The 113159-nt window shown below is 30.7% G+C and carries 126 protein-coding genes, 4 tRNA genes, 2 other RNA genes, 1 pseudogene and 1 CRISPR repeat array (2 of these 134 only partly in view); of the genes and pseudogenes, 100 read left to right on the top strand and 33 right to left on the bottom strand.

Translation table 11 applies throughout. The features are described from left to right. A protein-coding gene (locus tag DZ68_RS0101770) for an AAA family ATPase (RefSeq protein ID WP_024790581.1) crosses the window boundary here: on the top strand, positions 1-209 show its final stretch. It extends 1945 nt beyond the left edge of the window; 209 of the gene's 2154 nt are visible here — the last part of the coding sequence; its start codon lies off the left edge, out of view; the stop codon is at positions 207-209. A 76-nt stretch (positions 210-285) separates the two neighbouring features. Further along, the gene (gene aat / locus DZ68_RS0101765) at positions 286-966 is read left to right on the top strand and encodes a leucyl/phenylalanyl-tRNA--protein transferase (RefSeq protein WP_024790580.1); all 681 of its coding nucleotides are present in this window, start codon (positions 286-288) and stop codon (positions 964-966) included. On the opposite strand, the gene DZ68_RS0101760 is transcribed toward aat, so the two are convergent. Beyond that, positions 955-1581 (bottom strand): LexA family transcriptional regulator, encoded by a 627-nt coding sequence (locus DZ68_RS0101760; RefSeq protein WP_024790579.1) that lies wholly within the window; start codon positions 1579-1581, stop codon positions 955-957. The two genes, aat and DZ68_RS0101760, sit on opposite strands and share 12 nt — an antisense overlap. 83 nt (positions 1582-1664) lie before the next feature. Here DZ68_RS0101760 and DZ68_RS0101755 point away from each other — a divergent pair, with 83 nt between their 5' ends. Further along, positions 1665-2903, top strand: a complete 1239-nt coding sequence (locus DZ68_RS0101755) for a DNA polymerase (protein ID WP_024790578.1) — start codon at positions 1665-1667, stop codon at positions 2901-2903. Positions 2904-2908: 5 nt separating this feature from the next. On the opposite strand, the gene flgG is transcribed toward DZ68_RS0101755, so the two are convergent. Beyond that, the gene (gene flgG / locus DZ68_RS0101750; RefSeq protein WP_024786971.1) at positions 2909-3697 is read right to left on the bottom strand and encodes a flagellar basal-body rod protein FlgG; all 789 of its coding nucleotides are present in this window, start codon (positions 3695-3697) and stop codon (positions 2909-2911) included. 90 nt (positions 3698-3787) lie between these two features. Next, positions 3788-4573 carry a flagellar basal-body rod protein FlgF gene (gene flgF / locus DZ68_RS0101745; protein WP_024790577.1) on the bottom strand — a complete coding sequence of 262 codons (786 nt, stop codon included), beginning with the start codon at positions 4571-4573 and terminating at the stop codon, positions 3788-3790. A gap of 88 nt (positions 4574-4661) precedes the next feature. Here flgF and rpoD point away from each other — a divergent pair, with 88 nt between their 5' ends. The 12 genes from rpoD to DZ68_RS0101685 all read left to right on the top strand — a co-directional run bounded on the left by rpoD (position 4662) and on the right by DZ68_RS0101685 (position 13507). Next, positions 4662-6476, top strand: a complete 1815-nt coding sequence (gene rpoD / locus DZ68_RS0101740) for an RNA polymerase sigma factor RpoD (protein ID WP_024790576.1) — start codon at positions 4662-4664, stop codon at positions 6474-6476. 89 nt (positions 6477-6565) lie between these two features. Then, on the top strand, positions 6566-7363 hold the full coding sequence (locus DZ68_RS0101735; protein WP_035907309.1) for an NAD+ synthase: 798 nt from the start codon (positions 6566-6568) through the stop codon (positions 7361-7363). A gap of 32 nt (positions 7364-7395) precedes the next feature. Further along, positions 7396-7557: a hypothetical protein gene (locus DZ68_RS10700; RefSeq protein WP_156920206.1), complete on the top strand. Its 162-nt coding sequence runs from the start codon at positions 7396-7398 to the stop codon at positions 7555-7557. After that, positions 7547-8020: a GNAT family N-acetyltransferase gene (locus DZ68_RS0101725; RefSeq protein ID WP_024786967.1), complete on the top strand. Its 474-nt coding sequence runs from the start codon at positions 7547-7549 to the stop codon at positions 8018-8020. Before DZ68_RS10700 ends, DZ68_RS0101725 begins: the two co-directional genes overlap by 11 nt. Beyond that, a complete protein-coding gene (locus DZ68_RS0101720; RefSeq protein ID WP_084021906.1) occupies positions 7999-8910 on the top strand; it encodes a tetraacyldisaccharide 4'-kinase in 912 nt (303 codons plus the stop codon). Before DZ68_RS0101725 ends, DZ68_RS0101720 begins: the two co-directional genes overlap by 22 nt. Then, positions 8910-9461 carry a hypothetical protein gene (locus DZ68_RS0101715; RefSeq protein ID WP_024790574.1) on the top strand — a complete coding sequence of 184 codons (552 nt, stop codon included), beginning with the start codon at positions 8910-8912 and terminating at the stop codon, positions 9459-9461. The genes DZ68_RS0101720 and DZ68_RS0101715 overlap by 1 nt, the downstream gene beginning before the upstream one ends. Then, on the top strand, positions 9458-10423 hold the full coding sequence (locus DZ68_RS0101710; protein WP_024786965.1) for a hypothetical protein: 966 nt from the start codon (positions 9458-9460) through the stop codon (positions 10421-10423). The genes DZ68_RS0101715 and DZ68_RS0101710 overlap by 4 nt, the downstream gene beginning before the upstream one ends. Then, the gene (locus DZ68_RS0101705) at positions 10416-11243 is read left to right on the top strand and encodes a tyrosine-type recombinase/integrase (protein WP_024786964.1); all 828 of its coding nucleotides are present in this window, start codon (positions 10416-10418) and stop codon (positions 11241-11243) included. Before DZ68_RS0101710 ends, DZ68_RS0101705 begins: the two co-directional genes overlap by 8 nt. Positions 11244-11255: 12 nt before the next feature. Next, positions 11256-11558 carry a hypothetical protein gene (locus DZ68_RS0101700; protein ID WP_024790573.1) on the top strand — a complete coding sequence of 101 codons (303 nt, stop codon included), beginning with the start codon at positions 11256-11258 and terminating at the stop codon, positions 11556-11558. Between the two features lie 18 nt (positions 11559-11576). Then, positions 11577-12215 carry a type III pantothenate kinase gene (locus DZ68_RS0101695; protein ID WP_236617332.1) on the top strand — a complete coding sequence of 213 codons (639 nt, stop codon included), beginning with the start codon at positions 11577-11579 and terminating at the stop codon, positions 12213-12215. 16 nt (positions 12216-12231) lie between these two features. After that, the gene (hisG, locus tag DZ68_RS0101690; protein WP_024790572.1) at positions 12232-12843 is read left to right on the top strand and encodes an ATP phosphoribosyltransferase; all 612 of its coding nucleotides are present in this window, start codon (positions 12232-12234) and stop codon (positions 12841-12843) included. Continuing rightward, entirely contained in the window at positions 12833-13507 is a 675-nt protein-coding gene (locus DZ68_RS0101685) for a class I SAM-dependent methyltransferase (protein WP_024786960.1), read from the top strand. Before hisG ends, DZ68_RS0101685 begins: the two co-directional genes overlap by 11 nt. 212 nt (positions 13508-13719) lie before the next feature. On the opposite strand, the gene nth is transcribed toward DZ68_RS0101685, so the two are convergent. Beyond that, a complete protein-coding gene (gene nth, locus DZ68_RS0101680; RefSeq protein ID WP_024786959.1) occupies positions 13720-14364 on the bottom strand; it encodes an endonuclease III in 645 nt (214 codons plus the stop codon). 52 nt (positions 14365-14416) lie between these two features. On the opposite strand from nth, the gene DZ68_RS0101675 reads away from it, so the two are divergent. The 3 genes from DZ68_RS0101675 to fbaA all read left to right on the top strand — a co-directional run bounded on the left by DZ68_RS0101675 (position 14417) and on the right by fbaA (position 17139). Next, on the top strand, positions 14417-15133 hold the full coding sequence (locus DZ68_RS0101675; protein ID WP_024789190.1) for a YebC/PmpR family DNA-binding transcriptional regulator: 717 nt from the start codon (positions 14417-14419) through the stop codon (positions 15131-15133). Between the two features lie 62 nt (positions 15134-15195). After that, positions 15196-16065 (top strand): peptidylprolyl isomerase, encoded by an 870-nt coding sequence (locus DZ68_RS0101670; RefSeq protein WP_024786957.1) that lies wholly within the window; start codon positions 15196-15198, stop codon positions 16063-16065. Between the two features lie 12 nt (positions 16066-16077). Next, entirely contained in the window at positions 16078-17139 is a 1062-nt protein-coding gene (gene fbaA, locus DZ68_RS0101665; protein WP_024786956.1) for a class II fructose-bisphosphate aldolase, read from the top strand. Here fbaA and DZ68_RS0101660 read toward each other — a convergent pair. Then, a complete protein-coding gene (locus DZ68_RS0101660; protein WP_024790571.1) occupies positions 17132-18655 on the bottom strand; it encodes a DUF2867 domain-containing protein in 1524 nt (507 codons plus the stop codon). The genes fbaA and DZ68_RS0101660 overlap by 8 nt on opposite strands. 39 nt (positions 18656-18694) lie before the next feature. Here DZ68_RS0101660 and DZ68_RS0101655 point away from each other — a divergent pair, with 39 nt between their 5' ends. The 13 genes from DZ68_RS0101655 to DZ68_RS0101595 all read left to right on the top strand — a co-directional run bounded on the left by DZ68_RS0101655 (position 18695) and on the right by DZ68_RS0101595 (position 26510). After that, positions 18695-19540 (top strand): 1-aminocyclopropane-1-carboxylate deaminase, encoded by an 846-nt coding sequence (locus tag DZ68_RS0101655; RefSeq protein ID WP_024790570.1) that lies wholly within the window; start codon positions 18695-18697, stop codon positions 19538-19540. 74 nt (positions 19541-19614) lie between these two features. After that, positions 19615-21465 (top strand): proton-conducting transporter membrane subunit, encoded by a 1851-nt coding sequence (locus tag DZ68_RS0101650; protein WP_024790569.1) that lies wholly within the window; start codon positions 19615-19617, stop codon positions 21463-21465. Beyond that, positions 21462-22289: a complex I subunit 1 family protein gene (locus DZ68_RS0101645; RefSeq protein ID WP_024790568.1), complete on the top strand. Its 828-nt coding sequence runs from the start codon at positions 21462-21464 to the stop codon at positions 22287-22289. The genes DZ68_RS0101650 and DZ68_RS0101645 overlap by 4 nt, the downstream gene beginning before the upstream one ends. Positions 22290-22291: 2 nt before the next feature. Continuing rightward, entirely contained in the window at positions 22292-22783 is a 492-nt protein-coding gene (locus DZ68_RS0101640; RefSeq protein ID WP_024790567.1) for an NADH-quinone oxidoreductase subunit B family protein, read from the top strand. Then, entirely contained in the window at positions 22773-23147 is a 375-nt protein-coding gene (locus DZ68_RS0101635) for an NADH-quinone oxidoreductase subunit C (RefSeq protein ID WP_035003032.1), read from the top strand. Before DZ68_RS0101640 ends, DZ68_RS0101635 begins: the two co-directional genes overlap by 11 nt. Beyond that, entirely contained in the window at positions 23135-24217 is a 1083-nt protein-coding gene (locus tag DZ68_RS0101630; RefSeq protein WP_024790566.1) for a nickel-dependent hydrogenase large subunit, read from the top strand. Before DZ68_RS0101635 ends, DZ68_RS0101630 begins: the two co-directional genes overlap by 13 nt. A gap of 10 nt (positions 24218-24227) precedes the next feature. Then, positions 24228-24731: a 4Fe-4S dicluster domain-containing protein gene (locus DZ68_RS0101625; protein ID WP_024790565.1), complete on the top strand. Its 504-nt coding sequence runs from the start codon at positions 24228-24230 to the stop codon at positions 24729-24731. Between the two features lie 107 nt (positions 24732-24838). Beyond that, entirely contained in the window at positions 24839-25771 is a 933-nt protein-coding gene (locus DZ68_RS0101620) for an NAD(P)-dependent oxidoreductase (RefSeq protein WP_024790564.1), read from the top strand. Then, on the top strand, positions 25768-26103 hold the full coding sequence (locus tag DZ68_RS0101615) for a hypothetical protein (RefSeq protein ID WP_024786947.1): 336 nt from the start codon (positions 25768-25770) through the stop codon (positions 26101-26103). Before DZ68_RS0101620 ends, DZ68_RS0101615 begins: the two co-directional genes overlap by 4 nt. Before the next feature lie 83 nt (positions 26104-26186). Next, a tRNA-Lys gene (locus DZ68_RS0101610) sits at positions 26187-26262 on the top strand. A gap of 2 nt (positions 26263-26264) precedes the next feature. After that, positions 26265-26340 (top strand) — tRNA-Glu (locus tag DZ68_RS0101605). Between the two features lie 2 nt (positions 26341-26342). Further along, positions 26343-26418: transfer RNA gene (locus tag DZ68_RS0101600), tRNA-Val, on the top strand. Between the two features lie 15 nt (positions 26419-26433). Continuing rightward, positions 26434-26510, top strand: a tRNA-Asp gene (locus tag DZ68_RS0101595). 177 nt (positions 26511-26687) lie between these two features. Here DZ68_RS0101595 and DZ68_RS0101590 read toward each other — a convergent pair. The 9 genes from DZ68_RS0101590 to DZ68_RS0101550 form a co-directional block, all read right to left on the bottom strand. Beyond that, positions 26688-27530, bottom strand: coding sequence for a zinc-dependent peptidase (locus DZ68_RS0101590; protein WP_024790563.1), 843 nt, complete (start codon positions 27528-27530; stop codon positions 26688-26690). Beyond that, positions 27527-27913, bottom strand: coding sequence for a fluoride efflux transporter CrcB (crcB, locus tag DZ68_RS0101585; protein WP_024786945.1), 387 nt, complete (start codon positions 27911-27913; stop codon positions 27527-27529). Before crcB ends, DZ68_RS0101590 begins: the two co-directional genes overlap by 4 nt. A gap of 62 nt (positions 27914-27975) precedes the next feature. Next, positions 27976-28671, bottom strand: a complete 696-nt coding sequence (locus tag DZ68_RS0101580) for a lysophospholipid acyltransferase family protein (protein WP_024790562.1) — start codon at positions 28669-28671, stop codon at positions 27976-27978. Continuing rightward, complete coding sequence (locus tag DZ68_RS0101575) at positions 28655-29614, bottom strand: hypothetical protein (RefSeq protein WP_024790561.1); 960 nt, start codon at positions 29612-29614, stop codon at positions 28655-28657. The genes DZ68_RS0101580 and DZ68_RS0101575 overlap by 17 nt, the downstream gene beginning before the upstream one ends. Further along, complete coding sequence (locus tag DZ68_RS10405; RefSeq protein ID WP_024786942.1) at positions 29611-30717, bottom strand: peptidoglycan DD-metalloendopeptidase family protein; 1107 nt, start codon at positions 30715-30717, stop codon at positions 29611-29613. Before DZ68_RS10405 ends, DZ68_RS0101575 begins: the two co-directional genes overlap by 4 nt. After that, complete coding sequence (gene purQ / locus DZ68_RS0101565; protein WP_024790560.1) at positions 30714-31379, bottom strand: phosphoribosylformylglycinamidine synthase subunit PurQ; 666 nt, start codon at positions 31377-31379, stop codon at positions 30714-30716. Before purQ ends, DZ68_RS10405 begins: the two co-directional genes overlap by 4 nt. Beyond that, the gene (gene purS, locus DZ68_RS0101560) at positions 31379-31618 is read right to left on the bottom strand and encodes a phosphoribosylformylglycinamidine synthase subunit PurS (protein ID WP_024790559.1); all 240 of its coding nucleotides are present in this window, start codon (positions 31616-31618) and stop codon (positions 31379-31381) included. The genes purQ and purS overlap by 1 nt, the downstream gene beginning before the upstream one ends. After that, a complete protein-coding gene (purC, locus tag DZ68_RS0101555; RefSeq protein ID WP_024790558.1) occupies positions 31615-32322 on the bottom strand; it encodes a phosphoribosylaminoimidazolesuccinocarboxamide synthase in 708 nt (235 codons plus the stop codon). The genes purS and purC overlap by 4 nt, the downstream gene beginning before the upstream one ends. Positions 32323-32331: 9 nt before the next feature. After that, positions 32332-33576, bottom strand: a complete 1245-nt coding sequence (locus tag DZ68_RS0101550; protein WP_024786939.1) for a S41 family peptidase — start codon at positions 33574-33576, stop codon at positions 32332-32334. Positions 33577-33803: 227 nt separating this feature from the next. On the opposite strand from DZ68_RS0101550, the gene DZ68_RS11185 reads away from it, so the two are divergent. The 5 genes from DZ68_RS11185 (at position 33804) to DZ68_RS0101520 (ending at position 40007) form a co-directional block, all read left to right on the top strand. After that, on the top strand, positions 33804-36416 hold the full coding sequence (locus DZ68_RS11185; RefSeq protein WP_024786938.1) for an ATP-dependent Clp protease ATP-binding subunit: 2613 nt from the start codon (positions 33804-33806) through the stop codon (positions 36414-36416). Between the two features lie 243 nt (positions 36417-36659). Beyond that, the gene (locus DZ68_RS0101535; RefSeq protein WP_156921410.1) at positions 36660-36902 is read left to right on the top strand and encodes a hypothetical protein; all 243 of its coding nucleotides are present in this window, start codon (positions 36660-36662) and stop codon (positions 36900-36902) included. Positions 36903-36911: 9 nt separating this feature from the next. Then, a complete protein-coding gene (gene gltX / locus DZ68_RS0101530; protein ID WP_024786936.1) occupies positions 36912-38213 on the top strand; it encodes a glutamate--tRNA ligase in 1302 nt (433 codons plus the stop codon). 1 nt (position 38214) lies between these two features. Next, positions 38215-38490, top strand: a complete 276-nt coding sequence (locus tag DZ68_RS0101525; RefSeq protein WP_024786935.1) for a YggT family protein — start codon at positions 38215-38217, stop codon at positions 38488-38490. Further along, entirely contained in the window at positions 38487-40007 is a 1521-nt protein-coding gene (locus DZ68_RS0101520; RefSeq protein ID WP_024790556.1) for a transglycosylase SLT domain-containing protein, read from the top strand. Before DZ68_RS0101525 ends, DZ68_RS0101520 begins: the two co-directional genes overlap by 4 nt. Here the strand turns inward: DZ68_RS0101520 and DZ68_RS0101515 are convergent. After that, positions 39957-40403 carry a hypothetical protein gene (locus tag DZ68_RS0101515; RefSeq protein WP_024790555.1) on the bottom strand — a complete coding sequence of 149 codons (447 nt, stop codon included), beginning with the start codon at positions 40401-40403 and terminating at the stop codon, positions 39957-39959. The genes DZ68_RS0101520 and DZ68_RS0101515 overlap by 51 nt on opposite strands. Before the next feature lie 95 nt (positions 40404-40498). Here DZ68_RS0101515 and DZ68_RS11180 point away from each other — a divergent pair, with 95 nt between their 5' ends. The 6 genes from DZ68_RS11180 (at position 40499) to DZ68_RS0101490 (ending at position 44868) form a co-directional block, all read left to right on the top strand. Next, the gene (locus DZ68_RS11180) at positions 40499-40624 is read left to right on the top strand and encodes a hypothetical protein (protein ID WP_255327375.1); all 126 of its coding nucleotides are present in this window, start codon (positions 40499-40501) and stop codon (positions 40622-40624) included. Positions 40625-40776: 152 nt separating this feature from the next. Then, entirely contained in the window at positions 40777-41034 is a 258-nt protein-coding gene (locus DZ68_RS10940; RefSeq protein WP_236619695.1) for a DUF3293 domain-containing protein, read from the top strand. Beyond that, positions 41034-41246 carry a hypothetical protein gene (locus DZ68_RS0101505; protein ID WP_024790554.1) on the top strand — a complete coding sequence of 71 codons (213 nt, stop codon included), beginning with the start codon at positions 41034-41036 and terminating at the stop codon, positions 41244-41246. Before DZ68_RS10940 ends, DZ68_RS0101505 begins: the two co-directional genes overlap by 1 nt. Next, complete coding sequence (locus DZ68_RS0101500) at positions 41197-41790, top strand: ComF family protein (RefSeq protein WP_236619694.1); 594 nt, start codon at positions 41197-41199, stop codon at positions 41788-41790. Before DZ68_RS0101505 ends, DZ68_RS0101500 begins: the two co-directional genes overlap by 50 nt. 112 nt (positions 41791-41902) lie before the next feature. Continuing rightward, positions 41903-44344, top strand: coding sequence for a DNA gyrase subunit A (gene gyrA / locus DZ68_RS0101495; RefSeq protein WP_024790552.1), 2442 nt, complete (start codon positions 41903-41905; stop codon positions 44342-44344). A 44-nt stretch (positions 44345-44388) separates the two neighbouring features. Further along, positions 44389-44868, top strand: a complete 480-nt coding sequence (locus DZ68_RS0101490; protein ID WP_051428154.1) for an LPP20 family lipoprotein — start codon at positions 44389-44391, stop codon at positions 44866-44868. Here DZ68_RS0101490 and DZ68_RS10695 read toward each other — a convergent pair. Then, on the bottom strand, positions 44865-45005 hold the full coding sequence (locus DZ68_RS10695) for a hypothetical protein (RefSeq protein ID WP_156921409.1): 141 nt from the start codon (positions 45003-45005) through the stop codon (positions 44865-44867). The genes DZ68_RS0101490 and DZ68_RS10695 overlap by 4 nt on opposite strands. Positions 45006-45178: 173 nt before the next feature. On the opposite strand from DZ68_RS10695, the gene DZ68_RS0101480 reads away from it, so the two are divergent. The 13 genes and pseudogenes from DZ68_RS0101480 to DZ68_RS0101420 all read left to right on the top strand — a co-directional run bounded on the left by DZ68_RS0101480 (position 45179) and on the right by DZ68_RS0101420 (position 56972). Then, positions 45179-45907 (top strand): hypothetical protein, encoded by a 729-nt coding sequence (locus DZ68_RS0101480; protein WP_024790550.1) that lies wholly within the window; start codon positions 45179-45181, stop codon positions 45905-45907. Further along, a complete protein-coding gene (locus DZ68_RS0101475) occupies positions 45904-46104 on the top strand; it encodes a hypothetical protein (RefSeq protein ID WP_024790549.1) in 201 nt (66 codons plus the stop codon). Before DZ68_RS0101480 ends, DZ68_RS0101475 begins: the two co-directional genes overlap by 4 nt. Continuing rightward, complete coding sequence (locus tag DZ68_RS0101470; protein ID WP_024790548.1) at positions 46083-47837, top strand: hypothetical protein; 1755 nt, start codon at positions 46083-46085, stop codon at positions 47835-47837. Before DZ68_RS0101475 ends, DZ68_RS0101470 begins: the two co-directional genes overlap by 22 nt. Further along, complete coding sequence (gene cas7b, locus DZ68_RS0101465; protein ID WP_024790547.1) at positions 47830-48810, top strand: type I-B CRISPR-associated protein Cas7/Csh2; 981 nt, start codon at positions 47830-47832, stop codon at positions 48808-48810. Before DZ68_RS0101470 ends, cas7b begins: the two co-directional genes overlap by 8 nt. After that, the gene (gene cas5b, locus DZ68_RS0101460) at positions 48800-49558 is read left to right on the top strand and encodes a type I-B CRISPR-associated protein Cas5b (protein ID WP_024790546.1); all 759 of its coding nucleotides are present in this window, start codon (positions 48800-48802) and stop codon (positions 49556-49558) included. The genes cas7b and cas5b overlap by 11 nt, the downstream gene beginning before the upstream one ends. After that, positions 49527-50756 carry a CRISPR-associated endonuclease Cas3'' gene (locus DZ68_RS0101455; RefSeq protein ID WP_024790545.1) on the top strand — a complete coding sequence of 410 codons (1230 nt, stop codon included), beginning with the start codon at positions 49527-49529 and terminating at the stop codon, positions 50754-50756. Before cas5b ends, DZ68_RS0101455 begins: the two co-directional genes overlap by 32 nt. 98 nt (positions 50757-50854) lie before the next feature. Then, positions 50855-51766, top strand: a complete 912-nt coding sequence (locus tag DZ68_RS0101450) for a hypothetical protein (RefSeq protein ID WP_156921408.1) — start codon at positions 50855-50857, stop codon at positions 51764-51766. Next, positions 51763-52002, top strand: coding sequence for a hypothetical protein (locus DZ68_RS0101445; protein WP_024786920.1), 240 nt, complete (start codon positions 51763-51765; stop codon positions 52000-52002). Before DZ68_RS0101450 ends, DZ68_RS0101445 begins: the two co-directional genes overlap by 4 nt. Then, positions 51996-52484 (top strand): CRISPR-associated protein Cas4, encoded by a 489-nt coding sequence (gene cas4 / locus DZ68_RS0101440; RefSeq protein WP_024786919.1) that lies wholly within the window; start codon positions 51996-51998, stop codon positions 52482-52484. Before DZ68_RS0101445 ends, cas4 begins: the two co-directional genes overlap by 7 nt. An 8-nt stretch (positions 52485-52492) precedes the next feature. Beyond that, on the top strand, positions 52493-53488 hold the full coding sequence (gene cas1b, locus DZ68_RS0101435; RefSeq protein WP_024786918.1) for a type I-B CRISPR-associated endonuclease Cas1b: 996 nt from the start codon (positions 52493-52495) through the stop codon (positions 53486-53488). Then, positions 53485-53783, top strand: a pseudogene (cas2, locus tag DZ68_RS09850) (CRISPR-associated endonuclease Cas2). Before cas1b ends, cas2 begins: the two are co-directional and overlap by 4 nt. A gap of 149 nt (positions 53784-53932) precedes the next feature. After that, positions 53933-55962: a CRISPR direct-repeat array (repeat unit 30 nt; unit sequence ATTAAACCGATACAATTGGAGTATTGAAAT). Positions 55963-56017: 55 nt separating this feature from the next. Further along, positions 56018-56770 (top strand): hypothetical protein, encoded by a 753-nt coding sequence (locus tag DZ68_RS0101425; protein WP_024786916.1) that lies wholly within the window; start codon positions 56018-56020, stop codon positions 56768-56770. Beyond that, complete coding sequence (locus DZ68_RS0101420; RefSeq protein ID WP_024790542.1) at positions 56709-56972, top strand: hypothetical protein; 264 nt, start codon at positions 56709-56711, stop codon at positions 56970-56972. The genes DZ68_RS0101425 and DZ68_RS0101420 overlap by 62 nt, the downstream gene beginning before the upstream one ends. On the opposite strand, the gene DZ68_RS10690 is transcribed toward DZ68_RS0101420, so the two are convergent. Beyond that, complete coding sequence (locus DZ68_RS10690; protein WP_156919558.1) at positions 56969-57106, bottom strand: hypothetical protein; 138 nt, start codon at positions 57104-57106, stop codon at positions 56969-56971. The two genes, DZ68_RS0101420 and DZ68_RS10690, sit on opposite strands and share 4 nt — an antisense overlap. A 299-nt stretch (positions 57107-57405) precedes the next feature. Then, positions 57406-57717, bottom strand: coding sequence for a N(2)-fixation sustaining protein CowN (gene cowN, locus DZ68_RS0101410; RefSeq protein WP_024786914.1), 312 nt, complete (start codon positions 57715-57717; stop codon positions 57406-57408). A 99-nt stretch (positions 57718-57816) separates the two neighbouring features. Between cowN and DZ68_RS0101405 the strand changes: the two genes are divergently transcribed. The 6 genes from DZ68_RS0101405 (at position 57817) to DZ68_RS0101385 (ending at position 63116) form a co-directional block, all read left to right on the top strand. Beyond that, complete coding sequence (locus DZ68_RS0101405) at positions 57817-58854, top strand: AraC family transcriptional regulator (protein ID WP_024786913.1); 1038 nt, start codon at positions 57817-57819, stop codon at positions 58852-58854. Between the two features lie 154 nt (positions 58855-59008). Beyond that, on the top strand, positions 59009-60124 hold the full coding sequence (locus DZ68_RS09845) for a sigma-54 dependent transcriptional regulator (protein ID WP_035908004.1): 1116 nt from the start codon (positions 59009-59011) through the stop codon (positions 60122-60124). Positions 60125-60133: 9 nt separating this feature from the next. After that, positions 60134-61159, top strand: coding sequence for an aspartate-semialdehyde dehydrogenase (locus tag DZ68_RS09840; RefSeq protein ID WP_035908003.1), 1026 nt, complete (start codon positions 60134-60136; stop codon positions 61157-61159). Beyond that, on the top strand, positions 61159-61683 hold the full coding sequence (locus DZ68_RS0101395; protein WP_024790541.1) for a YqhA family protein: 525 nt from the start codon (positions 61159-61161) through the stop codon (positions 61681-61683). Before DZ68_RS09840 ends, DZ68_RS0101395 begins: the two co-directional genes overlap by 1 nt. Before the next feature lie 45 nt (positions 61684-61728). Further along, positions 61729-62631: a radical SAM protein gene (locus DZ68_RS0101390; protein ID WP_024786909.1), complete on the top strand. Its 903-nt coding sequence runs from the start codon at positions 61729-61731 to the stop codon at positions 62629-62631. Continuing rightward, a complete protein-coding gene (locus DZ68_RS0101385; protein WP_024786908.1) occupies positions 62628-63116 on the top strand; it encodes a hypothetical protein in 489 nt (162 codons plus the stop codon). Before DZ68_RS0101390 ends, DZ68_RS0101385 begins: the two co-directional genes overlap by 4 nt. A 211-nt stretch (positions 63117-63327) precedes the next feature. Here DZ68_RS0101385 and DZ68_RS0101380 read toward each other — a convergent pair whose 3' ends face one another. Further along, positions 63328-64122 carry a hypothetical protein gene (locus DZ68_RS0101380; RefSeq protein ID WP_024786907.1) on the bottom strand — a complete coding sequence of 265 codons (795 nt, stop codon included), beginning with the start codon at positions 64120-64122 and terminating at the stop codon, positions 63328-63330. A gap of 41 nt (positions 64123-64163) precedes the next feature. Between DZ68_RS0101380 and asnB the strand changes: the two genes are divergently transcribed. Continuing rightward, positions 64164-65903: an asparagine synthase (glutamine-hydrolyzing) gene (gene asnB / locus DZ68_RS0101375; protein WP_024790540.1), complete on the top strand. Its 1740-nt coding sequence runs from the start codon at positions 64164-64166 to the stop codon at positions 65901-65903. On the opposite strand, the gene DZ68_RS0101370 is transcribed toward asnB, so the two are convergent. Then, positions 65898-66674, bottom strand: coding sequence for a pyridoxine 5'-phosphate synthase (locus DZ68_RS0101370; RefSeq protein WP_024786905.1), 777 nt, complete (start codon positions 66672-66674; stop codon positions 65898-65900). The two genes, asnB and DZ68_RS0101370, sit on opposite strands and share 6 nt — an antisense overlap. 41 nt (positions 66675-66715) lie before the next feature. Between DZ68_RS0101370 and rpiB the strand changes: the two genes are divergently transcribed. Together rpiB and DZ68_RS0101360 are read left to right on the top strand one after the other, a co-directional pair. Then, complete coding sequence (rpiB, locus tag DZ68_RS0101365; protein ID WP_024790539.1) at positions 66716-67144, top strand: ribose 5-phosphate isomerase B; 429 nt, start codon at positions 66716-66718, stop codon at positions 67142-67144. Next, entirely contained in the window at positions 67134-67466 is a 333-nt protein-coding gene (locus tag DZ68_RS0101360) for a hypothetical protein (RefSeq protein ID WP_024789134.1), read from the top strand. The genes rpiB and DZ68_RS0101360 overlap by 11 nt, the downstream gene beginning before the upstream one ends. Here the strand turns inward: DZ68_RS0101360 and mog are convergent. Next, positions 67461-67976: a molybdopterin adenylyltransferase gene (gene mog / locus DZ68_RS0101355; RefSeq protein WP_024790538.1), complete on the bottom strand. Its 516-nt coding sequence runs from the start codon at positions 67974-67976 to the stop codon at positions 67461-67463. The two genes, DZ68_RS0101360 and mog, sit on opposite strands and share 6 nt — an antisense overlap. Positions 67977-68236: 260 nt before the next feature. Then, positions 68237-69553 (bottom strand): malic enzyme-like NAD(P)-binding protein, encoded by a 1317-nt coding sequence (locus DZ68_RS0101350; protein ID WP_024790537.1) that lies wholly within the window; start codon positions 69551-69553, stop codon positions 68237-68239. A gap of 95 nt (positions 69554-69648) precedes the next feature. On the opposite strand from DZ68_RS0101350, the gene DZ68_RS0101345 reads away from it, so the two are divergent. From DZ68_RS0101345 to mrdA, 11 genes are all read left to right on the top strand, one after another. Further along, positions 69649-70398, top strand: a complete 750-nt coding sequence (locus tag DZ68_RS0101345) for a TatD family hydrolase (RefSeq protein ID WP_024790536.1) — start codon at positions 69649-69651, stop codon at positions 70396-70398. Then, positions 70395-71729, top strand: a complete 1335-nt coding sequence (locus DZ68_RS10400; protein ID WP_024790535.1) for a lytic transglycosylase domain-containing protein — start codon at positions 70395-70397, stop codon at positions 71727-71729. The genes DZ68_RS0101345 and DZ68_RS10400 overlap by 4 nt, the downstream gene beginning before the upstream one ends. Continuing rightward, the gene (locus tag DZ68_RS11285) at positions 71726-72412 is read left to right on the top strand and encodes a septal ring lytic transglycosylase RlpA family protein (protein ID WP_024790534.1); all 687 of its coding nucleotides are present in this window, start codon (positions 71726-71728) and stop codon (positions 72410-72412) included. Before DZ68_RS10400 ends, DZ68_RS11285 begins: the two co-directional genes overlap by 4 nt. Next, positions 72413-72982, top strand: a complete 570-nt coding sequence (gene hisB / locus DZ68_RS0101330; protein ID WP_024786897.1) for an imidazoleglycerol-phosphate dehydratase HisB — start codon at positions 72413-72415, stop codon at positions 72980-72982. It abuts the gene before it with no gap. Between the two features lie 76 nt (positions 72983-73058). Further along, the gene (locus DZ68_RS0101325; protein ID WP_024790533.1) at positions 73059-73556 is read left to right on the top strand and encodes an HAD family hydrolase; all 498 of its coding nucleotides are present in this window, start codon (positions 73059-73061) and stop codon (positions 73554-73556) included. A 44-nt stretch (positions 73557-73600) separates the two neighbouring features. After that, entirely contained in the window at positions 73601-74041 is a 441-nt protein-coding gene (locus DZ68_RS0101320; protein ID WP_156920205.1) for a hypothetical protein, read from the top strand. Continuing rightward, positions 74038-74487: an LptA/OstA family protein gene (locus DZ68_RS0101315; RefSeq protein ID WP_024786894.1), complete on the top strand. Its 450-nt coding sequence runs from the start codon at positions 74038-74040 to the stop codon at positions 74485-74487. Before DZ68_RS0101320 ends, DZ68_RS0101315 begins: the two co-directional genes overlap by 4 nt. Next, entirely contained in the window at positions 74484-75074 is a 591-nt protein-coding gene (gene yihA / locus DZ68_RS0101310) for a ribosome biogenesis GTP-binding protein YihA/YsxC (protein ID WP_024790531.1), read from the top strand. The genes DZ68_RS0101315 and yihA overlap by 4 nt, the downstream gene beginning before the upstream one ends. After that, the gene (locus DZ68_RS0101305) at positions 75071-75550 is read left to right on the top strand and encodes an N-acetyltransferase (protein ID WP_035906994.1); all 480 of its coding nucleotides are present in this window, start codon (positions 75071-75073) and stop codon (positions 75548-75550) included. Before yihA ends, DZ68_RS0101305 begins: the two co-directional genes overlap by 4 nt. A 59-nt stretch (positions 75551-75609) precedes the next feature. After that, positions 75610-75930, top strand: coding sequence for a hypothetical protein (locus DZ68_RS0101300; protein WP_156920204.1), 321 nt, complete (start codon positions 75610-75612; stop codon positions 75928-75930). Then, entirely contained in the window at positions 75909-77687 is a 1779-nt protein-coding gene (mrdA, locus tag DZ68_RS0101295) for a penicillin-binding protein 2 (protein ID WP_024790530.1), read from the top strand. Before DZ68_RS0101300 ends, mrdA begins: the two co-directional genes overlap by 22 nt. Before the next feature lie 59 nt (positions 77688-77746). Here mrdA and DZ68_RS0101290 read toward each other — a convergent pair whose 3' ends face one another. Together DZ68_RS0101290 and dnaG are read right to left on the bottom strand one after the other, a co-directional pair. Further along, complete coding sequence (locus DZ68_RS0101290; RefSeq protein ID WP_024790529.1) at positions 77747-78709, bottom strand: argininosuccinate synthase domain-containing protein; 963 nt, start codon at positions 78707-78709, stop codon at positions 77747-77749. After that, on the bottom strand, positions 78687-80306 hold the full coding sequence (gene dnaG, locus DZ68_RS0101285; RefSeq protein WP_024790528.1) for a DNA primase: 1620 nt from the start codon (positions 80304-80306) through the stop codon (positions 78687-78689). Before dnaG ends, DZ68_RS0101290 begins: the two co-directional genes overlap by 23 nt. Before the next feature lie 84 nt (positions 80307-80390). On the opposite strand from dnaG, the gene DZ68_RS0101280 reads away from it, so the two are divergent. Then, a complete protein-coding gene (locus DZ68_RS0101280; protein ID WP_024786887.1) occupies positions 80391-81332 on the top strand; it encodes a lipopolysaccharide assembly protein LapB in 942 nt (313 codons plus the stop codon). Here DZ68_RS0101280 and rnpB read toward each other — a convergent pair. The 3 genes from rnpB to trpA all read right to left on the bottom strand — a co-directional run bounded on the left by rnpB (position 81326) and on the right by trpA (position 82990). Then, positions 81326-81649: RNase P RNA component class A (rnpB, locus tag DZ68_RS10535), an RNA gene on the bottom strand. The genes DZ68_RS0101280 and rnpB overlap by 7 nt on opposite strands. A 30-nt stretch (positions 81650-81679) precedes the next feature. Next, positions 81680-82054, bottom strand: a transfer-messenger RNA (tmRNA) gene (gene ssrA, locus DZ68_RS10590). Positions 82055-82264: 210 nt separating this feature from the next. Then, complete coding sequence (gene trpA, locus DZ68_RS0101270) at positions 82265-82990, bottom strand: tryptophan synthase subunit alpha (protein WP_024790527.1); 726 nt, start codon at positions 82988-82990, stop codon at positions 82265-82267. Positions 82991-83039: 49 nt separating this feature from the next. On the opposite strand from trpA, the gene panB reads away from it, so the two are divergent. The 6 genes from panB (at position 83040) to dnaK (ending at position 89096) form a co-directional block, all read left to right on the top strand. Beyond that, positions 83040-83816, top strand: a complete 777-nt coding sequence (gene panB, locus DZ68_RS0101265) for a 3-methyl-2-oxobutanoate hydroxymethyltransferase (protein WP_024789117.1) — start codon at positions 83040-83042, stop codon at positions 83814-83816. After that, entirely contained in the window at positions 83816-84808 is a 993-nt protein-coding gene (gene ruvB / locus DZ68_RS0101260) for a Holliday junction branch migration DNA helicase RuvB (protein ID WP_024789116.1), read from the top strand. The genes panB and ruvB overlap by 1 nt, the downstream gene beginning before the upstream one ends. 8 nt (positions 84809-84816) lie before the next feature. After that, positions 84817-85818 carry an AI-2E family transporter gene (locus tag DZ68_RS0101255; protein ID WP_024789115.1) on the top strand — a complete coding sequence of 334 codons (1002 nt, stop codon included), beginning with the start codon at positions 84817-84819 and terminating at the stop codon, positions 85816-85818. Between the two features lie 99 nt (positions 85819-85917). After that, on the top strand, positions 85918-86670 hold the full coding sequence (locus tag DZ68_RS0101250; protein WP_024789114.1) for a hypothetical protein: 753 nt from the start codon (positions 85918-85920) through the stop codon (positions 86668-86670). Next, positions 86657-87202 (top strand): nucleotide exchange factor GrpE, encoded by a 546-nt coding sequence (locus DZ68_RS0101245; protein ID WP_035003027.1) that lies wholly within the window; start codon positions 86657-86659, stop codon positions 87200-87202. The genes DZ68_RS0101250 and DZ68_RS0101245 overlap by 14 nt, the downstream gene beginning before the upstream one ends. A gap of 10 nt (positions 87203-87212) precedes the next feature. Next, entirely contained in the window at positions 87213-89096 is a 1884-nt protein-coding gene (dnaK, locus tag DZ68_RS0101240) for a molecular chaperone DnaK (protein WP_024789112.1), read from the top strand. Between the two features lie 250 nt (positions 89097-89346). Here the strand turns inward: dnaK and DZ68_RS0101235 are convergent, their stop codons facing one another. Genes DZ68_RS0101235 through DZ68_RS0101215 form a run of 5 tightly spaced genes read right to left on the bottom strand, consistent with a single transcriptional unit; the run spans position 89347 to position 93081 of the window. After that, positions 89347-89757 (bottom strand): DUF2914 domain-containing protein, encoded by a 411-nt coding sequence (locus DZ68_RS0101235; RefSeq protein ID WP_024789111.1) that lies wholly within the window; start codon positions 89755-89757, stop codon positions 89347-89349. A 1-nt stretch (position 89758) separates the two neighbouring features. Next, positions 89759-90181, bottom strand: coding sequence for a D-aminoacyl-tRNA deacylase (dtd, locus tag DZ68_RS0101230; RefSeq protein ID WP_024789110.1), 423 nt, complete (start codon positions 90179-90181; stop codon positions 89759-89761). Then, a complete protein-coding gene (gene hemH / locus DZ68_RS0101225; RefSeq protein ID WP_024789109.1) occupies positions 90156-91049 on the bottom strand; it encodes a ferrochelatase in 894 nt (297 codons plus the stop codon). Before hemH ends, dtd begins: the two co-directional genes overlap by 26 nt. Then, complete coding sequence (locus DZ68_RS0101220) at positions 91046-92062, bottom strand: bifunctional 3,4-dihydroxy-2-butanone 4-phosphate synthase/GTP cyclohydrolase II (protein ID WP_024790526.1); 1017 nt, start codon at positions 92060-92062, stop codon at positions 91046-91048. Before DZ68_RS0101220 ends, hemH begins: the two co-directional genes overlap by 4 nt. Before the next feature lie 11 nt (positions 92063-92073). Further along, the gene (locus DZ68_RS0101215) at positions 92074-93081 is read right to left on the bottom strand and encodes a CinA family protein (protein WP_024790525.1); all 1008 of its coding nucleotides are present in this window, start codon (positions 93079-93081) and stop codon (positions 92074-92076) included. Between the two features lie 50 nt (positions 93082-93131). Here DZ68_RS0101215 and ppk2 point away from each other — a divergent pair, with 50 nt between their 5' ends. From ppk2 to DZ68_RS0101155, 12 genes are all read left to right on the top strand, one after another. Then, positions 93132-93929 (top strand): polyphosphate kinase 2, encoded by a 798-nt coding sequence (gene ppk2, locus DZ68_RS0101210; protein ID WP_024789106.1) that lies wholly within the window; start codon positions 93132-93134, stop codon positions 93927-93929. Positions 93930-94045: 116 nt separating this feature from the next. Beyond that, positions 94046-96790, top strand: coding sequence for an isoleucine--tRNA ligase (gene ileS, locus DZ68_RS0101205; RefSeq protein WP_024789105.1), 2745 nt, complete (start codon positions 94046-94048; stop codon positions 96788-96790). After that, positions 96783-96890 (top strand): hypothetical protein, encoded by a 108-nt coding sequence (locus DZ68_RS0101200; RefSeq protein WP_024786874.1) that lies wholly within the window; start codon positions 96783-96785, stop codon positions 96888-96890. The genes ileS and DZ68_RS0101200 overlap by 8 nt, the downstream gene beginning before the upstream one ends. Next, a complete protein-coding gene (gene gatA / locus DZ68_RS0101195; RefSeq protein WP_024789104.1) occupies positions 96887-98242 on the top strand; it encodes an Asp-tRNA(Asn)/Glu-tRNA(Gln) amidotransferase subunit GatA in 1356 nt (451 codons plus the stop codon). The genes DZ68_RS0101200 and gatA overlap by 4 nt, the downstream gene beginning before the upstream one ends. Beyond that, positions 98239-99687, top strand: a complete 1449-nt coding sequence (guaB, locus tag DZ68_RS0101190) for an IMP dehydrogenase (RefSeq protein WP_024789103.1) — start codon at positions 98239-98241, stop codon at positions 99685-99687. Before gatA ends, guaB begins: the two co-directional genes overlap by 4 nt. A 70-nt stretch (positions 99688-99757) precedes the next feature. Next, a complete protein-coding gene (locus DZ68_RS0101185) occupies positions 99758-100006 on the top strand; it encodes a PqqD family protein (protein ID WP_024786871.1) in 249 nt (82 codons plus the stop codon). Next, complete coding sequence (locus tag DZ68_RS0101180; protein ID WP_024790524.1) at positions 99990-100991, top strand: carboxylate--amine ligase; 1002 nt, start codon at positions 99990-99992, stop codon at positions 100989-100991. The genes DZ68_RS0101185 and DZ68_RS0101180 overlap by 17 nt, the downstream gene beginning before the upstream one ends. 10 nt (positions 100992-101001) lie before the next feature. Further along, on the top strand, positions 101002-102336 hold the full coding sequence (locus tag DZ68_RS0101175) for an alanine racemase (RefSeq protein WP_024786869.1): 1335 nt from the start codon (positions 101002-101004) through the stop codon (positions 102334-102336). A gap of 7 nt (positions 102337-102343) precedes the next feature. Beyond that, complete coding sequence (locus tag DZ68_RS0101170) at positions 102344-104359, top strand: urea transporter (RefSeq protein WP_024790523.1); 2016 nt, start codon at positions 102344-102346, stop codon at positions 104357-104359. Further along, on the top strand, positions 104328-104915 hold the full coding sequence (locus tag DZ68_RS0101165; protein WP_024786868.1) for a lipopolysaccharide assembly protein LapB: 588 nt from the start codon (positions 104328-104330) through the stop codon (positions 104913-104915). Before DZ68_RS0101170 ends, DZ68_RS0101165 begins: the two co-directional genes overlap by 32 nt. Continuing rightward, positions 104912-105487, top strand: a complete 576-nt coding sequence (locus DZ68_RS0101160; protein WP_084021903.1) for a helix-turn-helix domain-containing protein — start codon at positions 104912-104914, stop codon at positions 105485-105487. Before DZ68_RS0101165 ends, DZ68_RS0101160 begins: the two co-directional genes overlap by 4 nt. 10 nt (positions 105488-105497) lie before the next feature. Then, positions 105498-106322, top strand: coding sequence for a hypothetical protein (locus DZ68_RS0101155; RefSeq protein WP_024790521.1), 825 nt, complete (start codon positions 105498-105500; stop codon positions 106320-106322). Here DZ68_RS0101155 and DZ68_RS0101150 read toward each other — a convergent pair. Continuing rightward, complete coding sequence (locus tag DZ68_RS0101150) at positions 106319-107215, bottom strand: methylenetetrahydrofolate reductase (protein WP_024790520.1); 897 nt, start codon at positions 107213-107215, stop codon at positions 106319-106321. The genes DZ68_RS0101155 and DZ68_RS0101150 overlap by 4 nt on opposite strands. A gap of 59 nt (positions 107216-107274) precedes the next feature. On the opposite strand from DZ68_RS0101150, the gene DZ68_RS0101145 reads away from it, so the two are divergent. From DZ68_RS0101145 to DZ68_RS0101120, 6 genes are all read left to right on the top strand, one after another. Then, positions 107275-107610 carry a winged helix-turn-helix domain-containing protein gene (locus DZ68_RS0101145; protein ID WP_024786864.1) on the top strand — a complete coding sequence of 112 codons (336 nt, stop codon included), beginning with the start codon at positions 107275-107277 and terminating at the stop codon, positions 107608-107610. 25 nt (positions 107611-107635) lie between these two features. Next, complete coding sequence (locus tag DZ68_RS0101140; RefSeq protein ID WP_024790519.1) at positions 107636-108199, top strand: aminodeoxychorismate/anthranilate synthase component II; 564 nt, start codon at positions 107636-107638, stop codon at positions 108197-108199. After that, a complete protein-coding gene (locus tag DZ68_RS0101135; protein WP_024790518.1) occupies positions 108196-109341 on the top strand; it encodes a glycosyltransferase family 39 protein in 1146 nt (381 codons plus the stop codon). The genes DZ68_RS0101140 and DZ68_RS0101135 overlap by 4 nt, the downstream gene beginning before the upstream one ends. Positions 109342-109425: 84 nt before the next feature. Beyond that, positions 109426-110760, top strand: coding sequence for an ATP citrate lyase citrate-binding domain-containing protein (locus tag DZ68_RS0101130; protein WP_024789095.1), 1335 nt, complete (start codon positions 109426-109428; stop codon positions 110758-110760). Beyond that, complete coding sequence (locus tag DZ68_RS0101125; protein WP_024790517.1) at positions 110760-112610, top strand: citrate/2-methylcitrate synthase; 1851 nt, start codon at positions 110760-110762, stop codon at positions 112608-112610. Before DZ68_RS0101130 ends, DZ68_RS0101125 begins: the two co-directional genes overlap by 1 nt. After that, positions 112585-113159, top strand: partial view of a prepilin-type N-terminal cleavage/methylation domain-containing protein gene (locus DZ68_RS0101120; RefSeq protein WP_162147224.1) — the 5' portion only. Its footprint extends 151 nt past the window's final position; 575 of the gene's 726 nt are visible here — the first part of the coding sequence; its start codon is at positions 112585-112587; the stop codon falls past the right edge of the window. The genes DZ68_RS0101125 and DZ68_RS0101120 overlap by 26 nt, the downstream gene beginning before the upstream one ends.

Below are 113159 nucleotides of genomic sequence, written 5' to 3'. Positions count from 1 at the left end.
TAAAATTAACTCTTACAAAAAGGGCTAAAGCCGCACTTGCTAAAAAAGGATATTCCCCTAAAATGGGGGCAAGGCCTCTTGCAAGGGTGATTGAGGAAAATATAGTAGAGCCTTTGAGCGAAGAGATTTTATTTGGGGAGCTTAAAAACGGAGGAGTGGCAAGATTTGATTATATAAAAGATAAATTCAGTTTAAAAGTTAAAAAATAGTGAGTTGTGAATTGTGAGTTTTGAATTATGAATTATAAATTATGAATTTAAAAAGTAAAATAAAGGTTAAAAATATATGATTAAAGTTAGGGAATGTCCTCCTTTATATCTTCTTGATGATTTCACTTTTCCTTCCCCTTATGAAAAATTTGATGAAGGATTTGTAGGGGCAAGTTATGATTTACACCCCAAAAGACTGCTTGAAGGTTATTCAAGAGGTTTTTTCCCATGGTATCAGGATGAGGACGGGCTTTTTCACTGGTATGTATTAAATAAAAGGCTTATTTTAAAAGTCGATGAGGTAAAAATTACTAAAAAATTAGCTCAAAAACTCAGGAGCTCAAAATGGGAATTTAAAATAAATTCAAAATTTGAGGATGTAATCAGAAATTGTGCAAATGTAAAAAGAAAGCAAAGCGGAACCTGGATAAATGATCCATTTATAGAAGCTTATACCAAATTACATGAACTCGGATTTGCCCTTTCGGTTGAAAGTTATTATGAGGGGGAATTAGTTGGGGGTTTTTACGGGGTTGCAATAAATAAATATTTCAGCGGTGAGAGTATGTTTCATATAAAACCCGATGCAAGTAAGTTAGCTTTAATTTATTTTTGTAATGTTTTAAAAGATAACGGAATTGAATTTATTGACTGCCAGGTCCCAAGTGCCCATCTTCAACGAATGGGGGCAAAAATATATGAAAAAAAAGAATTTATTCCAATGATTCAAAAAACAAGCGGGATTTTAAATCTCTAATTTTCCCGCCACTTTCCCTATAATATTAATCTCCTCAGGACTTACAGTTTCTTTTGGATAGATTTTATTGTCTGAGATGATTTCAATTTCCCCTGTGCTTTTTAAATTTATTCTTTTTACAAAAACTCCGACATTTGTGGAAATTACGAAAATTCCCCCGTTTATGATGTTTTTGTCATTTCTGTCTATAAATATAATATTGCCGTCTTTTAAAGTAGGCTCCATTGAATCACCGATTACGTTTATTGCATCTAAATTTTTATTTAGTATTTTTTTGTCAATATATAAAATTTCATAATTTTCATCAAAGTTTATTGCCCCGCCGCCCGCACTTGCATTTATATCTTTAAAATACCTAATCTCAGAGAATTTTTCTGTCTCGGTTGCTATTGCATCAATGCTCTGGTCAAACAAAAGCCAGTTTATTGAAATTTTCCTTTTAGCACAAAAAAGAGCTATTTCTTTAAAAGGGATTTTATTTCTTTTTTTAAGTATGGATAAATTCTCAGGTGTAATGCCAAGAACGTTTGCCACATCTTTATTTAAAACTTTTCTATCTCCCACTTCATTTGAAATTATATCTTTAATTTTTTCTATTATTTTTTCAAAATCCATTTCAGTCCTTAACAATTTGTTAATTTATTGAAGTATATTTTATCAAAATGTTAATATTTTGTAAATAAATTAAAGGATTAAGGATGAAAATACACCTTGATTTAGACGCTTTTTTTGTATCGGCCCACATAAGTGTTGATTCAACTTTATTGAATAAACCCTGCGTTGTAGTAAAAAGAAATGACAAAGAAATTTTCAGTGAAAAAGCAAATGTTTATAATTTAAACAAAGGTGCTTTTACTTCGGAAATTATAATAAGCAAAAAAAAGCCTGATAAAAGCTATTTTTTAGAAAATGGCAAAATTAGGGGGATTGTGGTTACTGCAAGTTATGAAGCAAGAGAGCTTGGAATAAAAACAGGTATGACCTTAAAAGAAGCTCTTATCATTTATCCTAATTTAGAGGTTATTTTACCTGATTATAAACTTTATCATTTGCTTTCATACAAATTAAAACTTTTTTTAAAAAGAAAAATTCCGGCAGTGGAACAATATAGCATTGATGAATTTTTCGGGGATTTGGCAGGCTGGATCGAAGATGAAAAAATTGAAGGATTTTTAAAAAATCTTCAAAAAGAAATTTATGAAAAATTTAAACTTCCGATTTCCATAGGTGCGGCAAAAAGCAAATGGATTGCAAAACTCGCCACAAATTACGCAAAACCATACGGTATAAAAACAGTAAGAAATATTGATAAATTTATTAAAAATGTTCCAATAGAGAAATTTCCGGGAATCGGCAAAAGAATAGAAAAAAGACTGAAAGAAAAAGGAATTACAACTTTAGGAGATGTAAAAAACAATAAAAAATATTTTTATTCGTGGGGAAAAAACGGCGTAGTTTTATATAACAGAGTTTGTGGCAGGGATAATGAAGAGGTAAAAGAGAGGGAAAATAGAAAAAGTATAGGTATCTCAAGAAGGTTTGATCCGATTTATGATAGGAGCGAAGCTGTAAGAAGAGTTGAAATTTTATGCAGATATTTGTCTTTTTTAATTACTAAAAACAGACTTAATCCCACTTTTTATTACTTAAAAATAAAATATAAATATTCAAAGCCCCAAAAAGCCCATATAAATATTGAAAGGATTTTTAATGAACTTTTGTTAAAGGAAATTATGACCACTCTTTTTTATACGGCCGATAATAAAGAGGATTATATTGTTTCTATTGCCTTAAGTGTCGGAAAATTTAAAAAAACAAGCAATTTGTTTGATTATGAAAAAGATAAAAAAATGGAAAAATTAAACAGGGCGGTTTATAAATTAAGAAGTAAATTCGGGCTCTCAGCCGTTGTGACGGCGGGGGAAAAAATTATTTAAAAAAATTAACGTTTGAGATTATTTACAGTCTGGAGCATTTCATCACTTGTAACTATCGCTTTACTAGCGGCGTCATAAGCTCTCTGTCCTGTAATTAAATCTGTCATTTCATCGACCAGCTGGACATTGCTCATTTCCAAAAATCCCTGTCTAATCTCACCCGTGCCGTCCTCCCCGGGAGTTGTAACAATAGGGTCTCCCGAAGCAGAGGTGTTTATATATAAATTGCTTCCAAGTGAATGAAGACCTGCAGGATTTATAAATTTTGCAAGCTGAATTTGCCCGATTTGCTGCATTTGCGTCTGTCCTGCTTCCAATATACTGACTGTTCCGTCTGTTCCCACAGAAACCTGAACGGTGTCGGCCGGCAGTGTAATACCGGGAATTAATTTATATCCGTCGCTTGTTACGATATTCCCGTCTTTGTCGAGTTTAAAAGCTCCGTCTCTTGTATATGCTATTCTTCCGTCAGGCAGTTGAATTTGGAAAAAACCGTCTCCCTGGATTGCCAAATCCAGGTTATTTCCTGTTTCTTTAAAATTTCCCTGTGTAAAAATCTTACTGATGGCTGTAGGTCTGACCCCAAGCCCTACGCTTATTCCGGTTGGTGACTGGGTGTCTGTTGAAGTTGCTGTGCCTGCATATTCCATTGTCTGATAAAACAGATCTGCAAATTCGGCCCGTTGTTTTTTATATCCTATTGTATTAACATTTGAAATATTGTTTGAAACAACATCTATTTGTGTTTGTTGTGCCAACATTCCCGTAGCTGCCGAATAAAGACTTCTTAGCATATTAATTCCTTAATTTTTTTATTAAAAAGCAAAAATCATTCCAATTTCACTACTCACAACTCACTACTCACTATTCACAACTCACTAATTTTATCCTCTTACATTTGCAAGTTTTTCAATAGCATCACGGTTTAAATCATCCATAAATGTTGTCATAATTTTTTGATAGCTTTCAACCATTCTATTTGTATCAATTAAATCTGTCATTTCTTTAACCGGATTTACATTTGACTTTTCCAAAAATCCCTGTAAAACACTGTTTTTTGAATCTATTGTTGCAGTATCCGGAATAAAATCGAATAAATTGTTTCCTATTTTTTTGAGTGTGTTTAAATTATTTATTTTTACTATTTTTAATGTGGCGATTAACTGTTTGTTTTGGTAAATATTGCCGTTTTGGCATATTTTAATCGGATATGATGTATTAAGCTGTATAGGTTTATTTTTATTGTTTAATACTTTAAATCCGTCTTTTGTAACCAAATATCCGTTTGAATCAAGTGAAAAATTTCCGGCACGGGTCAGTTTTTCCCCATCAGGCGTATTTACTGAAAAAAATGCATTTTTTTCTTTGAGAGCCAAATCAAGAGGATTCCCCGTCTTTTGAAGATTGCCTATATCGAATTTGGTATATTCTTCTACAACAACAGGAACTTTATTAAGCGCCCTGTTTAAAAATTTTGCCGCTTCTTTTGTATTGTTTTCAAGTGGAAGATTGTCTCTTTTTTCATTAAATATTCTTTCATAATCGCCGATTATAATATCGTCTTGTTTAAAACCCGAAGTGTTTATATTTGCCAGGTTGTTTGATATTACATTAAGACGATTAAATTGTGTAACCATACCGCCGGTTGCGCCGTAATAACCGTTAATCATTGATTAACCTTTTTTTTGTATAATGAAAGCAAATAGCGTTCCGTTCATTTATTATATAATTACAGATTATTATTCAAGGAGAAAATTAATGGCATTACCTAAAGAGCTTGAAAAGTTATTTAAAGAAAACAAAAAAGGCGTTATTACTTATGAAAAGATAGTCAGTATTTTACCAAAAACTCCTACAAAATCTCAAACTAAAGAAATTCTGACAAAAACGAAAGAAAACAATATCAAATTAATGACTGCGGCAGAAGTCGCCAAACTTAAAAATCTTGAAGATGTTGTAAAAAATGAAGAAGAGAGAGAAAGAAAAAAAGAAGAGCTGGCGGAGGATATCTTAAAAGATAAAGAGCTTCTCGAATGGAGCCGTTCCGATTCCCCCGTTAGGATGTATCTGAGAGAAATGGGTCATATTCCGCTTTTGGATAAAGATGAAGAAGTGGAAATTTTCAGAAGAATCCAGCTCGGGGAAGAGATAATTCTTGATGCGATATGCTCAATCCCTTTTTTGATTGATTTGGTGTTAAAATATAAAGAGCCTTTACTTAACAGGGAAAGAAGGGTAAAAGAACTTTTTAAAAATTTTGTTGACGAAGAAGAGGTTGAAGACGAAGATACAAAAGAGGGAAAAAGAAATAAAAAAATATCCATCAGGGAAAAAAGAATAAACGAACTTTTTAAAAATCTGGAAAAAGCAAAAAAAGAGTGGGAAAAAGTTTTAGACGAATACGACCAGGTAATAAACGCCACCAATATGGATGAGCTTGAAAGGCTTCAGAAAATTTTGACGCTTACGTTTAAAAAGAAAAAAGTAAAACTCGCATTAAACGAACTTGGATATACTTCCAAACTTATCAATGAAATAGTAAAAACTGTTGAAACTGCCTTAAAAGGCGATAAAGATTTTGAAAAAGAACTTAAGAAAAAAGAATACAGACTGCCTCTTTTTAACGAGCAGCTGAGAAAACTCCACAGGGAAATATTAAGTAAAATCACTTCTCTTAGCAAAGAGGATATTGCGGCTATGGTTCCGGAACACACAATGGTTAATATTTATATGGATATAAAAAAATTAGTTGAAGCGAAAAAGGCAAGCGACAATACATTCGGAATGGAACCTGAAAAACTTGAAGTAATACTTGAACAGTTAAAAAGAGGTAAAAAAATTGCCATAGAAGCAAAAGAAAAGATGGCCAGGGCTAATTTAAGATTAGTTGTCAGTATTGCCAAAAAATACACCAACAGAGGGCTTCCTTTTCTTGATTTGATTCAGGAAGGAAATATAGGGCTTATGAAAGCCATTGATAAATTTGAATTTGAAAAAGGATATAAATTTTCGACATATGCAACCTGGTGGATAAGGCAGGCAATTTCACGTGCCATTGCCGATCAGGCTAGAACTGTGAGAATTCCTATCCATATGATAGAAAACATCAATCAGATTAATAAAATAATCAGAAAACATGTTCAGGAAAACGGAAAAGAGCCTACCCTTGAAATTATTTCTAAAGATATGAAAATGCCGATAGAAAAGGTAAAACAGATTCTAAAAATTTCAAAAGAACCGATTTCCCTTGAAGCTCCGGTCGGAGAAGAGGAAGACGGAAAGTTCGGAGATTTTATAGAAGACAAAACCTTTATTAACCCTTATGAAGAAGTGGTTCACGAAGATTTGAGAAAACATATTGATGAAATTCTTTCTCAGCTTAATGACAGGGAAAGAGAAGTTATAAAAATGAGATTCGGTCTTATGCCCGATAAAAGTGAAAGAACGCTTGAAGAAATTGGAAAAGCGCTTAATGTAACCCGTGAAAGGGTCAGGCAGATTGAGAGCAGTGCTATTAAAAAACTGCGCCATCCAAATATAGGTAAACTTCTTAAAAATTATATTGAAAGCTAAATAAATGGTGAAAATGGTGAATAGTGAAAAATCTGCCCGGCCGCTTGCAAAGCGGCGGGGTGGTGAGTAGTGAGAATGGAGAATGTAAAATGGAAAACAGTAAATGGAAATTGATTGAAAACTTCTTAGTTAAATTTATTTATGAAGAAATAACGAAAACAGGATTGAAAAAAGGAATCTGCGGCATTAGCGGCGGGATTGATTCAGCCGTTGTGGCAGTTTTGGCTAAAAAAGCATTAGGTGATAATTTCAAAGCTTTTATGCTTCCAAGCCAGTTTTCTTCCCCTTCAAGTATAGAAGATGCAAAAACATTATGTAAAAAATTTGATATAGAATATGAAATAATATCTATTGCTCCACTTCTTGATGCCTATCCTATAGATGATAAAGTAAGACTTGGAAATTTTTCTGCAAGAATGAGGATGGCTGTTTTATATGACAAAAGTGCCGAACTTAAGGCATTAGTAATCGGTACAAGTAACAAAAGCGAATTAATGCTGGGTTATGGAACATTGTACGGAGATTTGGCAAGTGCACTTAATCCGATAGGGGATTTGTATAAAACGGAAATTTTTGAGTTTGCAAAATATTTAGGTGTGCCTGAAGCTATTATAAATAAACCTCCGAGTGCGGATTTGTGGAAAGGCCAGAGTGACGAAAAAGAACTTGGGTATTCATATGCTGAGATTGACCCTGTTTTAATGGAGTTTGTGGATAACAGGGCTACGAAAGAAGAGCTTTTGGAAAAATTTGATAAAGATTTGGTGGAATTTGTAATAAACAAAATTTATAAAAACCAGTTTAAAAGAAAAATGCCTATTATTGCAAAACTTAAATCAAGAACTGTGGGCCATGATTTTTTATATGAAAGAGATGTCAGATTATAAATTTATGTTATAATTTGTAAAAAAGGTTAAAAATGGCATATAAATTGGAAAATGGCAAAATAAAAAGGGTTTCTCTTCCTAAAAAATTATCTAAAAAAAATGAAGAATTATTAGAAAAATATTGGGAAAAAACTCCGGCTTTTGAAAATAAAATTCTAAAAAAATTTAGTATAAAAACAATAAATGGTAATTAAATTTATTAAATATCAAAAAATAAATAAATCTTTTATAAGTTTTTTTAAAGATGAAATTTTTAATAATAGGGAATATGAGTTTTTAAAAAAACTAATTAATGATACTAATAAAAATAAAAGTACAGTTTATGTGTTAGAAATTGAAAATAAAAAAGCAGGTTTAATAGGTTTAACATTTGATAGGGTAGCTAATTCACCTGTTATAAGTATTGATTACATTTTTGTGGCAAAATCTTATAGAGGTAAAAAAATAAAGAAATTAAGTAATAAAAAAATATCTGAAATATTAATTTATTATGCTATTGAATTAGGTAAAAAAATTAAAGATTATGTTAGTGTAAGATATTTAGCTTTATATCCTGATATGCAAAATATTAATTTAACAAAATATTATTTATCTATTTTTCCAAATACTTTTAAATTAAAAGAAAATAAAGAAATATGGATTTTATTAAAAATATGAGAATTTTTACTTTTTTCGAAGAAATGTATTATGAACCAAAATGGTATCATTGGCCGGTAATCGTTTCTCTTTTACCAGTTTCATTTCTTTATATGATAATAGCACATTTTAAATTTCCCAGAAAATATACAGATATGGGTATACCCGTTATTTCGGTGGGTAATATAATTGTGGGAGGCAGCGGAAAAACCCCGATAACGATAGCAATAGCAAATTATTTGAAAGAAAAAAAAGTCGCTGTGATTTTAAGGGGATATAAAAGACTCTCAAGCGGATTGGTTATAGTTAAAGATTTTAATGAAATACTTGTTCCTGTTGAAATTAGCGGAGATGAGGCGATGGAAATAGCTACTTCCACAAAAGCCGCCGTTATAGTGAGTGAAGAGAGGAAAAAGGCAATTGAAAAAGCTAAAAAAATAGGGGCCGAAGTTGTCATTCTGGATGACGGATTTGACAAACCTTTTGAAAAATTAAATATTGTAATAGATAAAAAATTAAAAAATCCTTTTGTTTTGCCGGCAGGAGGATACAGATATCCAAGAGTTGCACTTAAATTTGCGGATATTATTTTAAAAGAAAATATCGATTTTAAAAGAAATGTTGAAAAAGTGAACGGGGATGTTCTAATTTCAGCTATATCAAATCCAAAAAGACTTTTAAAATATGTTGATGTAAAAGAATACAAATTTTTTCCCGACCATTACTGCTTTAAGAATAAAGATATAAACGAGTTTAAAGATAAAAAAATAGTTACTACAAAAAAAGATTATGTAAAATTGAAACAATTCGGTTTTAATCTGAAAGTTATTCAAATGAATTTGGAATTAAACCAAAATATTTTAAAGCAAATAGACGAATATTTGTTAAAATTTCATAAAAAAGGTAAATAATGGAAATAAAAGAGCAGTTAAAACAGGACGAGCAGTTATTGGTTCAGGTTTTTAAACTTGAAAAATTTATAAAAAAATATAAAAAACATTTAATTATTGCTGCGGTAATTTTAATTGTTTATGTAATCTGGCAGGCTTCTTACAATTATATTAAAACCCAGGAGCTTATTAAAACAAACAATGCTTTTGATGAACTTATTGTTAACCCTGATAATAAAAAAGCACTTGAAACATTGAAGGAAAATAAAAAACTCTATGAACTTTATCTTTTAAGGGAAGGTAAAAATCTTAATAAAATTTCAACCCCCGAACTTAAAGAATTTGCGGCATATAAAACGGCTATGCTAAAAGGGGATATTAAGACCTTGGAGAATTATTTATTAAATCCCGATTATAAAGTTTTAAAAGATGCCGTAAGGGTTGCTTTAATCAGGGCATATCTGGCAAAGGGAAACAGAAAAAGAGCGCTTGAAATAAGCAATGATATCAAACCAAATTCAAAATTTGCTGATATTGCAAAATATCTTTTACATTACGGGATAATAAAATGAAAAAATATTTACTATTAGCGGCTTTAATTTTTGCGGGCTGTTCAACAAAACATTTTGAACCCGAAAAAGTATATAATAAAAATTTAAATATAAATACCCAGGATAAAAAACTGGCCGAATACACATATAAACATTTAACGTTTGTAAAAACAAAAGGTTTTTTTAAAGAAAAAAAAGAATATTTTGATGAAAACAATAAAAGTTTGGGAAGTTTTGTAAAAATAAACGACGATTTGGCCGTAAACGGGGATAAACTGTTAATAATTTCTCAAAAAAGAGTAATTAAAATGCCTCAGCTTATATATTCAGCCACTAAAAAAGGCGCTCTAATTGCGGTAGTGTTTGAAGATAACGAATACGGTATTTATGATTTGGATAAAAAGGCTCTTGTATTTAAAAATTCAGATGACGGAATGATTGAAGCCAGATACATACATGCAAGCCCGGTTTTTTATAATGATTTGGTTTTGTTCCCGCTTCTCAGCGGAAATGTGGCTGTTGTGGATTTGACTAAAAAACGTTTTATTAGAAACTTGATTGTTTCACAAAAAAATATTAACGATAATGTAATTTATCTTAAAATAGTAAATGACAAACTGTTTATGGCTACCCCTCATAATTTAACTTTATTTAATCCAAATTTTTTAATTCATTACAACGACGATATAAAATATGTAATAAATTTGGGAAATTATTTATATGTTTTTACAATAGACGGCAGAATAGTAAAATTGGATTTAAATCTTAAAAAAATTAAAGAAATCAAACTTCCATATGCTTCTTTTTCACTTCCAGGCGTATGCAGGGGTAAAATTTATACGGTTGAGCATGAAGATTATTTAATCGAAATAGATGAAAATTTAAATTATAAAGTGTATGAAGGTGATTTTGATACAGATTCTCCTTTAAAAATTCAAAACTGTAAGATTTATAATAAAAACAAGGTGTTTTTTATTGAGTAGATATCTTGAAGCTTTTTTAGAATATCTTTTGATAAATAAAGGTGTGAGTAAAAACACCTATGATGCTTATAAAAGAGATTTAATGCAGTTTGAAGAATTTATTAAAAAGCCAATTATTGAGGCTGAAAGCGGCGATGTAATTAGGTTTTTATCTGAAATTGAAAATAAAAGAAGTTTAAACAGAAAATTAAGTGCTATTAACTCTTTTTTTGATTTTGCATATAAAAGAAATTTTGTTGATGAAAAATTTAAAATAAAACAGGCCAAACTCCCAAAAACCCTTCCTAAATTTTTGAATAAAGAAGAAATTTTAAATTCAATATCGCATATAAATTCCCAATCTTCATGGTTTGAGCTCAGAGACAGGGCTTTGATTTTGTTTTTGTATGCCACTGGGCTTAGAATAAGCGAAGCTTTAAATATAAAAACAGGTGATATAGAAGGCGGCTGGGTAAAAGTAGAAATGGCAAAAGGTGAAAAACAAAGGATAGTGCCAATAGCGGATGCTGCTTTAAATACACTTAATGAATATTTACATAAAAGACCCTGCGTCAATGAATTTGTTTTTGTAAATAAAAACTGTGATAAATTAAGCAGAATATCCGCATTTAACATTACCAAAAAATATCTGAATGTATCTCCTCATGTACTCAGACATTCATTTGCCACAGCACTTGTGTTGGGCGGGGCGGATTTAAGGGTTGTTCAGGAACTGCTCGGCCACGCCTCTCTTAACACCACCCAGATATACACACATATTCAAAAAGAAAATCTTAAAGATACAGTGTTAAAATATCATCCGTTGGAAGAAATAGAATAAAGTGAGTTGTGAATGAAAAACATTGTGGATATCTTGAGAAAAAATAAAATAATCTGTAAAAAACTACAAAAAATTGATTTAAATACAAGAAAAAAAATTAATGCTTATTTCGGGGTCAATTTAAAAAATGAATATTGTGTGATTTTTGAAATAATGAAAAAAAGCAGGTTTTTAAATAAAGATTATGAAGAGTTGATAAATTTTTTGCCGGAAATTAATTTTAGATATAAAAAAAAGATTTTAATTTTACATTCTCCGATCTGTTCTAAAGTAAAAGAAAGAATGAAAGAGTGGAAAATAATTAATAGTGAGTAGTGAGTTGTGAGTTGTGAAATGAATAATGGAAAATGGAAAATGGAAAATGGAAAATGGATATTGGCTGATATAGGTAATACTCATTATCACATATGGGATAAAGGGAAAATATATGATTTAAAAGAGTCTAAAAAATTTGATGGTAAAATCTATTATATAAGTGTAAATGAGACAAAAGAAAAAGAATTTTTAAATTTAAATCCAAAAGCCGTAAATCTAAAAAATTATGTAAAATTTGACACTGATTATAAAAATCTGGGAATTGATAGAATAATGGCCTCTTTAAGTATCAAAACCGGAACTGTAATAGATGCCGGAAGTGCTGTAACAGTTGATTTTATGAAAAATGGCAGACACTTGGGGGGAGTGATTTTCCCGGGAATTTTTGCATATAAAAAAGCTTTTGTTACAATTTCAGATAAGTTAAATAAAAATTTGATAAAACCTGCGAATTTTCCTTCTTCCACCGAAGAAGCCTTATGGTGCGGAAGTATTGGAAGTATTAAATGCATTGTGGAAAAATATAATATAAACCCGGTTTATTTAACAGGGGGAGACGGTAAATATTTATCCGAATTCATAAACGGAATTTATATTAAGGATTTGGTTTTTAGGGGAATGAAAAAAGTAATAATTGAAAATGGAGAAGAAAAATGAAAAATAAAGGTAATAAATGAAAATAGCATTGCCAAAAGGCAGAATTGCCGAGGAAGTTTTGGATATTTTTAAGAGTATTTTTAACGAAAAATTTGAATTTGAAAACAGAAAACTGGTTTTTGAAAAAAGCGGATTTAAATTTATGAATGTAAGAAACTGGGATGTTGCAACATATGTTGAAAAACAGGCCGCAGATATAGGAGTGGTCGGATATGATGTAATAACAGAATTAGATTCGGATGTATTGGAACTTTTTGATTTGGGGCTTGGAAAATGCAGGGTTTCAGTTGCCGGAATAAAAGGGGATGAGAGTTATAAAAATAAAACACAAATTATTGTGGCAAGTAAACTTGTAAATATTGCAAAAAATTATTTTAACCAAAAAGGAATTCCCGCTAAAATTATCAAACTTAACGGTTCTATCGAATTGGCACCTCTTGTAGGGCTTAGCGATGTAATAGTTGATATTGTCCAAACCGGTGGTACTTTAAGGGAAAACGGAATGGAAGAAAAAGAAATTATAATGTATTCGTCTGCAAGACTGATTGCCAATAAAAATTCTTTTATCGAAAAGAAAAAAGAAATTTTGGATTTAGTTGAGAGAGTAAAGGAAATATATGGCGCTTGAACTTTATTCCAAAGTTGAAGAGCTGTTTTTAGATAAAGAAGCGGCACTGATTTTGTGGACTAAATTTATTGATATTTTTAAAGACCTCGGAATAAATGAAATTTTGGATATAGGATGCGGGGGAGGGGATTTTTGTTTATTGGCCAAAGAAAACGGCATTAATGCAAAAGGGATTGATTTAAGCAAAGCACAGGTTAAAAAGGCGGTAAAAAAAGGGTGTGAGTGTGAGGCGGTTGATATCTGTAAATTAGATAAAACTTATCATTCAGCTTCAGCCGTTTTTGATGTTGTCAATTATTTAAAAGAAGATGAATTAAAAAGATTTTTTGAATGTGTCGAAAAAAAAATAGAAAAATATTTCATTTTTGATATCAATACATTTTACGCCATGGAGGATTTGGCTGTCGGTACTTTAAAAGCTGAAAGTGATGATAAATTCGGTGTTTTATATTCTGAATTTGAAGAAAATAAATTAATTACAGAAATTACACTTTTTGAAAAAAAGGACAGCTGTTATAAAAAAGAACAAAATTATATAACCCAATATTATTACAGTGTGGAAGATTTGGAAAAAAATACAAATTTAAAACCCAAAGATATAATTCCGATTTCGCTTTACGGAAGCGAAGAGGCGGAAAAACTGATTTTGGTTTTTGAAAAATAGGCATTAACTAAATGCTAAAAATAACTACAAAGATAAAAATATTACAGCTCAGAGCTCCATTTTGACGCAGAGCTCAAATTTTGCTAAAAATTGCAAACAGCTACGCAGGCCCTAAGGGCTCGGTGCAATTTTTTTAACGCAAAATTTTCTCTAAATTCCACTACGCTGTCATATTTTTACTTTTCCGTTATTGAGTCAGTGCCCAAAAATAATCATCTTGCTTTAAAATTGTCTTTACTGACACAAAAATCTGTTACAAAACATTTTTCACATTTTGGGTTTTTTGCCGTGCATAAATACCTTCCGAATAATACGAAAGCCTGATGAAGCTCGTTTAAATCGGTTTTAAAAGCTTTAACTAAATCTTTTTCTGTCTCTTTTACCGTTTTTGCATCTGTAATTCCTAACCTGTGTACAACTCTGAAAACATGGGTGTCCACCGCCATTCTGTTTTCATTGTCAAGTTCTATTAAAAAAACATTTGCCGTTTTGTTTCCGACTCCCGGTAGTTTTATCAATTTGGAGTGGTCATGCGGAATAACCCCTCCGTATTCTTCTTTTACTTTTTTTGCCATTGCTATTAAATTTTTGGCTTTGTTATTAAAAAACGAGCAGGATTTTATTATTTCTTTTACATCTTCAAGTTTGGCATCGGCAAGGCTTTTTATATCGGGGTATTTTTTAAATAAAGCGGGTGTTATCATATTGACTCTTTTATCTGTACATTGTGCGGAAAGGATAATATCAACCAACAGTTCATAATCGTTATGATAAACAAGCTCTGTTTTGCTTCCTTTATATTTTTTTAAAAATCTTTTTTTTATCTCTTCAAGCTCTTCAGGTGTTCTCAGTACCATATAATCCCTTTTTTTTATAGTATAATAACAAATATTTTAGTAAAGGAGTATAATGGCTGGACATAATAAATGGTCAAAAGTAAAACATGTTAAAGCAAAAGAGGATGCTAAAAAAAGCAAAATTTTTACTAAACACGTAAGAGCGATTATGACAGCGGCAAGAAGCGGAGGGGGTAATCCTGAGCATAACCCCGCTTTAAGACTGGCGATAGACAGGGCGAGGGCGGATGCAATGCCTATGAGCAATATTCAAAGGGCTATTGACAAAGCCACAGGTAATCTTGACGGCGTAACTTTAAGCGAAGTTACTTATGAAGGTTACGGACCGGGCGGTGTGGCCATTATGGTTGAATGTCTTACAGATAATAAAAACAGAACCGTGGCTGCAATCAGGCATGCTTTTAAAAAAGCCGGGGGTACGCTTGGAACAAGTGGAAGCGTTGCATGGATGTTTGAAAAAAAAGGTGTAATTGTGGTTAACAGAAGTGACAGGGATGATGAAGTTATGGAAAAGGCAATCGAATCAGGGGCAGAAGATATTAAAGAAATGGAAGATATTTTGGTTATAGAAACCGCCCCAGAAGATTTTAACGCTGTTTTGGAAGCGGTAAATGAAATAGACGGAATTGAAATACTTGAAAGCAATGTCCAACTTGTTGCAACAAATGAAAGCGATGTAGATGACGAAACGGCTGAAAAAGTGGAAAATCTTATTGATGCTTTGGAAGAACTTGATGATGTGCAGGATGTTATACACAATATGGCATAAAATAGTATAATGCTAAATGATAAATGCTAAATTTTAAATAAAAAAATTAAGGAGAATTTATTATGAAAAAATTAATTAGTATTGGTTTGGTTGCAGGTGCATTAATGGCATTTCCCGGAATGCAGGGTAAAGGTATGATGGGGGCCGGACTTCAGGGAGCACCTATCAAAGGTCTTAAAAACTCAACCGTATTAGCAACTCTTAACGGTAAGAAAATAACAGTAAAAGATATAAATATTTATTTGCAGGGAATTACAGGGGATAAAAGAATAAGGCTTCAAGACCTTCCGGCTCAGCATGTTAAACAGTTTGTTAATCAGTATATTGAGACTCTTGAATTATATCCTAAAGCGAAAAAAGTTGAAAAACTGCCTCAGTTTAAAGCTCTTGAGAAGAAAATGGCAATAGAATTTTGGCTAAAAAGTAAATTGGATGCTATAAAAATAAGCGATTCGGAAGCTAAAAATTTTTATGAAAAAAATAAAGATATTTATTTTAAAACAACACCAAAAGTTAAAGCAAGACATATTTTGGTAAAAGATGAAAAAACCGCTGAAAAATTAATTAATGAATTAAAAGGGCTTAAAGGAAAAGCTCTTGAAGAAAAATTTGCTGAGCTTGCCAAAAAATACTCAACCGGGCCTACCAAAGTAAACGGCGGTGAACTTGGATGGTTTAATCCAAAACAGATGGTTGCTCCTTTTGCCGAAGCTGTAAAAAGCCTCAAACCGGGACAAATCACTTTAAAACCGGTTCATACAAGATTTGGATGGCATGTAATTTTAGTGGAAGATAAAAATAATAATGCTTATATTCCTTTTGATAAAGTTAAAGCCCAAATAATCGGCTATTTAAAAAGAGTTAAACTTCAAAAAGAACTTCAAAAATTAAAAGCAAGTTATAAAGTTAAATATTCAATTCCACAAAAATAAAGGAGGGGTACAATGTTTAGTGAATTTAAACCTGGTGTTTTAAGTGGAAGCGAAGCTGCAAAATTGCTTGATATATGCAAGGATAAAGGTTTTGCCCTTCCCGCTATTAATGTTGTAGGGACAAATTCTGTTAATGCGGTAATGGAAGCGGCAAAAGACGTCAATATGCCTATAATTATTCAGTTCAGTAACGGCGGTGCGCATTTTTTTGCAGGTAAAGGGCTTGATAACGAAGGGCAAAAAGCCGCAGTGCTTGGAGCAATAGCAGGGGCAAAACATATTCGCACTCTTGCGCAATCTTATGGAATCAGAGTGATTTTACATACAGACCACGCGGCAAGAAAGCTTCTTCCTTGGATTGACGGACTAATAGAAGCAAATAAAGAGCATTTTGAAAAATACGGAAAAGCGCTTTTTAGTTCTCATATGCTAGATCTTAGCGAAGAACCGCTTGAAGAAAATGTTGCAACATCTAAAGAATATCTAAAAAAATTAAGCGCACTTGATATTATGCTTGAAATTGAATTAGGTGTGACAGGCGGGGAAGAAGACGGGGTTGATAATAGCGGAATTGAAAATTCCAGACTCTACACTCAGCCTGAAGATGTTGCCTATGCTTATAAAGAATTAAGTGAAATAAGTGACCTTTTCACAATTGCGGCAAGTTTTGGAAATGTTCACGGTGTTTATAAACCGGGACATGTTAAGTTAGAACCGGTTATTCTTAAAAATTCTCAGGAATATGTAAAAGAAAAATTTAATCTTGATGCAGATAAACCAATCAGGTTTGTGTTCCACGGAGGAAGCGGAAGCGAACTAAGTAAAATACATGAAGCAATAGATTATGGTGTTGTAAAAATGAATATAGATACAGATACCCAATGGGCGTTCTGGTCTGGAGTAAAAGCATATATTGAAAAATATCACGATTACTTACAGTCTCAAGTGGGTAATCCTGAAGGTGACGATAAACCTAACAAAAAATATTATGACCCGAGAAAATGGTTAAGAGAGGGCGAAAAATCTATGAAAGAAAGAGTAATTAAAGCTTATAAAGACCTAAGAGCTATTTAAGCTCTTTACAATCTCTCTCAAGCAGATTTTTATACATTTCATCAAATATATATTTATGTACAAAGAAGAAAAAGTACCAGTAAATATATGAATAAGCACTTGTTGGTAAGAAATAGGCTGTTAGAGAAAATTTGAAATGTTCTTCATCAATTTTTTTAATTTCCCCTTGAAGCCAACCAACACCTGGCATTTTCATAGTTGATTTAAATCTTATTAATTTATGTGTTGGTGTGTCTTTTAGTGCTGTTACTACCCAAAAATCAAATTTATCACCTACTTTTAACCTTTCAGGTTTTATCATTCTGACACCAAGACCCCTGCCGCCAAGTAATCTATCAATAAAAGCCCTTACTTTCCACATCCATTGGGGGGAAAAATATCCGCAGTTTTTGTAACTGAGGCTTTTTAAATTATAAAAGACTTTTTTAACTTTTTCTTTTGGGATTACATTGCTTACCACTTCTGTTAAGAGTTTATGATTTTTAAGTGCGGTTGAAAACTGTTTCATTTTGAATATATTGAATACGGAATATTCATAAGGTGTATTCCACATACATTCAAGCTCGCCTTTATTTCTTCTTTCACTTGCAAGTCTTATTGCCGTTGAAAAATCGGTTGGATTTGGAATAATATCGGATTTTTCTTTAACTAATGCATTAGAATAGAGGCTTTCAACCAGGGGTTTTATAAAATGCTTTTCAATTCCGCTTATTCTTGAGAGAATAAATGAAATTAATTCAAAATTTTTAAGCAGTTTGTCTTCTAAGAATTTAGGAAGTTTTATTGTTTTTATATTTTTATTTAAAATCTCTTTGGCGTATCTTTTTACCATTTCTGAATAGGATAAAATTTCATCCGAAGCAACCTCTATAATTTTATTGTAATATTTGGAATTATCCAAAACTTTTATTAAAGCCTCAATTACGTCATCCGCAAATGTAATTTGACATTTTCCTTCGTTTTTAAAATATGGAATTGCCGGTAAAATTTCAGCAGCGCTTCTTATAAGCTCAAAACTCATAGATCCCGCCCCTACAATAATTCCGGCTCTGATTTCCGTAACGTTTGGGTGATATTTTCTTAAAAAATTACCAGTATCCTGTCTTGAAATTAGATGTTTTGAAGTGTTTGGATTGTCTCTTTCCCCGAAGCCCCCGAGGTATATAATCTGTTTTACCCCGGCTTCTTTTGCCGCACATGCAACAATTGAAGCTAAATCATTATCTTTTTTTCTGTAATCCTGTTTTGTCTCACTAAGAGAATGGATTAAATAATAGGCAATATCAACGCCTTTTAAATTTTCAACCAGTTCTTTGTAATAAGAAGCCGAAATAATCTGTTCTACAATGCAGATATTTGGTTTATATCCGTTAAATACAGGAGAGTGGTTTATATATTCTAAATTTCTTTTGTTTCTTGAAAAAAGAACTAACTGATAATCAAGGTTATACAAAGCTCTTGTTAATTTTTTACCAATATATCCGTTGCTTCCAAATATAGCTATTCTTGGTTTCATATTCATCTTTTTGTAAAATTGTATCAAAAAGGATATTTTATGCAAAACTCTCCAATAACGCCTTTTGAATTTAGAGGTAAATTTTTTCATATAAAAAGGGACGATTTACTTAGGCCGTTTGAGGGTAATAAGGCAAGAAAATTTTATTATTTTTATAAAAATGAGTTTCCTGAAATTAAAAGGGTAATATCTTTCGGTTCTAATCAGTCAAACGCTTTTGCCTCCCTTAGCCGTTTATGCAAAATCAAAGGCTGGGAATTTATCTATTTTACAAATCATATTCCGGCATATTTAAAGCAAAATCCTGAAGGAAACTATTTGGAAAGTCTGAAAAACGACGCAAAAATAATTGAAATAAATTTAAGGGGTGATGCGTTAAGAGAATACGTTTTGAATTTAAAAGATAAAAACACGTTGATTATAGAAGAGGGCGGAAGAATCAGGGAAAGTGAAGAGGGTATTAAAATACTGGCTGATGAAATAAACGAATACGCAAAAAAAAATAATTTAAAAGTTTTTTTGCCAAGCGGCACAGGAACCACGGCATATTTTTTGGCAAAACATCTGGATGTAGAGGTTTTAACTCTGCCGTGTGTCGGAGATGAAAAGTATTTAAAAAAACAGTTTTGTATGCTCGGAGGAGGAAAAATACCTACAATTTTATCTCCGAGGAAAAAATACCATTTTGGAAAACTTTATAAAAACTTATTTGAAATATGGAATGAGCTTAAAAATGCTGGGATTGAGTTTGATTTGTTATACGACCCGATAGGATGGGAAAGTGTTGAATATTATAATTTAAACAATATTTTATATATTCATCAGGGAGGATTAAAAGGAAATATAAGTATGCTTAGCCGTTATAAAAGGAAATATAAAATATAAAATTTTTTTATATTTCTTGTAAATGAGTGTTCATTTAGGTATAATTTATTTTAATTTAATTTCAAGGAGCTATAATGGGTTGGATAGTCTTTTTTAATATAGTTACTCCCTGGATTCTGGCGTTTTTTATTTTTTATGCCAAAAATGGCAAAGTAACAAATTTTTTAACATTTCTGACATTACCTCTGCTTATTATATTTGCATTTCTTGCTTATATCAACCATGCATATTCTCTGATTTCAACCCCCGAATTCCTGGATTATCTTATCGGTATATATGATTTCGGACTTTTGGGATATTTTTTATACCAGGGGATTGTCAAAAAATCCTTTTTGGTAACATCTTTGGCAATAATTCAAATTCTTTTTTTAATAATTGTATTATTAATGAAAAATTATTCAGACACTCCTGATATTTTTGTGGATAATTTAACAAAATTATTTTATTTTATTGTTGCTTTGGTCGGTGTTCCTATTGCTATATATGCCACAAAATATATGGAATATGACGAAAAAGAAAAACATAAATTTGTGGCTATTATAATATGGTTTTTGGGTGTTATGAATTTTGCTGTAAGCGTTAATAATATTGAATGGTTTTTTGCCCTGTTTGAAACAACCACACTTGCTTCATTTATTTTAATAGGTTTCAGAAAAGATGAGGAAGCCACTAATAATGCTGTTTTGGCTTTATGGATGAACCAGATAGGCGGTGTTGCAATTTTAATTTCTTTGATGATTTTTATTCATGTAAACGGAATTTATCATTTTAGTGATTTGTTAAATCATCCCGCATCTGTTTCTTTGGCGGGTCTTGGATTCTTGTCTCTCAGTGCGCTTGTCAAAGGTGCCCAGATGCCGTTTCATAAATGGCTTCTCGGTGCAATGGTGGCGCCGACTCCTGTAAGTGCAATACTTCATTCCGCTACAATGGTAAAAATCGCCCCTTTTTTAATTTTAAGAATTTCTCCCATTATCAAAGGGACACTTTTGGCAAAACTGTTAATAATAGCCACAGGATATGTTTTTGTGGTGGCTGCGATAATTGCTCTGACACAGAATAATTTTAAGAGAATACTTGCTTATTCAACAATATCCCTGCTTGGTCTTATGATGCTCTCAGCCGCAGTAGGTACTCCGGTTGCAGTGGTTGCAAGTTTGATTCTTATTATTTTTCATGCGTTTGCAAAAGGATTTTTATTCATTGAAGCCGGTATTCTTGAGAAATCGTTTCAGATAAAATATATAGAACAGATGAGAAGACTGATTGAAAAAGCTCCCCTTACACTTATGTTTTTATTTTTCGGATTTTTAAATATGACATTTGTGCCTTTTGGTACTTTTATAGGAAAATGGTTAATGATTGAGGAAGCAAGTAATTTTTTAAGTCACGGGAGTTATATGATATTGATTTTATATGTAGGTGCCGGAAGTGCTTTTTTAAGCGTATTGTATATGAAAGTTCTTGGAGTCAGCGTTAGAAAAACCCACGGAATTTCAAATATTAAATTTATTTCGCTTCCTAAAAGATTTAATTTTATATCAATTTGGTATTATTTTTGGCTTCTTGCCCTCGGACTTTTTATTGCGCCTTTTATAGCCGATTTTGTCGTTCCCGTGGCAAACAGCATAACAGGGGCGAATGCAGCTGTTACTTCCGATCATTTAACTTTATATGTGGGTAATTCCACGCTTTATTTTTGGCAGATTTTAGGAGCTATGGTAATACTTACACTGATTCACGCCCTGCCTTATCTTGTTAAATTTAAGGTAGACACAGTTCATCCTTATAACTGCGGTGAAGTTTTTCCAAAGTATATAGGTACATTTAATTTTGAATGTATTAAAAAATATGAAAATATTCTTATAGCATTTTCAATAGCTTTATTTATTTTAGTTGTAGTTCTCGGAGGAGGTTTGTTATGATTTGGTTAATATTTGCCATTTTGGCTCCTGTTATCGGAGGATTTGTTTTTGGAATTGAAAGGAAAGTTAAAGCCAGAATACAAGGAAGAATGGGGCCTCCACTTATGCAGCCGTTTTATGATTTTGCAAAACTTATGGATAAAAAACCTATGATGATACATTCTCTTCACGCTTTAATGGGAATAATGTATTTTGTGGCAGAATGGTTTGCTCTGTTTGTACTGTTTTTGGGAAATGATTTATTAATAGCTGTATTTTTCCATGTTTTGGCTGTTTTGGCTCTCGTAATAGGTGCAAGCAGTGTAAGAAGTTCATATTCTGCACTGGGAGCGTTAAGGGAGCTTATGCATATGATAAGTTATGAGCCATTTATGGTGTTAATGGCGGTGGCTTTTTATTTAGTAAGCGGAAGTTTTAATTTTAAAGATATTTTAAATTCTCAAGCCCCTGTTTATCAGCTTCCTCTTGTTTTTCTCTCATTTTTATTAATTATTCCTATGATGCTTCAAAAATCACCGTTTGATATTGCGGAAGCCCATCAGGAAATTATAGGAGGTCCGGAAATAGAATACAGCGGCCCTTTTTACGAAGCAATATATACAGGTAAGTGGATAGAATATATTTATGTGTTTTTCTTTGTATTTTTATTTGGAGGAAGTAATTATATTTTAGGATCAATTCTGGTTATTTTTGCTTTTTTATTTGTAAATATACTTGATAATTCCACTGCAAGACTTGATTTTAGAAAAATGGTTAAATTTTCATGGGTTGTTTTAATCCCTCTTGCCGCACTCAATATTATTTTATTAGCTTTATGGAGGTAGTTATGGGTTTATTTGGTAAATACAGAAAAAAATCACCGTGGATTTTACATTACAACACCGGCGGATGTAACGGCTGCGATATAGAAATTTTAGCGGCTCTTGCCCCGAAATTCGATATTGAAAGATTTGGAGCGTTAAATAAAGGAAATCCTAAACAGGCTGATATTTTACTGGTGACAGGTCCTGTTACAAAAAACTGCAAAGATGTTTTAAGAAGGCTGTATCTTGAAATGCCTGAACCCAAGGTAGTTGTGGCGATGGGCGCATGTGCGCACGGAGGCGGAATTTTTAGAAATTTTTACCATGTTGAAAACGGGGTGGATAATATTATTCCCGTTGATGTCTGGATTCCCGGATGTGCCCCGAGGGCGGAAGCTTTGATTGACGGAATTGTTGAAGCTATTGAAATCTGGCAGACTAAATCAAAAGAAAAGGAATATATGAGAAATCATGGGGAAATTTATGAGAAATTAGGAGTTAATAATGACGATTAATCCACAAATTACAATAAAAGAAGTTACACTTGAAAATGTAACAGAAGAGATTAAAAATTTTTATGACGAAAATATCTGGCATTATATAACCGTAAATGCCACAGATTTAGGCGGAAAACTGCAGATTGACTGGCTTTTTTCCAAATATAAAGAAAAAAATATTATTCAAATTTTCAGAATTCCGGAAGTTAGTTATGATGCAAAAATACCAAGTATTGTAAATATTATTCCGTCAGCCTGGCTTAGCGAATGGGAACTTGCAGATTTATTCGGACTTGATGTGGAAAATGCGGCGAAGGGTGTATTTATTGCACCTGATGCGCCTAAAGCACCTCTTAGAAAGGACAGCTCATGGGAAAAATAGTAATTCCTTTTGGTTCTCAACATGTAGCTTTGCCAGAGCCGATTAGTTTTTTATTTGAAACCCAAAATGAAATTATTACGAAAGTAGAAGCCCATATAGGATATGTTCACAGAGGTATAGAAAAAGCCGCCATTACAAAATTTGAATATAATCAATTACCTTATCTTACGGCAAGGGTATGCGGTCTTTGTTCTATTACCCATGCAGGGGCGGTTGTTCATGGATTGGAAAAGTTGATGAATGTGGAAGTTAATAAAAGAATAGATTATTTAAGAATGCTTGTAGTTGAACTCGACAGAATTCATTCACATATGCTTGCAAACGGACATGTGGCCGAGGTGGTGGGTTATGAAAATCTCTTTATGCAGACATTCAGGGCAAGAGAAGATGTTATGGATATTCTCGAGAGAATTACCGGAAACAGGGTTCAGTACGATTATCAGGTAATAGGTGGTGTCAGCAGGGATATTGATTTGGAAATAGTTGAATTTGCAAAGAAAAAACTAAAAAAATTAAAAGAAAATGTTTTAAAAGTAATGGATTTTAACGACAGCGATTATACATTTGGTCTTAAAACAAAAGGGGTAGGGGTCATTTCCAAAGAAATGGCTGCCAAATATAATATTGCGGGTCCTATTGCAAGGGCCAGTGGGCTTGAAACCGATGCAAGGGTTGAATTTGATTATCTTCCTTTTGAAGAAGTCGGGTATAAAATGCAGTTAAGAAGAGAGGGTGATGTGTGGGCCAGAAATATGGTGAGGTTTGATGAGGTTTTAAATTCAATTGAAATGTGTGAAAACATATTGGATAACCTGCCTGAAGGTGAATATAAAGTCAAAGTAAAAGGCAGACCGAACGGAGAAACTGTGGTGAGGGTTGAGGCACCTAGGGGTGAGTGTTTTTATTATTTAAAAGGCAGCAATAAAAAAGTAATGGACAGGGTTAGAATAAGAGTGCCTACATATGCAAATATCCCGATTTTAAAAAAGCTGTTTTTAGGTGCCAAATATTCCGATGCCCAGGCAATTGTGCTCAGTTTTGATCCTTGTATGAGCTGTACGGCAAGATAAAGGAGCAATAATGGTAAAAATGTTTATTGAATCAATGAAAAACCTTGTCTCAAAACCAGAAACAATAAAATATCCGTTCGAGCCTTCCCCTGAACCTAAAGGATACAGAGGTTTAATTATTTACAATGAAGAGCACTGTATTTTTTGCGATAAATGTGAAAATATCTGTCCTCCCGGAGCAATTAAATTTGAAGTGGTAGATGTTAAAAGCGGAAAAAAGCAATACAATTATAATCCTTATTTATGTATTTACTGCGGAGCCTGTATAAGTGTATGTCCAAAAGTAAATGAAGCTCTTATGCAGTCTGAAAAAAGAATGCCTCCTTTGGGACGTGTAGTTTATAAAGAAGAAGGGCTTGGCTATTTTATAAAAGAAATAGATAATCCTAAAGAGCTGGAAAAAAAATGGGGAGAGTTGGAAGCGAGGGCTAAAGAATCAAGGGAAAAACTTTCAGTTTATAAAAAACAGCAAAGATTAAAAAAACAGGCTGCAAAAAAAGAAGCTTCTTCTTAATTTTCTTCTTTTTTATTAAATTCTTACAAGTTATTTAAGTGATTTTTTTATTGACACTAATTATTTTTAGAGTTATAATATGAATATCTGTTCAAAAAGGATGGGAAATGAAAATAGCTTTTTTTGAAATAAAGGAAGAAGAAAAAGAGTTTTTTAAGCAAAATTTAAAAAATATTGATGTGGAAGCGTTTTTTTACAAAGAAACTGTCAATGAGGCAAAAAGATATGATTTTGATGTGATAAGTGTTTTTGTCCATTCTAAAATTGATAAAAATATTTTGGATGAATTTCCTAATTTAAAATATATACAAACCCGCTCAACAGGATATGACCATATTGATTTGGTTGAATGTTATAAAAGGGGAATAAAAGTAAGTAATGTAAGAGGATATGCCGGTCCTGCCGTAGGGGAATTTGCTTACGGACTGTTGCTTGAAGCAAATAGAAAACTTTATATTGCAATAAACAGGCTGAAAAACGGCAATTTGAATTATAAAGATTTAAAAGGTACGGAAATTGAGGGTAAAAATATAGGTATTTTAGGATTAGGTACTATTGGTTTACAAATTGCAAAAATAGCAAGAGGATTTGGTGCTGAAATATTCGGTTTTTCAAGAACAAAAAAAGAGATATATGATAAGCTAGGTATTAATTTTTGCACATTTGATGAAGTTTTGGAAAATAGTGATTTTTTATTTATTGCCCTTCCTTTGACTCCTAATACAAAAAATTTGATTAATAAAAACAATATTTCAAAATTTAAAGGCAGTGTAATTATAAATCCGGCAAGAGCCGAAATTATTGAAAAAGAAGTTTATGAAACTTTTGACGGTATTATTGCCGCAGATGTATTGCCCGATTGGAATTTGAGCAAAAAAGAAAATATTATTGCAACCCCTCATATGGCTTATTATACAAAAGAAGCTCTTTTTAGAATAATGCAAATAAGTCTTGATAATTTAATGGACTTTTTAACCGGAAAAATACCGCGATATTGCTTAAAAGAAGCCTGTAAAAAGGATTACAAGGAGTGTAAATGAAGAAATTGATTCTTTTTATAGGAGCTGTTTTATTTGCATGCAGCAGTGATTGTATAGAATGTCATCCAAAATTAAAGAAAATGGAAAATAATCCCCAAAACAGATATTACAAAGAACATCATTTTTTAAAAAGCTGTACAAAATGCCATCCAAACCATCCTCAAAAAGGAATGGATAAATGCGGTGCCGACTGTTTTGACTGTCACAGTAGGGAAAAACTTATTCATACGCCTGTTCCGGAGCATCAAAAATTGAATACCTGTACGAAGTGTCACAAAGACAGTGTAAATGATATTTTAAATATTCCTAAAAACCCTATTATAAATAAATAATTTTATAAAAATATGAAAAATAAGCCAGATTCTATTGACATAAAGTATAATTTTTCTTATAATTTCAGTCCACAAAGGCAATTGACCCGTTAGCTCAGTCGGTAGAGCATCTGCCTTTTAAGCAGAGGGCCGTTGGTTCGAATCCAACACGGGTCACCATTGTCCCCATCGTCTAGAGGTCTAGGACACCGCCCTTTCACGGCGGCGACACGGGTTCGACTCCCGTTGGGGACGCCATGGGTCGCTTAGCTCAGTTGGGAGAGCACCAGCCTTACAAGCTGGGGGTCGCAGGTTCGAGCCCTGCAGCGACCACCATATATTTTATCATACGGAGCCGTAGTTTAGCTGGTTAGAATGCCGGCCTGTCACGCCGGAGGTCGCGGGTTCGAGTCCCGTCGGCTCCGCCACTATTTAACGGATAATGGGAGATTAAAAATTGTATTTAATGGTGACTGACACTTAAAATTTAATATTATAAATATAATATAAAAAATTCTATTAATAATATAATTTAAAATAATTAACTAATTATTTTTATCTTTGTAGTTTTTTTTATTATCTGCATTTAGTTAGAGTTATTTTTTTCAGCAAAAAATATTTTCTCCTAAAATTTTATATGTATCTATTTTATAAAAATTTTTCAATTCTTTGTAAATATCAGGAAAATGTTTTTTTAAAATTGCCGGTCTTACAAAAAAATATTCACTCATAACTGCAAAAAATTCTGCTTTGTTTGTTGTGGCATATTTGTCAAGAAGATGATATTTTCCCAAAAATCTTCCTTTAATGGTGTTTTCTTTAAATTTTTCATATTCTTTAAACATTGTTTTTGCAAATTCTTTTATTTTACTTTCTTCCAAAGGGGGTATTCCGTCCATAGCTCCGTTGTTATAATCTATTTCATGTGCGAATTCGTGTATTATTACGTTTCTGTGACATTTATGAATTTCTTTTTTTGCTTTGTCCCATACTATTATTACGGCGTCTTTTGTCGCTTCTCCTTCTATTAATATTTCTTCATTGGAGATGATATTTTCAATTTCTTTTTTGTGTAAAATGATTGTATTGGGATATACAAAAATATAACTTAAATTTGGATAACAGAAATATTTATAAGCTACAGTGGGTAGGCATGCATAAAAAGCGATTTTTGTTTTTATTTCATCATTTATATCTGTATAAATACCGAAAAATTTTTTTTCTTTTAAAAACCATTGAATTTTAAAATTTATAATTTTTTTTAGATTTTCAGGAAGTAATTCATAATATTTAATAGATTTTAAGATATCCAAAATTTTTTTGGGAGGAGGGTTTTTTTCAATTTTTTTTAACCATTTTTTGTATTTGATATATTCAATTATTTGAAAAAAAAGATAAATAAAAAGGAAAAACCATAAAAAAATTAGAAGATATTTAAAATTTTTCATCTAAGGATGGCTTCTATACCTTTAAATCCTGCGGCTGCCAATATTATACTTCCGATTACATTAAGTAAAATATATGAAAGTGATTCGAAAATAAGGCCGTTTTTTATAAGAAAAAAACTTTCAACCGCAAATGTTGAAAAGGTTGTAAATGCTCCCATCATCCCTGTGGTAAGGAGTGATTTCAAATGGGCGTTTTGTATGGCTCCGTATTGAATTAATGCTATAAATATTCCGAGTAAAAAACTTCCTATTAAGTTAACGCTTAATGTTCCGAAAGGGATATCATGTTTAAAAGCGCTGTTTACAAGTCCTGCGGTATAGGCTCTTAAAATTGCACCTATAAATCCTCCTATTCCAATAGCTAACATTGTGTCAATTTTCATAACTCTCCTTTAATTTAAAATTCAACATCAATATTCATTATCTAACATTTAACATTTATCATTCAACATTTTTTATATTCTTTATTTAATATTTCCTGCATTTTTTCTCTCATATCTTCATACCAGTTTGGATTGTCTTTTGGATAAAAAGATGGTAAAAAGATAACTTTTATTGTCTGTTTTTCCACCCTAAAGGGATTTTTTTTAAAAGCAAACGGTAAATTTATTATTACAAACGGCTGAACTTTTAAATTTAGTTTTTCAACCACCCCTTTGAGGCCTTTTTTAAATGGCAGTAATTTTTTAGGGTTTTTTTTATTTCTTGTGCCTTCCGGAAAAGCCGCTATTTTAAGATTTCTTTTAATTCTGTCTTTTATTTCTCTAATCATTTTGATTGTGGAAGCTTTATTGCTTCTGTCCACTAAAATCATATCTGTTTTTGTAAGCATATATTTAATAACAGGTATTTTGCCAAGTTCCGCTTTTGCAATCCATATTGTTTTTTCATCAATTACTGATTCAAATAATGCTATATCCAAATTGTGAGTATGATTTCCTAAAAATATATTGGCGTTTTTGTCAATTTCGCCTTCTATAATTACTTCTTTTGCAATCATATTTGTAAGAATGTGAGAACATTTTTTACGGTATTTAAGCTCATTTTTAGGATCGATTCCGCATAAAGCCCCTGTAATTAAAAGGCAAATGCCTGCTTTTATTAATTTTAAATAAGAGATAATACTATTTAAGATTTTCATTTTTTACCCATCCTGTTTTACCGTCAATTTTTATTTTTGTGTAATTTTTTTTGATATTTAAAATTTCAACTTTTGTATCCACTATAGGCGAATAAAAAACCGTTGAATTTTGTGTCGGTAAAATTCTGACTTTGGAATTTCTTTTTAATACCTTTTCTCCTTTTGGAAAAATGGAGATAATCAGGTAAATTGATAAAATAATCGGAATTATCAATAATAAAATTTTTTGATAAATTAAGAAAATTAATATAAAAAATGCAATTATAACTAAAATAAGAATGTTTACAGGGGTAAAAAACGTTTTTTCTTCCGGAGTAATATCTGTTTGTGTACTTATTGTTTTTTCTTTTAAAATTATCGGTATAGATATTTTTTTGTAATTTTGAATATCGGTATTAAAATAATAAAAAATAAAATTTTTGGTATTTTTTGGTAAATAGGTAAAATAGGCGGCTTCGTTTTTATTAATCACAGTAAGATTTTCATCATTTGTTAATTTAAAATCCTCTAAATTTGCATTTTTTGTTTTAATAGTAAATGATAATAAAATTTTATTGTTTATATTGGTAGAAATAGGATTTATTATCTCTAAATTTTGTGCTGTAACATTACAAAATTTTGGAATATTTTCAACGGCTTTTGTTTTATATAATGAACTTAGATTTATGCTTTTGTTAAAATCGCCGGATGTAATAAACAATGTATTGTTTCCGTCGTTTTTATATCTTAAATTTAATAAATAAACATAAGGATTTTGTTTTGTGTAATTTATTTCTCCTTTATTTAAAGAAAAATTTAAATCCGTTATATTTGGGGTAATAAGTTTGGCTTTTAAATTAATAATTTGGTTTTTGTAATAAAATTTCTGTAAATTGGGGTACGTAATTATTAAATTGCCTGCATATAAAAATAAAAAAGAAAATAAAAAAAAGATTATTCTCATTTTAGAGCAATATTAATATTGTTTTCTTTTGTAAACTGTTTAATATATGCAAAAAATTTTCTTCTCTTTTTCCCGTAAAGGGTGATTTTTACATTGTTTTTTAATTTTAAGGGGTTAACCCATTTTCCATTGTGCATAACGCCAAAATGTAAATGGGGACCGGTTGAGAGTCCGCTGTTTCCAAGATATCCTATAACGCTCCCCTGTCTAACCCATTTACCTACATATATTCCCCTTTTGAATCCGTGAAGGTGCGCATACAAAGTCATATATCCGTTTTTATGTCTTATTTCAACGCTTCTGCCATATCCCCTGATCCATCCTTTGTAAATTATTTTACCGTCGGCTACAGAGTGGATTGGTGTTCCTATTTTATTTACAAAATCAACACCGTCATGCATTCTCCATTTATGTAAAATAGGATGAAATCTCATTCCAAAAGGTGAAGAAATTCTGGTATATCTTAAAGGGGCTTTTAAAAACATTCCCCTAAGACTTCTTCCTTTTTCATCATAATATCTGTTATCAATAGGATTTAAAAATGCGTTAACGCTGTAAAATCTGTTTTTAATCTGTGCAAAAACAATTTTTACATCCCTGATTTCGGAAAACCTTTTCTTTTCATCATAAATTATTGAAATTGTCGTTCCTTTTGGAAGTGTTCTAAAATTTACCCTGTCATTAAAAATATTAATTATTTTATTGGTTAAAATGCTTAAATGTGTGGCTTTATACAAATCATAACTTAAATAGCTGTTTATTGTAACCTGAACTTTTTTTTCTTCTGTATTGTAAATTATAGGAATAATTTTGGTAAAGTATTTGTTGTTGTTTTTTATGATTTGCAGCTGTTTTTGTGAATTTATTGGAATGAGGGCTTCTTTAAAGTTGTTGTTTTCCCTTAATATAAAAATTGTTTCGTTTTTGGCAATATTTCTTACATATCTTTTAAGCTTGGCCGGTAAATTATAATAAATTGAATATGGAAGGCTGTTTTGTTTTAAAAATCCGTAAAATGTGGAAAATTTATTCCATTTTTGAATATCAATTCTATACGCTAAAATAAAAACCGGTATAAGTAAAAAAAGTAATAATTTTTTCATTTTAAGAATCCTTCAAGCATTTTTATACCGTCATTTCCTCCCAAAATGCTCTCCATTGCCCTTTCCGGATGGGGCATAAGCCCGAATACGTTTTTATTTTCGTTACATATACCGGCTATGGAGTCGTCGCTTCCGTTTGGATTTAATTCTTTTCCGTCTTTATCACAGTATTTTAATATTACCTGCCCTTTATCATACATTTTTTTTAGAGTTTCACTATCCACTTTATAATTGCCTTCCGCATGTGCTATAGGAATATTTATAATATCTTCGGCTTCAAAATTTTGTAAAAATTTATTTTCATTGTTTATTATTTTTAAATGGTGAAATTTGGAAATAAAATGCAAATTCTCATTTCTTGTCATGGCACCAGGGAGAAGATGTGATTCTAATAAAATTTGAAAACCGTTACAAATTCCAAGAACAAAGCCGCCTTTTTTTGCATACTCTGTTACATCATTCATTATTGGAGAAAATCTTGCAATTGCCCCGCTTCTTAAATAATCTCCATAGCTGAATCCCCCGGGGAGTATTACCAAATCATAATTTTTTAATTTATCGGTATGCCAGATGAATTCAGCCTTGGCTCCTATTTTTTCAAAAGCCCATTTGGTGTCTCTGTCACAATTGGTACCCGGAAATACAACGACCCCCACTAACATTATTTAACCTCAATTTCATAATTTTCTATAACAGGGTTTGCCAACAGCTCATCCGCCATTTTTTTAGCTTCCTCTATTGCTTTTTCTTTGTTATCTGTATTTATGTTTAGTAAAATCTGTTTTCCGACCCTTACGTCTTCCACATTATTAAAGCCGAGCGTTTCAAGAGCATGCTTTACAGCTTTTCCCTGAGGGTCGAGCACCCCTTTTTTTAAATGAACATTTATGGCTATTTTCATTTTGCTTCCTTTAATCTTTCCAATATTTCACTGTATGCCTCTTTAATATCTCCCAAATCGAATCTAAATAAATCTTTATCCATTTTTTTACCTGTTTTTTTATCCCATAATCTGCAGCTGTCGGGTGTTATTTCATCAGCCAAAATAATATTTCCGTTTTTGTCTTTGCCGAATTCCACTTTAAAATCAACTAAAATAAGCCCGATTTTATCGAAAAATCCGGTTAAGAATTCATTTATTTTTCTGCCGTATTCTCTTAATATGTCAAGTTCTTTTCTATTATCTACCAAATTTAAAATCATTGCATGGTCGTCATTTATTAAAGGATCGTTTAATTCGTCATTTTTATAATAAAATTCTATTATGGTAAAAGGCAGTTTTTTACCTTCTTTAAGTCCAAGCCTTTTAGACAGGCTTCCTGCCGCAATGTTCCTGAGTACCACTTCTATTGGAATTATATCGACTTTTTTAACAAGCAGTTTAGTGTTGTCTATCTGTTTTATCAGATGTGTCGGTATTCCTTCTTTTTGTAAAGCTTCAAAAATCAGTGTGGTAATGGCACAGTTTAATTCTCCTTTTCCACTCTCGCTTGCCGCTTTTACACCGTTAAAAGCTGTCAGGGAATCTTTAAATTCACATATTACTTCATCCGGATTTTGCGCTTTGTATATTCTTTTTGCTTTTCCTTCATATAAAAGTTGCATTTATTCTCCTTATTTTTGATTCGCAATTATCAGTGCTTTTAAAATATTCGCCCCTGTAATCAGTTGTAAATCATTGTCTGTTTTTTTAATTTTTTGATTATATTTTGTTTTTTTAGGTTTAGTTTTATTTAGTTCAGCTCTTAAATGGTTTTTAAGTTCGGATTCTTTAATTAAACCTTCTTTGTTTTCATTAACTTTTTCTATTTTTGCAGGGTGAACTATAATATCCGGTATAACTCCTTTTGCCTGAATGGTTCTTCCGCTCGGAAGATAATATTTAGCTACCGTTAATCTTACCGCTTCATTTTTATTAACAGGAATAATCGCCTGAACGCTTCCTTTTCCAAAAGTGGTTTCTCCCACTATAACTGCTCTTTTTTTGTCTTGCAGTGCCCCGCTCACTATTTCACTTGCACTTGCGCTTCCCCCGTTAACGAGTACAACGATAGGAATGTTTTTGTATGTTCCGCTTGAGTGTGCATAAAATACCTGATTTTCACTTGGGACCCTTCCTTTTTGTGAAACTAAAACGCCTTTGTCGATAAATAAATCGAGCGTGCCCACAGCCTGGTTCAAAAGTCCGCCCGGATTGTTTCTTAAATCAATTATAATACCTTTTTTATGGTATTTTTTAAGATTTAGAAGGATTTTTTTAAGAGAACTTACAACATTTTTATCAAAGCTGCTGATTCTTATATATTCGATGGAAGGATAATTTTGCAGAGCATAAGCTTTAACCGATTTGATTTTAATAATTGCCCTTGTAATTGTTACATCAAATGTTTTTCCTTTTCTTACGACTGTAAGAGTTACTTTTGTACCAGGTTTTCCTCTTAATAAATTGACATCTTCGTCAAGTGTCAAATCAAGTGTTGCTTTGCCGTTTATTTTTAAAATAATGTCTCCGGCTTTTAGTCCCGCTTTATATGCCGGGGTGTCATCAATTGGTGATATAACTGTTAAAACACCGTTTTTTATGCCTATTACAATTCCTAAGCCTCCGAATTCGCCTGTTGTCTGAACTTTTAATTCCTGATAAGCCTTTTTGTCAAGATAGCTCGAATGTGGGTCAAGATTTGGTAAAAGACCTTTTAGTGCTTTATTAATTATAGTGGTTGTATTAAGTTCATCCACATAATATGCCTCTATAATATTTACCACTTTTACAAATTTTTCGTAAGCTGCGAGACGAGTTTCTTTGGTTTCTGCAAATAATGAAACCACCATAAAAACGGCTAAGATTAATTTTTTCATTAAAAAATTCCTTTTTTATGAAATTCTATTATAATTGGAAATAAATTTCAATGGCATAAAATAGTTAGTAGTGAAAATAGTGAGTAGTGAAAATAGTGAGTAGTGAAAATAGTGAGTAGTGAGTTGTGAGTAGATTAAAAAATTTATAAAAAAATGCATTAAAAACTTGACATAAACGCACTCAATTTGATATAATAACATTAACTAAAACTTTAAGGAGGAAGATAATGGAAAAATTATTCGAAAAATTAACAAATCAGATGATGGAATCAATTGAAAGCGGGCTAAGTCTGGCGCTTCATAATAAAAACCCTGAAGTGCATCCGTTGCATGTGGTATGGGGGCTTGTAACAAATACAAATACAGTGCTTAACCAGGCATTCAATAAAATGGGGGTGGATAAAACGGCAATAGAACTTGAATTAAAAAGCGCTGTTGACAGACTCCCAAAGGTAGACAATATTACAAAAGAATCTATTAAAATAGGAAGAGAATTAATCCAAAGTCTGCAAAACTCCGAAGCGCTTGCCACAAGATTTGGGGATAAATATATAGCTGTTGACACATGGCTTATTGCAAATATTGATTCATTTAAAGATACACTTGGTAAATTTGTAGATTTAATGGAACTTAAAAAAACACTTGAAGCAATAAGAGGAGAGAAAAAGATTGAGAGTAAAAGTGCGGATGAAAATCTTGATTCATTAAACAAATATGGAATTGACTTAACGGCAAAAGCAAGGGCGGGTGAACTTGACCCGGTAATCGGAAGAGACGAAGAAATAAACAGAATGATGCAGATTTTAATCAGAAAAACAAAAAATAATCCTATATTGCTCGGTGAACCTGGTGTCGGTAAAACGGCACTGGTCGAAGGTCTGGCCCAGAGAATTGTAAAAAAGGAAGTGCCTACAAGTTTACAAAACAGAAGATTGATTGCGCTTGATATGACGGCATTAATTGCAGGGGCAAAATACAGAGGTGAATTTGAAGACAGGCTAAAAGCGGTTGTTGATGAAGTAAAAGCAAATCCAGATGTAATTTTATTTATAGATGAAATTCATACAATTGTGGGGGCAGGTGCAAGCGAAGGAAGTATGGACGCGGCAAATATTTTAAAACCGGCACTTGCAAGAGGAGAGTTAAGAACCATAGGTGCGACAACTTTGAAAGAATACAGGAAATATTTTGAAAAAGATGCTGCGCTTCAAAGAAGATTCCAGCCTGTAATGGTCGATGAGCCGAGTGTAAATGAGGCAATCAGAATTTTAAGAGGTCTTAAAGAAAGATTAGAAGCCCACCATCAGGTATTGATTAAAGACGAAGCTTTGGTTGCGGCGGCAAAACTTACCGACAGATATATAAGTGACAGGTTTTTACCAGATAAGGCAATTGACGCAATTGACGAAGCTGCAGCTGAGATTAGAATGCAAATAGAAAGCGAACCGTTTGAACTTGCCAAAATAAAAAGAGAAATTGAGCAGATTATGGTGGAAAAAGAAGCTTTGCAGCTTGAGCTTGAAAGCAGCGTAAATAAAGAAAAAATAGAAAAAAGATTAAATGAAATAGAAAAAGAACTTGCAAACCTTGAAGAAGAAAAAAGAAAACTTGAAAGTAAATTTGAAGAAGAAAAAAGAGTATTAAAATCTATTGCCGAAACAAAAGAAGAAATTGAAAAACTAAAAACCCAGGCTGAAATTGCAAAAAGAGAAGGTGATTTTACAAAAGCTGCCGAAATTGAATACGGAAAAATTGTAGAACTCAGAAAAAAAGTGGAAGAACTTGAGAAAAAATGGGAAGAAATGCAAAAAGAGGGAACTCTTCTTAAAAATGCTGTAGATGAAGAAGCGGTTGCCGATGTTGTAAGCAAATGGACTGCAATTCCTGTAAATAAAATGCTTCAAAGCGAACTTGAAAAAATATTGCATATTGAAGACGAGCTTAAAAAATGGGTTGTCGGACAGGATGAGGCTATTAAAGCTGTTGCAAGGGCAATTAAGAGAAATAAAGCCGGGCTTGGCGATCCAAACAGACCGATAGGCAGCTTTATGTTCTTAGGACCGACAGGAGTTGGTAAAACAGAAACAGCAAAAACATTAGCAAGATTTTTGTTTGATGATGAAAAGGCAATGATAAGATTTGATATGAGCGAATATATGGATAAAATTTCTGTATCAAAACTAATCGGTGCCGCGCCTGGATATGTGGGATATGAAGAAGGCGGCCAGTTAACCGAAGCTGTGAGAAGAAAACCTTACAGTGTGGTATTGTTTGATGAGATTGAAAAAGCACATCCGGACGTGTTTAACATTCTTTTGCAGGTGCTTGATGACGGAAGGCTTACAGACAATAAAGGTGTGACGGTTGATTTTAAAAACACAATAATTATTCTAACAAGTAATATTGCAAGCGATATTATTATGGAAATAAAAGATGCTCAGGCCAGAAAAGAAGCTGTTTGGGCGGAACTAAAAAGAAGGATGAAACCTGAATTTTTAAACAGGCTTGATGATGTGGTTGTATTTAATCCTTTAGGAAAAGAACAGGTTAAACAGATTGTTGAAATACTTTTAAGAAAAATTACAACAAGACTTGCTAACAGGGATATTGAATTAATCTTAAGCGAAAGCGCAAAAGATTTTATTGCGGATGTCGGATTTGACCCGGTATTCGGTGCAAGACCTCTTAAAAGGGCAATGGCTGAAGTTATAGAAGATACATTGGCAGAACTTATTCTTGAAGGCAAAGTTAAAGATGGTGACAAAGTGGAATTTGATATAGACGGAGACTTTATAGTGGTTAAGGTAAACGGTACAGAAGCCGGCAGATATCATAAATAATTCTCAGCCCTTTCGGGCTTTTATTAATTAAAATTTAAAAAAGTATCAGACACTAAATATTTGAGTTTTTTGTTTTAATTTTTGTTATAATTTCCATCAAAAAGGTTAAAAAATGTATTTTTGGATTTATGGTATGCATATAATCTTATTTTTTAGTTACGGAGTCTTTTTTCTGCAGTTTATCAAATCTTTACAAAATGATTTAAAAGATAAATTTTTTTTGGTGTTTTGAGCCTTGTTTTTATGTTGCTGGTTTTATTTGACGGGACAAAACTGATTTTATTAAACCCGGCGGCGGCAAAAACCGGTGTTTGGCTGCATGTGAAACTTACATTTTTTATAGCAGTTATGATAGAAAATATAATTTTATTTTATTTTTTAATAAAAAAGAAAAAATTTACATATAATTCTTATAATATTTTATACTGGATTAACTATTTTGTATTTATCATTATGATTGTTTTAGCCGTATTTAAATTTTTTTAAAGGAAATAAATGTTAAGATTTGCGCCGAGTCCAACAGGGGATATGCATATTGGAAACCTAAGGGTTGCCATTTTTAATTATATAGTTGCAAAACAGAGAAAAGAAAAATATCTTGTAAGAATTGAGGATACGGACAAAGAAAGAAATATCGAGGGAAAAGATAAAGAAATACTTAATATTTTAAACCTTTTTGGAATAAAATATGACCAGGTTGTTTATCAGTCCGGAAATTTTCATCTTCATGGGGAAATGGCAAACAGACTTTTAAAAGAAAAAAAAGCGTTTGCCTGTTTTTGCACGGAAGCTGATATTAATTTTGAAAGAGAAAAGGCGAAAATCGAAAAAAGACCTTACAGATATTCCGGTAAATGTGAATATTTAGACGAAAAAATACTCCAAAAATATATAAAAGAAAATAAAAAATATGTTGTAAGAATTAAAAAGCCCGATAAAAATATAAAATTTAAAGATTTAATAAAAGGAGAGATGGGATTTTCCCCGTTTGAAGTCGACAGTTTTATTATCCTCAGGGCCGATAAAACCCCTACATACAATTTCGCCTGCGCAATTGATGATATGATTTATGATATTTCTCTTGTAATAAGGGGAGAAGACCATTTAAGCAACACCCCAAAGCAGATTCATATAAGAAATTTAATCGGATATGATAAAAAAATAGAATATGCCCATCTGCCTATTATTTTAAATGCTGAGGGTAAAAAAATGAGCAAAAGGGATAATGCAAGCAGTGTAAAATGGCTTTTAGAAGAGGGATTTTTACCCGAAGCCATTGCCAATTACCTGATATTGCTTGGAAACAGCTTCGAAAAAGAGATATTCACCCTTGAAGAGGCTGTGGAATTTTTTGATTTAACCAAAATTTCCCGTGCACCTGCCAAATTTGATATTGAAAAATTAAAATTTATAAATCAGCAGCATTTGAAAAAATTAACTGATTTATATAAACTTTTTGAAGTAAATGAAATTTATGAAAATCTGCTTGAGATTTTAAGAGACGAAAGTTCTACTTTAAAAGAGATAAAAGAAAAATTTAATAAGATTTTTGAAAAAAGCGTAGATGAAGAGTTTAAACAGCAAAGAGAAATATTAAAAAAAGAGATTTTAGAAAATGAATTGGAAGAGAGTTATGACGATTTTAAAAAAAGAGTAATGAAAAACACATCTCTTAAAGGTAAAAAGCTGTTTATGCCTTTAAGGGAGCTTTTAATAAATGAAAAACACGGGGCGGAAATAAAAGATTTATATACGGCAATGTTGCAGTATCTTAAAGAAATAATAAAGAGGAGATAAAATGAATGCTATTTTAATATCGATTTTGCAGTTTATTAATTTAATAATAAGCATATATGTATGGGTCGTGATTATTGCCGCTTTGATAACCTGGGTGCAGCCAAATCCTTACAATCCGATTGTTCAGTTTTTGTGGAATGTAACGGAGCCTGTTTACAGATGGATTAGACGTTATATCCCTACTCGTTTCGGAGGGTTTGATATTGCACCGATTGTTTTAATATTGGCTTTGGAATTTTTGCAGATACTTATTAATAATATAATTATGAGCTTATGATAATTATTTTATTTATTCCTCTTTTTCTTTTTTCGCTGAATCTATCAAATATACTTGCACATCCAAAAAGTTATGTACGGGATTTTTATCTTACGGAATTTATGAAAGAGACAAATTCCACTGTTTTGGCTTATAAAGCATATAATTCCCTTTATAAACCAAAGCCTTTTTTACATTTAAAAATATTGGCTCAAAAAGATAAACTTTTTGAAAACATTTATAAATGTATAAATGTAAAAAAAGAATATTTAAACGATGTGGATGTTTCCTGTATTCAGGGCGGAGGGTTAACCCTAAAAACAATTTCAACGCTTGATAAAAAAACATTAATTAATTTGTATACTAAACTTGCAAATGGCAAAGTAAAAGAAGCCATAAAATGCTTTATTGATGATGATTTTTCCAAAATTTTCAAAAACAGGAATCTGGGCTATTATTTTATTTTGAATTTTCCGGACAAAAGAATTGATCAGTATATAAATAATTTTTCTATTTTTGAAGACAGTTATTTTTATATGTTTGTAAAAAGTGTTGTTTTAAACAATTTACCGAAACTTTCCGATTCTCTTTTAAAAATTAATTATAAGAATTTGGACAAAAAATCCAAATGGTGGCTTTTTTTAAATGCTATGAAATGCAATAAAGAGAAATTGGCACTAAATATCTTACAAAGCATGTCGAAAAATTCAAAAACAGATTTCTGGCTGTGGCGTTTAACAAATGAAAAAAAATATTTTAACGCCCTGCTTAAAAGGACAAGAATAGATTTTTATACACTTTTTGCATATGAAGAGGCGAATAAAAAATTTTTCATAAAAAATAAAATTATTTATAATTCTGTAAAATCCCCTGAGTACAATGAAAGTAACCCCTGGGATAATTTAAAATTTTTTGATGATTTTAAAAGGTCAAAAGATTTGTTTGCTTTTGCCAGAAAACTTGACAATAATGAAACGCTTGCTTTAAAGGCCTTGGTTTTGGACAAGGCTTTTAATTATAAAATTAATATATTTATAACACCCGATATTTATAATGATAAAAACATAAGTTTTAAATCGTTTGTTTATGCAATAGCCAGGCAGGAGAGCAGGTTTATTCCTTCAAGTGTAAGCAGAAGCTACGCACTCGGGACTATGCAGATAATGCCGTTTTTGGTAAGAGCTATGAAAGGAGATGTTTTCAGGCAGTTTAATTGCAGAGAAAATATAATATTAGGGGTAAAACATTTGAAATGGCTTTTTTCAAAACTTAAAGACCCTTTAATGGTTGCCTATGCTTATAACGGAGGAATAGGATTTGTAAAGAGAAAAGTAATTCCAAATTTTAAATACAGGGGGAAATATGAGCCTTTTTTGAGTATGGAATTAATTCCTTTAGATGAATCAAGAGAATATGGGAAAAAAGTTATAACCAATTATATTATTTATTCCCATATTTTCGGAGATAAAAATTTAACTTTGCATAAACTACTTAAAAAAGAGCTTAACCTCTCCCCAGTCTTTGCTTTTATATTCTAAAATATAAGGTTTGCCTGTATCTGGGAATTTTACTAAATAATAATTCATCCAGGAATTGTAAAAAGGAAAAGTTTTATATAAAATAAATTTAGGTATTTTAGAGGAAATTTTAACAGGCTTTTGTCCGTTTAAACAAATTGAAAATTCCTGATTTATTAACTGATTATCAAAATCATTATAAACACCTATTAAAAATGTCGGATTTTGAAATTTGTTTTTGTATAAACCGTTTAAATAAACGGCGTCAATCAGTGCTTTGGTTTCAAGTGAGTTAAGTATCTGTGTTCTTTGGGTGTATTTTAGTGTTTTTTCATAAAAAGGGTCGTGTTTTAATGCCTGTTTGATAGAACATCCGCTAAAAAAAATCAATAACAGTATGAATAAAAATTTTTTCATTCCAAACTCCGTTTTATTATTGTTAATTTGTATTATATCATATTGATTAAATAAAAAAAATTGTGTAAAATGGAAAAAAACCAAAAGAGGCGAAAATGCGTTTTAATGTTATTGGAATAGGCGATTATAAAGGAAAATGTATTTATGACGAAGCGGAAGACGCTTTAATGGTAGATGAAGAAATAGTTCTTGATTTTAAAAAAAATATAAAGATTATTTAAAATATACAAAATTTTTAATTAATTCAATCAGTGGAAGAGGGTGGCTTTCTTTTCAGTTTATTCCCGATGATTATGATGTCTTAAAAAGAAAATTTGCAATAATAACGGCTCATAATCCCAAAGGTCTTATTTTAAATGATTTTTTAAATTTTTTGAAAAATACCGAACTTGAAGTTATATTGAAAACATTTGGATATGAATATTTTTCGAGTGTGGGGGAGCTGTTTGACCACGGCGAATATTCTTTTATAGTTTATGATATAGAAAAAGACGATGCACTGAATATTGCAAAAGAGTTTGACCAGTATTCTTTTTTTTATAATTCGGGAGAATATATTTCAATTACAGAATGTGAAAGTAAAGAAGATTTGCTCAATTATAATTATATGATTCATTTTAAAGGAAATTAATGCACGATTTACAAAACAGAAAACTAACAACCGGTGAAAAAATGGGGGTAAGCGCAGCACTTATAATGTTTGTGGCTGTCGGTATGATTATGGGCGGAACCACGGCGGGCAATGATAATCTGGTTCTTGCAGGCGGGGGTGTTTTTAGTATAGGTGCCACAATTGCTCTGTATTTGCTTTTTAAACACAAACCGAAGGATAAAGATTTTTAAATGTATAATCTGTAATAATTTCAGTTTTGAAATTATCTGTAAAGAATGCCAGAAAAAATATTTAAAGCCTGATATAAAAATAAAAATCAATACCGTAAGTTTTTACAGATATGACGAAATTGAATGGCTTGTAAAATACAAATATCACAGATTCGGAGACAGGGTTTTTAAAATTCTGGCCGAAAATTCATTTAAAATTTTTGCAAAAAACATTAATGAAAAATTTTTTGTAATTCCTGTTGATGACAGGATAAAAAAAGGTTTTTCCCATACGGCAATACTTGCAAAATCAATGAAAAATAAATTTTTAACTCCTTTGTTTAACTCTTTACATTCCGCAAATAATGTTAAATATGCTGGAGAGTCTCTTGAATTTAGATTAAATAACCCAAGAAATTTTAAATATTTAGGGCCTAAAAATATAGATGTCATTTTGGTGGATGATATAAAAACAACTGGCACTACCCTGAATGAGGCAAAAGAGGTTTTATCCCAATATGGTGTGAATGTTTATTTGAGTATAGTACTGGCTGATTTGTCTTAAACTTTATAAAAATAATGATTTGCAAAAATAATTTTACGTCAGTATTTAAAGGCTTTATTTTACTTAATTTCTGCGTCTTTTTTGGTATAATATTAATTAAAAAAGGATTTGAATGCAAATAATTCCTGTAAGTATTGAAGAAACCCTTGCAAAAAGTTATTTAGAATATTCAATGAGTGTGATTGTTGGAAGGGCTTTGCCTGATGTAAGGGACGGTCTAAAGCCGGTTCACAGAAGAATCCTGTATGCAATGTATAAAATGGGTATCAGTGCCAATTCTCCATATAAAAAATCTGCAAGAATAGTGGGGGATGTTATAGGTAAATATCATCCTCACGGCGATAGTGCAGTATATGAAGCGCTTGTGAGAATGGCCCAGCCTTTTTCTATGAGAATGCCTTTGATTGACGGACAGGGTAACTTCGGTAGTATTGACGGAGACAATGCCGCCGCTATGAGATATACAGAAGCCAGACTTACCAAAATAGCCGAAGAGCTTCTTAAAGATATAGATAAAGATACCGTTGATTTTATTCCAAATTATGATGGCAGCGAAAAAGAACCTGTTGTTTTGCCCGCAAGGTTTCCAAATCTCTTGGTAAACGGCAGCAGTGGTATTGCCGTCGGTATGGCTACAAATATTCCTCCGCATAATTTAAGTGAATTAATTGACGCATTGATTTATATGATAGATAATAAAAATGCAAAACTTGAGGATATTTTGAAATTTGTAAAAGGTCCGGATTTTCCTACAGGAGGCACAATTTTCGGTAAGAGTGGAATAATAGAGGCCTACAAAACAGGAAGGGGCTCTATTAAAATAAGGGCAAAACATCATATTGAACATAAAGGAAATAAAGAAGTAATAGTAATTGACGAACTTCCTTATCAGGTGAATAAAGCAAAACTGATAGAAAAAATCAGTGATTTGGTTAAAGATAAGGTGCTTGACGGAATAAGTGAAGTAAGAGATGAAAGCGACAGAGAGGGAATCAGGGTTGTAATAGAGCTTAAAAAAGACGCAATGAGCGAAATTATTTTAAACAATCTTTATAAGCATACACAAATGCAGGTCAGTTTTGGCGTGAATATGCTTGGAATTTATGACAAACAGCCAAAACTTTTTAACCTTTTTGAACTTCTTGATATTTTTATAAAACACAGAAAAACTGTTGTTATCAGAAGAACAATTTATGAACTTGAAGAAGCCAAAAGAAGGGCTCATATATTAGAAGGGCTTAGAATTGCACTCGCTAATATAGATGAAGTTGTAGAATTAATCAAAAAATCTGCCGATACAAAAGAAGCAAAAGCTAATTTAATAGACAGATTCGAACTCAGTGAAATCCAGGCCCAGGCGATTCTTGATATGAAACTCTCCCGCCTGACTTCTCTTGAAATTGAAAGACTTGAAAAAGAGTATAAAGAGTTAATGGAAAAAATTGAATATTTAAATTCGATTTTAAAAAGCGAAGAAGTTTTAAACGGTGTCATTAAAGACGAACTTCTTGAAATTAAGAAAAAATATCCTACCCCAAGACTAACCGATATTGTAGACGATTATGATGAAATAGATATAGAAGATTTAATTCCAAATGAAGAAATGGTGTTAACTATAACTCACAGAGGTTATGTAAAAAGGGTTCCTCTTAAAATATATGAAAGACAAAACAGAGGCGGTAAAGGGAAAAAAGCGCTTACAACATACGAAGATGATTTTATAGAGGATTTTTATGTTGCCAATGCGCATGATACACTGATGATTATTACCAACAAAGGTCAGCTTCACTGGCTGAAAGTTTATAAAATTCCTGAAGGAAGCAGAACCAGCAAAGGTAAAGCAATAGTTAATTTAATTAACCTTGACAAAGACGAACAGATTCAGACTATTATCAGAACGAGTGATTTTGATGAAAACAGATCTTTGGCATTTTTTACAAAAAACGGAATTGTCAAAAGAACAAATTTAAATGAATTTAAAAATGTAAGAAGTACAGGAGTCAGGGCAATTACGATAGATGAAAATGACGAACTTGTAACAGCTACAATTGTAGAGCCTGAGGATAAAGAGCTCTTTATTGTTACAAAGAAAGGACAGGCCATAAGATTTCCTGTGGATACTGTAAGGGAAATGGGGAGAGGGGCCAGAGGGGTTAAAGGTATTACCTTTAAAATTCAAGGCGATGAGGTGGTAGGCGCCCTTGCTCTTAAAGATGAGAATCAGGAAATTTTAAGCGTAAGTGAAAAAGGCTTTGGTAAAAGAAGCGAAGCCAACCTTTACAGATTAACCAACAGAGGCGGAAAAGGCGTAATTGCTATGAAGCTTACCAACAAAACAGGTGATTTGGTAGGTGTGGTGGCCACAGAAGAAAATCATGATTTGATGGTTTTAACAAGCAGCGGTAAAATGATCAGGGTCAGTATAGATTCAATATCCAAAACAGGTAAAAATACCCAGGGCGTAAGAATAGTAAAACTCGACAGTGGGGATAAAGTAGTCAGTATTGCCAAAACTCCAAGTGAAACTGATGAAATAGAAGAAGAAAATAATTAAAGTTTTTTCTTTTTTTTCCGATTTTGAAAACAAAAAGGTTAAAAATGATTAAAAAAATTCTTGCAGTGTCATTATTGTTTATAGGATGTGCAGGTACACAGGTGACAAATAAAAACACAGAGCCGGTTTCTAAAAAAGTTGCGGTAAGTAAAGAATATAATGAAAATATTATTCTGAATAAACCCGAATCAAAAAAAAGTGACATACTCACTCTTTATGTAACTGGTGAAGGTGTTGCCCCAGTTGATGCCCTAAATGCCGCCCAGGCTAAAATTTTGGCAAGACGCGCGGCAATTGCGGATGCATACAGACAGCTTGCAGAAAAAATGTATGGTGTAAAAGTAAATGCAAAAGAAACTGTAAAAGATTTAATGCTTAAAAATTCAGATGTCAATACTTACGTTGAAGGTGTAATTAGAGGAGCCGATATTCAGGCGGAAAAATTTGAAGACGGGATTTATTATGTAACTATGAATTTAAAACTTGATGTAAGGATGTGGAATAAATTTATTAATAATAATTAGTTTCCCCCTTTTTCTTTTTGCCGATTATTATCTTTCTTTTCAATTAGTTTCAAATAATGCAACTGTAAAAAGTATACTCTTAACTGTTCAAAAGCTTTAACTTTTTCAAATTCGCCCAAAAAACTGATTTTTTCCATTAAATCAGATGAAACAGATGCTTTAAAATTATGTAAAAAAAAAAAGATAAAAGAATATTAAATCTAAGTTATATATATTCAAAAAATAATTATTTAAAACTTACTTTTCCTCCTAAAAGATTTGATATCATTATAAATAACGGAACTGCTTATTTTTATTTGAAAGAAGAATAATGAAATTTTTTGAGTTAAAAATAAATGTAAATTTAAAAACCCCTATACACTTTCAAAAATCACCCGAGGCTGTTTCAAAACTTATTGCCACTTCTTTGATTAGTTCAGGTTTTGAAAGACATAAAAATAATGAGCCTAAAAATTATGTTTTTTCAAATCTCGGAAAAGCTGACGCTAAAGGATTTTTTGAAAAAGGAAATATTTATTTCCGCTCTTTCGATGAAAACTTGGCTAAAAAGGTTTTAAATTCACTGTTTTTATATGAAGACAATATTTTTAAAGTTAAAGGTGTTGAATTTAAAAAAATAAAATATAAAAAGATAAATTATATGCTCTCACTTAATCCTGTTTTTGTAGTTATGAAAAACGGAGACTTTTGGACTTTTCAAAAAAACGGGGATTTAATAAATTTAATGAGTGCCCTTCAGGATAATTTAATAAGAAAATACGAAATGGTCTTTAATGAAAAATTAAAACCTGAAAATAATTTCATGGAATATATTCAAATAAAAAACAATAAACCCCAGACATTTTTTTATAAAGGGCTTAAATTTTTCGGCTGGAAGTTTTATATTGTACCAAGAAGTGACGAAGTCTTCCAAAAGCTGGCTTTCACGGCTCTTGGCACAGGTTTAGGGCACAAACAGTGCAGTTGGAGGGGGATTTTTGAAATGGGGATAAAAGTTTATGATAAACTTTTAAAGTTATTTTGTAAAGGTGTATTATGATTAAAGAAATAATAGATATTGGAAGAGTATCTAATAGACTAGGCTCAGTATTTACTTTTAAAGGTTTACCTGAATATTATGTAGAAATTATTTTAGAATGGAATGGTAAAGATTTTAAATATAATGATGAAAAAGCAAAATTAGACATTTATCTGAAGATAAAGATTATGATAAATTGGGAAATGAATTATATTTAAAATATGGTGTTCATAGAGGTAAAAAAAGCAATATTTTATATATTTTTCCAAGCTCGTTTATATACGAGAATAAGGAAAAAACATTAGAACAAATTATTAATTTTTTAGTTATGGAAACAAAATACCATAAAGTATATGAAGAAATCAAAAAAAATTACTTTAAAGGGAAAAAAGTTTCTAAAAAAGATGCTGATAGAATAATTTATCCAGAAATTATAAAAATGTTAATTGATAATAAGATACCATTTTATCCAAGAATAACAAAATATTTTAAGGCTATTTTGTCTAATATTGATAAAATAGATGAATTAGCCAATTTAGCGAAATTAAAAATAAAATCAGAATTAAAAGGTAAAATAGAAACTAAAACAATAAACGAGCTATGTAAAAAAATTCCTATAATTATAACTATACAGAAAAATAACAAACAAATGTATTTTTATAAACATAGCCTTTTATTTAAAGTTTTTGAAAATATTGAATTTAACAATTCTGCAAAATTAATAAAAAAGAAAAACTCTTCAAATTGCAACATATATACAAATAAAAAAGCAAAGGCTTATCCAAGTGGGGGGTTTTATTATCCATTTTCTACTGATAAAAATAATGTGAAATACAATCTTAAAGATGACGAAAATCTCTTTTTGTTGTCAAAAGAAGCTTATATAGACTTTATGATTGGAAGAACTTTTTTAGAAACACATAACAACTTTTATTTTATGGGGTTATATAGTTATATTACTGCTACTAGTTTAAATGATAATGTATTAAAAAGTTTTCAAAATGATATAAAAGAGTCTAAATCAAATTTAGATGGATTAATAAATTTAATAGATAAAAATATTTCAAATCCAAATCGTTTTGATATTTTATTGAATTTTTATTTCTGGGAACCTGCAAAAACTGGGGGTGGTAAGGAAATAATAGAGTTTGTAAAAGATATTATTCCTTCACAATTAGTGTTAAAAATAAAATTATTTGAAAAATTAAAAGATTCTTATAAAACAAAATTTAATAAAACATTAAATATTAAGTGGCAACAGCATATTTATAATATTTTTTATAAAGATTCAAATAAAAAATTTAGAACCTCACTTTTTAGAAAAATCGCTTTGGGTGATAAAATAGATATAAATAGATTAATGATTGTTATGAATGAAAATATGCAATATAGCATTAGCAAATCTGAGGACAGTAAAGACAAATACTATTATGGCACAGTAATTAAACATTTGTTGTTTTTGAACTGGATTAATGAAATAAATAAAGGAGAAATCAAAATGAACAATGATGAAAAAAGCATAGATTTTTTTGTTGGTCAAACTTATGAAGAAAAACTAACCTACTTTTTAAATAATGCAAATTTAGTAAAAGATTCACCATCTATGAAACTTGGAGTTTGTGTTGGGCTAAGTTTACAAATACTTAGTTGGTCAATTAACGGTTATGATAAAAAAATTTTATCTTTTGTTGGTAAAAGAATTGAAAGAAATAATCTAAATTCAGTAGAAGCATTTATGAACGAAATTTTTGCAAAAACAAAATTTCATGAATATGAAGGATTGCAAAGTATAAATATAAAATTAGCAACAATGCAAATGATTCATTTAACTAATGTAACTTTTAATAAAGATGAATTTATATTTGGGCTATTTTTAGGAAATGAGTTATATAATAATGTAAAATCTGAACAAGATTCAAATCCACAAAATGAAGGAGAAAATAATGAGTGATATTAGAAAACTAAATAAAAGAGAATTTTTGTTTTTATATGATGCAAAAGATTGTATTCCAAATGGAGATCCATTTACAGGTGAACAAAGATATGATGAAGATACTCAAACTGCTTTAGTATCTGATGTAAGGTTAAAAAGATATATTCGTGACTTCATTGATAATAATTACGAAGATGAAACAGTTTTTTATTCTGATAAAAGTGGCAAAAAAACAACTGGTTCAAGAGCAGTGGAATTATCATCTGAAAAAATGGAAGTTGTAAAGAAAAGTAAAAAAACAGAAGAATTTGATATCGTAAAAAATTTAGAACAACTAAAAGAAAAATGTATAGATGTAAGATTGTTTGGTGTTGTAGTTGCTGGAAAAAATGATGAATATAATACTCAAGCAACAGGTGCAGTTCAATTTAAAATGTTTAACAGAACTCTAAATAAAGTTTACCTGCCAATAACTCAAAACACATCAATAATGGTAAGTAGTGAAGGAAATGCACAAGGAGCAATAGCAACATATAGTTATCTTCCTTATGGGCTTTTTTCTTGTGTAGGCTATTTTAACCCAACTACTGGTATAGAAAATAAAGTCAAAGAAGAAGATTTGAAAAAGATGAAAATAGCACTTTGGAATGAAATAAACAATAAAAATACTCGTTCAAAAAACTCTCAACAATCAAGGCTTTTGATTGAGATAGAATACAATGATGATTACTATAAAATCCCTGATATTGAGTATTCTATAAAGTTAAAAAATGAAAAAAAATTTAAATATAGAGAATTTGACGATATGAAAGATGATTTAAATTTTGATGAACTTATCAAATTTTTAAATAACTCAAAAGATTTGATAGAAAATGTAAAAATTTACATTGATACATTTTCTTTTGAAAAAGATTTTTTAAAAGTTGATAATGAACTAAAAGATAAAATAAAATATTTTGCTATTCAAGGTAAAACTATAAGTGAGCTTTAAAATGATAAAAGAGGTAATTAGTTTTAATTTAAATGGTGATTATGCACTTTTTAAAAAGCCTTTTGCAAACTCTCAGCCTCAATCATTTGTAATACCGCCTAAAACTGCAATTTTAGGAATGATTGGGGCTATAATGGGGTGGGGTAAAAATGAATATATAGAAAAATTACCATTTGAAAAATTTTTGTATTCAGTAAAATTATTGACCCCAAAAATTAAAAAAGATCTGATTGGAATTAATTTAATGCAAGGGAAAAGTGCAAAATTTACTTTTAATGAAAATCCATTAAGAAATCCTCCCCAAAGAGGACAGAGGAGTCCAACAAGATTTGAATTTTTAAAAGATATGGAATGGAAAATATTTTTAATTATTGATGATGATAAAATAAAAAAGGAATTAATTGATAGGTTAAAAAATAATAGATTTGTTTATAATCCATATCTTGGCTTACAATCTTTGTTTGCAAAAATTGAGTTTAGTGAAAAATTTGATGTTGAATTAGCAAAAAATATCAATAATAACTTATATACTTCATTTGAAAAGGATTTTATCAAATTTAAAATTAACAAACCGGTAACATTTTATAATGAATTAATTCCTGTTTATTTTAACCAAGATAGAAGTTTGCCAAGAACAAAAGAGATAATAAGTTTTGTTGGTGATTATGTAATAGAAATTACAAATAAAGATAAATTAAAAGGAAAATTGTATAAAGATGAAAAAGATAGACTCTATCAATTCTTTTAGTTTGATTTCTCATACTGAACCAGATAGAAAATTGATAGTTCACTTAAGAGAAGTTTATAAAAAAGCTAAAAAAAAATTTGATGAACTTGATATTAATTTTAAACTATTAAATATTTCAAAAGATGAGTTTAAACAATTGTTAAAAATAGCTTGTTATTGTCATGATTTTGGAAAAACTTCTATATATTTTCAAAATAAATTAAAAAAGGATAATTTAAGCATAAAAGAAAAAAAGCTTTCTGAACATGGTTTAATTTCTGCATTTTTTGGATATTTTGTTGCTATTAATGAATTTCAACTTGATGAAAGATTAGCTTCATTTGTATTTATGGCTATTAGGTATCATCATCTTAATTTAGATAATTCAGAAGAGATGCAAAAAGTTGATGAATTAGAAAAAATTTTAGAAATTTTTAAAGGTATAAAGAAAAATAGTAAAGAAGTAGATAGTATCTACTATAAACTTTTAAAATTAGAAAATATCACAGAAAAGTTTGAAAAATTTCTAAATGAATATAAAAATAGAGTTTTTATGGAAGATATTGATTATATAGACCCATATTTTTTTAGGTTTAAGGATTATAAAGATAATGATATTTTTATTTTTATGGTGCTTTTTTCATTACTCATTTATGCAGACAAAGAAGATGCAATTTTTAGAGATAACATTTTAAAAACTTTTGATGAATTGAGAATAGATTCTAATAAAGTTGAAAAATTTAAAAGCAATTATTTCAAAAATAAAAATAAAACTCCACTTGATAATATTAGAGAAAAAATTTACAAAAGTTTAATAAAAGAGTTTGAAAATAAAAATATTAGCTCTAATAAAATATTTTTTATAAAACTTCCAACAGGAGCAGGAAAAACACTTTTGCTTTATAAGCTTGCTATGATGATACAAGAAAAAGATAAAAATAAAAGAGTTTTTTATTTACTCCCATTTATCACATTGATAGAGCAGAATGCTTCTATCTTAAAAGAACTTTTAAATTTTATGGGATTTGATACAAATGATAATAGATTATTTTTAGAAAAGCATTCATTAAGTGGAGAATTTGAAATAAATGACAATAGTAGTGATGAATATGATATAGATAAAAAACAATTTTTATTAGATACATTAGAAAGTAATTTTATAGTTACATCTTTTCACCAGCTATTTTATGGAATTTTTAAAAGAAAAAAGCTCTCTTAAAAAGATTTCACCAATTTATCAATAGTGTTATTCTAATAGATGAGGTTCAATTAATCCCACTAAAACATATGTATACAATTACTAAATTTTTAAAATTTATGAGCGAAATTTTTAATTGTAAAATTATTGTCGCAAGTGCTACTTTTCCAAATATTAAAAAAGAGATTTTAAAAGATAGCTATACATTTAAAGAAATAAACGAGATATTAGAACAAAAAGAGATAGATAACTTTTTCAACAGATATGAAATAAATATAGATATTTCAAAAACATATTCACAAGATAGCTTATATGAAAAAATAGATCAAAAACTTAAAACAAATAAAGAGTTACTTTTTAGGGTAAATACTGTAAATATTGCAAATGATATATATGAATATCTTATGAAAATAGATAGTAATTATGCTAAAAATAACATATTTTTACTCACAAGTGCTGTTGCACCAATTGTTAGAAAATCTATTATCAAAAAAATAAAACAAAACTCAAAAAATGGTATAAAACAAATTGTTGTAGCAACCCAATTAATTCAAGCAGGTGTTGATATATCTTTAGAAGATGGCTTTGAAGAATTAGCACCACTTGATTTGATTATTCAATCAATGGGAAGAAGAAATAGAAGTGGAGAGAAACAAGAGATTGGAAAAGCTGATATAATCAAAATTGCAAGATTTATTAATAATAAAGAGTTTGAAGGTTATAAAATATACAATCAATTTGATATTAAACAAACTATAAATATACTTGATAAATACAAAAAGATTAATGAAAAAGATGTATATGAACAAAAAATTTTGGATAAATACTATAACTCACAACCCAATAATAAAATAATAGATAAAGATTTAAATGAATTAAATTTTAAAAATATTGATGAAAATTTTAAACTTATTCAAGAATCACCGCTTAGTTTTAGTTTTTTCATACCTTTAGATGATAAAGCTAAAAAATTATGGGAAAAATTAGTGGAATTAGATAAACGAAAAAGAGAAATAAAAAAAAAAATATGAAAGAGATTGAAAGCAAATATTCAAAAATTAAGAAAAATGTAAGTTTATATACGGTCAATCAAAATTTTTACTATTGGAAAGATAGTGATAAAGATATAGTTATTTCAACGATAAAAGAAAATTTTGAAAACGCACTTGGTATTTATCTATCCACAAATGAATTTTTTGACAAAGATACTGGTAGTTTAAAAATAGTTGAGTTTGTTAAAGATAGGGTTGAAGGGTTGTTTTGGTAGACCTCACGGGAACGCTAATCTCATACTACTTTATCTGCAAAACTAAACTTTGGCTTTTTTATAATAAAATAAATCTTGAAGATAACAGCGAAGATGTTAGAATTGGTAAGGTTTTGCACGAAATAGATGAAACAAAAGTAAATGAAGTTAGTTTCGAAAATATAAAAGTAGATAAAATCACAAAAGATTATGTAATTGAAGTAAAAAAGAGTGATTCTGATTTGGAAGCGGCAAAATGGCAATTGCTTTTTTATTTATACAGACTTAAACAAAAAGGAATTATAAAAAAAGGCAAGCTTGAAGTTTTTGAAAAGAGAAAACAAAACAAAAAAAGAATTGAAATAGAACTTAACGATGAAAATGAAAAAAGGCTTTTAGAAATAATAAAAGAGATTGAAAATCTGCTGAGTTTACCTATGCCTGAGCCTGTGTTTGAGAGTAAATGCAAAAAATGTGCTTATTATGAATTTTGTTTTTTGTGAGGGATAGGATGAAAACAAAATATATTTTTTCAATGGGTGAAATTAAAAGAAAAGATAATTCAATTGCTTTTAGAAATGAAAAGGGGTGGAAATATATTCCTGTTGAGGCGGTAAGGGAAATATATTTTATGAATGAAGTAAGTCTTAATTCAAAATTTTTGGATTTTTGCAGTAGGGCTGGGATAGTTTTGCATTTTTTTAATTATTTTGGAAATTACAGTGGGAGTTTTTATCCAAAAGAAAAGTATATTAGTGGAAATTTGACTATTAAACAGGTTAAAGCATATGAAAATGAAAGATTAATTATTGCAAAAGCGATTGTTTTAGGGATTAGTGAAAATATATATGAAGTTTTGTATCACTATTTCAGGCACGGTAAAAATGAACTTCAAGAATTTTTGAGATATTTAAGAGAGAATATTCCAAGGTTTATTGAAAAAGTGGATAATATCAATAAACTTTTATTTATCGAAGGAAATATATGGGCTGGGTTTTATGATAGTTTCAAATATTTTTTGCCTGAGGAATTTTTGTTTAATAAAAGGGTTAAAAGACCGCCTGATAATCCTATGAATGCTTTGATTTCTTTTGGCAATACCCTGCTTTATACTAAAACAGTAAGTGCAATTTATAAGACACATTTAGACCAGTCTATTAGCTTTCTGCATACTCCGAGTGAAAGCAGGTTTAGTCTGAGCCTTGATTTAAGCGAAGCATTTAAGCCCGTGATTGTTTTTAGAAGTATTTTTGATTTGGTAAACAGAAAAAAACTGAGAGTTGAAAAACATTTTGATAAAAAATTTAATTATGCCCTTTTAAATGAAGAAGGCAAAAAAATTTTTATAAGTGCTTTTGAGGAAAGACTAAATGAAAAATTTAAACATAAAACACTTAAAAGAATGGTGAGTTACAACAGTGCTATTAAGCTTGATGGGTACAAACTTATTAAATTTTTAATTCAAAATAAACCATTTAAACCTTTTAGCTTGAAGGAAAAGAGATGAAAAAAGATTATAAAGTTAATTATGTTTTTTTGATGTATGATATTGCTGATGAAGAGAGTGAAGCCGGAAAAAGAAGGGTGCATAAGGTTTTTAAAATCTGCAAAAAATATCTAAATCATCATCAAAAATCTGTTTTCAGAGGTGAAATATCGCCGAGTAATTTAATTAAACTTCAAAAAGAACTTAAAAAGTCATAGATGAAGAACTTGATTTTATAACTTTAATAAAACTTAAAAATAAAGAGAGCTTTTTAGAAGATACAATTGGTAAAAAAGAGAATAATCTTTTTATCTGATTTCCAACCTTTTTTTCTTGACAATATTCTCAAATATCGATAAAATCGTAATTAGAAAAAGATTTTGAAAATTTAATTTTTTTTTGAATTTGGTTGGAAAAACCCCAATTTTCGGGATATTACTTTTCAAAAAGCCCGAAATTTGATGCATTAAACCGATACAATTGGAGTATTGAAATCTATTTACGCAAGGGTTAATTCATTTGGGCTAAATATTAAACCGATACAATTGGAGTATTGAAATAAGAAAGAAAAAAAACCTATCACGCCTGTTAATATGATTAAACCGATACAATTGGAGTATTGAAATACGGATTTATTTTAATTGAATATTCAGGGTAGATATATTAAACCGATACAATTGGAGTATTGAAATGAAAAAGAGTTGATAGAAAATTTAATTTCCTTGAAACTATTAAACCGATACAATTGGAGTATTGAAATGTGTAATCTAACAATATCACCCTCATAAATTTCTTATTAAACCGATACAATTGGAGTATTGAAATTTTTTACGACAGGCTGAAATAATTGCATAATTTTGTTAAATATTAAACCGATACAATTGGAGTATTGAAATAAAGATACATATATTCAATTTATGCTATATGGCTCATTAAACCGATACAATTGGAGTATTGAAATATTTTAAGGGAGTTAGGGTATGAATAGAGTTAAAGTATTAAACCGATACAATTGGAGTATTGAAATTTTTCTAAAAGGCACTTATAAACCTTTTCTCTGTTATTAAACCGATACAATTGGAGTATTGAAATAAAACTGCTGAATTTAAAAACATAAAACTTAAAAATCCAATTAAACCGATACAATTGGAGTATTGAAATAGATTATTTTTAAGATAATTTGCTACTTCTTCACTTATTTATTAAACCGATACAATTGGAGTATTGAAATATACTCAAAGTCATACGCATAAACATACTCTTTCATAATTAAACCGATACAATTGGAGTATTGAAATAAAGAAGAAATTGCATCTTTACTTGATGCAAAAATCGAAGATTAAACCGATACAATTGGAGTATTGAAATAAGAATTCTCCATCTAAAATCTATGATTTAGGTGGAGAATTAAACCGATACAATTGGAGTATTGAAATATTACTGTTATCTCTTTACGTGTATACACACCTGCTTTATTAAACCGATACAATTGGAGTATTGAAATTTGAAAAAACAAATAAAGACTTGAATGTAACAATATTAAACCGATACAATTGGAGTATTGAAATAACTATATTCTAATAAAAAGTATAAAGTATATTATATTAAACCGATACAATTGGAGTATTGAAATTTTTTAATTTTTAAAACAATCAAAGGAGCAGTTATGATTAAACCGATACAATTGGAGTATTGAAATCCACTAAATAACAAATAATAAAAAGATGGATTAAGATTAAACCGATACAATTGGAGTATTGAAATTTCACTGCTTACTAAATGTCTTGCATAAAATCGCAAAATTAAACCGATACAATTGGAGTATTGAAATATTTATGCCATTTATCGCAAATCTTCCAAGCTCATATTTATTAAACCGATACAATTGGAGTATTGAAATAATTTAAAAAAAGCGATGATGAGGTAATCGAAACGATTAAACCGATACAATTGGAGTATTGAAATTTTTGTAAAAATTAAAAAATTTGAGTTTTTGCAATTATTAAACCGATACAATTGGAGTATTGAAATATAGTGCAATAAATGTGCTGGAAGAATTTGAAGAAATTAAACCGATACAATTGGAGTATTGAAATATAATTCAAAACTAAGATATTCAATTACCGCAAAACATTAAACCGATACAATTGGAGTATTGAAATATAATTCAAAACTAAGATATTCAATTACCGCAAAACATTAAACCGATACAATTGGAGTATTGAAATGTTTTATTAGTATCTGTTATTTTTTCTAAATTTTCGTATTAAACCGATACAATTGGAGTATTGAAATCGCCATACCAGAATTAAAAGTTAAAAAGTCTAATAGCATTAAACCGATACAATTGGAGTATTGAAATATACACAAGAAGTTATAAAGAATGGTATTTAGGATTATTAAACCGATACAATTGGAGTATTGAAATTCTAAAATAATTAATAGCTCAAGCGCTATATAATCAGATTAAACCGATACAATTGGAGTATTGAAATAGTGAACATTTAGTATCCAAAAACGGATATATGTGATTTTTATGCAAATTTAAATATGGGATTTGGTCGTGGGATAGTTCCAAAAGCGGAAATGAGGACTACACCGTTGCATCCTCACTGCAGATGTATTTATGCCCCGTATTACGGCAAAGTTACAGGCAAAAGGAAAAGCTGGAAACAAACCGTGCAGGATACAATGAATGAGTTTGACGAAAGAGAGCAGAGAGAAATACTCGGCACTTACGATATGCTGAACAGGTTTAAGCAGGGCGAAGATATTGAAAAGATTTTTAATACTATCAGACCGAAGTATCCGATAAGGAAATATGCGGATTTATTTAGCAATAGGAAATATAATTTTGAAAAAAGAAGAGAATTGGAAATTGAAAATAAAATTTTAAAAAGAGTGGAATTAATAAAAAATGTTAAAAAAGATTTTTATAAATTATGGATGAGTAAAGAGAAATTTAAAAATCATATAGTAAAAAGAAAAAATTTAGGACATATTACAAATGAAGAAGATTATATTTTGAAAACGTTAGATTGTATAATTGAAGCGGATACATATATTTTAGCAATTCATAAGAACAGTTGGGATAATTTGTGCTATAATAAAAAAGATAATTGGGTTGTTGTTTTTAATGAAAATGGTGAAATTATGACAAGTTATAAAATTAAGCCTGATGAGAAAAGTTTTGAAGAATTACATAAAGAAGTAGGCGGAGAAATTAGAAAAGGAAAAATAAATGAAAAAATTAAAAGAGCTTTTAAAAAGTTACAAGATAGATATAAAAACTTGGGAGAGTGATTTTGGAGAAGGACATCTATTTTTAGCTGATAGAGAGGCATTAATTCCTTTTGAAAACAAAAAAGAAGTTATAGAACTTGATAAAAAAGCATTAAAGATTATAGAAAAAGATAAAAGTCAAGGGAGTGATAAACTATTTTTAAAGAAATTGAAAGAAATTATTTTAAATAATCTTAACAAAAGAATAGCAGAAACCGCTTAAGTTTCCTTAAAACTGTCTTCCACTTCACTTGCAATAATCGCAAAATCTGCCGGGTCAATAGTGTTTAAATCGTTGCTTATTATTTGCATTGCTTTAAGTTTAAAATAAGTCGGAGAATTTACAAGTTCTTTCATTTCTTGTAATACCGTTATTTCTTTTTGCGTGTCGATTATGCTGAAAGTTTTAGGGTATGTTATTGTTATATCGTTATTTATTTCTAAATACTTGCAAACTATATCAAAAGCTCTGTTTTCAAGGTCGTTAAGTCTTAAAGCAAAATTAGATAAACTTGCGTTAAGCCCTTGGAATTTAATGTCAAGAAAAAGTAAAATCCTGATCCCCTTATTATGTGAAGTATTGAAATTGTAAAAGAGGCATTTAAAGATTGAAAGAACAAATGTTACTTTATAAAAATCTTATCATAGGTGTTGTATTAACAACATTCTAATTCGCAAACACTTAATGCAGCAAGTGCAGCTTCATCTTCGGCATCTTCAAACAGCTCTTCAAGATAAAATTTCTTAGAACATACAAAATATAAAACATCCTCTTTTTGTAAATTTTTATTTTCAGGTTTAAAATATGCTTCCGGAATTTGCGGAATATATTTTTCCCAGTATGCATTCATCATATTCGGCTGTTTTGTGATTCTTAACATGTGTCCGATAACATTGCATGCATTAGTAAAGCAATCTATATTGGCAAAGCTGGTATATCTTTCATCTATTCTCGGTTTTTTATCCATTTTCAATCCTTTTTTACACTTATTATCCAATAAATTCAGTATAATTATATATACAAAAAAAGAAATATTTTTGATAAATTGCGAAAAAAAAGGATAAAATTGGAACATGTTTCAGTAATTACTCTGCAATATGTTTTATTAATGTTAGAAAAACATTATAAAATAGACATCAATTTTTTATTAAAAGCTGTGGGAATTGATCGGAAGATTTTTACAAAGGAACATTCATATATAAAAAGCTCTAAATTGCGTTTTCTTTTTCAAAAGGCTTCACAACTTTGTGATGACCCTTTTTTAGCGCTTCATCTTGGAGAAGCTTCTTCCCCACAATCTTTAGGACTGCTTGGATATATGCTCAGCAATACCGCAACCGTAAGTGAAATGCTTGAAAAACTTTGTTATTATTCACATTTAGTAGGTAAAAACCTTGAGTTTATTCTTACAGAAACTAAAAAAGGTTACAAACTGGCCATTCATCTTTATAATAATCCTTTAGTTGCTTTAAACCGGTATCAAAGTGAAATTCATCTTGCTGCCGTAATTAGCCTTATAAGACAACTTTCGGCAGTGAATATTGAACCGGAATATGCCTATTTTCAACATAATGAGATAGAAGAACCGGAAGAGTATCATCGGCTTTTTGGAAAAAAGTTAATATTTAATGCCTATGAAAATGCCCTTGTGTTTTCAAAAGAGAAGCTTTGTGTTGAGCTGCAAACTCCAAATGAAGGGATGGTAAAATATTTTGAACAGCAGGCAAAGAAAATAATTGAAGACCTTTACGATAACTCTTGGCATACACGGACTGAAAAACAGATTCTGATACATATTGGAAATAATGGGATAAGTATAGAGTTTATAGCTAAAAAGTTATCAGTTTCTGTTAGAACTCTGCAAAATAATCTTAAAAAAGAAGGGTACTCTTATACAAAACTTCTTGAATCGGTGCGCAAAAAACTTGCTTTGCATTACCTGCACAATTTTAGTCTTGATATTGCCACAATCGCTCTGTACCTGGGTTATACGGAGATTAGTGTTTTTTCAAGGGCATTCAAAAAATGGTTTAATATGTCACCAAATCACTATCGGGCACAAATTCCGTATAATCTTGGACATGCTGCCGTGGAGACAGATTAAGAAGAGGTTTGGTTAACAGTTAAACTTTTTTATACTTCTCTTTAAAAAAATGAGTATATTAAAAAAGTAAACTTCTTATCCTGTTTATTTAATTTCATTTGACTACCTTTTAATTTTTCCTTATAATTTATAAAAATTAAAAAAAGGTTTTTAAGTGAAAATAGCTGTTGTTGAAGATGATATAAATATGAGAAAATCTCTCTCACTTGCACTTAAATCCGAAGGATATGAAGTCGTTGAATTTAGAAATGCTATTGACGCACTTAAAAAATTGAATGATTCAATAGATTTAATTATTTCTGATATTACAATGCCTAAAATGGATGGTATTGACTTTGCAAAAGAATTAAACGGTAAATATGAAGTAATTTTAATTACGGGAAACGCCACGTTAAACAGGGCGATTGAGGCATTAAGGCTCGGGGTTAAGGATTTTTTGACAAAGCCTTTTGAAATCGAGGATTTAATTGCGGCAATTGAGAGAAACCAAAAAGTTGTAACTAAAACAAAAGGTAAAAAAGCTGCGGTTAAACCATCTTTTATTGCCGAAGATGAAAAAACAAAAGAAGTTTTAAATATATCTAAAAAAGTGGCGCCTACAATGGCCAGTGTAATGCTTCTTGGCGAAAGCGGGGTCGGAAAAGAGGAATTTGCTAAATTTATTCACGAAAACAGCGGCAGGAGCGGTAAATTTATTGCAATTAATATGAGTGCAATTCCTGAAAATTTAATAGAAAGTGAGCTTTTCGGATACGAAAAAGGGGCTTTTACAGATGCTACCGCTTCAAAACCGGGACTTTTTGAACTGGCCCAGGGCGGGACACTTTTTTTAGATGAAATAGCTGAAATGCCTTTTAATCTTCAGGCAAAACTCCTTAGGGTGCTTCAGGAAAAAGAAATAAACAGGCTTGGAAGCACAAAACCGACTAAAATTGATGTAAGAATAATAAGTGCTACAAATCAAAATATTGATGAAATGATAAAAAACAATAAATTCAGGGAAGATTTATATTACAGGCTTGCTACAATTCCTGTCAAAATCCCACCGCTTAGAGAGAGAAAAAAAGATATAATTCCAATTGCAAAAGATATACTTAAAAAAACAATTAATGAATACGGTTTGGAAGAAAAAAATTTGAGCGATGAGGCAAAAGAAGCTCTTTTGAATTATGAATTCAGAGGAAATATAAGGGAGCTTATCAATATAATTGAAAGAGCGGCAATTTTAAGCGAAAAAGTTATAAAAAAAGAAAATTTATTTTTATTATAAGGAGAATTAATGTTTAACGTAGCAGTAGTAGGAGCGACAGGAGCGGTGGGAGAAGAGTTGTTAAGGGCTATAGAAGAATATGAAATACCTGTAAAAAAGCTTGTTCCCCTTGCAAGTGCAAGAAGTGTTGGAAAAGAGGTTGAATTTAAAGGTGATGTATTAAAAGTAAAAGAATTAACCTGTGATGTATTCAAAGAAGAAGAAATTGACATTGCTTTTTTTTCTGCGGGAGGGAGTGTGAGTGCAAAATTTGCACCGTGTGCAGCCGAAGCGGGGGCTGTTGTAATAGACAATACCAGTTATTTCAGGATGAATCCGGATGTTCCTTTGGTTGTACCTGAGGTGAATTCCGGGGATATTGCATTATGGAAAAAAACAGGAATTATCGCCAATCCCAACTGTTCGACTATTCAAATGGTGATTTCTCTTGCACCGCTGCATAAAGAATTTAATATAAATAGGGTGGATGTGGCCACTTATCAGGCTGTAAGCGGTGCCGGTAAAAAAGGTATGGAAGAGCTGCTGGAACAGATGAGGGCGGTTTTTAATTTCAAATTGGATAAAAAAGTGGAAGAAAGGGAAGTTTTTCAATATCAGATTGCACTTAATGTAATTCCCCATATAGATAAATTTATGGATAACGGTTTTACGAGAGAAGAGATGAAAATGGTAAATGAAACCAATAAAATATTACATTCTGATATTAAAGTGGCTGCAACCTGCGTGAGGGTTCCGGTTCTTAGAAGCCATAGTGAATCCATTAGTATTTATTGTGAAAAAGAAGTGTCTGTTGAAAAGGCAAGGGAAGTTTTGGCAAATTTTGAAGATGTAAAGGTAATAGACAATCCCGAAAAAAATGAATATCCTATGCCTGTAATTGCTACGGATACCGATTATGTGTATGTGGGAAGAATCAGAAAAGATTTATATGATGATAATATTCTTCATTTCTTTAATGTTGCAGATCAGTTAAGGGTTGGTGCTGCAACAAACGCCGTGAGAATTGCAAAAAAATGGATAGAAATGGAGAAATAATGGAAAAAAGAAATTTAATTGAAGCAGTTTTTGAAAGTACCCTTTGGAACAGCCGGATAATAGTAATACTGGCGGTAATTTTTGGAATGTTCGGTGCAATAGCTTTATTTGCGGTTGCGAGTTATGATGTCTGGGATATGGTGGTTGTGACTTATAAATTCTTTTTTGCGCATTATCATCCCCAAAATTTCCATTCACTGCTTATAGGAGGGCTTATAGGTGCTGTTGATTTGTATTTGATTGCGGTGGTGATGCTTTTATTCTCATTTGGGCTATATGAACTTTTTATTTCCAAAATTGATGATGCAGAAGGAAGTGAAACAGGAAGTAAAATTCTTGCAATTCACAGTTTAGATGAGCTTAAAGACAAACTCGGAAAAGTTGTCGTAATGGTGTTGATTGTAAGCTTTTTTAAAAAAGTAATTCATATGAATTTTTCAACACCCCTTGAAATGCTTTATCTTGCCGGCAGTATTTTAGCGTTAGCCCTTGCACTTTATTATATGCATAAAGGAGCTCATTAAAAAAATGTATAATGAAAAATGTATAATGAAAAATGGAAGTGAAATATGAAATATATATTCGGCCCTGTGGCCTCCCGCCGTTTTGGTATGAGCCTTGGAATTGATTTAAGCCCTGATAAAAAAAGATGTAATTTTGACTGCATATACTGTGAATTATCTCCGGCTAAACCGGTTAATAATTATGACAATCCTCCAAAAGTAGATGATATTTTTAATGAAGTAAAAGATGCAGTACAAAAATACCAGTTTGATGTATTGACTGTTACAAGTAACGGTGAACCCACTCTTTATCCTTATTTAGATGAACTTATCGGTAAATTAAAAACATTAAATAAAAAACTTTTAATTTTAAGTAATTCTTCCACCATTATGAAAAAAGAAACTCAAAATTCCTTAAAAAAACTTGATATTGTAAAACTTTCCCTTGATGCCGTAAGCCCAAATATTTTCAAAAAAATTGACAGACCAGCCAAAGGTATCGATATTCAAGAGATTATAAAAGGAATTATTGAATTTAGGAAAATTTACAAAAGTGAACTGATTATAGAAATTTTGGTGGTAAAAGGTATAAATGACAAAGATGAGGAATTTAAAAAATTAAACAAAGTTTTGGCGAATATTAAGCCGGATAGGGTAGATATATCCACAATAGACAGACCCCCTGCTTATAATGTTGAGGGTGTAAGTATAGAGAAACTTTTTGAACTTGCAGAAAATATTAAAAATCAAAATATTTTTATTCCAACAAGAGATAAAATTAATTATAAAATAGAAAATCTGACAAAAGAAGAACTTATTGAAACACTTAAAAAAAGACCTTTTAGTGAAAGTGATGTAAAAAATATTTTGGATGAGCATACTTTAAAAATTTTTAATGATTTGATTAAAGAAAATATGCTTGAAGAAATTTGGGTTGGCGGAGTAAAATTTTATAAGGCGTATGTATGAAAGAATTTTTTAATGTTTTTAAAATCCTTTTTGCAGTGGATGTGGGGATTATTGTTTTTTGTTTTTTGGAAAATAATTTGCTTTGGCTGTATAATACCCAGATTGCCTTTTTTTCGACTTCACTTATAATTTTAGGAAGTTTTCTCGGTTATGCCGGAATGGTTAAGCATAATCTTCAAAACGGCAATGTAGGAGAGGATATTTTAAAAAAATATGAAGACCCGCATAATATGGACGATGAAGAAGAGATTGAAGTTAAAAAATATAAAAAAAACAGATTAAAATGGTATGAGGCAATTTTACTTAATTTTAAAGGCGGAATGAATATCATCAGGATTTTAGGATATGTTTTTTTGGTTGCAGGATTTTTATATTTAAGCAAATCAAACAGATTTGATGTATTAAGTTTTCTTTTTGGCTTAAGTGTCGTACCTGCAGTAACATTTGCTTACCTGATTTTTTATAAAAAAAAATTTAATAATTAATCTGTACTGATTAAAAAAATTATTTTTAAAATAACTTTAAAGATAAAAATATGACAGCTCAATGCTTCATTTTGCTAAAGCACCACTTAAATTTTGCTAAAAATTGCAAACGCAAGCGCCCTGACGGGTTGAATGCAATTTTTTAAACGCAAAATTTTCACTAAATTCCGCAACGCTGTCATTTTTTTACTTTTTCGTTATATTTTTTTAGTTAATGCCAATTAATCTTTGTAGTAACAAAACTGAAATGGGCACAGAAAAACGTAAAATAGCTAATAAATGTGGTGATTCCTACAAAAATAGGAATTACTAATAAACTTATATTTGGATTTAATGCAATTGTAGGAAAAATATAAAATAAATAAGCAAATGAAAGAATTGAATAAATTATTAAAATACTTACAGACCAGATAAGATAAATTATAAAATATCTGAAATTGAATGTTCTTATCCAAAATCTAAAATCTACTAAAGAACTTATTATGGAAATAAAAGAGCCTTTAAAATCACTTTTATTCAAAGCTTCCCCTATTTTACCGAGAAAAATATAACTGAAAAAAAGTAAATAAATTAAATAAATTCCAAGCATAATCTGAGCAATGAAAGAAGCGTTTTCAAGATTTATTAAAAATGAATGCGGATCTGCCATTAGATACATGCTCCCGCTGAATTGTAAAATTATTACAAATAAAAAAGCCCAAAAAGAAATAATGATAAAATTACCTGTTAAAATTCCGATTGCGGTAGGGATAAAATGGAATAAAAAACTGCTTATCGGCTGAATTTTTAAATTATGGAAATATTCGTCTGTATTTTTTGTGTTGTTTACAAGATAAATTAAAAAACCGCCTATACTTAAATATATTATTTTTTCTAAAATAAATCCGATAATACTGATTACGGGATATGCTTCAATGAGCGTAAAAATTGATACAATCAAAATAACAAATAATAATTTTTGCCACTGCGCAAATGTTATAAAGGTATATTTGAAAACTTCTTTCATTTCTTTCCTTTTTGTTAGAATTCTATCAAAAAAGGAATATTTTGTGTGCAATATTTGGGATAATAGGCAGTTATGATTTAAAAAAAGTAAAGAAAGCCCTTGATTTGATGATTCACAGAGGCAGGGATTTTCAAAATATTGTTGAATTCAGAAGCGGTGTTTTCGGATTTAACCGTTTGGCAATTGAAAATGTAAATATCAATATGCAGCCTTTAAAAGTAGAAAACAGGATTTTTGTATTTAACGGCGAAATTTATAATTATAAAAATTTAATAAAAAAATATAATTTAAATGTAAAAACTGAAATAGAAGTAATTGCAAAGCTTTGGGAAAAATTTGGAGTGGATTTTGTGAAAAAAATTGAGGGTATGTTTGCAATTGCAGTTTATGACAAAAAGCTTTTTTTATTTAGAGACGAATTTGGTAAAAAGCCTCTTTATTTTACAAAAACAGGTATTTTTGCAAGTGAAATTAAAGCAATATTGCCTTTTACAGGGAAGAAATTAAATTTTAATGCATTGGCTGAGTATCTTGCATACAATTCTTCCATCGCTCCCAATACAATATATCAGGAAATTTATAAACTTCCGGCGGGTTGTTATTATGACGGAGAAATAAAAATATGGTACGACTTTGAAAGAGTGGAAAATGAGCCTTGCTCATCTGGCTGCTTGAAAAGCGGCCACGATGGAAAATGGAAAAAGGAAAATGTTTGTACAGAAGTTGAAAAATTGCTTATTAAAAGCATAAAAAAAAGGCTTCAGGGGGATGTTGAAATTGGTTCGCTTCTCAGCGGAGGGGTGGACAGCAGTCTTATCGGGGCAATTACTTCTAAATTCCAAAAGCTTAAAACTTTTTCCGTCGGTTATGATGGATATGATAATTATGATGAAAGAAATTATGCAAAAATTGCGGCAAAGCATATTAATTCAGAGCATTTTGAAGTGAATTTTACTAAAAATAATTTTTTTGAAAATTTTGAAAAAACTCTTTTTTATATGGACGAGCCGATTGCTGACAGTAGTTTTTTTGCCGCAAGGTTTCTTGCAAAACATATCCCGCTAAAAGTTGTTTTAAGCGGTGAGGGGAGTGACGAGCTGTTTTTGGGCTACAGAAGATATAAAGAATATGAAGGTTTTTTAAACGCATATCTGCCCAATAAAAAATGGCTTAAAAAATATCTTGAGAGGCATTATGAAGATATAAAAGAGTGGGAGGTTTTCAGGCGGTTTTTTGCAAATGAAGATGTTTTCAGGGGAATAAACGAAACTTTTTTTCAAAGGCAGATAAACAGGGTCTTGAAAGTCAGGGCAAAAGAGGTTGATTATAAACGGTTTTTAAAAGGGTGGGGCAGTTTTGATTTTACCTATTTTGATTTGAAAGTATGGATTGGAGAAGTTTTACTAAATAAACTTGATAAAATGTTTATGAGTAATACTATAGAGACAAGAAGCCCTTTTTTAGACAGGGACTTGGTGAATTTTGTGTTTTCTTTAGAAGAAAATTTAAGAGGAAGTGAAAAATGGATTATAAAAGAAATAGCCCAAAAATATCTGCCCGGAGAAATTGTTAACAGAAGAAAAAAGGGATTTGCTTTTCCTTTTCTGGAGTGGTTAAAAGAAGAAAACGAACTGAAAAAAATTGTTGATATAAATAGAAAAAATAAAATTTTTAACGAAGAATATTTAAAAGAAATTATAAAAACAGGCCATAAGAGATATAAACAGCATTTATGGAGTTTATATCTTTTCAGCAGATGGTATGAAAAGGAGTTTTTATGAAATAATTTCTTTCATTTTAATAATGGCTTCTTTTAATCCCATAAAAATGGAATTGGCGATAATGCTGTGACCTATATTCAGTTCGGTTATTTCGGGAATATCTGCAATTTCTTTTACATTCTGATAATTAAGTCCGTGCCCTGCGGCCACTTCCAAATCCAAATCTTTTGCTAATTTTGAAGCGTCTTTTATTAAATCAAGTTCAAGGTCTAATTCTTTTTTTAGTGTAATTCTATCCATTTGTTCAAAAACTTTATTAGGTGTATGATTTAAGTTGCTAAAAAGCGCCAAATGTAAATTTGCATATCTTCCTGTGTGAAATTCTATCATTTGGGCATTTAAATTTTTTGCTTTTTTAATCTGTTCAAAATCCGGGTCTATAAAAAGGGAAACTTCAATATCATTTTTATGTAATTTTTCTATGGCATTAATTATTCTTTTTTCATTTTTAAACAGATCAAGTCCGCCTTCCGTTGTAACCTCTTCTCTTTTTTCAGGCACTATTGTCGCTCTGTGGGGTTTTAAAGAGCATATTATATCTATAATTTCTTCATTAATACTGCATTCCATATTAACCGGTAAAAAACTGCTTTCAATTATTCTTTTAGCATCAAAATCGTTAATATGGCGCCTGTCTTCCCTTAAATGGGTTGTAACCTGGTCGGCTCCCGCTTCTTTTAAAATTTCAAGAGCCATTAGTGGGTCCGGTTCGTTTATTTTTCTGGCTTCTCTTAATGTTGCAATATGGTCTATATTTACTCCGAGTTTCATTTTATTCCTTTTTTGTTATAATTTTATCAAAAAGGAAGTATATGAAGTATTTTATCGGAACAGACCATGCGGGATTTGAAATAAAACCTTTTGTAATAGAGTATCTGCAAAAAAAAGGAATAGATGTAGAGGATTTGGGGTGTTATTCAAAAGAAAGCGTGGATTATCCTGATTATGCGCATAAAGTAGCCGAAGCGGTTTTGGCTAATCCCGGAACAAAAGGGATACTTATCTGTGGCAGCGGAATTGGAATGAGTCTGGCTGCAAATAAACATAAAGGTATTAGAGCCGCTCTTTGTCATGATTATTATACGGCTGAAATGGCAAAACGCCATAATGATGCCAATATTCTATGTTTCGGTGCCAGGATTGTAGGTTTGGGTGTAGCGGAATCTATTCTCGAAGCTTGGCTGACCCATGAATTTGAAGGCGGAAGACACGAAAGAAGGGTAAAAAAAATTGATATTTAACTGGATTTTTTTATCAATTACAATTTTAGTTATTTTATTTTTAATATTTAAAATGTTTTATTATAAACATTTGTGGGAAAAAACTAATGAAAACGAAAAATTATTGGAAGAAAATCTTTCAGAAGCGGAATTACTGATAAAAAAATATCAGATTCAGCTTCAAAGGGCCCTTGGAAATCTGTCTTTGCTTGAAGATGAAATTAATAAGTTAAAAAGTGATTTAAAAGCTGTAAAAAACAGAAATTCCCAATACAGAATAGAGAATGAGCAGCTTAAGAAAAAGATTAAAGACCTTGAAAATAAAATTGAAGCACTTTTATGATTTTTTTTTGGGTCTGAAAGCACTTTTACTTTCAATATAATCACCTCCGATTAAATCAACGGCATACGGAATTGCCGCCCATACCGCTTCTAAATTTTCTTTTATCGCTTTTGGGCTTCCCGGAAGATTTAAAATAAATGTGTTTTTGACAACCCCTGCAATTCCCCTGGCCAAAATTGAAGTCGGTACATATTTTAATGAATGCATTCTCATAAGTTCCCCAAATCCCGGCAGTTCTTTTTCTATTACTTCTTTTGTTGCTTCCGGTGTTACGTCCCTTGGTGAGGGCCCCGTGCCTCCTGTTGTCAAAATTAAAGAGCATTTAAGGGAAATTAATTCTTTTAAAGTGTTAACAATTTCATTAAACTCGTCGGGAATCAGTCTGTAAATAATTTCAAATTCATTTTGTATATTTTCATTTAAAAATTTTTCTATTTCTTTTCCGCTTTTGTCTTCATATATTCCGGCACTTGCCCTGTCGCTCATTGTAACAATACCAATTTTTAGCATAAAAAAACCTTTTTTATAAATTATATCAAAAGAAGATTAAATTATTTAACGAAAAAGAAAAAAAATGATAGCGTTGTGTAATTTAACGAAAATTTTGCGTTAAAAAAATTGCACTCAACCCGTAAGGGCTGCGTAGCTGTTTGCAATTTTTAGCAAAATTTGAGTGGTGCTTTAGCAAAATGAAGCATTGAGCTGTCATTTTTTTCTTTGAAGTTATTTTTAATTCATCTTTATAGGTTTTAAAAGAAGGGGAAAAAGAATTATTCGGCGTAGTAATCGATTCCTTCTTTTTCTTTTAGCATATTAATTAGGTGGTTTTTATATCCTTCTACCCATTTGTCTATATTGTCAACTTTTATTCTTGCAACGCCGGTTTCGAGTGCCGCTCTTGCAACTGCTACAGATTCGTCAACAAATACCCTTCTGTCAAACGGTTTAGGAAGGATATAACTTTTGCCAAATTTCAAATCAGCTCCGTTATATGCATCTTTTACATATTGAGGAACTTTCTTTTGAGCTAGATTGGCCAAAGCATGACAGGCTGCAATTTTCATTTCCATATTTACCGCTTTTGCGTGTGTGTCAAGCGCACCCCTGAATATGTAAGGGAATCCCAAAACATTGTTTATCTGGTTTGGATAATCGCTTCTTCCTGTTCCTATGATTAAATCATCTCTGACTTCCAGTGCAAGTTCGGGTTTGATTTCAGGGTCTGGATTTGCCATAACAAAAAGCATGGCGTTTGGATTTAGAGTTTTTACCATTTCCTGAGAAATACAGTTTGCAGCAGAGTTCCCAACCACCACATCTGCGCCTTTTAAGGCATCTGCAAGTGTAACTATATCTTCATCAACAGCCCAAGGCTCTTTATATTTATTTAAATCGGTTCTTCTTGTGGTAATTGCACCTCTTGAATCAACAAGAACTATGTTTTTAATTCCGAGAGCCGTATACATTTCAGCAGCGGCAAGTCCGGCGGCACCTGCACCTATAATTACTACTCTGAGCTCTTCTAATTTTTTGCCTGTAAGTTTTGCTCCGTTAATTATAGCCGCACCTGAAATGATTGCTGTTCCGTGTTGGTCATCGTGAAAGATTGGAATATCGCATTTTTCCTGAAGTTTTTTTTCTATATCAAAACATTTTGGAGCTTTAATATCCTCAAGATTTATTCCTCCGAATGTTGGCGCCATTGCCCAGCTTACATTAACAATTTCGTCAATGTCGTGAACCTGAAGTTCTATATCGAATGCGTCAACAAAAGCAAATTTTTTAAATAATACTGATTTCCCTTCCATTACAGGTTTACCTGCAACCGGTTTTAATGTTCCAAGCCCTAAAACCGCAGTAGAATCAGAAATTACCGCTACAAGGTTTGCTTTATTGGTATATTCGTATGCCAGGTTTTCATCTTTATCTATTTCAAGACATGGAATAGCAACTCCCGGGGTATATGCGATTGAAAGGTCTTTTGAATCTTTAACAGGTTTTGTAACTTCTATTGCAATTTTACCAGGGACCGGTTTTGCATGGTATTCTAAGGCTTCCTCTCTTGTAAAAGTTGGTCTATTTGCCATTTAATCTCCTTTTTTTGTACAATTATAGTTAAAAGTTACTATTCTTTACAACTATATATACTTTTTTATAAGATAATGTTACAAAAGGAAGCAGTATGATAATAGATACACATACTCATTTGGATAATGAAAAATTTATAAATGATATTGATGAAGTAATTAAAAGAGCAGAGGAAGCAGGGGTTAAAAAATTTATAATTCCGGCGGCAGATCCTAAAGATTTACCAAGGGCTGTTGATTTAGCCGAGAAATATTATGAAATTTATTTTGCCGTCGGGATACATCCTGTTGATATAGATAAATATGAAGAAAAACTGCTGCTTGAACATATAAATCATCCAAAATGCGTTGCGGTGGGGGAAATAGGACTTGATTATTATTGGGTAAAAGATGAACAGCAGCGTCTAAAACAAAGAGAAATGTTTCAGGCACAAATTGATATTGCAAAGGAATATGACAAACCTATAATTGTTCATGTAAGAGATGCAACAAGTGATACCCAAGAGATTATTGAAAATAACCCTGAAATAAAGGGGGTTTTTCACTGTTTTAACGCGGCTGAGCAGCTTTTAAGATTTTCTGATAGGTTTTATTACGGAATAGGCGGGGTTATTACATTTAAAAATGCTAAAAAACTTGTAAATGTGTTTCCAAAAATTCCAAAAGAAAAAGTGGTTATAGAAACAGATGCCCCATATCTCACACCTCATCCGTTTAGAGGTAAAAGAAACGAACCTATGTATACTGTTTATGTAAGGGATAAAATCAGTGAACTCTGGAATCTCAGTCCTGAAGAGGTTGAAAATATTACAACCAATAATGCTAAAAGGATTTTTAAATTATGAAAAAATTTTTAATTATTATAATAGCCGTTTTTTTGTATGGAGATTTATATACTAATAAAAATATTCAAATATTAAACAGTTTGGATATTGAAAACAGTTTTATAAACAATAAAAAATTAAATTATTTATATAAAATTTATTCAAAAAGGAAAAAAAGCTATTTTTTAAATCTTTTGGAAAACGGATATGATTATCTGCCTCTTATAAGAAATCAGATAATATCCTCCAAAATTCCAAAAGAGCTTATTTCTGTCGCATTTGCAGAAAGTTACTTGAATATAGACGCAAAGTCAAATAAAAGAGCCATAGGACTTTGGCAGTTTATGCCCGTTACCGCCAAAAGATTCGGACTCAGAATCAACGAATATGTCGATGAAAGAAAAGATGCTGTAAAATCCACAAAAGCGGCAATTAAATATTTGAAAAATTTGCATAAATTTTTTGGCAAATGGTATCTGGCCGTTATGGCTTATAATGCCGGGGAAGCCAGAATTGTAGAGGCCGTGGTAAGGGCAAAAGTGGATAAACTGTGTAAAAAACTGGGGAAAAAATGTAAAAGAGATAAAACAATTAAAAAATACAGAAAAATAATTAAAAATTATCAAAGACACGGAAGATATGCTTATGCCCCTCTTCATAAACTTTATTTGAAATTAAAAAAAGAGCCTTTAAGTCTGAACGGACTGTTAAAGTATCAAAGAGGTTTAAAAAGGCAGTATCTCCCTAAAGAAACAAGAAAATATATTTTAAAAATCCTGGCAATGTCTTTTTTGTTTAACAGTGATGAATTTATTAAATATTCGAATTCTTATCTTTTAAACAGCGGGGTAACGGCTTCGTGGGAAAAGGTTGAAGTGCCTCCCGGAACAAGCCTTATATATGTAAGCAGACTTTTACATGTTTCTTTAAAAGATTTAAGGGAACATAATTATCATCTGAATTATATTTTTACACCCCCTTATAAATATTATATTTATATTCCTTATGAAAAGCTTGCATATTTTAAGCTGCATTTTAATCCTAAAAAACATTTTTTTGTGTATAAAATAAAAAAAGGGGATACATTAGGTAAAATAGCAAAAAGATTTGATACTAAAATAAGACTTATCAGGGATTTTAATAAAATAGGAAAATTTTTGCATATAGGTCAGAAGCTTGTAATCCCTTTAAATTCCGTGTTTGTCAGTTATAAGGTTAAAAAAGGCGATTCTTTAAGAAAAATTGCCAGAAAATACGGCGTGAGTTTTAATAAAATTAAAAAAATTAACAATTTGAAATCTTCTTTAATAAGAATAGGAGAAGTGTTAAAAATTCCTCAGGAGTTTAAATGAAAAAAACAGTGTTTTTAATAGGGATAATTTTGCTTATTTTTACGGGTTGCAGCGAAAAAGAATATGAAACAGTGGTTTATCCGACACCCGGGGCTAAAAAGGCGACTCAAAAAGCTTATGCCGTAAACGGTAATGTTTATATTCCAAAAAAACATGTTCCAATCGGATGGACACAAACGGGGACAGCAAGCTGGTACGGACCTAATTTTCACGGAAAATATACAAGTGACGGTGAAATTTACAATATGTATGAATATAGCGCAGCCCATAAAACACTTCCTATGAACACAATGGTAAAAGTTACAAATTTAAACAACGGCAGAAGTGTAATTGTAAGGATAAACGACAGAGGCCCTTTCGTAAAAGGAAGAATTATAGATTTAAGTTATGCGGCAGCCAAAAAAATCGGAATAGATGCTACAGGAACCGCACCTGTAAGAGTGGAAGTTGTCGGTTTTAAAGGAAAAGATTATGTAAACGGATATATGATTCAAATCGGTGCTTTTCAAAGGTATGAGGGGGCTGAAATTACAGCTAAAAAATATAAAAATTTAGGTTATAATACGGTTATTAAAACTATAAACGGTTTAAACAAAGTTTTTATTACCGGATTTGAAAGTTACAACGAAGCCAAAAAATTTAAGCTTCAAAATAATATCAACGGATTTATTGTAGGAGATTAGATGACTGAAATAAAAAGAAAAACAAAAGAGACAAATATAGAAATCAGTGTTAACATAAACGGGAGCGGAAAATCTGAAATTTCCACGGGGATAGGTTTTTTTGACCATATGCTTGAAGCCTTCTCAAAACACAGCGGAATAGATATGAATATTTTCTGCGAAGGTGATATTTTTGTGGATTATCACCACAGTGTCGAAGATGTCGGAATTGTTTTAGGGCAGGCTTTAAATAAAGAAGTTTTTCCGATTAACAATATTGAAAGATTTTCAAATTCCGTGGCAATTCTTGATGAAGCCGCAGTTGAGGTTGCTATGGATATTTCAGGCAGACCTTATTTGGTTTATGAAATGCCAATAGACGGAGCAATAAAAGATTTTGATTTAGAACTTGTGGAAGAATTTTTTAAATCTTTGGTATTTAATTTTAAAATAAGTGCACATATAATTTATAAAAGAGGAACGAATAAACATCATATAGTCGAATCGGCTTTTAAAGCTTTTGCCCTGGCTCTTAGAAGGGCTCTTGAGTTTAGAGAAAGCGGAGTGCCTTCTACAAAAGGGGTTATATAAGTGAGTGGTGAGTTGTGAGTAGTGAGTAGTGAGTTGCCAAAAGCCAAGTTTAAAGTGAAAAATTAAAGGTAAATATATGATTGAATTGATAGTGCTTGATGTTGACGGGACTTTGACGGACGGGAAAATATATTACAGTGAAAGCGGGGATGAAATAAAGTCATTTAATACCAAAGACGGGTTGATGATAAAATCGTGGAACGCTTTGGGTAAAAAAAGTGCGATTATCACCGGCAGGGTTTCTAAAATTGTTGAAAGAAGGGCAAAAGAACTTGATATTACAATCGTAAGGCAGGGTATAAGAAATAAAGCGGATGAGCTTAAAAGAATAACAGATCATTTTGGAATAACATTGGATGAAGTGGCGGTTATAGGTGATGATATGAACGACTTTTCTATGTTAAAGCTTGTAAAAAGAACATTTGCCCCTTATGACGCTTCATCTTTTATTTATGAATATGTAAATTATCCTTTAAATAAAAAAGGCGGAGAAGGAGCCGTTGCGGAAATGATTGAAATTTTGTTAAAAGAAGAAAATTTATATAATAAATTTTTAGAATTATGGCAAAAATAATATTTTTTTTTCTTATATTATTTATAATGTTGTTTCCCGTTTTTATGTCTACGAAAACATATAAAAGTGTTAAACATAAAAACAATAATACACTGCCTTTAATCGAGGTTGCTAACGGAACATTTAAAAAATATAATTTTGTTTTGGAAATCAACGGAACTTTTAAAAAATTGAATATTTTTAAAAATTATTATGAATTCAATAACCTTTATGCCAATGATATAGTAAAACAAGAAAAATATTTTGCGAAATGGGCTTTAAAAAACAATAATGTTATTAAAGCTAAAAATGCGACTTATAAAAACAGTGATTATATCCTGCATTCCAAAAATGTAATTTATTATGAAGCAAAAAAAGCATTGAGTGGAAATGATTTTAATTTCACGTCCGGTAAAGCAAAAGGAAAAGGAAAATATTTTAAAATAGACAGAAATAAGAATATTTATGCTAAAAATATAATTTATTATATAAAGGTTAAAAAATGAAAAAATTAATAATTTTTTTAATGCTGGTTTTTTTACATGCGGATGATTTGAAAATTGTAAGCAAAACATTTAATTATTATCCTGATAAATTTTATTCGGATTTTAAAGGGGATGTAAACGCCACAAAAGGTATTGACAATATTTTGGCCGATGAAATAAAAGTTTATTTAAATAAAGACAAATCTTTAAAAGAATTAGTCGCTTTGGGGAGGGTTAAATTTATTTTGAATCTGGATAAAAACACCACTTATAAAGGATACTGCGATTATTTGGATTATAAAGTAAATTCCGGGGATATTATTTTAAAAGGTAATGCTTTTGTAAAGAAAACAGAAACTAATGAGAGCGTAAAAGGCGGATATATAAAATTGAATAAATTTTCAAAAAAAGCGGTTGTAAAAGGTGTAAACAAACCTGCGGTAATTATTATAAAGGTTAAAAAATGAAAGTGAAATTTTTAAAATCGGCCCCGAGTATAAAAGAGGCGATTGAGCCGAGTATGCTTGAAATAGCGCTTCTTGGGAGGAGTAATGTAGGCAAAAGCAGTTTTTTAAATGCTTTTTTAAACCAGAAAATAGCAAAAATATCTTCAACACCCGGAAAAACTCAGCTTATTAATTTTTTTGAAATTGAAGATGATGATAAAAAATTTATTTTAATTGATTTACCCGGATTCGGTTATGCAAAAGTTTCCAAATCGCTAAAAAAGGAGTGGGGTAAAAATCTGGATCAATTTTTAAAAAACAGATTTAATATAAAACTTTTTATCCATTTAAGGGACGCAAGACATCCGAATCTTGAAATAGATGAAAATGTAGATAATTATTTAAACTCATTTATAAGACCAGACCAGCAGATAATTACTGTTTTTACAAAAATAGACAAACTAAAACAAAGCGAAATTTCAAAACTTAAAAAAGATTATCCAAATGCTCTTTTGGTGTCCAATATAAAAAAAAGAGGGTTTGACAAAGTAAAAGAAAAAATTAATCAGATTTTATGGGGAAATTATAAAATGGAAAATGAAAAATGAAAAATGAAAAATTAAAAGATATTAAATTAGTAAAACCGAAGTTAAAAAATATAAAAGATATTCAGGAAGTTGTAAAAGAATATGTAGACGAGGGTATAATCTTAAAAAGAGATGATGACGAAGTTGCTACAAATATCCGTTCTTATGTTGTCGCTTACGATGGGAAAAAACCCGTAGGTGTAGGCGCACTTCATATTTTTTCCCCTTTTTTGGGGGAAATTCGTTCACTCGGGGTAAAAAAGAATTATCAGGGAAAAGGAATCGGTAAAGAAATAGTAAACACTTTATTAAAAGAAGCTAAAAGCTTAGGATTAAAAGAAGTTTTGGTGCTTACTTACAAAAAAGAATTTTTTGAAAAACTCGGTTTTGTGGAAATACCGAAAGAATCTATACCGGATAAAAAAATATGGGCGGATTGTATAAAATGCAAATTTTTTCCGAATTGCAACGAAACAGCACTTTTAACACATTTATAAAAATAATTTTAATATTTTTTATAAATTCTTTTAGTGCTCTTTTGCCTTTTTTTCCTATATTGATAGGATTTTTTTTATTTTGTGACGAATGGATTTTAGGAGTGGTTTATATAGGCTTTTTTTCAATTATTCATAATGTAAATATTTATTATTTATTATTTATTTATCTTTTTTTGAAGTTTTTTTTAGTAAATAAAATTATAGATTATATTAATCCTGAATATCAGGATGTTGTATTTGTCTTAATTGTGTATATTTTTTTATTTATCTATTTTGTTCAGTCTGTAAATATATATGTTTTGTTAATGTATATGCTGTTCAATTATTCATTTGATATTTTATTAATCAAGGTTTTTAAGTGCGAAGCAAAATCGTTATAACATTTATTTTTCTGTTTTTTTTAATTCTTATATACAGGATTTATGATTTAAGCATTCTTTCTTATTGCAAATATAATAAACTTGCAAAGGAAAACAAAGAAAAAACTATATTGCTGCCGCCTGTAAGGGGAATTATTTTTGACAGATTCAATAAGCCGGTAGCTTTTAATAAATTAAGATTCGATATTGCTTTAAAACCGCATTTAAAAGAAAATATATTAAAAGAAAAAATTGATTTTTTAAAACAGCTTGTTCCGGATATTAATGAAACAAAGCTTATTAAAACATATAAAATGTATGATTCTTTATATAATCACAAACCTGTGACGATTCTTGAATATATGGATGAAAACACTATTTATAAAATAGAGCCTTTTTTGTCAATAGACGAGGATTTTTATATTTTGCCAAGTTACTTAAGGGAATATCCGTATAAGGAAATTTTGGCTAATGTTTTGGGATATGTTTCCCGTGCAAATATTAACGATTTAAAAAACAACACTGTGATATCACTTACCCAAATCAGCGGTAAAAGAGGAGTGGAAAAATATTATGACAATATTTTGCAAGGAGAGGCGGGAGAAAAAAAAGTTATTGTAAACGCAAGAAACATAATATTAAAAACACTGAGTGTCAAAAAACCTGTTACTCATAATATTACTTTAAGTATAGATACAAATCTGCAAACGTTTATTTACAATTTATTAAAAAAAGAACATAAACGAGGTGCTGCGGTTGTGGTAATGAAAACAAACGGAGAAATTTTGGCACTTGTTTCATATCCTTCGTATGATGACAATCTTTTTGTAAAAGGCATAAGTGTAGATAAATGGAATAAACTTTTATTTGACATATATAATCCCCTTTTAAATAAACCCGTTAGCGGTCTTTATCCTCCGGGTTCCATTGTCAAACCCGCTGAAGGGTTAATTGCTGCCGCAAGCGGGAAATGGAATCCGTGGAAAAAAATAGAATGTCCCGGGTATATTGAAATAGGGGGAAGAAAATTCAGAGACTGGAAGCCTTCAGGCCATGGAAAAACAGATTTGATAAAAGCGATAAAAAGAAGTGTCGATACATATTATTATCAGCTCGGTTTAAAAATAGGAATAGACTATTTGTCCAAAAATCTTAAAAAAATGGGATTTGGCAAAAAAACGGGAATTGACTTGCCTAATGAAAAAACAGGTATTGTTCCAGATAAAAAATGGAAGGTAAATAAATATCACCAACCGTGGTTTATAGGGGAAACATTAAATGCTGTTATAGGGCAGGGATATTTTTTGGCCACTCCTTTGCAAGTTGCTGTAAATACCGCTTTGATTGCAAGTGGAAAATTGCCAAAACCTTTTTTGGTTGAAAAAATAGACAATAATATTAAAAAGCCGGTTTTAAAAGATGTTTTAAGTAAAAAAGAAAAAAGAAGTTTATGGATAATAAGAAAAGGAATGTGGGAAGTTTGTAATTCCCCGGGGGGAACAGCCACAAGACATATTCATACCCCTTTTCAAATAGCAGGGAAAACAGGTACGGCACAGGTTTATTCTATCCCCCAGGCTGTTAAAAAAAGAAAAAGAGAAGACGAACTTGCTTATTTTAAACGTTCTCATGCATGGCTGAGCACTTACGGACCTTACAGAAAACCGCAGTTTGTGGTAACAGTTTTAATAGAACACGGGGGGCACGGAGGCTCAGCTGCGGGAGATATTGTAAGTAAAATTTATACCTGGCTTTATAAAAAAGGATACATAAAATAGTGAGTGGTGAGTGGTGAGTAGTGAGTAGTGTAAAATGTAAAATGAAAAATTAATAAAAATCAAATTATATACTTAGAAAACTCTTTTTTATCTTTTTTTTCTCCAAGATATTTTTTGTTCCCTATTAATATTTCTCCTTTTTCAAATTTTGTATAACTTACCATCATATCACTTGCAAGCTGTTTTATATCCTGGGATGTGTTTTTTTGGATAAGACCGACAGGGCCAGGGAAATTATTGCATGTCATTATTTCGAACAAGTCTCCTTTGTAGTTTTTAAGTACAGGATTTTCGTCTTTGTTTCTTGATATAATTATTTTATATCCGTTTATGTTAAAATGTCTTCCTACTTTTAAAATATCTATTTCTTTTGAGCTAAATCCAAGACTGTTTTTTAAGTCAATAACTCTTTTTGAAAAATTTGCATCGGTAAGCAGGCATCCGCCGCCAGGAGATTCTATAAAATCCTCGATATTGTATTTTTTAGCAAGTTCAAGCTGCACTCTCCTTTCCCTGCCACTTATACCCAAAAGTTTTTCCCTCTCAACCCATCCTTTTATTTCAGCAATGGTAGGAGGCAGTAATTTTGCACTTAGCGGTCTTAAAATAAGCCCTTTTGCACCTGAAAGGTTTGTAACAGCATTCATTGCAGGAAGTCTCTGGCTCATAGGCCTTTGCCCAACCACTTCACCGTTTATTATAAATTTTGCATCTATTTTTTCCATAATATTTTTAGCAACTTTAATCATATTCGCATGGCAGTCGATACACGGGTTAAGATTTTTGCCATATCCGTATTTAGGGGAAAAAAGTATATTTTTGATATATTCGTCTTTTATGTCTTCAATATGTAATTTTACATTTAATTTTTCAGAAGCCCTTTTTAAAAATTCAATTTTTTCTTTGTTTGTTTCAAATCCTATATCAATATAAAGTGCTTCTACCGTAATGTTTTGTTTTTGAATAAGTTTTATAGCAAGGGCTGAATCAAGCCCCCCGCTAAAGAGTGCTATCGCTTTCAACAAGCTCTCCTTTTTTAAGTTGCTGAAGTTTTAAATTAAAAATTTTTAATTTATGCATTTTTTCATTTGGGGTTAAGTTTTTATCTGATTTTATTTTTAGAACTTTTTCCTGATAATAAGGAATTAAAAGTTTTCTGATTTGATTTTTTAACGCTTCGAAAGAAAGAATTTTAACTTCATCTCTTAAAACTATATCGAGCAAATCTGGATTTTTGAAATCTTCGGCATATACAAGCTGCAATTCATTTTTGTGGGTTTTAAAAACGTCTACGCTTAAATATTCAACAATTTCATCCATTATACCGGGGTTTTCATAGAGTGTTTTTATAATGCTTGCTTCTGCTATATCCAGTTTTTTATTTTGGTTTTCAGGTTTTTTGTTTGTTTTTATATAAAAAAGTCTCTGGTTTATTTGTAACAGCTGGGATGTTGTTAAGATAAAATCTTCTTTTAAAATTTCCGGTAATTTTATTATATATTCTTTTAATTCATTAAGACATTTTTGTTTTTGAACGGCATTTTTTATATCATATTTTTGTATAGTGTTTTCAATTATAAAATCTTTAAAATTTATACTTTTATTTATATAATTTTCTAAATTTTCGCCGTTTTTAACAATATCGGCAGGGTCTTTGCCCCCTTCAAGCAAAATAACCTTTCCCTCGAAAAATTCTCTATAAAGCATTTTGGCCGCTTTCAAAGCCGCATTAATTCCTGCACTGTCGCTGTCATATAAAATATTTGTTTTTGCATTTAATTTTTTTAAAATCGGAAGATGTTCCAAGGTAAGTGCCGTTCCAAGCGTTGCAACTGCATTTTCATATCCCGCCTGATGCAGCATTATCACATCCATATATCCTTCCACTATTATTATTTCTTTTTTTCTTAAAATATGTTCCCTTGCAAAATTAAGCCCGTAAAGTATTTTTGATTTGTTAAAAATTTTTGTGTTTGTAAAGTTTATATATTTTGCGGGATGATTTGTTATGGTTCTTCCCCCGAAAGCTATTATTTTATTGCTTGAAGAAAAAATGGGGAATGTTATTCTCTCAATCAGACGAGGATATTCGTTGTTTACAAGAACGCCAAGTTCATTTAAAGCCTTAAAATCTAATTTGGCGTTTTTAAAATATTTTATCTGTGTTGTTGAATCGGGTGCGAATCCGAGGGAAAATTTTTCTATGGTTGAATCTTTTAAGCCTCTTTCTTTTAGATATTCAAGAGCTGTTTTGTTTTTATATAAATTTGAAATGTAATAATTATTAACCGATTCTAAAATGTCAATTTTTATAAACGATTTTGATGATGTGTAATCAAGTTTAAAATTGTACATACTTGCAAGTTTTTCTATAGCTTCCGGATAAGAGAGTTTTTCCATATCCATTACGAATTTTATGGCATCGCCGCTTGCACCGCATCCGAAACAGTGGTATATCTGTTTGGCGGGACTTACTACGAATGAAGGGGTTTTTTCCGAATGAAAAGGACAAAGGGCTTTATAGTTGCTTCCTTCTTTTTTTAACTGGATATAATTTCCTATAACATCTACAATATCTATGATACTTTTTAAATTTTCTATCGATTCGTTTTTTATCATAATGGAATTATAATAAAATAATGTATAATTGAAGATAATTTTTAACTTTACATTTTTAATTTTTCATTTATTTAAGGATTAAATATGCGTGACCCTCTGTTTCAGATTATTTTATTTATAATAATTATACTTTTAAGCTCTCTAATAACTATAGCCATCGGAAGGTTTAGGGAATATTTAAAAGAACAGAAACTTCATAATTTTTTAAAAGATTTTGAATATTTGGAAATTGAAAATGTTAAACTTGATTATTCTTCTGTTGAAGCGCTTATTTTGCTTGCCCGTGCTTATAAAAAAGAGGGGGATTATGAAAAAGCGTTAAAAATTTATCTGTGGATAAATAAAAATGTAAAAAGTGTTGAAATATTAAAAGAAATAACAGCTCTTTATGTAAAAGCCGGTTTTTTGGAAAAAGCAAAAACCGTTGCATATCAGATTCTTCAAATCAGGCCAAGGGATAAAGAAACGCTTAAAACTCTTTTAATAATAGACGAAAAACTCGGCAATTATAAAGAAACGGTAGATATTATAGAAATATTTGAAGAACTTGGTGTCAATCTGGAAAAAGAAAAAGCAAACGCAGTTTTGAATTATCTTAAACTTGGAAGCTGTAAAGAATTTTGCAAAGAATTTAAAAATATAGATGATGTTTATAAAAAATATCCTTTTATTAAAAGGGAATATATTTCATATTTATTACAAACAAATCCTAAAAAAGCCTATGAATTAATTGATGATAAAGAGATTTATAATTTTTTTGATTTAATTTTTTACAGGAGTGATATACCAAAAAAATTTAAAGAAAACGGTAAATGGAAAATTACTGAATTTACACCTTTTGAAATTAAAGTTTTAAATTATCTTCCAAAAGATTTTGCCACTTTGGAATTTGAGTATGTTTGTAAAAACTGTAAAAAAACTTTTCCTCTTTATTCCAAAAGATGTCCCAACTGTAATGAACTTTTCAGTGAAGAAGTTATATTTAATTTAACCGAGCAAAGAAATCTTAAGAATATAGAGCTTTAGGCATACCTGTAAGCCGGGTTCTGTTTTGGAGGCTATTTATCTTTGCGCACACTTTGCAGTGCCGCTTGAGCGAAGGGTAAATATGCAAGGCTTTACCATCCCTTCTTGCTGCGGAGTGGGTTTACCGGCGGAATGTATTGCTACATTCCCGGTGAGCTCTTACCTCACCTTTTCACCCTTGCCTGTGGGATTAACCCCATCGGCGGTTTGATTTCTGTGGCACTTTCCCTCGCCTTTCGGCGGCAGCCTGTTAGGCTGACTCCTGCCTTGCCGCAGCCCGGACTTTCCTCCTTTTGGGCAGCCTCCCGGTATGCCAGCTCCATCAAAAATCCAAGAACTTGAACTTTTGGTGGAGCTGTGGGGAATCGAACCCCAGTCCGCCAGTAGAGTACCCCAAGCGCCTACACGCTTAGTTTATTGGTTTTACTTCTTTCCAAGGCCCAACAAACAAAGCCTTTTTGGAAAGAGGGATGCTAAAGTTTCGAAATAAAGGCCGCATCCGAAGCCTTTATTTCTATCCACACTTTACTCTTCGTCCGAGGCTGTGGCAAACCTCACCGGACGAAGGCGCCCGAATTAATGATTAGGCAGCAGCTCTTGCTACTGCTGGGCTATAATTTGTGTTATTTACTGCGTTTATTTTTAATGAGCCGTTTTAGTGCTTACTCAGGCACGCGTGCAGCTTAGGGCTTTCTACCCACGTCGAAATCCGTGTCAGCCCCAGTAAAAATAAGTTATAAGTTAAAAGTGTAAAGTTAAAAATATATTATAAAACATTTCATTTTGCACTTTAATTTTTCATTTTCAACTTACATTTACTGCGGCTGACAGTAAAATTATATCAATTTTTCCTTAAAAAATCAAGTCCTTTTTAAGAAAAGTTTAAGTTTTAATTTAATAAAAGTATTATAACTAAAAAGTAAGACAAACGCTCAGGAATTAATTATTTCTTTTATATTTTTTGCCGTTTTTGAAATGTTTTTTATTTTTTCACTGTTTTTAAGCGAATCGTCTAAAAGAATTTTTATAAAAGCGCTTCCTACAATTACCCCGTCAACGCCTTTTGCTTCTTCTTTGCCTGTTTTTTCATTAACACCGAACCCTATAAATAAAGGGGTTGAAGTGATGTTTTTTATGTATTCAATAATTTCTTTTAAATCTTCCTGTTTTGCGGCACCTGTAATTCCGGCATATGCCACGAGATATATAAATTCTTTTGGGTTTTTAAGAATTTTTTTGATTCTTTCTTTAGAATCGGTTGGTGCCACAAAGGAAATTAAAGGGAATTTACTCTCATAATATTGTGCTTCTTCGAACGGCAGGTCCGGAATGATAAAACCTTTGATATTTGCCTCTTTTGCTTTTTTTACCATAAAATCATAACCTTTATGATAAAAATTATTAAAATATCCCATCCAATAGGTATCTATTTTATTTCCTGTTTTTTCACCTACTTCAAACAAATCGTCCATTTTAAAACCGTTTTCCAATGCCCTTTTATCAGCTTCCTGAATTATTGGACCGTCAGCTACGGGGTCTGAAAAGGGAATGCCGAGTTCAATTCCATCCACCCCGTTTTCTTTTAAAGAGTTTATTAAATCAATGGTGAAATTTTTATCCGGATAAGCGCAGGTTATATATGCTATGAGTTTTTTCATTCTTTTCCTTTGTGATATAATTATATGAAATTATATCAAAAGGCAGGTAATGAAAAATACTATTTCAAAATTACAAAAAAAAGAAAAACTTACTATGATTACCGCTTATGATGCTCTTTTTGCAAAAATTTTTGATGATATTGCAGATATTATTTTGGTGGGAGACAGTTTAAATATGTCTTTTATGGGAGAAAACGATACATTGACAGCTACAATGGAGCAGATGATATATCATACCAAAGCCGTGTGCAACGGGGCAAAAAAAGCTTTTATTGTATGCGATATGCCATTTGGAAGTTATTCTACACCCAATAAAGCGCTTGAAAACGCAATAAGGGTTTATAAAGAGACAAAAGCGGATGCCGTTAAACTTGAAGGTGGAGCTGAAAAAGCGGATACCGTTAAATTATTGACAAATAACGCCATAGCTGTGGTGGGGCATATAGGTTTAATGCCTCAGTTTAGCAGAAGTGAAGGTGGGTATAAAGTAAAGGGAAAAGACGAAATTTCCCGCCAAAAGCTGCTTGAAGATGCCAAAGCAATAGAAGAGGCTGGTGCGGTTATGCTTGTAATCGAAGGAGTAAAAGAAGAAGTCGCAAAAGAAATAACTGAGATAATAAAAATTCCTACAATTGGAATAGGCGCAGGGAGATATACGACCGGCCAGGTTTTAGTCTGGTCTGATATGCTTGGATTTTTTGAAAGCTTTAAACCTAAATTTGTAAGACGTTATTTAAACGGGGCTGAGATGGTTAGAGTTGCTGTCAAAAAATATGTAGATGATGTTAAAAATTCCAGATTTCCGGGCGTTGAAGAGATTTATTAATGAGAATAGTCGAAATAGAAAAAGTAAGTTTTGAAGAAACATACGAAAAATCATTAAGACCTAAAAATTTTGATGAATATATAGGTCAGGAACAGATTAAAAAAAATTTAAAAGTTTTTATTGAAGCGGCTAAAAAAAGAAGCGAAACGGTTGATCATATTCTTTTTTTCGGCCCTCCCGGACTTGGTAAAACAACTTTGGCCAATATTATTGCAAACGAAATGAATTCGAGTATTAAAACAATAGCCGCTCCAATGCTTGAAAAAAGTGGAGATTTGGCGGCAATTTTAACTAATCTTGAAGACGGTGACATTCTGTTTATAGATGAAATTCACAGATTAAAATCTACAATCGAAGAAGTTTTATATTCAGCCATGGAAGATTTCAGGCTTGATATTGTAATAGGAAGCGGACCTGCGGCTCAAAGCATTAAAATTGATGTCGCAAAATTTACTCTTATCGGGGCCACTACAAGAGCCGGAATGCTGAGTAATCCTTTAAGGGACAGGTTTGGAATGAGCTTCAGACTTAATTTTTACAATGTTGAAGAATTAAGCCTTATTGTTAAACTTGCAAGTAAAAAACTGAATATCGGTATAAATAACGATGCCGCAGTTGAAATAGCCAAACGTTCGCGGGGAACCCCGAGAATTGCCTTAAGGCTGCTTAAAAGGGTAAGAGATTTTGCCGAAGTGGAAAATAAAAAAACAATAGATAAAAATATTGCCGATTTTGCACTTGACGCTTTGGGAATTAACGAATACGGATTTGACGAACTTGATATCAGATTTTTAAGTTTGCTGGCCGAGGCTAAAAAACCTCTGGGACTTTCAACTATCTCTGCGGCTTTAAGTGAAGATGCGGATACAATAGAAGAGGTAATTGAACCTTTTTTAATTGCAAACGGATTTATAGAAAAAACGCCAAAAGGCAGAATTGCAACAAGAAAAACATATGAAATTTTAAATTTTACGCCTTGCAGTCTATTTTAGGGGGAAAAATGAAAATTTTGGGAATTCTTACATTAATTATAGGTTATTTTGTATATCTCACATATAAACCGTATTTACTTGATATTGCAATAGCTTCTCTTATGGCTGTGGCTTTTGGAAAAGTTATATATTTTATTTCATTAAAAATTAAAAATAAATATTTAGTAAGTACAATAGTTACATTTATTTTTGCTTTTTTGATTTTCGGGCCTATTTTATATTTTATTTTCAAAGCGGGAAGTGTTATAACCCAAATAGATATAAATGAAATAAAAGATATTTTGACTAAAGCTCAGAATCTTATTCATTATCTTCCATCATTTATGCAAGATGAAGTAAAAACTTATATTAATCCGGAGCATATTACTCAAATTTATAATACCATTATGCCTTTTGTAGGAACAATTACAGCAAAAAGCGCCGTGTTTTTAAAAGATGCGTTTTTGATAGTTATATTTTTCTTTTTTGCCGTTTTATACGGAAAAGAAACACTTTTGTTTTTACAAAAGATAATACCTCTTGAAAATGAAAAGCTTGAAAAAATATTTTTCGGAACAAGCGAAGTTATGAGTATAGTTTTTTATTCCACTGTTTTAACGGCATTATTAGAGGGTGTATTGTTCGGATTTATTGTAAGTATATACGGGCTTAACTTTATATTTTTTACAGTTATGTATGCTTTTGCATCACTTATTCCTGTTGTAGGCGGTATTTTGATGTGGGGGCCTGTAAGTTTATATTTATATGCTCAGGGAAACAGTGAGGGAGCGTTAATAGTTGCAATATATTCTGTGGCTATGATTTCCGTTATAGCGGATACATTTATAAAACCGATAATTATAGATAATGTAAAAAAATTGTTTAAAGGGGAATTTGAAGTAAATTCACTCCTTATATTCTTTTCTATTCTTGCCGGGCTTTCATCTTTCGGGCTTTGGGGCATCATAATAGGACCTGCCGTAACCGCGATGTTTTTGTCAATAATTAGATTTTATGAGAAAATTGAGTAAAATAGACTAAATTTTCCTAAATATTTTATATAAAAAACTTGACAATATAAAATTTATTTTGTATAATAATACTGTCAATTAAACATAAAGAGTGACAAAATGAAAAATAAGGTTGAGTTAGTTTTAGAGGAGTTAATAAAAAATTATTTAAAAGAGGAATCTCCAATAAGCTCAACTAAACTGAAAGAAAAAGCAAATTTGCCTTTTTCAGCTTCTAGTATAAGAAGCTATTTGCAGAAATTAAAAGAATCAGGATTGATAGAAAAAGAGCATTTGGCAAGCGGTTCCAAACCTTCCCAAAAAGCCTTAAAAGCTTTTTGGAGAGAATATTTTGAGGAATTTGATCCGGATTTTAACAAGCTGGAAGAAAAAATAGAGTTTAATAATCTTTATTTTACGGCTAAGATCTTTGAAAATGAGTTGCTAAAAAAGGTTTATAAATATCATAAATTTATAATTCTTGAATTTGAAAAAAACGAACTGATATTTAAATATGATGAAAATATCTTTAATTTTTTAAAATCACTTGAGGGTGTATATATCACTCAGATTGAATCATATTTGTATCATTTAAATTTAACTGAATTAATTAAAAAAATTGATTCTGTATATGAATATTTATGTTATAATCAAAAAAGATTATTTGAATTTTCTCAAATAATTGATATTAAACCTTTTATAAATTTCGAATTTGAAAAAATTCGAAAAGGTTTAAATTTTATGAACAGCATACTTATATATAAAGATTTGAAAAAAGTTGAAGACAAATGGTATGAATATATATTGATAGGCGATATATATTCAAATTTTTTGAACCTGTTCAGTGAAGGAGGGGCTGATGAACAAAAATGAAAAGTTAAAAATGGAAAATGAAAAAAATAATCAAAAAAACCAAGAACAAAATGAAAAGCAGCAAATTGATGTGGAAGCTTTGAGAAAAGAAAATGAAGAATTAAAGCAAAAGCTCGATGAAGCACTCAGGGCTTATGCAAAATGTGAAAACGATAAAAAAATCATTAAAAAAGAAACAGATGCACTGATAGAATATGCATATGAAAAATTTGCAAAAGATTTACTGCCGGTAGTTGATTCGCTCGAGCTTGCAATTGTTCATGCCGGTGATATAGAAAATAAAGAAGAAGCTTTCGATAAACTTGTCGAAGGCGTGGAGCTAACACTTAAAAAAATGCTTGATACATTTAAAAACCACGGAATAGAGCCTGTTGAGCATGATGAATTTAATCCTGAAATTCATCAGGCGATTCAGCATGTTCAAAGTGAAGAGCATGAAGACGGTGCAATAGTGGATATTTATCAAAAAGGTTATAAATTAAAAGACAGACTTATAAGACCATCAATGGTTACAATAAATAAAAAATCTTAAGGAGGGAAAAATGGCAAAAGTAATAGGAATAGATTTAGGTACAACAAACTCAGCAATGGCATACTATGACGGAAAAGATGCAAAAATTATACCAAATAAAGAAGGTAGAAACACAACCCCATCAGTAGTGGCTTTTACAGACAAAGGCGAAGTGTTGGTGGGTGAACCTGCCAAAAGACAGGCAATTACAAATCCGGAAAGAACCATTTATTCAGTAAAAAGAATTATGGGTATGATGTGTAATGAGCCAAAAGCCCAGGAAGCTAAAAAACACGTTCAATATAAAATTGTGGATAAAAACGGAGCTTGTGCGGTGGAAGTGGACGGAAAAGTATATACTCCGCAAGAAATTAGTGCAAAAATTTTAATGAAACTTAAAAAAGACGCAGAAGAATTCTTTGGAGAAGAAGTAACAGAAGCTGTAATTACAGTACCTGCATACTTTAATGACTCACAAAGAAAAGCGACTCAAGAAGCTGGAAAAATTGCAGGACTTAATGTGTTGAGAATTATCAACGAACCTACAGCTGCGGCGCTTGCCTATGGACTTGACAAAAAAGGTGAAGAAAAAATTCTTGTATATGACCTTGGAGGGGGTACATTTGACGTAACAGTGCTTGAAATCGGCGATGGCACATTCCAGGTACTTTCAACAGACGGTAACGCATTTTTGGGTGGTGATGATTTTGACCAAAGAATTATGGAATGGTTGATTAGCGAATTTAAAGCAGAGAGCGGAATTGATTTAAGCAATGATAAAATGGCTCTTCAAAGGTTAAAAGATGCAGCGGAAAATGCTAAAAAAGAATTATCAAGTAAAGAAGAAACTGAAATAAATTTACCGTTTATTACAGCAGATCAGACAGGGCCAAAACATTTGGTTAAAAAACTGACAAGAGCAAAATTTGAAGCGATGATTGACGATTTGTTGGCTGAAACATTAAAACATATTGATACTGCGTTAAACGATGCAGGACTCAGCAAAAACGAAATCAATGAAATTGTAATGGTTGGAGGAAGTACAAGAATTCCAAAAGTCCAACAACTGGTAAGCGAATATTTTAACGGTAAAAAACTTAATAAATCTGTAAACCCTGATGAAGTGGTTGCACTTGGTGCGGCAATTCAGGGAGGAGTTCTTAAAGGCGAAGTAAAAGATGTATTGTTACTTGACGTTACACCGTTAAGTCTTGGTATTGAAACACTCGGTGGGGTAATGACAAAAATTATTGAAAAAGGTACAACAATACCTGTTAGAAAATCACAAATTTTCAGCACAGCTGAAGATAACCAGACAGCGGTTACTATTCATGTATTGCAAGGTGAGGCAGAACTTGCAAAAGACAATAAATCACTTGGACAATTCAATCTTGAAGGAATTCCGCCAGCACCAAGAGGTGTGCCGCAAATAGAAGTTACATTTGATATAGACGCAAACGGTGTATTGAATGTTAGCGCAAAAGACAAAACAAGCGGAAAAGAACAAAAAATTACAATTACAGGAAGTTCAACTTTAAATGAAGAAGAAATTCAAAGAATGATTAGAGAAGCTGAAGAAGCAAATAAAAAAGAAAAAGCAAGAATTGAAGCTATAAAAGCAAGAAATGAACTTGACGCTGTTGCATATCAGGCTGAAAAATTCATAAAAGACAATAAAGATAAACTTGGTGACATAAGTGCACTTGAAGCTAAAATCAAAGAAGCAAAAGAACTTATTCAGGCACAAAGCGAAGACAAAGCAAAAATTGACAGCTTAAAAGCTGAGCTTGAAGCCCAGTTGCAAAAAGCGGCTCAGAATATGGCGGCAAGCGGACAGGCTCAAGGTGGAGCACAACAGAATCAACAACAAAATAAAGGCGGGGACGACGACGTAATAGATGCAGAGGTTGAATAATCCTCTGCTTTTTTTATTTTAAAATTAAGTGTCTGTCACTGTAATTAGTATATATTTTTTATTATTTAATATAAAAAGCATAATTTACTCAGTGCCTAATTTTAAATTTAAAACTGATTAAATAATATGAAATAAAAAGTACCCTTAATCAGGAGGCTGTGTAGCTATTTGCCTTTTGGCTTTTTTGTAGTAAAAAATTTGTTCTCTTCCCCCGTATATTTAATTAATGCATTAATTTTTACATTATGGATTAATGTTGTTGAGCGGAATTTGTTTCATTAACTTCATTAACAATTTTAAATTCTTTAATGGCAATTATATTGTTACCGTCATAAATACTTACTCTCCAATTACCTGTAAAAAAAGGTCTGATTTTTATGTTTGAATATGTTCTCCATCTTAGGCCTTTGTATATAGGAAGTTGTATATCGGCATACAGCTTCCATATGTCATTAACATTTTTTTCCCATACAAAATCTATCAGTCTATTCTCCTCTATATTTGTAAATTTTGCAAATGCAAAAACTTTTTTATCTTTTGTGGTAAATACATCGGTTATTTCAACAGGTGTGAGATTTTTTACATTCTTGCATGTTGTAAACTGTTTTAAATTATATGAAAACGCAAAAACAGCAAAAAACATAAAAGCAATTTTTTTCATTTTATATCTCCAATATTAAACTTACAGGTCCTTCATTATTTATTATTACATTCATTTCGGCTCCGAATTTACCGCTTTTACAGGTGCAGTAATTATTCAATTCATTTAACATTTTATCATAAAATTGCTGTGCCAATTCTTTTTTCATAGCATATTGAAAATTGGGTTTTGTCCCTTTTTTGGTAACTCCGGCTATGGTAAAGTTTGGAATTAAAAGTATTTCTCCGTCAATATCTAAAATGCTTTTTGAAAAATTTTCAAATATTCTTAAGGTTGCAATTTTTTTTGCCATTTTATAAATATTTTCTTCTGTATCGGTTGATTCAAATCCGATTAAAACATTTAGTCCTTTATTTATTTCACTAATTAATTTATTTTCAACAAAAACGGCAGAATAATTAACTCTTTGAATTATTGCTTTCATTAATTAATTCCTTTAAAAAATTTATTGTGTTTTCATTATCATTTGGGCATTCAACCACTTTATAATTTTTTATACCAATTTCTTCTGCAAGGTATTTATACTCAATTTTAAGTTCTAAATCTGTTTCTGAATTGTCTATCATAAATGAAATGGGATAAATTAAAACATTTTCATTTTTATATTTTTTAAGCTTTTCGTGTAAATAAGGTTTTAGCCATTCACTCGGTCCGAATCTTGACTGATATGCTAAGTTTATAGATTTAAATTCAGGTAATAATTTTTTTAAAATATTTACATGCTCATTTACTTCTTTTTCGTATGAATCACCTTTTTTTATGATACTTTTTGGAAGTCCGTGGGCTGAAAATATTAAATTCCAATTTTTAGGATTATCAATTGAATTTAAAATATTTGCTTTAATTATTTCATTAAATTTTTCATTTTTATAAAAAGGTTTTATTATTTTATATGGAATTTTTAAATTAAGCTCTTTTATTTCATCAACACTACTTTGGTATGTTGTAAAAGAGTAGTGTGGATAAAGTGGTAAAAAGATAATTTCTTCATATTTTTGTAAATCTAAATCTTTTAAATTTGGTTTTGTGTATCGCATGGAATACAAAACATCAAAACTGCTGTTTTTAAGTTTTTTAGATATTTGTTCAGTAATTTTATAAATTCTGCTGCCGCCGATTTTTTCATAATTTTTCCATACTTTTTTATATCTTATATTTGAAATAAGGGGCGCAAGAAAATATCTCAAAGGCGAGTTTATTATTCTTTTATCCATAAACATATTAAATAAAAATTCTTTAAGTTCTTTTTCACTTCTTGCCCCTCCCATATTCATCAAAACTACCGCTTTCATTTTATTTCCAGATATTTGTTTATTTCTAAGCCGAATCCTTTCAAAGAATTAAATTCGCTTTTTTTGTGTGAAAACAGATTTAAATTTTTTATTCCAAGGTTTTTGAGTATTTGAGCCCCTATTCCGAACTCTTTATTTTTATCATTTGAATTTGAATTGATAAAAACAATAACACCAGAATTATATTTAATATAATCTAATATTTTATTATATTCATCTATAAGTTTTTCATTTAAAATAAAATCTACATTGTTCATAACAGGATAAAATTTTACATTTGTAGTTTCTTTTGGATTGTTTGCTAGTACATAATGTCTATTGCCTAAATGGTCAATAAAAGTTATTTTTTCAAAATCAACACCTTGAATAGTTATTTTTTCTTTTTTTTCAATATTAACCAAACTTTCAAACTGTAGTCTGTATTCTACAATATCTGAAATATATACTATTGTTAAATTGTGCTTTTTAGCAAATTCTTTCAAATCTCCTCTTCTGGCCATTGTTCCGTCTTCTTTCATTATCTCACAAATTACCGCTACGGGGTAAACCCCGGCCAGACGGCAAATATCTACACTTCCTTCTGTATGGCCGGTTCTGACTAGTACCCCTCCGTCTTTTGCAATTAACGGGAAAATATGCCCCGGGCGCACAAAATCGTCTGGTTTTGAAACAGGTGAGCTTAATTTTTTTATAGTCATATCTCTTTCATATGCACTGATTCCAGTTTTGGTTTCTTTTGCATCCACGCTTATTGTAAAGGCTGTTGAAAAATTCTCTTTATTTTGCGGAACCATGGGGGTTAAATCAAGATTATCAGCTATTTCTTTTGTTAAAGATACACAGATTAAACCTTTGGCCTTGCTTGCCAGAAAATTTACTTTTTGGGGAGTTGAAAATACTCCAGCATATACCAAATCCCCTTCATTTTCCCTGTCTTCATCATCAATCATTATAATGATATTGCCTTTTTGAATTTCTTCTATTGCTTTTTTTACTCTTTCAATTGAATCCATTAATTGCCTTTTTATGAAATTTTACTATAAAGGCCGCTAAATGTAATAAAAAGTCTTATTGCATTCATCATTGCCAGATACTGATTATAATTTCTGTCACCTTTGAGGTGTAAAAGTTCTACTTTAAGTTCTTTTTTGTTTGCCACGCCTATATATACAGTTCCCACTGGTTTTTGAGGCGTCCCTCCTGTAGGTCCGGCTATTCCGCTAACGGCCAGGGCATAATCCGCCTTAGAAATTTCAAGTGCCCCGAGGAGCATTTCTTTTACTGTTTGTTCGCTTACAGCGCCGTATTTTTCAAGTGTCAGCTCTTCAACCCCAAGCCATTCGTGTTTTATTCTGTTTGCATAAGTCACAACGCTTCCGTCAAAACAGTTGCTGCTTCCTGAAATTTTTGTTAGAGTGCTTGCAATAAGCCCTCCTGTACAGCTTTCTGCGAATGTTATTTTTTTAGGAGGCAGATTGTTTACAATATGCTCGAATATATTTCCGAAAACAGTATACGGAACAGTGCTTAAAATTTCCTTTTTTATATTAAAATCAATAGGTTCGGTGTAAATTTTTATTATTCCCGCTTCTTCGAAAATAATGGGGTTTATTTTATAGGCGTTAAAAACAGGCTCCAACAGCAGTTTCGCACTCTCTATATCCAGATTAAATATGTTTATTTCTTCATATTCCGGGGATATTATTAAAATTTCAGGTATTTGGTCTTTTAATAATATTATATTTATTTGATAATAAAAATCAATTAAGAAGGAATTTTTAGAATATTTTGCCATTTCAGGAACCAAAAAATTATCTTTTACCACTAAATTTTGATTTGTAAGGTTTGCAAATATTTTGGCTACAAGAGGATAAGAATTTTCATCTGTGACAATTATTGTTTCTTTTTGGGGCTTAAAATTAATATCGAATTTATCTAAAAACGTAAGTTTGTCATAATCAATTTTTTTTAAAAGTTCATCTCTTAGATTTTTTTTAAATTTCCATGCTTTTCCCACGAAAAAAACTTCCATTGTTTATCCTTTTGTTATAATTAAGATATTGTATCAAAAAGGAGAAAAAAATGAAAAAAAACAATTTGCCTGAATATACCTTGCCTAAAGAGAAAGTGTTTAAAAAAAACGGAAAATTGAAGGATAAATTTTATGAAAAAGAACTTTTAAATCTTCAAATAGAGCTTGTAAAACTTCAGACATGGATTCAAAAACATCAAAAAAGAATGCTAATAGTTTTTGAAGGAATGGATACCGCGGGAAAAGACGGAACAATAAAAAGAATACTTGAACATTTAAATCCAAGGTTTGCCAGAAGCGTGGCTCTTGATAAACCAAGCAATAAAGAAAAGAGTGAATGGTATTTTCAGAGATATGTACCTCATTTTCCGGCCGGTGGAGAAATGGTATTTTTTAATAGAAGCTGGTACAACAGGGCAGGGGTTGAAGTTATTTTCGGATTTTGTACTCATGAGGAATATTTAAGATTTATCCGTCAGTGTCCGAGATTTGAAGAACTTATAGTAGATGATGGAATAAAATTTTTTAAATATTATTTAAACATCAGCAAGGAGGAAATGTATAAAAGATTAAAATCACGTGAAACGGATCCGCTAAAAAAATGGAAACTCTCAACACTTGACTGGAAAAGTTATGAGCATTATGATGAATATCAAAAATTAAAAGATGATATGTTTGCCGCAAGCTCAACTCCTTATGCACCATGGGTTATAGTTGATGCAAATGATAAAAAAAGAGCAAGAATTAATATAATAAGGGATATTATCTCCCAGTTTGATTATGATGATAAAGATTATTTTTTTCTGCCTGATCCTACTATTGTGAAATTTGTTTCGCATATTGAATAAAATGGAAAGTTAAAGATTAAAAGTGAAAAATTGTAGATAATTTATTTTTCATTTTGCACTTTTCATTTTTCACTTAACATTTATGGTATAATACTTCGCAAAAAAAGGAAACTTTAATGGATTATAAAGAAACTCTTCTTTTGCCCAAGACTACATTTCCCATGCGCGGAAATTTACCTCAAAACGAACCAAAAAGATATAAAAAATGGTTTAGTGAAAATGTTTATGAAAAAATGAAACAAAACAGACAAGGCAATGAAAGATTTAATCTTCATGACGGTCCCCCTTATGCAAACGGTCATATTCATATAGGGCATGCTTTAAATAAAATTCTAAAAGATATAATCAATAAATTTTATTATTTTCAGGGTTTTGATATAAGATATGTACCCGGTTGGGACTGTCACGGCCTTCCTATTGAGCAGCAGGTTGAAAAGAAAATCGGAAGGGCAAAAAAAGAAAATCTTCCTAAAACAAAAATAAGGGAACTTTGCCGGACTCATGCCGCCAAATTTATAGAAATACAAAAAGAAGAATTTAAGGCTCTCGGTGTTATAGGAGATTGGGAAAATCCTTATAAGACGATGGATTTTGCTTTTGAAGCAGATATTTATAAAGCATTAAGCGAAATAGCAAAAAAAGGGCTTTTAGTAGAAAGAAGCAAGCCTGTTTTTTGGTGTATGCATGATGAAACAGCACTTGCTGAAGCTGAGGTCGAATATGAAGAAAAGCAAGATTATTCCATTTATGTTACATTTCCTCTAAGCAAAGAGGCAAACAAAACTCTTGGAACTAAACATGCCAAAATAATAATCTGGACAACAACACCTTGGACACTTCCGGCAAATATGGGAATAGCTCTTTCTCCTGAAGTTAAATATGTTTTGACAAGCGATGATTTTATAGTCGCCAAACCTCTTTATGAGACATTAAGAAGTGAAGATGTTGTAAGAGGGGATATTGTAAAAGAATTTGATTCGAAAGAACTTGAAGGTTTAAAAGCAATAAATCCCTTAAACAACAGAACTTCTGTGATTTTACTCGGAGAACATGTGACAATGGACGGCGGAACAGGCTGCGTTCATACGGCTCCGGGGCACGGGGAAGAAGATTATAAAGTATGGTTAAAATACGGATATTCGGATATATTACAGCCGGTTGACAGTGAAGGTAAATATTCAAAAACTTTAGAAACTGAAAAACTTTTGGGAGATAAATCAAGCGAATTTGTAGGAATGCATATATTCGAGGCAAATGAAAAAATTTTGGAACTGCTTGGTGAGAATTTAATAAAATCCTCTAAATTTACCCACTCTTATCCTCATTGCTGGAGATGTCACAATCCTGTTATTTTCAGGGCGACAAAACAGTTTTTTATAGCAATGGATAAGACTTACGAAGGTAATACACTAAGAAACAAAGCCCTAAAAGAAATTGAAAATATTGAATTTACCCCAAAAACCGGTAAAAACAGATTAACATCAATGCTCAGCAACAGACCTGACTGGTGTATTTCACGACAAAGAGACTGGGGAGTGCCAATTGCGTTTTTTAGAAATAAAGAAACAGGTGAGCTAATAATAGACGATGAAATTATTGAAAATATTTATAGTATTTTTAAAGTAAAAGGTGCCGATGCCTGGTATGAAATGAGCATAGAGGAACTTTTACCTGAAAATAAAAAAGAAATGGCGCCTAAACTTGAAAAAATAGATGATATTTTGGATGTTTGGTTTGACAGCGGCTCTACATGGTTTGCAGTGCTTAAATCAGGCAGATACGATGCTGGTAATTATCCGGCGAGTATGTATCTTGAAGGAAGCGACCAGCACAGGGGCTGGTTCCAAAGTTCATTGCTTGTTTCAACCGCAGTTGAAAATAAAGCACCGTATAAATCAATTTTAACACACGGATTTACTGTTGATGAAAACGGTGAAAAAATGAGCAAATCAAAAGGGAATGTTGTTGCACCTAGTGAAGTTGCCAAAAAATACGGAACCGAAATCCTGAGGTTATGGGTTGCGAGCAGTGATTACAGCGGAGATATAAAACTTGGGGAAAATATATTAAAACAGGTTTCTGAACAATACAGAAAGCTGAGAAATACAATAAGATTTTTACTTGCCAATGTTAATGATTTGGAAGAAATAAATCTAAGTGCTCCCTCAAATATAGATAAATGGATATTAAACAGGGCTAAAAATGTGTTTGATGAGGTTATATATCTGTTTAACAAATATGATTTTTCGAAAGCTCTTAATATTTTAAATAATTTTATAGTTACCGAGCTTAGCGCAATATATCTTGATGTTTGTAAAGACAGACTCTATTGTGAGGCTAAAGATTCTCCTAAAAGAAGAAATTCCCAGAGTGCTATGGCTTTAATAGCAAGAGGTCTTGTTTCTATTTTGGCACCTGTTCTTACATATACAATGGATGAAGCGGTTGAGCATGCACCTAATGTTATAAAAGAAGACGCAAAGGATGTATTTGATTTTGTATATACCCCTTTGGCAGATGTGGAAAATCCTATAAGTGATGAAATTCTCGAAATAAGAAGAAGATTTTTTGAACTTGTTGATAAACTTAAAAAAGAAAAAGTTATAAAAGATACTCTTGAACTTGCCATTGAAACGAATTATGTGGAATTAATAAATGAAGAAATGGCTGATTTTTTTGTTGTTAGTATGATTGGTGATGAAATAGAAGGAGAGGAATTTGGCGAATTTCATACAAAAGATGAGCAGTTTGTTATAAAAATTAAAAAATCTCCTCTGCATAAATGCCCAAGATGCTGGAGATATTTAGCAAAAGAAGAAGGCGGGCTTTGTGTTAGATGCAATAAGGTTATAAATGGATAAACCTGTTCCTTCATGGCTTGTTGCTTTAACTGCAATTTTTTTGGCGGTAGGGAGTTATTTAATATATTTGTGGCTTAAAAATTTAAAGGAGAATAAATGATAACACTGAAAGAAGCTTTAACATTACCTAAAGAAGAGATAAAGGAAATTAAAAAAGATATAAGGAAAAAAGCGAAAGAAAAAAAAGAGCTCGGTGGGTATATTGAACAGTTTTTAGGTACTGATTTAAATGAATTGGGAGACGGAATTCCTGTTGCAATAAAAGACAATATAAACGTAAAAGGCTGGGAAATTACGTGTGCGTCTAAAATTTTAAAAGGTTATGTGGCCCCTTATAATGCAACAGTAATTGAAAAAATGCTAAATAACGGACTAAGTCCTTTTGGTAAAACAAATATGGATGAATTTGCAATGGGAAGTTCTACAGAAACAAGCACTTACGGAAAAACATTAAATCCCAATAATCCAAACAGGGTTCCTGGCGGAAGCAGCGGGGGAAGTGCCGCAGTAGTCGGTGCCAATCTTGCAATTGCCGCTCTTGGAAGTGATACCGGAGGTTCAATTCGTCAGCCTGCCGCATTTTGTGGGGTTGTGGGCATGAAGCCTACTTACGGAAGAGTTAGCAGATACGGGCTCACGGCTTTTTCAAGCAGTCTTGACCAAATCGGGCCGATTACACAAAATGTTGAAGATGCCGCAATTTTATACAATATTATTGCCGGGTATGACAAACATGATTCTACGAGTGCACCAGTTGAGAATAAAAAAATAGAATTTAATGAAAACAGAAAATTAAAAATAGCGGTAATTGATAATTATATAGATGAAGCAAGCGAAGAGATAAAGAAAGCTATTTTTGATGTAATAAACACTCTTGAAAAAGAAGGTCATACAATTATTCATAAGAGTCTGATGAATTCCAAAATAGATGTGGCAACTTATTATGTAGTGGCAACGGCCGAAGCAAGCTCAAATCTTGCGAGATTTGACGGTATGAGATACGGAAACAGAATTGAAGGAAAAGATTTAAAACAGACTTACAAATTGACAAGAGCACAGTTTGGAGAAGAAGTAAAAAGAAGAATCATGCTCGGAACATTCGTTCTTTCAAGCGGATATTATGACGCTTATTATCTAAAAGCCCAAAAAGTAAGACATATCATTAAAAACGAATATGACAAATTATTCAGCGAGGCTGATTTGGTTTTGATACCTGTCACACCGACAACGGCATTTGAATTTAATTCTAAAAAAGACCCGCTTGAAATGTATTTAAGCGATATTTATACAATAAGCGTGAATCTGGCAGGCGTTCCTGCTATATCACTTCCAATTGCAAAAGATAAAGACAATATGCCGATCGGTATGCAACTAATTGCTAAACATTTTGACGAGCAGACTCTTTTTGACGGTGCAAAAATTGTTGAAAACATTGTAAAGGATAGTAAATGAGAATAAAATATAAAGCTCTGACTTTTGAAGATGTACTTTTAGTCCCACAGTATTCTAATGTTTTGCCTAAAGAAGTGAATTTAAAAACAAGATTTACAAGAAATGTATCTTTAAATATTCCTATTGTTTCTGCTGCGATGGATACTGTTACAGAAGCAAGAGCCGCAATTGCATTGGCTAGACTTGGAGGAATAGGGGTAATTCATAAAAATATGGATATTGAGACTCAGGCGAAAGAAATAATTAAAGTTAAAAAAAGTGAAAGCGGTATTATAATAGACCCTGTCAAAGTTTACCCTGAAGACACTATTGCCAAAGCTCTTGAAATTATGGCAACATATAAAATTTCTGGCGTGCCTGTGGTTGATAAAAATGATAAACTGCTCGGTATTCTTACAAACAGAGACCTTAGATTTGAACAAAATTATAATAGATTGGTAAAAGATCTTATGACTCCTATGCCGTTAATTACCGCAAGAGAGGGAATAACATTAGAGCAAGCAGAACAAATCCTGCATAAAAATAAAATTGAAAAACTTCCTATTGTGGATGAAGACGGTTATTTAAAAGGGCTTATTACCATTAAAGATATCCAAAAGAAAAAAGATTATCCAAATGCAAACAAAGATAAATATGGAAGATTAAGAGTGGCTGCTGCGGTTGGGGTCGGAAATGGAATTGAAAGAGCCGCCGCGCTTGTAGGAGCCGGCGTTGATGTAATCGTTGTAGATTCGGCCCACGGTCATTCTCAGGGTATTTTAGATTTGGTTAGTGATATCAAAAAAAGATTTGATGTTGATGTGGTGGCCGGGAATGTAGCTACGGCAGGGGCAACAAGAGATTTAATTGCAGCGGGGGCCGACGGTGTAAAAGTAGGAATAGGTCCGGGAAGTATATGTACAACAAGGATAGTCGCAGGCGTAGGGGTTCCTCAAATCAGTGCGATTGATGAATGTGCGGCTGCTGCGGCAGAATTTGATGTACCTGTAATAGCGGACGGAGGTATTAAATATTCGGGAGATATCGCAAAAGCCTTGGCAGTCGGTGCAAGCTGTGTAATGATTGGAAGCTTACTCGCAGGTACGGAAGAAAGTCCAGGTGAAACTATTATGTATCAGGGAAGACAGTATAAAGCATACAGAGGTATGGGAAGTATCGGTGCTATGCAAAAAGGAAGCAATGACAGATATTTTCAGGAGGGAACAGCGGCTGATAAGTTGGTTCCTGAAGGAATTGAAGGTATGGTTCCATACAGAGGGAAAATTGCCGATGTAATTCACCAGTTGATTGGTGGTCTTAGGTCTTCTATGGGATACTGCGGTGCAAAAAATATACCGACTTTCTGGGAAAGGGCTGAATTTGTGGAAATTACAAGTGCCGGTCTTAAAGAATCACATGTGCATGATGTAACTATTACAAAAGAAGCTCCTAATTATCACCAATAATTTTCTTTTTTCTTCATTAACTTTCCATTTACCTTTCTTTTTTATCATTTTAAAAAATTAAGGAGTTGTTATGTTGATAAATGAAATGGTTATTGATGAAAATAATATGGGATTTATTCCATCTCTTGGTATTACCTTTCAGTTAAATGATACAGCAAAAAGAATTATTGAGCTAATTAAAGAAGGTAAAAATAAAGATGAAATAATATCTATTATTTCATCTGAAACTAATAAAGATTGGAGAGAAGTTTATATTGATGTTAATGATTTTTTTCAAAAATTAAAAATTTATGGGCTAATCAATGAAAATAGCAATTAGTGGATTAAATAACACTGACAATCCAGCTCCTGGTATAGGAGTTGCCAAAAGTTTAAAAGATAAATATAAATTAATTGGCTTAAGTTATGACCCAAATGAGCCGGGAGTTTATCAGGATTTATTTGAAAAAGTTTATTTAATGCCTTATCCAACTCTTGGTTATGAAGAGTTTGAAAACAGAATCAGATATATTAAGGAAAAATCTGATATTAATGTTTTAATACCAAACTTAGATGCTGAACTACCTTTATATATTAAATATCAGAAAAACATTGAAGAATTGGGATTAAAAACATTTTTACCAACCCTTAAACAGTTTGAAATGAGAGATAAATCAAAACTTAGCGAATTTTGTAAAAAACTTGGTGTTAAACATCCTAAAACTATTAAAATTTTATCTCTTGATGATTTAATTATAGCTACAAAAGAATTAGGTTTTCCTGTAATGGTTAAAGGAAATTATTACAAAGCCTATAAGGCTTATAATTTGGATGAGGCAATTGAATATTTTTACAAAATTTCAAATGAATGGGGATTTCCTCTTTTGGCACAGGAAGTCATTAACGGAATTGAAATTAATTATGTAGGAATTAGTAACTATGAACTCAAAGGCGGGGTTGCTATTAAAAAATTAACCACAACAGATTTAGGGAAAGTTTGGAGTGCTGTTAGTATTAAAAATGAAAAACTTTTAAATTTGGCAATAGAATTTTCTAAAAACTGGAGAGGGGCTTTTGAACTTGAAGCAATGGTTTTTGAAAATGAAATTTACTTAATTGAGATAAATCCAAGATTTCCTGCATGGGTGTATTTTGCTACTGATTTAGGAGTTAATCTTCCTCAGATATTAATAGAATTAATAAATGGTAAAAATGTTAAACAAAATTTGGAATATCCTCTTGAAAAAATGTATATAAGATATGTGGAAGAAAAGAGTGTAGATTTTAATAAATTTTTAACACTTATGAATAAAAAAGAACTTTAAGGAGAAAAAAATGAATTATGAAAAACCGACAATAAACAGAGTTGATTTTGCACTTGCAAGTAAATATGGTTCACCTCTTAAATCTCAAAAAATAAGAAGTGAAATAGATGGAGTAAAAGTTAGGGATTTAGTTGAAAAATTTGGCTCACCACTATTTGTTTTTAGTCAGAGGGTTATTGAAGATAAATATTTAGAGTTTAAAGAAGCTTTTTCGAGTAGATATCCAGAAGTTGAGTTTTGGTGGAGTTATAAAACTAATTATTTAGATGCAATATGTAAAATTTATCATAAACTTGGAAGTAAGGCTGAAGTTGTAAGTGAGTTTGAATATCAAAAAGCAAGAAGAAACGGGATTGAAGGGAAAGATATTATTTTTAACGGCCCATATAAGCCAAAAGAGGCTTTAAGAGTTGCTGTTAAAGAGGGTGCTAAAATTCATATAGACCATTTGTATGAAATAAATGATTTAGAAGATATTGCAGATGAACTTGGAATTAATATTCCTGTGGCTATAAGATGTAATATGGATACTGGGATTTATCCTCAATGGTCAAGATTTGGATTTAATATAGACAATGGTGAAGCATATGAAGCAATAAAAAGAATATATAAAGGAAAAAAACTTTATTTAATTGGTCTTCATGCTCACATAGGAACATTTATGTTAAGTGCAAATGCTTATGCCAATGAAGTTAGAAAACTTATGAATTTAAAACAAAAAGTTGAAAATGATTTTGGTTATGAAATTGAATATATTGACATTGGAGGAGGATTTGCAAGTAGAAATAGACTAAAAGGAGTATATCAGTCTCCAGAAGTAATTGTACCAAGTGCAGATGAGTATGCAGAAGCCATTACAAACGCAATTTATGAATTTAATGAAAAAAAACTTCCAAAACTTTATTTAGAAACTGGAAGAGCATTAATTGATGAAGCAGGTTATTTATTAACTTCTGTTTTTGCAAGTAAAAGAATGCCTGATGGCAAAAAAAGTTATATTGTTGATGCTGGAGTAAATTTACTATATACAGCATTTTGGTATAATTTTGATATAGCTCTTGATAAAAGATATGAAGGTTTAAATGAACCAAGCCAAATTAACGGTCCTCTTTGTATGAATATAGATGTAATAGCGGAAAATATAATGTTGCCTCCACTTGAAAGAGGAAGTGTGTTAAGTATTTGGCCGGTTGGTGCATATAATTACACTCAGTCAATGCAATTTATCAGATATCGTCCAAGAGTTGTACTTATAGACAAGAATTCTAATATTCATTTAATAAGAAAAGCTGATGATTTGGATTATGTTGTTGAAAAAGAGATTATTCCGGATTATTTAAAATAGGAAAAAAATGGATTTAAAAATATTATTTAAGCCTTATATCTCTATTCTCTTTTTAAGAGATGTAAAAGCAGCAGTAATATTGTTTTTTCTTTCTTTTTTACTGCCAAGTGTAGGTATATTAGGATTAGTTGCCATTATTTCTACTATAATTTTTGCAGAATTAATTAATATAAGAGAAGAATATATTAAATATGGTTTTTATTTATACAACTCTTTGCTTGTTGGAATGGGGGTTGGATTTTATTTTGATGTAAGTATTGCCACTATTTTATTGACGTTTATATTATCAATACTGACTTTTTTAATTTCTTTTTCTTTAAATAGAATTTTTATAAAATATTCACTTCCTATTCTTTCTTTTCCTTTTGCAATAGTGAGTATGTTTTTTTATTTAGCGAGCTTTAAATATACAACACTTGTTAATAATATTTTAAACCATACGCCTGTTTTTGATGTTAATTTTCCTTTTTTAAAAGAATATTTCATTTCTATGGGGACAATATTTTTTTTACCTTTTGAAGCGGCTGGTGTAGTTATAAGTTTATTAATTTTAATTTATTCTAGAATTTTATTTTTTCTTTCAATAATCGGTTTTTATGCAGGAGTTATTTTCCATTCTTTTTTTGTAAATAAATATGAAGCATTAAATTCTGCATATAATTTTAATTTTATATTAATTGCAATGGCTATAGGGGGTGTTTTTTTACTTCCAACATTTAAAAATTATCTTATTGCAATTTTGTCTGTTATTGTTTCAGTTGTTGTTGTTGATGCTATGCAAGTATTTTTTCAGTTATATTCACTTCCGGTTTATACACTTCCTTTTAATTTTATAACAATAATGGTGATTTTGCTTTTATATAGTGTAGGGTATGTTTATTTTAATTATTCAATAAAAGGGACACCTGAAAAATCTTTAATTTCTTTTTTGAGTTCTACATTCAGGTTTGGAGGCAACGATATTAAAATTCATTTGCCATTTTCAGGAAAATGGAGCGTTTATCAGGCATTTGATGGGGAATGGACCCATAAAGGGAAATGGAAATACGCATATGATTTTGTAATTAAAAAAAACGGAAAATCCTATAGAAATGATGGTCTTTTTTTAGAAGATTATTTTGCTTTTTCTCAAGATGTTTTATCTCCTGTTAATGGATATGTTGTTGCCAAAAGAGATGATTTAAAAGACAACATCATTGGAGAGGTAGATAGGGTTAATAATTGGGGGAATTATGTAATTATAAAAAGTGATTTAGGTTTTTTTGTAGAAATATCCCATTTAATGCAGTATTCTGCAAAAGTTAATGTCGGAGATTATGTGAAAGTTGGAGATATTATAGGAAAATGTGGAAACAGCGGTTATTCCCCAGAACCTCACATACATATTCAGGTTCAAAAGTACGGAGTTTTAGGAAGTGAAACATTACCTTTTAAATTTTTTGATTATATAAAAAATAACAAACTCTATTTTTATTCTCTGCCTAAAAAAGATGATGAAATAGAAGCTACGATTTTAGATAAGTCTATGAAATTAAGGTTTAATTTTATTTTAGATGATATCTACAAATTTAAAGATAATAACGGAAATATAATTGAATTTACTGTAAAAATGAATGACAAAGGGGAATTTTACCTGTTTGATGGTAAAAACAAACTGTTTTTTTATATGCAGGGTAAACTGTTTTATTTTTATGTGTATGATGGAAAAGATTCATATCTTAAGGAAATTTTTAAATTAGTTCCAAAAATTCCTCTTATTAATAAAAATATAAATTATGAAGATATATTACCGATAGACATAAGGCTTAATAAATTTAAATTAATTTTAATTGAATTTTTGTTACCATTTAATTTTAAATTTTTCTTAAAAAAAGATAGTTATTTTAAAGAAAATTTGTGTGTAAAGTCTTCTTTTGGTGAAGTTTATTTTTCATTTTATGAAAAAGGTTTTGAAAAGATTAAGAGTAAAAATTTTGAGTTAAGGAGAGTTTATGAAAAAATGGATTATGTTAATAATAGTTAGTTTAAATCTATTTGCTTTAAATATAAAAGATATTTATTATAAATCTTATAATTATGAAAAAATGGGGGATTATAAAGATGCTATAAAAGTATTAATTCCTTTATATAAAAAATATCCTAATGGATACACTTTAAATTTAAGACTAGGATATCTCTTTTTTTTAAATAAAAATTATAATAATTCAATAAAGCATTATACAAAAGCCTCATTAATATTACCTTATTCTATTGAACCGCTTTTAGGTTTAGCAAGAGTTTATTTATATATGGGAAAATATGATAAAACAATTGAATATTCAGAGCTTATAATAAAAAAAGATTATTATAACTTTTATGCAAATTATTATTTGGCAAATGCTTTATATTATAAGAAAGATTTTAAATCATCTTTGTCTGTTGCAAATAAAATGTTAACACTCTATCCAACAAATGTATTGTTTTTAACACAACTTGGGTTAATATATGAAATGTTGGATAAACAAAAAGCAAAAGAGATATTTAAAAATGTAATTATTTTAGATCCCAATAATATAATTGCAAAAAAATATTTAAAATGAATATATTGAATTATTCTTTTTTTGAAACAAATGAATTTAATTTTAAACAAGTTTATGATAATGAAACATTTTTCAATGAGGTAAATTTTAAACATTATGATGTTATTTTAGCTGATTTTTCAAATTACAGGGAAATTGAAAAAATAAAAAATTTTTATAATGGATATATAATTTTTTTAAATTATGTATGTGATGAATTATATTATAAAAAAGCTCTGTATATTGGTGATTTTTGTTATTTATACAGTGAATATGAAAAAATTATTTTAAGACTTAAATATTTAAGAAATAAAATTTCAAAAAAAGAGGTAATAAAATTTGGAAAGTTTATTTATAATTTTAAAACAAAACATTTATATCATAAAAACATTTTAATAGAGTTAACAAAAGCTGAAACAGAAATTATTGATTTTTTATTAAGCAATAAAAACAGATACATTTCAAAAATTGAATTGATTGAAAATTGTGATTATATAGAAAATATTGATTCAATAAAAGTTATAATTTCAAACCTGAGAAAAAAAGGTATTGATATTATAAATAAAAAAAATTTAGGTTATAAAATAAAATAAAGGAGCAAAAATGAAAAAAATACTTTTTTTATCAAGTGTTGCAGTTTTAAGTTTTGCATATAATTCATCTGTTGTTATGCCATATGGAAATTATATTAATTATAGCGGTTCTACATCAAAAGATAAAGCAAAATTAGGAGGAATTTATTATAGCTATTATAAATGGCCTGTGAAATTTGAAATTGATGGGGAATATTTAAATATTGATTATAAAAACAATATTCCAGACTGGTTACAAAAAGATTTAACATTAAAAATTAATTTTTATTATAAAAGTAATTGGTTATTTAATGCAGGAGTGCATAATTTTTGGGTGAAACAGTATGATAAATATCATTATAATAAAGTACTTTTTGGAGGAATTGATTATTACAAATATTTACAATATAATATTGGAGTTGATTATTATTTTTCTGATTATAAAGATTTTAATGTTAAACAAATTACTCCAAAAGTAGGGTTTAATTTTGGTAATTACTATTCAAATATTGGTAGTTTTTACGTGGAAGGAAAATATAATAATATTCATATTTCAAAAGATGGTATTGCACCTAAAAAAAATTACAATAACTTTGATTTGAAATTACAAAATTTTAAAGGTCCTTGGACAACAACATTAAAAACTACATTTGGTAAATTTGCCTATAAAATCGCAAATGATGGTTTTGTTGTTTATAATACCGGAGACGAATATAAAAATGGTTATGGAATAGATATAAATTACAATTTCAAAAAAGTTAATAATATTAAAGTTTCATTTGAAAGAGATAAATTTGATGATAATGGGGATTCTTATTCAAATATTTATGTGTTGTCATATTCAAGAGCTTTTTAAAAAAGCTCTTTTACTATCTCAAACCTGTTTGCGGTCATAATATGAATTTTTGGATGTTTTTTCCTTAAATTTTTAAATAAATTTCTGCTGAGTTCCAGTCCAACTTTATATTCTTCATCTTCGCTGATGTTATGTGCTTTTATTAATTTTTCTATCCAAGAATCAGGCACATAAATGCCTGGAACATGAGAATGCAAAAACTGGGCAGTTTTTAATTTTGTTATAGGAAAAAAACCGAAAACGATATCAAATTTTGCTCTTTCATCATTAAATTCATTTCTTATTTTATCTCTTATTTCAAGTAATTTATTAGCAATTTCCATGTCATAAACAGGCTGGGTAATTATTCCCAAAGCATAATGTTTAACTTTTTTATAAATTTTTTTTTCTATTGAAATGAAATTTTTTGCATATGAATTGCTTACTGCAAAAGGATTTACAGGTTTTGGCTTTATTTTAAATTCTTTACCCGCATAATCCATTCCGCTGTTAAATGCCCTTATTATTTCAAGAAGTTTTATACTGCTTCCTTCCACAACCGCTTTTGCGTTGGGTTGATCCGACATTTTGGCCGGGTCGCCTGTTAGTGCCAAAATATTTGTAACATTTAAATCGTTTGCCCCAAGTAAATCGCTTTGAAGCGCTATAATGTTTCTGTCTCTCATGCTCATTGTTGCAATAACTTTTTTATTAAAAGTTTGCTGAATTTTAAAAGCTGCTATAATTGAATTGTATTTTAGTCTGCTTAAAGGGCAGTCTGTTGTGGTAAATCCGTCTACATATTTATATGCCTCTGTATGTTTTAATTTTTCTATCATAGGATCAATTGTCGGTAATTTAGGCGGAGTTGTTTCAAGCGTTAAAAAACTCTCACTAAATAATTTTTCTTTCATTAACAGCCTTTTTTAAGAAATTTTATCAAATTTGTTATAATTTTTAAAAAAGTAAAAAAATGGAAATAAAAATAAATTACTGGATAGATAAAAAAAATAAAAGTTTTTTGGGAAAAGGGAGGATAAGATTATTAAAATTAATTGATAAATACGGTTCTATTTCAAAAGCCGCAAAAGAGATGAAAATGAGTTATAAGGCGGCTTGGGATGCAATAGATATCATTAATTCTTTATCTAAAAAAGAAGTAGTGGAAAAACAAAGTGGAGGAAAAGGCGGAGGAGGAACATATTTGACAGATTACGGAAAAAAACTTATTAAAAATTTTGAAAATTTACAAAAAGAAATTAATGAATTTAAAAAAAAGATAAATGAAAAATATAACGATAAATTTTGATAAAATTTCTTAAAAAAGGCTGTTAATGATATTAATGATTGATAATTATGATTCTTTTACTTACAATATAGTTCAGTATTGTCTGGAATTAGGGGCCAATTTGAAGATAATCAGAAACGATGAAATGAATATAGAAGAAATTAAAAAATTAAATCCGGAAAAAATAATCATTTCCCCGGGCCCTTCGACTCCAAAAGAAGCCGGAGTCAGTGTGGAAGTTATAAAGAAAATAGATAAACCGATTCTTGGTGTATGTCTCGGGCATCAGTCAATTGCATATGCGTTTGGAGCAAAAATAATAAGGGCTAAAAATCTAATGCATGGAAAAACAAGCGATATTGAAATAACTTTATATGATGATATATATGAGAATATTCCCGAAAAATTTAGGGTTACGAGATACCATTCACTTGTGGTGGATGAAAAAACTCTGCCGGAATTTATTATACCTACGTCTTATTCTCTTGATGATAATGAAGTAATGTCTCTGAGGGTAAAAAATAAACCAATTTTCGGAGTTCAGTATCATCCGGAATCGATTATGAGTGAACACGGAAAAGAAATAATCAACAATTTTCTTAAATTATGAAATTTCTGCCCATTATAATTTTTTATCTTTTTTTGTTTTTATACAGCGTTGAATTTTTATCATTTTCTTTTGTTGAAATAGACAGTATTAATCATTTTCCTTTTTTAAAAAACATTTTACATCTCTCTTCTGATTTATTTGGGAAAAACGATTATGCGTTGCGTTTTCCTTCATTATTTACAGGATTTTTGAGTGTTGTTATTTTTTATAATATAGCAAAATTAAAATTGAAAACAAAAAGAGAAATAATTTATACAACTTATATTTTTATGTTAATTCCGGGAATGATAATATCTTCTGTGATAGTCAATAAATCTGTGTATTTGATTTTTTTAAGTCTGTTATTCATTTACAGTTATGAAAAATTCAGAAATTTTTCTTATATCCTGTTGATTTTGTATGTTTTTGTTGACAAAAGTTTAATTTCATTATATCTGGCGCTCATTTTTTATTCTATTTATAAAAGAGATACAAAACTGCTTATTTTTAGTCTGATTTTATTGGCTTTTAATGCAAATTACTTTGAATATAAAATACACGGCAGACCGAAAGGTTATTTTTTAGATCTATTCGGTACATATTTTTTAATTTTTTCGCCTTTTATATTTGTCTATTTTTTGTATGCATTATATAAAAATATTTTTTATAAAAAAGATTTAATATATTTTATTTCCGCAACGGCTTTTTTTGTTTCTCTGATTTTATCTTTCAGACAGAAAATAAAAATAGACGATTATGCACCATATACGTTAGGATTTGTTGTCAATATGGTAAATGTTTTTTTAAAATCTTATAAAGTCAGACTTCCACGATTCAGAACATTTTATAAAATATTATTTGTTGTTTTATTTACATCTTTAATAATGCTTGATATATCTTTGTTTTTTAATAAATATACGCCAGCAAAAAAATTAAGCTACAGCTTTTATTTCCCCAAAAATCTGGCTGAAATTTTAAAAAAAGAAAAAATATATAGTATGAGCTGCAATAATGAAAAATTATCTGAAATTTTGGAGTTTTACGGTATTAAAAAAGGTGATAAATATAAATTGATTTACAGTAAAAATAAAAACAGCGTTTCGATTTTTCACAAAAATAAGATAATTTTAAAAATAAATGTTTCAAAATTAAACACTATTTAAGAAAAATATTTCAATATATATTATTTAAACACAAATATTTTTTATAAATGATACAATTTTTAAAATAAAATTCAAGGAGTATTAATGGCTCAAAAACCTATTCGTGAATATGACGGAAAAAAACTTTTTAAACAAAATTGGGAAAAGTATTTCAGCGGATTATATTATCCGTTTGAAAGTGTATTGGTTACCAGTGGAGACGAGTTAAGAGAATTGGCCAAAAAAGAAGAATATTCATGGTTAAATGAAAAACCTTTAGTTGCAAAACCTGATATGCTTTTTGGTAAGAGAGGCAAAAACAATTTAGTTTTATTTAAAGTTAATAAACCGGGAGATGTTACCCTTGAAGATGCGGCTAAATGGATAGATGAAAAAGCTTCTCACGATGTAACTTTGCTTAGTGGGCAAAAAGGAAGACTTACCCATTTTATAGTTGAACCTTTTACACCGCACACTGAAGATGAAGAATATTATATAGCTGCTACCACGTTAGATGCCTACCATGATGTGTTGTATTTAAGTGCCCACGGAGGAATGGAAGTAGAAGAAAACTGGGATAAAGTTACTGAAATTAAAATCCCGATAGATATGGATGAAGCAAATTTAGAGCATTTAATAAGGGCAAATATTCCGGCTGACATTCCGGAAGAAAACAAAGAAAGATTTGTAACTTTTGCTGAGCAGTTTTATAAATTCTTTAGAGATTTAAACTTTGCGTATTTAGAAATAAATCCGTTAGTATTGCAAGGAAATAATATTTATATTTTAGATTTAGTCGCAAGATTGGACGATACAGCTGGATTTTTAATGAAAGATAAATGGGGGAATATTGAATTTCCTACGCCATTTGGTATGCCTGAAAAATCTCCTGAGGAAAAAGCAATAGCCGAAGCAGATGCAAAAAGCGGTGCTTCATTAAAACTTACTATTTTAAATCCGATGGGAAGAATTTGGACACTTGTTGCAGGCGGAGGAGCTTCAGTGGTTTATGCGGATACTATTGCAGATTTGGCCGGTGGAGTTAATGAATTAGCAAATTACGGTGAATATTCAGGTGGTCCTACTACTGATGAAACAAGATTTTATACTGAGACTGTTCTTGATTTAATGACAAGAGAAAAAGATCCTCAGGGTAGAGATAAAATTTTAATAATTGGTGGAGCTATTGCAAACTTTACAGATGTAGCCAAAACATTTACAGGTATTATCCAGGCATTTAACAAATATGCAGATAAAATGAAAGATGTAGGTGTCAGAATTTATGTAAGAAGAGGCGGACCGAATTATGAAAAAGGTCTTAAAGATATAAAAGCGGCGGCTGAAAAACTTGGACTTCCAATTAAAGTTTTCGGACCTGAAACACATATTACAGATATTGTTAGAATGGCACTTGAAGATGACAAAAAAGGAGCTGAATAATGAGTAATGCACTATTTACAAGGGATACACAGGCAATATTTTGGAATAACAATAAATCAGCAATTCAAAGAATGCTTGATTATGATTATGTAATTAAAAGGGAAAAACCGTCTGTTGCGGCTATTGTGGCTCCAACAAGTTCTAATAAATTTGAGAAATTCTTTTTTGGAACAGATGAAGTAATGATTCCTGTTTACAGAACTACTGCTGAAGCTGTGAAAAATCATTCAAATGCAGATGTTTTGCTTAATTTTGGTTCATTTAGAACTGCTTATGATGTAACAAATGAAGCTCTTGATATGAATCAATTCAGGGTAATAATGATTACTGCAGAGGGAATTCCGGAAAGACTTGCAAGGCTTATGAATAAAAAAGCAAGAGAAAAAGGTGTAATAATAATAGGGCCTGCGACTGTAGGTGCTATTGTTCCTGGAGCTTTTAAAGTTGCAAATATCGGTGGAACCATTGAAAATATTGTAAAATCTAAACTTCACAGACCTGGAAGTGCCGGACTAGTAACAAGAAGTGGTGGTTTATTTAATGAACTTTCAAATATTATAGCTCTAAATGCAGACGGAATTGCCGAAGGTGTTGCTATAGGTGGTGACAGATTCGTAGGAAGCGTGTTTATCGACCATTTACTTAGAATGGAAAAAAATCCTCAAGTTAAATATATGATATTACTTGGTGAAGTAGGTGGGAGAGAAGAATATAAAGTAATCGAAGCAATAAAAGAAGGCAAAATTACTAAACCGGTTATCGGATGGTGTATAGGTACTATTGCAAAATATTTCAGCAGTGGGGTACAATTTGGACATGCCGGAGCCAGTGCAAATGCCCAGGCTGAAACTGCTGAAGCTAAAAACAGAGCAATGAAAGAGGCTGGAATTCACGTTCCAGATAACTTTAACGATTTACCTCTTGTAATAAAAGGTGTATATGAAGAATTAAAAGGAAAAGGTGTTATTGAAGAAATTAAAGAACCTAATGTTCCGCCTGTTCCTGAAGATTATTCAAAAGCTCTTGCTGCAGGAAAAATTAGAAAACCAAGAAATTTTGTTTGTACAATCAGTGACGATAGGGGAGAAGAAGCTGTTTATGCAGGTATTCCTATTAGTTCTGTGGCTACTCCTGATACAGGTTACAGCATAGGTGATGTTATTTCACTTCTTTGGTTCAAAAAAAGATATCCTAAATGGGCCACTAATTTTATAGAAACTGTCATTAAAACAGTAGCAGACCACGGTCCTGCCGTAAGTGGTGCGCATAATGCCAAAGTTACAGCAAGGGCTGGAAAAAGCGTTGTTGAATCACTTGTAACAGGTCTTCTTACAATTGGACCAAGATTTGGTGGTGCAATTGACGGAGCAGCAAAATATTTCAAATATGCATATGACAATTCAATGAATCCTAAAGAATTTGTAAATTATATGAAAAAACAGGGTATTCCAATTCCAGGAATTGGGCATAGAATTAAATCTGTAAGAAACCCTGATAAAAGAGTGGAAGGTCTTAAAAAATATGCAGCCGAATTTTTCCCTGCAACACCGCTTCTTGATTTTGCTTTGGAAGTAGAAAAAGAAACAACTTCCAAAAAAGAAAACTTAATTTTAAATGTTGACGGAACGATCGGTATCTTAATGGTTGACATGTGGAGAGCATTAGGATATACTGAAGAAGAAATTAACGAATTTATTGAAAGCGGGACTTTGAATGCATTCTTTATTCTTGGAAGAAGTATCGGATTTATCGGTCATGTCCTTGATGAAAAAAGATTACAAATGCCAATGTACAGACATCCGTGGGATGATATTCTTTACCAGGTTGAAAAAGCCGAAGAAATTAAATAACAGGAGTTTAACTCCTTCTTTTACCCTTATTGAACTTCTGATTGTCATAATTATAATAGGAATTATTATATCTTCTGTTTCTTTTAATTTAACTCCGGATAAATTTAATCTTGCTGTCGATAATTTAATAAAATATATTCGTTTTACACAATCGCTTGCTTTAAAAGATGATAAATATCAACCATTTTCAAGTAATAAAAACAGTAATTATGAAAATAATTTAAGTCGTTATTGGTATAAAAAATGGTGGAAATTTAGTATAAGCGCAACAAATAATAATGAATATTTTTTTGAAATATTTTCAGATATGAATTTAAATAATAATGATGATGTTAATGAATGTGCAAAAAATCCATTAACTAATAAATATTTAAAAGGAAATTATAATTCTTCAACAGCTTCAAAAGATACAAATTTATCTTATTTTAATATTAAATATATTTCTTATATATATAATTCTCAAGAAAAAAAGATTACTTCCAATAATAGATTAAATATTTATTTTGACAATTATGGAAATGTTTATAAAAAATTATATAATGATCAAAT

Origin of the sequence: Lebetimonas sp. JS085 (assembly GCF_000523295.1) — a bacterium.
Classification (GTDB): domain Bacteria; phylum Campylobacterota; class Campylobacteria; order Campylobacterales; family Nautiliaceae; genus Lebetimonas.
This window is presented reverse-complemented; position numbering and strand designations above follow the sequence as displayed.

What these genes read in the sequence shown, in the direction of transcription:
- DZ68_RS11285 (WP_024790534.1), top strand. Translation starts at nt 71,726, where the DNA reads ATGAAAAAAACAGTGTTTTTAATAGGGATAATTTTGCTTATTTTTACG.
- DZ68_RS0101395 (WP_024790541.1), top strand. Translation starts at nt 61,159, where the DNA reads ATGGAAAAAAGAAATTTAATTGAAGCAGTTTTTGAAAGTACCCTTTGG.
- DZ68_RS0101620 (WP_024790564.1), top strand. Translation starts at nt 24,839, where the DNA reads ATGAAAATAGCTTTTTTTGAAATAAAGGAAGAAGAAAAAGAGTTTTTT.
- DZ68_RS0101140 (WP_024790519.1), top strand. Translation starts at nt 107,636, where the DNA reads ATGATATTAATGATTGATAATTATGATTCTTTTACTTACAATATAGTT.
- hisB (WP_024786897.1), top strand. Translation starts at nt 72,413, where the DNA reads ATGACTGAAATAAAAAGAAAAACAAAAGAGACAAATATAGAAATCAGT.
- DZ68_RS0101390 (WP_024786909.1), top strand. Translation starts at nt 61,729, where the DNA reads ATGAAATATATATTCGGCCCTGTGGCCTCCCGCCGTTTTGGTATGAGC.
- DZ68_RS0101700 (WP_024790573.1), top strand. Translation starts at nt 11,256, where the DNA reads ATGAAAAACATTGTGGATATCTTGAGAAAAAATAAAATAATCTGTAAA.
- DZ68_RS0101455 (WP_024790545.1), top strand. Translation starts at nt 49,527, where the DNA reads ATGAAAAAGATAGACTCTATCAATTCTTTTAGTTTGATTTCTCATACT.
- DZ68_RS0101280 (WP_024786887.1), top strand. Translation starts at nt 80,391, where the DNA reads ATGCGTGACCCTCTGTTTCAGATTATTTTATTTATAATAATTATACTT.
- DZ68_RS0101165 (WP_024786868.1), top strand. Translation starts at nt 104,328, where the DNA reads ATGAAAAAATGGATTATGTTAATAATAGTTAGTTTAAATCTATTTGCT.
- DZ68_RS10405 (WP_024786942.1), bottom strand. Translation starts at nt 30,717, where the DNA reads ATGAAAAAATTATTACTTTTTTTACTTATACCGGTTTTTATTTTAGCG.
- DZ68_RS11180 (WP_255327375.1), top strand. Translation starts at nt 40,499, where the DNA reads ATGCGTTTTAATGTTATTGGAATAGGCGATTATAAAGGAAAATGTATT.
- cowN (WP_024786914.1), bottom strand. Translation starts at nt 57,717, where the DNA reads ATGGATAAAAAACCGAGAATAGATGAAAGATATACCAGCTTTGCCAAT.
- ileS (WP_024789105.1), top strand. Translation starts at nt 94,046, where the DNA reads ATGGATTATAAAGAAACTCTTCTTTTGCCCAAGACTACATTTCCCATG.
- DZ68_RS0101535 (WP_156921410.1), top strand. Translation starts at nt 36,660, where the DNA reads ATGTTGCTGGTTTTATTTGACGGGACAAAACTGATTTTATTAAACCCG.
- DZ68_RS0101685 (WP_024786960.1), top strand. Translation starts at nt 12,833, where the DNA reads ATGGCGCTTGAACTTTATTCCAAAGTTGAAGAGCTGTTTTTAGATAAA.
- dnaK (WP_024789112.1), top strand. Translation starts at nt 87,213, where the DNA reads ATGGCAAAAGTAATAGGAATAGATTTAGGTACAACAAACTCAGCAATG.
- DZ68_RS0101755 (WP_024790578.1), top strand. Translation starts at nt 1,665, where the DNA reads ATGAAAATACACCTTGATTTAGACGCTTTTTTTGTATCGGCCCACATA.
- DZ68_RS0101670 (WP_024786957.1), top strand. Translation starts at nt 15,196, where the DNA reads ATGAAAAAATTAATTAGTATTGGTTTGGTTGCAGGTGCATTAATGGCA.
- ppk2 (WP_024789106.1), top strand. Translation starts at nt 93,132, where the DNA reads ATGAAAAAAAACAATTTGCCTGAATATACCTTGCCTAAAGAGAAAGTG.
- DZ68_RS0101630 (WP_024790566.1), top strand. Translation starts at nt 23,135, where the DNA reads ATGGGAAAAATAGTAATTCCTTTTGGTTCTCAACATGTAGCTTTGCCA.
- DZ68_RS0101380 (WP_024786907.1), bottom strand. Translation starts at nt 64,122, where the DNA reads ATGAAAGAAGTTTTCAAATATACCTTTATAACATTTGCGCAGTGGCAA.
- DZ68_RS0101315 (WP_024786894.1), top strand. Translation starts at nt 74,038, where the DNA reads ATGAAAAAATTAATAATTTTTTTAATGCTGGTTTTTTTACATGCGGAT.
- DZ68_RS0101250 (WP_024789114.1), top strand. Translation starts at nt 85,918, where the DNA reads ATGAAAAATAAGGTTGAGTTAGTTTTAGAGGAGTTAATAAAAAATTAT.
- purQ (WP_024790560.1), bottom strand. Translation starts at nt 31,379, where the DNA reads ATGTTAGTGGGGGTCGTTGTATTTCCGGGTACCAATTGTGACAGAGAC.
- DZ68_RS0101645 (WP_024790568.1), top strand. Translation starts at nt 21,462, where the DNA reads ATGATTTGGTTAATATTTGCCATTTTGGCTCCTGTTATCGGAGGATTT.
- DZ68_RS0101305 (WP_035906994.1), top strand. Translation starts at nt 75,071, where the DNA reads ATGAAAAATGAAAAATTAAAAGATATTAAATTAGTAAAACCGAAGTTA.
- DZ68_RS0101445 (WP_024786920.1), top strand. Translation starts at nt 51,763, where the DNA reads ATGAAAGAGATTGAAAGCAAATATTCAAAAATTAAGAAAAATGTAAGT.
- DZ68_RS0101320 (WP_156920205.1), top strand. Translation starts at nt 73,601, where the DNA reads ATGTCTACGAAAACATATAAAAGTGTTAAACATAAAAACAATAATACA.
- DZ68_RS0101715 (WP_024790574.1), top strand. Translation starts at nt 8,910, where the DNA reads ATGGAAATAAAAGAGCAGTTAAAACAGGACGAGCAGTTATTGGTTCAG.
- DZ68_RS11185 (WP_024786938.1), top strand. Translation starts at nt 33,804, where the DNA reads ATGGAAAAATTATTCGAAAAATTAACAAATCAGATGATGGAATCAATT.
- DZ68_RS0101385 (WP_024786908.1), top strand. Translation starts at nt 62,628, where the DNA reads ATGAAAGAATTTTTTAATGTTTTTAAAATCCTTTTTGCAGTGGATGTG.
- DZ68_RS0101125 (WP_024790517.1), top strand. Translation starts at nt 110,760, where the DNA reads ATGAGTAATGCACTATTTACAAGGGATACACAGGCAATATTTTGGAAT.
- DZ68_RS10695 (WP_156921409.1), bottom strand. Translation starts at nt 45,005, where the DNA reads ATGGAAAAAATCAGTTTTTTGGGCGAATTTGAAAAAGTTAAAGCTTTT.
- mog (WP_024790538.1), bottom strand. Translation starts at nt 67,976, where the DNA reads ATGCTAAAAATTGGTATTGTTACAATGAGCGACAGGGCAAGTGCCGGA.
- DZ68_RS0101520 (WP_024790556.1), top strand. Translation starts at nt 38,487, where the DNA reads ATGATAATTATTTTATTTATTCCTCTTTTTCTTTTTTCGCTGAATCTA.
- gyrA (WP_024790552.1), top strand. Translation starts at nt 41,903, where the DNA reads ATGCAAATAATTCCTGTAAGTATTGAAGAAACCCTTGCAAAAAGTTAT.
- DZ68_RS0101325 (WP_024790533.1), top strand. Translation starts at nt 73,059, where the DNA reads ATGATTGAATTGATAGTGCTTGATGTTGACGGGACTTTGACGGACGGG.
- DZ68_RS0101550 (WP_024786939.1), bottom strand. Translation starts at nt 33,576, where the DNA reads ATGAAAAAATTAATCTTAGCCGTTTTTATGGTGGTTTCATTATTTGCA.
- flgF (WP_024790577.1), bottom strand. Translation starts at nt 4,573, where the DNA reads ATGATTAACGGTTATTACGGCGCAACCGGCGGTATGGTTACACAATTT.
- panB (WP_024789117.1), top strand. Translation starts at nt 83,040, where the DNA reads ATGAAAAATACTATTTCAAAATTACAAAAAAAAGAAAAACTTACTATG.
- DZ68_RS0101245 (WP_035003027.1), top strand. Translation starts at nt 86,657, where the DNA reads ATGAACAAAAATGAAAAGTTAAAAATGGAAAATGAAAAAAATAATCAA.
- DZ68_RS0101515 (WP_024790555.1), bottom strand. Translation starts at nt 40,403, where the DNA reads ATGAAAAAATTTTTATTCATACTGTTATTGATTTTTTTTAGCGGATGT.
- DZ68_RS0101425 (WP_024786916.1), top strand. Translation starts at nt 56,018, where the DNA reads ATGGGATTTGGTCGTGGGATAGTTCCAAAAGCGGAAATGAGGACTACA.
- DZ68_RS0101345 (WP_024790536.1), top strand. Translation starts at nt 69,649, where the DNA reads ATGATAATAGATACACATACTCATTTGGATAATGAAAAATTTATAAAT.
- DZ68_RS0101255 (WP_024789115.1), top strand. Translation starts at nt 84,817, where the DNA reads ATGAAAATTTTGGGAATTCTTACATTAATTATAGGTTATTTTGTATAT.
- DZ68_RS0101155 (WP_024790521.1), top strand. Translation starts at nt 105,498, where the DNA reads ATGAAAAAAATACTTTTTTTATCAAGTGTTGCAGTTTTAAGTTTTGCA.
- DZ68_RS0101145 (WP_024786864.1), top strand. Translation starts at nt 107,275, where the DNA reads ATGGAAATAAAAATAAATTACTGGATAGATAAAAAAAATAAAAGTTTT.
- DZ68_RS0101170 (WP_024790523.1), top strand. Translation starts at nt 102,344, where the DNA reads ATGGATTTAAAAATATTATTTAAGCCTTATATCTCTATTCTCTTTTTA.
- aat (WP_024790580.1), top strand. Translation starts at nt 286, where the DNA reads ATGATTAAAGTTAGGGAATGTCCTCCTTTATATCTTCTTGATGATTTC.
- DZ68_RS10690 (WP_156919558.1), bottom strand. Translation starts at nt 57,106, where the DNA reads ATGAAAGAACTTGTAAATTCTCCGACTTATTTTAAACTTAAAGCAATG.
- DZ68_RS0101720 (WP_084021906.1), top strand. Translation starts at nt 7,999, where the DNA reads ATGGATTTTATTAAAAATATGAGAATTTTTACTTTTTTCGAAGAAATG.
- DZ68_RS0101525 (WP_024786935.1), top strand. Translation starts at nt 38,215, where the DNA reads ATGAATGCTATTTTAATATCGATTTTGCAGTTTATTAATTTAATAATA.
- DZ68_RS0101450 (WP_156921408.1), top strand. Translation starts at nt 50,855, where the DNA reads ATGAGCGAAATTTTTAATTGTAAAATTATTGTCGCAAGTGCTACTTTT.
- DZ68_RS0101160 (WP_084021903.1), top strand. Translation starts at nt 104,912, where the DNA reads ATGAATATATTGAATTATTCTTTTTTTGAAACAAATGAATTTAATTTT.
- DZ68_RS0101575 (WP_024790561.1), bottom strand. Translation starts at nt 29,614, where the DNA reads ATGAGAATAATCTTTTTTTTATTTTCTTTTTTATTTTTATATGCAGGC.
- DZ68_RS0101625 (WP_024790565.1), top strand. Translation starts at nt 24,228, where the DNA reads ATGGTAAAAATGTTTATTGAATCAATGAAAAACCTTGTCTCAAAACCA.
- rpiB (WP_024790539.1), top strand. Translation starts at nt 66,716, where the DNA reads ATGAAGTATTTTATCGGAACAGACCATGCGGGATTTGAAATAAAACCT.
- DZ68_RS10400 (WP_024790535.1), top strand. Translation starts at nt 70,395, where the DNA reads ATGAAAAAATTTTTAATTATTATAATAGCCGTTTTTTTGTATGGAGAT.
- nth (WP_024786959.1), bottom strand. Translation starts at nt 14,364, where the DNA reads ATGGTACTGAGAACACCTGAAGAGCTTGAAGAGATAAAAAAAAGATTT.
- DZ68_RS0101675 (WP_024789190.1), top strand. Translation starts at nt 14,417, where the DNA reads ATGGCTGGACATAATAAATGGTCAAAAGTAAAACATGTTAAAGCAAAA.
- DZ68_RS0101215 (WP_024790525.1), bottom strand. Translation starts at nt 93,081, where the DNA reads ATGGAAGTTTTTTTCGTGGGAAAAGCATGGAAATTTAAAAAAAATCTA.
- gatA (WP_024789104.1), top strand. Translation starts at nt 96,887, where the DNA reads ATGATAACACTGAAAGAAGCTTTAACATTACCTAAAGAAGAGATAAAG.
- DZ68_RS0101635 (WP_035003032.1), top strand. Translation starts at nt 22,773, where the DNA reads ATGACGATTAATCCACAAATTACAATAAAAGAAGTTACACTTGAAAAT.
- crcB (WP_024786945.1), bottom strand. Translation starts at nt 27,913, where the DNA reads ATGAAAATTGACACAATGTTAGCTATTGGAATAGGAGGATTTATAGGT.
- cas7b (WP_024790547.1), top strand. Translation starts at nt 47,830, where the DNA reads ATGAGTGATATTAGAAAACTAAATAAAAGAGAATTTTTGTTTTTATAT.
- ruvB (WP_024789116.1), top strand. Translation starts at nt 83,816, where the DNA reads ATGAGAATAGTCGAAATAGAAAAAGTAAGTTTTGAAGAAACATACGAA.
- rpoD (WP_024790576.1), top strand. Translation starts at nt 4,662, where the DNA reads ATGGCATTACCTAAAGAGCTTGAAAAGTTATTTAAAGAAAACAAAAAA.
- cas1b (WP_024786918.1), top strand. Translation starts at nt 52,493, where the DNA reads ATGAAAACAAAATATATTTTTTCAATGGGTGAAATTAAAAGAAAAGAT.
- DZ68_RS0101180 (WP_024790524.1), top strand. Translation starts at nt 99,990, where the DNA reads ATGAAAATAGCAATTAGTGGATTAAATAACACTGACAATCCAGCTCCT.
- DZ68_RS0101235 (WP_024789111.1), bottom strand. Translation starts at nt 89,757, where the DNA reads ATGAAAAAAATTGCTTTTATGTTTTTTGCTGTTTTTGCGTTTTCATAT.
- DZ68_RS0101420 (WP_024790542.1), top strand. Translation starts at nt 56,709, where the DNA reads ATGAAAAAATTAAAAGAGCTTTTAAAAAGTTACAAGATAGATATAAAA.
- hisG (WP_024790572.1), top strand. Translation starts at nt 12,232, where the DNA reads ATGAAAATAGCATTGCCAAAAGGCAGAATTGCCGAGGAAGTTTTGGAT.
- dnaG (WP_024790528.1), bottom strand. Translation starts at nt 80,306, where the DNA reads ATGATAAAAAACGAATCGATAGAAAATTTAAAAAGTATCATAGATATT.
- DZ68_RS0101130 (WP_024789095.1), top strand. Translation starts at nt 109,426, where the DNA reads ATGGCTCAAAAACCTATTCGTGAATATGACGGAAAAAAACTTTTTAAA.
- DZ68_RS0101615 (WP_024786947.1), top strand. Translation starts at nt 25,768, where the DNA reads ATGAAGAAATTGATTCTTTTTATAGGAGCTGTTTTATTTGCATGCAGC.
- flgG (WP_024786971.1), bottom strand. Translation starts at nt 3,697, where the DNA reads ATGCTAAGAAGTCTTTATTCGGCAGCTACGGGAATGTTGGCACAACAA.
- DZ68_RS0101150 (WP_024790520.1), bottom strand. Translation starts at nt 107,215, where the DNA reads ATGAAAGAAAAATTATTTAGTGAGAGTTTTTTAACGCTTGAAACAACT.
- DZ68_RS0101480 (WP_024790550.1), top strand. Translation starts at nt 45,179, where the DNA reads ATGAAATTTTTTGAGTTAAAAATAAATGTAAATTTAAAAACCCCTATA.
- DZ68_RS0101640 (WP_024790567.1), top strand. Translation starts at nt 22,292, where the DNA reads ATGGGTTTATTTGGTAAATACAGAAAAAAATCACCGTGGATTTTACAT.
- DZ68_RS0101590 (WP_024790563.1), bottom strand. Translation starts at nt 27,530, where the DNA reads ATGAAAAATTTTAAATATCTTCTAATTTTTTTATGGTTTTTCCTTTTT.
- gltX (WP_024786936.1), top strand. Translation starts at nt 36,912, where the DNA reads ATGTTAAGATTTGCGCCGAGTCCAACAGGGGATATGCATATTGGAAAC.
- DZ68_RS0101475 (WP_024790549.1), top strand. Translation starts at nt 45,904, where the DNA reads ATGATTAAAGAAATAATAGATATTGGAAGAGTATCTAATAGACTAGGC.
- DZ68_RS0101650 (WP_024790569.1), top strand. Translation starts at nt 19,615, where the DNA reads ATGGGTTGGATAGTCTTTTTTAATATAGTTACTCCCTGGATTCTGGCG.
- dtd (WP_024789110.1), bottom strand. Translation starts at nt 90,181, where the DNA reads ATGAAAGCAATAATTCAAAGAGTTAATTATTCTGCCGTTTTTGTTGAA.
- DZ68_RS0101370 (WP_024786905.1), bottom strand. Translation starts at nt 66,674, where the DNA reads ATGAAACTCGGAGTAAATATAGACCATATTGCAACATTAAGAGAAGCC.
- DZ68_RS0101135 (WP_024790518.1), top strand. Translation starts at nt 108,196, where the DNA reads ATGAAATTTCTGCCCATTATAATTTTTTATCTTTTTTTGTTTTTATAC.
- DZ68_RS0101580 (WP_024790562.1), bottom strand. Translation starts at nt 28,671, where the DNA reads ATGAAAATCTTAAATAGTATTATCTCTTATTTAAAATTAATAAAAGCA.
- DZ68_RS0101710 (WP_024786965.1), top strand. Translation starts at nt 9,458, where the DNA reads ATGAAAAAATATTTACTATTAGCGGCTTTAATTTTTGCGGGCTGTTCA.
- DZ68_RS0101350 (WP_024790537.1), bottom strand. Translation starts at nt 69,553, where the DNA reads ATGGCAAATAGACCAACTTTTACAAGAGAGGAAGCCTTAGAATACCAT.
- trpA (WP_024790527.1), bottom strand. Translation starts at nt 82,990, where the DNA reads ATGAAAAAACTCATAGCATATATAACCTGCGCTTATCCGGATAAAAAT.
- DZ68_RS0101735 (WP_035907309.1), top strand. Translation starts at nt 6,566, where the DNA reads ATGGAAAACAGTAAATGGAAATTGATTGAAAACTTCTTAGTTAAATTT.
- DZ68_RS0101505 (WP_024790554.1), top strand. Translation starts at nt 41,034, where the DNA reads ATGCACGATTTACAAAACAGAAAACTAACAACCGGTGAAAAAATGGGG.
- DZ68_RS0101490 (WP_051428154.1), top strand. Translation starts at nt 44,389, where the DNA reads ATGATTAAAAAAATTCTTGCAGTGTCATTATTGTTTATAGGATGTGCA.
- DZ68_RS0101200 (WP_024786874.1), top strand. Translation starts at nt 96,783, where the DNA reads ATGGATAAACCTGTTCCTTCATGGCTTGTTGCTTTAACTGCAATTTTT.
- DZ68_RS0101695 (WP_236617332.1), top strand. Translation starts at nt 11,577, where the DNA reads ATGAATAATGGAAAATGGAAAATGGAAAATGGAAAATGGATATTGGCT.
- DZ68_RS0101185 (WP_024786871.1), top strand. Translation starts at nt 99,758, where the DNA reads ATGTTGATAAATGAAATGGTTATTGATGAAAATAATATGGGATTTATT.
- DZ68_RS0101220 (WP_024790526.1), bottom strand. Translation starts at nt 92,062, where the DNA reads ATGGATTCAATTGAAAGAGTAAAAAAAGCAATAGAAGAAATTCAAAAA.
- fbaA (WP_024786956.1), top strand. Translation starts at nt 16,078, where the DNA reads ATGTTTAGTGAATTTAAACCTGGTGTTTTAAGTGGAAGCGAAGCTGCA.
- purS (WP_024790559.1), bottom strand. Translation starts at nt 31,618, where the DNA reads ATGAAAATAGCCATAAATGTTCATTTAAAAAAAGGGGTGCTCGACCCT.
- DZ68_RS09840 (WP_035908003.1), top strand. Translation starts at nt 60,134, where the DNA reads ATGTTTAACGTAGCAGTAGTAGGAGCGACAGGAGCGGTGGGAGAAGAG.
- DZ68_RS0101655 (WP_024790570.1), top strand. Translation starts at nt 18,695, where the DNA reads ATGCAAAACTCTCCAATAACGCCTTTTGAATTTAGAGGTAAATTTTTT.
- DZ68_RS0101660 (WP_024790571.1), bottom strand. Translation starts at nt 18,655, where the DNA reads ATGAAACCAAGAATAGCTATATTTGGAAGCAACGGATATATTGGTAAA.
- purC (WP_024790558.1), bottom strand. Translation starts at nt 32,322, where the DNA reads ATGCAACTTTTATATGAAGGAAAAGCAAAAAGAATATACAAAGCGCAA.
- DZ68_RS0101760 (WP_024790579.1), bottom strand. Translation starts at nt 1,581, where the DNA reads ATGGATTTTGAAAAAATAATAGAAAAAATTAAAGATATAATTTCAAAT.
- DZ68_RS0101725 (WP_024786967.1), top strand. Translation starts at nt 7,547, where the DNA reads ATGGTAATTAAATTTATTAAATATCAAAAAATAAATAAATCTTTTATA.
- DZ68_RS0101175 (WP_024786869.1), top strand. Translation starts at nt 101,002, where the DNA reads ATGAATTATGAAAAACCGACAATAAACAGAGTTGATTTTGCACTTGCA.
- guaB (WP_024789103.1), top strand. Translation starts at nt 98,239, where the DNA reads ATGAGAATAAAATATAAAGCTCTGACTTTTGAAGATGTACTTTTAGTC.
- DZ68_RS10700 (WP_156920206.1), top strand. Translation starts at nt 7,396, where the DNA reads ATGGCATATAAATTGGAAAATGGCAAAATAAAAAGGGTTTCTCTTCCT.
- yihA (WP_024790531.1), top strand. Translation starts at nt 74,484, where the DNA reads ATGAAAGTGAAATTTTTAAAATCGGCCCCGAGTATAAAAGAGGCGATT.
- hemH (WP_024789109.1), bottom strand. Translation starts at nt 91,049, where the DNA reads ATGAAAGCGGTAGTTTTGATGAATATGGGAGGGGCAAGAAGTGAAAAA.